The sequence below is a fragment of the Paenibacillus sp. DCT19 genome, assembly GCF_003268635.1.
Lineage (GTDB): Bacteria > Bacillota > Bacilli > Paenibacillales > Paenibacillaceae > Paenibacillus.
The window spans coordinates 6,271,370-6,386,712 of sequence record NZ_CP029639.1; the positions used below are offsets into that span (position 1 = coordinate 6,271,370).

At 46.4% G+C, this 115,343-nt stretch carries 99 protein-coding genes and 5 pseudogenes (2 of these 104 running past the window's edge); 32 read left to right on the top strand and 72 right to left on the bottom strand.

The window, feature by feature from the left end:
- The 3 genes in view from DMB88_RS28375 to DMB88_RS28385 are tightly spaced (at most 45 nt apart) and all read right to left on the bottom strand, a layout consistent with a single transcriptional unit that may run on beyond the window.
- A protein-coding gene (locus tag DMB88_RS28375; RefSeq protein ID WP_254438379.1) for a DUF6385 domain-containing protein crosses the window boundary here: on the bottom strand, nt 1–1,137 show its 5' portion. The gene continues 33 nt to the left of window position 1, outside the view; 1,137 of the gene's 1,170 nt are visible here — the first part of the coding sequence; it begins with the start codon at nt 1,135–1,137; its stop codon lies off the left edge, out of view.
- Nucleotides 1,044–1,499, bottom strand: coding sequence for a hypothetical protein (locus DMB88_RS28380; protein WP_128103973.1), 456 nt, complete (start codon nt 1,497–1,499; stop codon nt 1,044–1,046). The genes DMB88_RS28375 and DMB88_RS28380 overlap by 94 nt, the downstream gene beginning before the upstream one ends.
- A 45-nt stretch (nt 1,500–1,544) precedes the next feature.
- A complete protein-coding gene (locus tag DMB88_RS28385) occupies nt 1,545–2,042 on the bottom strand; it encodes a DUF6385 domain-containing protein (protein WP_128103974.1) in 498 nt (165 codons plus the stop codon).
- A gap of 220 nt (nt 2,043–2,262) precedes the next feature.
- Between DMB88_RS28385 and DMB88_RS28390 the strand changes: the two genes are divergently transcribed.
- Nucleotides 2,263–2,820 carry a hypothetical protein gene (locus tag DMB88_RS28390; RefSeq protein WP_254438380.1) on the top strand — a complete coding sequence of 186 codons (558 nt, stop codon included), beginning with the start codon at nt 2,263–2,265 and terminating at the stop codon, nt 2,818–2,820.
- Between the two features lie 387 nt (nt 2,821–3,207).
- Nucleotides 3,208–3,609, top strand: a complete 402-nt coding sequence (locus DMB88_RS28395) for a hypothetical protein (RefSeq protein WP_128103975.1) — start codon at nt 3,208–3,210, stop codon at nt 3,607–3,609.
- A 147-nt stretch (nt 3,610–3,756) separates the two neighbouring features.
- On the opposite strand, the gene DMB88_RS28400 is transcribed toward DMB88_RS28395, so the two are convergent.
- The 17 genes from DMB88_RS28400 to lspA all read right to left on the bottom strand — a co-directional run bounded on the left by DMB88_RS28400 (nt 3,757) and on the right by lspA (nt 22,760).
- Nucleotides 3,757–5,109 (bottom strand): MFS transporter, encoded by a 1,353-nt coding sequence (locus tag DMB88_RS28400; protein WP_128103976.1) that lies wholly within the window; start codon nt 5,107–5,109, stop codon nt 3,757–3,759.
- 118 nt (nt 5,110–5,227) lie between these two features.
- Nucleotides 5,228–6,376: a winged helix-turn-helix domain-containing protein gene (locus DMB88_RS28405; RefSeq protein WP_128103977.1), complete on the bottom strand. Its 1,149-nt coding sequence runs from the start codon at nt 6,374–6,376 to the stop codon at nt 5,228–5,230.
- A gap of 106 nt (nt 6,377–6,482) precedes the next feature.
- The gene (locus DMB88_RS28410) at nt 6,483–7,277 is read right to left on the bottom strand and encodes an ABC transporter ATP-binding protein (protein WP_056701790.1); all 795 of its coding nucleotides are present in this window, start codon (nt 7,275–7,277) and stop codon (nt 6,483–6,485) included.
- Entirely contained in the window at nt 7,225–8,205 is a 981-nt protein-coding gene (locus DMB88_RS28415; RefSeq protein ID WP_368028230.1) for an ABC transporter permease, read from the bottom strand. The genes DMB88_RS28410 and DMB88_RS28415 overlap by 53 nt, the downstream gene beginning before the upstream one ends.
- Before the next feature lie 89 nt (nt 8,206–8,294).
- A complete protein-coding gene (locus DMB88_RS28420) occupies nt 8,295–9,344 on the bottom strand; it encodes an ABC transporter substrate-binding protein (RefSeq protein WP_128103978.1) in 1,050 nt (349 codons plus the stop codon).
- A 710-nt stretch (nt 9,345–10,054) separates the two neighbouring features.
- Nucleotides 10,055–10,390: a hypothetical protein gene (locus DMB88_RS28425; protein ID WP_254438381.1), complete on the bottom strand. Its 336-nt coding sequence runs from the start codon at nt 10,388–10,390 to the stop codon at nt 10,055–10,057.
- Between the two features lie 386 nt (nt 10,391–10,776).
- Complete coding sequence (locus DMB88_RS28430; RefSeq protein WP_164848811.1) at nt 10,777–11,415, bottom strand: helix-turn-helix transcriptional regulator; 639 nt, start codon at nt 11,413–11,415, stop codon at nt 10,777–10,779.
- A gap of 22 nt (nt 11,416–11,437) precedes the next feature.
- Nucleotides 11,438–12,325: an oxygen-dependent tRNA uridine(34) hydroxylase TrhO gene (locus DMB88_RS28435; protein ID WP_128103979.1), complete on the bottom strand. Its 888-nt coding sequence runs from the start codon at nt 12,323–12,325 to the stop codon at nt 11,438–11,440.
- 302 nt (nt 12,326–12,627) lie between these two features.
- Nucleotides 12,628–13,737, bottom strand: a complete 1,110-nt coding sequence (locus tag DMB88_RS28440) for a TolB-like translocation protein (RefSeq protein ID WP_128103980.1) — start codon at nt 13,735–13,737, stop codon at nt 12,628–12,630.
- A 55-nt stretch (nt 13,738–13,792) separates the two neighbouring features.
- Nucleotides 13,793–15,301: a sensor histidine kinase gene (locus DMB88_RS28445; RefSeq protein ID WP_128103981.1), complete on the bottom strand. Its 1,509-nt coding sequence runs from the start codon at nt 15,299–15,301 to the stop codon at nt 13,793–13,795.
- Nucleotides 15,298–16,008, bottom strand: a complete 711-nt coding sequence (locus DMB88_RS28450) for a response regulator transcription factor (protein ID WP_128103982.1) — start codon at nt 16,006–16,008, stop codon at nt 15,298–15,300. Before DMB88_RS28450 ends, DMB88_RS28445 begins: the two co-directional genes overlap by 4 nt.
- Before the next feature lie 265 nt (nt 16,009–16,273).
- Nucleotides 16,274–17,152, bottom strand: a complete 879-nt coding sequence (locus DMB88_RS28455; RefSeq protein ID WP_128104650.1) for a helix-turn-helix transcriptional regulator — start codon at nt 17,150–17,152, stop codon at nt 16,274–16,276.
- Between the two features lie 228 nt (nt 17,153–17,380).
- Entirely contained in the window at nt 17,381–18,790 is a 1,410-nt protein-coding gene (locus DMB88_RS28460) for an MATE family efflux transporter (protein WP_128103983.1), read from the bottom strand.
- A gap of 247 nt (nt 18,791–19,037) precedes the next feature.
- Nucleotides 19,038–19,865 carry a carbohydrate ABC transporter permease gene (locus DMB88_RS28465; protein WP_128103984.1) on the bottom strand — a complete coding sequence of 276 codons (828 nt, stop codon included), beginning with the start codon at nt 19,863–19,865 and terminating at the stop codon, nt 19,038–19,040.
- The gene (locus tag DMB88_RS28470; RefSeq protein ID WP_128103985.1) at nt 19,865–20,731 is read right to left on the bottom strand and encodes a carbohydrate ABC transporter permease; all 867 of its coding nucleotides are present in this window, start codon (nt 20,729–20,731) and stop codon (nt 19,865–19,867) included. The genes DMB88_RS28465 and DMB88_RS28470 overlap by 1 nt, the downstream gene beginning before the upstream one ends.
- Nucleotides 20,732–20,755: 24 nt before the next feature.
- Nucleotides 20,756–21,994: an ABC transporter substrate-binding protein gene (locus DMB88_RS28475; protein WP_128103986.1), complete on the bottom strand. Its 1,239-nt coding sequence runs from the start codon at nt 21,992–21,994 to the stop codon at nt 20,756–20,758.
- A gap of 283 nt (nt 21,995–22,277) precedes the next feature.
- Nucleotides 22,278–22,760 (bottom strand): signal peptidase II, encoded by a 483-nt coding sequence (gene lspA, locus DMB88_RS28480; protein ID WP_128103987.1) that lies wholly within the window; start codon nt 22,758–22,760, stop codon nt 22,278–22,280.
- Between the two features lie 460 nt (nt 22,761–23,220).
- Here lspA and DMB88_RS28485 point away from each other — a divergent pair, with 460 nt between their 5' ends.
- Nucleotides 23,221–23,709: a heme-degrading domain-containing protein gene (locus tag DMB88_RS28485; RefSeq protein ID WP_128103988.1), complete on the top strand. Its 489-nt coding sequence runs from the start codon at nt 23,221–23,223 to the stop codon at nt 23,707–23,709.
- A gap of 275 nt (nt 23,710–23,984) precedes the next feature.
- Here DMB88_RS28485 and DMB88_RS28490 read toward each other — a convergent pair whose 3' ends face one another.
- The 12 genes and pseudogenes from DMB88_RS28490 to DMB88_RS28540 all read right to left on the bottom strand — a co-directional run bounded on the left by DMB88_RS28490 (nt 23,985) and on the right by DMB88_RS28540 (nt 34,536).
- Nucleotides 23,985–24,962, bottom strand: coding sequence for a permease prefix domain 1-containing protein (locus DMB88_RS28490; protein ID WP_128103989.1), 978 nt, complete (start codon nt 24,960–24,962; stop codon nt 23,985–23,987).
- Between the two features lie 6 nt (nt 24,963–24,968).
- Nucleotides 24,969–25,295, bottom strand: a complete 327-nt coding sequence (locus DMB88_RS28495) for a PadR family transcriptional regulator (RefSeq protein WP_128103990.1) — start codon at nt 25,293–25,295, stop codon at nt 24,969–24,971.
- A gap of 171 nt (nt 25,296–25,466) precedes the next feature.
- Nucleotides 25,467–26,413, bottom strand: a pseudogene (locus DMB88_RS28500) (nucleoside hydrolase).
- A 63-nt stretch (nt 26,414–26,476) separates the two neighbouring features.
- Nucleotides 26,477–26,881 (bottom strand): DUF350 domain-containing protein, encoded by a 405-nt coding sequence (locus tag DMB88_RS28505; RefSeq protein ID WP_128103991.1) that lies wholly within the window; start codon nt 26,879–26,881, stop codon nt 26,477–26,479.
- Nucleotides 26,869–28,281 carry a glutathionylspermidine synthase family protein gene (locus DMB88_RS28510; RefSeq protein ID WP_128103992.1) on the bottom strand — a complete coding sequence of 471 codons (1,413 nt, stop codon included), beginning with the start codon at nt 28,279–28,281 and terminating at the stop codon, nt 26,869–26,871. The genes DMB88_RS28505 and DMB88_RS28510 overlap by 13 nt, the downstream gene beginning before the upstream one ends.
- 4 nt (nt 28,282–28,285) lie before the next feature.
- Nucleotides 28,286–28,579, bottom strand: coding sequence for a hypothetical protein (locus DMB88_RS28515; protein ID WP_128104651.1), 294 nt, complete (start codon nt 28,577–28,579; stop codon nt 28,286–28,288).
- Nucleotides 28,579–29,058 carry a hypothetical protein gene (locus tag DMB88_RS30510; RefSeq protein WP_254438383.1) on the bottom strand — a complete coding sequence of 160 codons (480 nt, stop codon included), beginning with the start codon at nt 29,056–29,058 and terminating at the stop codon, nt 28,579–28,581. Before DMB88_RS30510 ends, DMB88_RS28515 begins: the two co-directional genes overlap by 1 nt.
- 623 nt (nt 29,059–29,681) lie before the next feature.
- The gene (locus DMB88_RS28525; protein WP_128103993.1) at nt 29,682–31,736 is read right to left on the bottom strand and encodes an ABC-F family ATP-binding cassette domain-containing protein; all 2,055 of its coding nucleotides are present in this window, start codon (nt 31,734–31,736) and stop codon (nt 29,682–29,684) included.
- Between the two features lie 96 nt (nt 31,737–31,832).
- Nucleotides 31,833–31,994 (bottom strand): hypothetical protein, encoded by a 162-nt coding sequence (locus DMB88_RS30390; protein WP_164848812.1) that lies wholly within the window; start codon nt 31,992–31,994, stop codon nt 31,833–31,835.
- Between the two features lie 197 nt (nt 31,995–32,191).
- A complete protein-coding gene (locus DMB88_RS28530; protein ID WP_128103994.1) occupies nt 32,192–32,476 on the bottom strand; it encodes a hypothetical protein in 285 nt (94 codons plus the stop codon).
- Between the two features lie 71 nt (nt 32,477–32,547).
- Nucleotides 32,548–33,546: a glycosyltransferase gene (locus DMB88_RS28535; protein WP_128103995.1), complete on the bottom strand. Its 999-nt coding sequence runs from the start codon at nt 33,544–33,546 to the stop codon at nt 32,548–32,550.
- A gap of 18 nt (nt 33,547–33,564) precedes the next feature.
- Complete coding sequence (locus DMB88_RS28540; protein WP_164848813.1) at nt 33,565–34,536, bottom strand: aminoglycoside phosphotransferase family protein; 972 nt, start codon at nt 34,534–34,536, stop codon at nt 33,565–33,567.
- A 447-nt stretch (nt 34,537–34,983) separates the two neighbouring features.
- On the opposite strand from DMB88_RS28540, the gene DMB88_RS28545 reads away from it, so the two are divergent.
- A complete protein-coding gene (locus DMB88_RS28545) occupies nt 34,984–35,574 on the top strand; it encodes a TetR/AcrR family transcriptional regulator (protein WP_128103997.1) in 591 nt (196 codons plus the stop codon).
- A 220-nt stretch (nt 35,575–35,794) separates the two neighbouring features.
- On the top strand, nt 35,795–36,373 hold the full coding sequence (locus tag DMB88_RS28550; RefSeq protein ID WP_128103998.1) for an NAD(P)H-dependent oxidoreductase: 579 nt from the start codon (nt 35,795–35,797) through the stop codon (nt 36,371–36,373).
- Between the two features lie 249 nt (nt 36,374–36,622).
- On the opposite strand, the pseudogene nikE reads toward DMB88_RS28550, so the two are convergent.
- The 12 genes and pseudogenes from nikE to DMB88_RS28610 form a co-directional block, all read right to left on the bottom strand.
- A pseudogene (nikE, locus tag DMB88_RS28555) lies at nt 36,623–37,422 on the bottom strand (nickel import ATP-binding protein NikE).
- Nucleotides 37,423–37,549: 127 nt separating this feature from the next.
- Nucleotides 37,550–38,356: a nickel import ATP-binding protein NikD gene (gene nikD / locus DMB88_RS28560; RefSeq protein WP_128104000.1), complete on the bottom strand. Its 807-nt coding sequence runs from the start codon at nt 38,354–38,356 to the stop codon at nt 37,550–37,552.
- Nucleotides 38,357–38,425: 69 nt separating this feature from the next.
- Complete coding sequence (gene nikC, locus DMB88_RS28565) at nt 38,426–39,256, bottom strand: nickel ABC transporter permease subunit NikC (RefSeq protein ID WP_128104001.1); 831 nt, start codon at nt 39,254–39,256, stop codon at nt 38,426–38,428.
- Nucleotides 39,253–40,197, bottom strand: a complete 945-nt coding sequence (gene nikB, locus DMB88_RS28570; protein ID WP_056703510.1) for a nickel ABC transporter permease subunit NikB — start codon at nt 40,195–40,197, stop codon at nt 39,253–39,255. Before nikB ends, nikC begins: the two co-directional genes overlap by 4 nt.
- A gap of 42 nt (nt 40,198–40,239) precedes the next feature.
- Nucleotides 40,240–41,877 carry a nickel ABC transporter substrate-binding protein gene (gene nikA, locus DMB88_RS28575; protein ID WP_128104002.1) on the bottom strand — a complete coding sequence of 546 codons (1,638 nt, stop codon included), beginning with the start codon at nt 41,875–41,877 and terminating at the stop codon, nt 40,240–40,242.
- A gap of 205 nt (nt 41,878–42,082) precedes the next feature.
- Nucleotides 42,083–46,024 (bottom strand): glycosyl hydrolase, encoded by a 3,942-nt coding sequence (locus DMB88_RS28580; protein ID WP_128104003.1) that lies wholly within the window; start codon nt 46,022–46,024, stop codon nt 42,083–42,085.
- A gap of 159 nt (nt 46,025–46,183) precedes the next feature.
- Nucleotides 46,184–47,146 carry an acetylxylan esterase gene (locus DMB88_RS28585; RefSeq protein ID WP_128104004.1) on the bottom strand — a complete coding sequence of 321 codons (963 nt, stop codon included), beginning with the start codon at nt 47,144–47,146 and terminating at the stop codon, nt 46,184–46,186.
- A 211-nt stretch (nt 47,147–47,357) separates the two neighbouring features.
- Nucleotides 47,358–48,299, bottom strand: a complete 942-nt coding sequence (locus DMB88_RS28590; RefSeq protein ID WP_128104653.1) for a glycoside hydrolase family 113 — start codon at nt 48,297–48,299, stop codon at nt 47,358–47,360.
- A 34-nt stretch (nt 48,300–48,333) separates the two neighbouring features.
- On the bottom strand, nt 48,334–49,371 hold the full coding sequence (locus DMB88_RS28595) for a glycoside hydrolase family 130 protein (RefSeq protein ID WP_128104005.1): 1,038 nt from the start codon (nt 49,369–49,371) through the stop codon (nt 48,334–48,336).
- 47 nt (nt 49,372–49,418) lie between these two features.
- The gene (locus tag DMB88_RS28600; protein ID WP_128104006.1) at nt 49,419–50,252 is read right to left on the bottom strand and encodes a carbohydrate ABC transporter permease; all 834 of its coding nucleotides are present in this window, start codon (nt 50,250–50,252) and stop codon (nt 49,419–49,421) included.
- A gap of 2 nt (nt 50,253–50,254) precedes the next feature.
- Complete coding sequence (locus DMB88_RS28605) at nt 50,255–51,142, bottom strand: carbohydrate ABC transporter permease (protein ID WP_056703492.1); 888 nt, start codon at nt 51,140–51,142, stop codon at nt 50,255–50,257.
- A 338-nt stretch (nt 51,143–51,480) separates the two neighbouring features.
- Nucleotides 51,481–52,794 carry an ABC transporter substrate-binding protein gene (locus tag DMB88_RS28610; RefSeq protein WP_128104007.1) on the bottom strand — a complete coding sequence of 438 codons (1,314 nt, stop codon included), beginning with the start codon at nt 52,792–52,794 and terminating at the stop codon, nt 51,481–51,483.
- Between the two features lie 242 nt (nt 52,795–53,036).
- Between DMB88_RS28610 and DMB88_RS28615 the strand changes: the two genes are divergently transcribed.
- The 5 genes from DMB88_RS28615 to DMB88_RS28635 all read left to right on the top strand — a co-directional run bounded on the left by DMB88_RS28615 (nt 53,037) and on the right by DMB88_RS28635 (nt 60,508).
- A complete protein-coding gene (locus DMB88_RS28615; RefSeq protein ID WP_128104654.1) occupies nt 53,037–54,209 on the top strand; it encodes an AGE family epimerase/isomerase in 1,173 nt (390 codons plus the stop codon).
- Nucleotides 54,210–54,211: 2 nt separating this feature from the next.
- Complete coding sequence (locus DMB88_RS28620) at nt 54,212–55,396, top strand: glycoside hydrolase family 130 protein (RefSeq protein ID WP_128104008.1); 1,185 nt, start codon at nt 54,212–54,214, stop codon at nt 55,394–55,396.
- Nucleotides 55,397–55,856: 460 nt separating this feature from the next.
- Nucleotides 55,857–56,843 carry a substrate-binding domain-containing protein gene (locus DMB88_RS28625; protein ID WP_254438384.1) on the top strand — a complete coding sequence of 329 codons (987 nt, stop codon included), beginning with the start codon at nt 55,857–55,859 and terminating at the stop codon, nt 56,841–56,843.
- A 301-nt stretch (nt 56,844–57,144) separates the two neighbouring features.
- Nucleotides 57,145–58,887, top strand: coding sequence for an ABC transporter ATP-binding protein (locus tag DMB88_RS28630; RefSeq protein ID WP_128104010.1), 1,743 nt, complete (start codon nt 57,145–57,147; stop codon nt 58,885–58,887).
- Between the two features lie 70 nt (nt 58,888–58,957).
- Nucleotides 58,958–60,508 (top strand): ATP-binding cassette domain-containing protein, encoded by a 1,551-nt coding sequence (locus DMB88_RS28635; protein ID WP_368028382.1) that lies wholly within the window; start codon nt 58,958–58,960, stop codon nt 60,506–60,508.
- Nucleotides 60,509–60,660: 152 nt separating this feature from the next.
- Here the strand turns inward: DMB88_RS28635 and DMB88_RS28640 are convergent, their stop codons facing one another.
- On the bottom strand, nt 60,661–61,554 hold the full coding sequence (locus DMB88_RS28640) for a LysR family transcriptional regulator (protein WP_128104012.1): 894 nt from the start codon (nt 61,552–61,554) through the stop codon (nt 60,661–60,663).
- A gap of 131 nt (nt 61,555–61,685) precedes the next feature.
- On the opposite strand from DMB88_RS28640, the gene DMB88_RS28645 reads away from it, so the two are divergent.
- The 5 genes and pseudogenes from DMB88_RS28645 (at nt 61,686) to DMB88_RS28665 (ending at nt 67,080) form a co-directional block, all read left to right on the top strand.
- Nucleotides 61,686–62,471 carry an ABC transporter ATP-binding protein gene (locus DMB88_RS28645; protein ID WP_128104013.1) on the top strand — a complete coding sequence of 262 codons (786 nt, stop codon included), beginning with the start codon at nt 61,686–61,688 and terminating at the stop codon, nt 62,469–62,471.
- A pseudogene (locus tag DMB88_RS28650) lies at nt 62,468–63,249 on the top strand (ABC transporter permease). Before DMB88_RS28645 ends, DMB88_RS28650 begins: the two are co-directional and overlap by 4 nt.
- 110 nt (nt 63,250–63,359) lie before the next feature.
- On the top strand, nt 63,360–64,574 hold the full coding sequence (locus DMB88_RS28655; protein ID WP_128104014.1) for an aminotransferase-like domain-containing protein: 1,215 nt from the start codon (nt 63,360–63,362) through the stop codon (nt 64,572–64,574).
- A 20-nt stretch (nt 64,575–64,594) separates the two neighbouring features.
- On the top strand, nt 64,595–65,914 hold the full coding sequence (locus DMB88_RS28660; RefSeq protein ID WP_128104015.1) for an LLM class flavin-dependent oxidoreductase: 1,320 nt from the start codon (nt 64,595–64,597) through the stop codon (nt 65,912–65,914).
- Nucleotides 65,915–66,015: 101 nt separating this feature from the next.
- Nucleotides 66,016–67,080 (top strand): aliphatic sulfonate ABC transporter substrate-binding protein, encoded by a 1,065-nt coding sequence (locus DMB88_RS28665; RefSeq protein ID WP_128104016.1) that lies wholly within the window; start codon nt 66,016–66,018, stop codon nt 67,078–67,080.
- Nucleotides 67,081–67,285: 205 nt separating this feature from the next.
- On the opposite strand, the gene DMB88_RS28670 is transcribed toward DMB88_RS28665, so the two are convergent.
- On the bottom strand, nt 67,286–68,713 hold the full coding sequence (locus tag DMB88_RS28670; RefSeq protein ID WP_128104017.1) for a pectate lyase family protein: 1,428 nt from the start codon (nt 68,711–68,713) through the stop codon (nt 67,286–67,288).
- Nucleotides 68,714–69,246: 533 nt separating this feature from the next.
- Here DMB88_RS28670 and DMB88_RS28675 point away from each other — a divergent pair.
- The gene (locus tag DMB88_RS28675; protein ID WP_128104018.1) at nt 69,247–70,437 is read left to right on the top strand and encodes a hypothetical protein; all 1,191 of its coding nucleotides are present in this window, start codon (nt 69,247–69,249) and stop codon (nt 70,435–70,437) included.
- Nucleotides 70,359–71,297, top strand: a complete 939-nt coding sequence (locus DMB88_RS28680) for a stalk domain-containing protein (protein WP_164848814.1) — start codon at nt 70,359–70,361, stop codon at nt 71,295–71,297. The genes DMB88_RS28675 and DMB88_RS28680 overlap by 79 nt, the downstream gene beginning before the upstream one ends.
- 157 nt (nt 71,298–71,454) lie before the next feature.
- Here DMB88_RS28680 and DMB88_RS28685 read toward each other — a convergent pair whose 3' ends face one another.
- Nucleotides 71,455–71,970, bottom strand: a complete 516-nt coding sequence (locus DMB88_RS28685) for a DUF2179 domain-containing protein (protein ID WP_090903135.1) — start codon at nt 71,968–71,970, stop codon at nt 71,455–71,457.
- 490 nt (nt 71,971–72,460) lie between these two features.
- On the opposite strand from DMB88_RS28685, the gene DMB88_RS32250 reads away from it, so the two are divergent.
- The gene (locus DMB88_RS32250; protein WP_128104020.1) at nt 72,461–73,297 is read left to right on the top strand and encodes a Glu/Leu/Phe/Val dehydrogenase dimerization domain-containing protein; all 837 of its coding nucleotides are present in this window, start codon (nt 72,461–72,463) and stop codon (nt 73,295–73,297) included.
- 100 nt (nt 73,298–73,397) lie between these two features.
- Entirely contained in the window at nt 73,398–73,634 is a 237-nt protein-coding gene (locus DMB88_RS28695; RefSeq protein WP_128104021.1) for a Rossmann-fold NAD(P)-binding domain-containing protein, read from the top strand.
- Between the two features lie 282 nt (nt 73,635–73,916).
- Here the strand turns inward: DMB88_RS28695 and DMB88_RS28700 are convergent, their stop codons facing one another.
- Nucleotides 73,917–75,578 carry a hypothetical protein gene (locus tag DMB88_RS28700; RefSeq protein WP_128104022.1) on the bottom strand — a complete coding sequence of 554 codons (1,662 nt, stop codon included), beginning with the start codon at nt 75,576–75,578 and terminating at the stop codon, nt 73,917–73,919.
- Nucleotide 75,579: 1 nt separating this feature from the next.
- Complete coding sequence (locus DMB88_RS28705; RefSeq protein WP_128104023.1) at nt 75,580–76,365, bottom strand: ABC transporter ATP-binding protein; 786 nt, start codon at nt 76,363–76,365, stop codon at nt 75,580–75,582.
- Between the two features lie 209 nt (nt 76,366–76,574).
- Between DMB88_RS28705 and DMB88_RS28710 the strand changes: the two genes are divergently transcribed.
- The 5 genes from DMB88_RS28710 to DMB88_RS28730 are packed head-to-tail and all read left to right on the top strand — an operon-like array spanning nt 76,575 to nt 81,241.
- Nucleotides 76,575–77,414 (top strand): carbohydrate ABC transporter permease, encoded by an 840-nt coding sequence (locus DMB88_RS28710; RefSeq protein WP_128104024.1) that lies wholly within the window; start codon nt 76,575–76,577, stop codon nt 77,412–77,414.
- 13 nt (nt 77,415–77,427) lie between these two features.
- Nucleotides 77,428–78,675, top strand: coding sequence for an extracellular solute-binding protein (locus DMB88_RS28715; RefSeq protein WP_128104025.1), 1,248 nt, complete (start codon nt 77,428–77,430; stop codon nt 78,673–78,675).
- Between the two features lie 32 nt (nt 78,676–78,707).
- Entirely contained in the window at nt 78,708–79,586 is an 879-nt protein-coding gene (locus DMB88_RS28720; RefSeq protein WP_128104026.1) for a carbohydrate ABC transporter permease, read from the top strand.
- On the top strand, nt 79,570–80,487 hold the full coding sequence (locus DMB88_RS28725) for a ComEC/Rec2 family competence protein (RefSeq protein ID WP_128104027.1): 918 nt from the start codon (nt 79,570–79,572) through the stop codon (nt 80,485–80,487). Before DMB88_RS28720 ends, DMB88_RS28725 begins: the two co-directional genes overlap by 17 nt.
- 37 nt (nt 80,488–80,524) lie before the next feature.
- Entirely contained in the window at nt 80,525–81,241 is a 717-nt protein-coding gene (locus DMB88_RS28730; protein ID WP_128104028.1) for a GntR family transcriptional regulator, read from the top strand.
- Between the two features lie 266 nt (nt 81,242–81,507).
- Here DMB88_RS28730 and DMB88_RS32255 read toward each other — a convergent pair.
- The 7 genes and pseudogenes from DMB88_RS32255 to DMB88_RS28765 all read right to left on the bottom strand — a co-directional run bounded on the left by DMB88_RS32255 (nt 81,508) and on the right by DMB88_RS28765 (nt 88,220).
- Nucleotides 81,508–82,988 (bottom strand): annotated as a pseudogene (locus tag DMB88_RS32255) (RICIN domain-containing protein).
- A gap of 537 nt (nt 82,989–83,525) precedes the next feature.
- Nucleotides 83,526–84,158 carry a PepSY domain-containing protein gene (locus DMB88_RS28740; RefSeq protein WP_128104029.1) on the bottom strand — a complete coding sequence of 211 codons (633 nt, stop codon included), beginning with the start codon at nt 84,156–84,158 and terminating at the stop codon, nt 83,526–83,528.
- A gap of 114 nt (nt 84,159–84,272) precedes the next feature.
- On the bottom strand, nt 84,273–84,854 hold the full coding sequence (locus tag DMB88_RS28745) for a PepSY domain-containing protein (protein WP_128104030.1): 582 nt from the start codon (nt 84,852–84,854) through the stop codon (nt 84,273–84,275).
- Complete coding sequence (locus DMB88_RS28750) at nt 84,851–85,072, bottom strand: p24 family protein (protein ID WP_128104031.1); 222 nt, start codon at nt 85,070–85,072, stop codon at nt 84,851–84,853. Before DMB88_RS28750 ends, DMB88_RS28745 begins: the two co-directional genes overlap by 4 nt.
- A gap of 78 nt (nt 85,073–85,150) precedes the next feature.
- On the bottom strand, nt 85,151–86,527 hold the full coding sequence (locus tag DMB88_RS28755) for a sensor histidine kinase (protein WP_128104032.1): 1,377 nt from the start codon (nt 86,525–86,527) through the stop codon (nt 85,151–85,153).
- Nucleotides 86,524–87,279 (bottom strand): response regulator transcription factor, encoded by a 756-nt coding sequence (locus DMB88_RS28760; protein WP_128104033.1) that lies wholly within the window; start codon nt 87,277–87,279, stop codon nt 86,524–86,526. The genes DMB88_RS28755 and DMB88_RS28760 overlap by 4 nt, the downstream gene beginning before the upstream one ends.
- Before the next feature lie 296 nt (nt 87,280–87,575).
- On the bottom strand, nt 87,576–88,220 hold the full coding sequence (locus DMB88_RS28765) for an SDR family oxidoreductase (protein WP_128104034.1): 645 nt from the start codon (nt 88,218–88,220) through the stop codon (nt 87,576–87,578).
- Nucleotides 88,221–88,760: 540 nt separating this feature from the next.
- On the opposite strand from DMB88_RS28765, the gene DMB88_RS28770 reads away from it, so the two are divergent.
- Nucleotides 88,761–89,057, top strand: coding sequence for a hypothetical protein (locus DMB88_RS28770; protein ID WP_128104035.1), 297 nt, complete (start codon nt 88,761–88,763; stop codon nt 89,055–89,057).
- A 71-nt stretch (nt 89,058–89,128) separates the two neighbouring features.
- Here the strand turns inward: DMB88_RS28770 and DMB88_RS28775 are convergent, their stop codons facing one another.
- Nucleotides 89,129–90,310, bottom strand: coding sequence for an NAD(P)/FAD-dependent oxidoreductase (locus tag DMB88_RS28775; protein WP_056703437.1), 1,182 nt, complete (start codon nt 90,308–90,310; stop codon nt 89,129–89,131).
- A 23-nt stretch (nt 90,311–90,333) separates the two neighbouring features.
- Complete coding sequence (locus DMB88_RS28780; RefSeq protein ID WP_056703434.1) at nt 90,334–90,780, bottom strand: DUF1641 domain-containing protein; 447 nt, start codon at nt 90,778–90,780, stop codon at nt 90,334–90,336.
- 672 nt (nt 90,781–91,452) lie between these two features.
- On the opposite strand from DMB88_RS28780, the gene DMB88_RS28785 reads away from it, so the two are divergent.
- On the top strand, nt 91,453–91,626 hold the full coding sequence (locus tag DMB88_RS28785) for a CsbD family protein (RefSeq protein ID WP_064506464.1): 174 nt from the start codon (nt 91,453–91,455) through the stop codon (nt 91,624–91,626).
- Nucleotides 91,627–91,911: 285 nt separating this feature from the next.
- A complete protein-coding gene (locus DMB88_RS28790) occupies nt 91,912–92,442 on the top strand; it encodes a cupin domain-containing protein (protein ID WP_128104655.1) in 531 nt (176 codons plus the stop codon).
- Between the two features lie 82 nt (nt 92,443–92,524).
- On the opposite strand, the gene DMB88_RS28795 is transcribed toward DMB88_RS28790, so the two are convergent.
- The 10 genes from DMB88_RS28795 to DMB88_RS28840 all read right to left on the bottom strand — a co-directional run bounded on the left by DMB88_RS28795 (nt 92,525) and on the right by DMB88_RS28840 (nt 105,810).
- Complete coding sequence (locus tag DMB88_RS28795) at nt 92,525–93,601, bottom strand: DUF1835 domain-containing protein (RefSeq protein ID WP_128104036.1); 1,077 nt, start codon at nt 93,599–93,601, stop codon at nt 92,525–92,527.
- Nucleotides 93,598–94,233 carry a TVP38/TMEM64 family protein gene (locus DMB88_RS28800; protein ID WP_128104037.1) on the bottom strand — a complete coding sequence of 212 codons (636 nt, stop codon included), beginning with the start codon at nt 94,231–94,233 and terminating at the stop codon, nt 93,598–93,600. The genes DMB88_RS28795 and DMB88_RS28800 overlap by 4 nt, the downstream gene beginning before the upstream one ends.
- A 256-nt stretch (nt 94,234–94,489) precedes the next feature.
- The gene (locus DMB88_RS28805) at nt 94,490–95,578 is read right to left on the bottom strand and encodes an HNH endonuclease (RefSeq protein ID WP_254438387.1); all 1,089 of its coding nucleotides are present in this window, start codon (nt 95,576–95,578) and stop codon (nt 94,490–94,492) included.
- A 598-nt stretch (nt 95,579–96,176) separates the two neighbouring features.
- Complete coding sequence (locus DMB88_RS28810; protein WP_128104038.1) at nt 96,177–97,349, bottom strand: acyltransferase; 1,173 nt, start codon at nt 97,347–97,349, stop codon at nt 96,177–96,179.
- 211 nt (nt 97,350–97,560) lie between these two features.
- A complete protein-coding gene (locus DMB88_RS28815; RefSeq protein WP_128104039.1) occupies nt 97,561–98,052 on the bottom strand; it encodes a GyrI-like domain-containing protein in 492 nt (163 codons plus the stop codon).
- Nucleotides 98,053–98,346: 294 nt separating this feature from the next.
- Nucleotides 98,347–99,693, bottom strand: coding sequence for a cryptochrome/photolyase family protein (locus DMB88_RS28820; RefSeq protein ID WP_128104040.1), 1,347 nt, complete (start codon nt 99,691–99,693; stop codon nt 98,347–98,349).
- 24 nt (nt 99,694–99,717) lie between these two features.
- The gene (locus DMB88_RS28825; protein WP_128104041.1) at nt 99,718–100,881 is read right to left on the bottom strand and encodes a response regulator; all 1,164 of its coding nucleotides are present in this window, start codon (nt 100,879–100,881) and stop codon (nt 99,718–99,720) included.
- A 103-nt stretch (nt 100,882–100,984) separates the two neighbouring features.
- On the bottom strand, nt 100,985–104,065 hold the full coding sequence (locus DMB88_RS28830; RefSeq protein ID WP_128104042.1) for a hybrid sensor histidine kinase/response regulator: 3,081 nt from the start codon (nt 104,063–104,065) through the stop codon (nt 100,985–100,987).
- Nucleotides 104,066–104,340: 275 nt separating this feature from the next.
- Entirely contained in the window at nt 104,341–104,757 is a 417-nt protein-coding gene (locus DMB88_RS28835) for an SRPBCC family protein (protein WP_128104043.1), read from the bottom strand.
- Nucleotides 104,758–104,775: 18 nt separating this feature from the next.
- Entirely contained in the window at nt 104,776–105,810 is a 1,035-nt protein-coding gene (locus DMB88_RS28840) for an NADH:flavin oxidoreductase/NADH oxidase (RefSeq protein WP_128104044.1), read from the bottom strand.
- 221 nt (nt 105,811–106,031) lie between these two features.
- Here DMB88_RS28840 and pepT point away from each other — a divergent pair, with 221 nt between their 5' ends.
- The gene (gene pepT / locus DMB88_RS28845; RefSeq protein WP_128104657.1) at nt 106,032–107,270 is read left to right on the top strand and encodes a peptidase T; all 1,239 of its coding nucleotides are present in this window, start codon (nt 106,032–106,034) and stop codon (nt 107,268–107,270) included.
- Between the two features lie 84 nt (nt 107,271–107,354).
- Here the strand turns inward: pepT and DMB88_RS28850 are convergent, their stop codons facing one another.
- Nucleotides 107,355–108,047: a Crp/Fnr family transcriptional regulator gene (locus tag DMB88_RS28850; protein WP_128104045.1), complete on the bottom strand. Its 693-nt coding sequence runs from the start codon at nt 108,045–108,047 to the stop codon at nt 107,355–107,357.
- Nucleotides 108,048–108,334: 287 nt separating this feature from the next.
- Between DMB88_RS28850 and DMB88_RS28855 the strand changes: the two genes are divergently transcribed.
- The gene (locus tag DMB88_RS28855; protein WP_128104046.1) at nt 108,335–109,177 is read left to right on the top strand and encodes a methyl-accepting chemotaxis protein; all 843 of its coding nucleotides are present in this window, start codon (nt 108,335–108,337) and stop codon (nt 109,175–109,177) included.
- Nucleotides 109,178–109,345: 168 nt separating this feature from the next.
- On the opposite strand, the gene DMB88_RS28860 is transcribed toward DMB88_RS28855, so the two are convergent.
- Nucleotides 109,346–110,773: an alanine/glycine:cation symporter family protein gene (locus tag DMB88_RS28860; protein WP_128104047.1), complete on the bottom strand. Its 1,428-nt coding sequence runs from the start codon at nt 110,771–110,773 to the stop codon at nt 109,346–109,348.
- A gap of 603 nt (nt 110,774–111,376) precedes the next feature.
- Here DMB88_RS28860 and DMB88_RS28865 point away from each other — a divergent pair.
- Nucleotides 111,377–112,305: pseudogene (locus DMB88_RS28865) on the top strand (response regulator).
- Between the two features lie 271 nt (nt 112,306–112,576).
- Here DMB88_RS28865 and DMB88_RS28870 read toward each other — a convergent pair.
- Complete coding sequence (locus DMB88_RS28870; protein ID WP_128104048.1) at nt 112,577–112,762, bottom strand: aspartyl-phosphate phosphatase Spo0E family protein; 186 nt, start codon at nt 112,760–112,762, stop codon at nt 112,577–112,579.
- Between the two features lie 426 nt (nt 112,763–113,188).
- On the opposite strand from DMB88_RS28870, the gene DMB88_RS28875 reads away from it, so the two are divergent.
- Nucleotides 113,189–113,812 carry an acetate uptake transporter gene (locus tag DMB88_RS28875; protein WP_128104049.1) on the top strand — a complete coding sequence of 208 codons (624 nt, stop codon included), beginning with the start codon at nt 113,189–113,191 and terminating at the stop codon, nt 113,810–113,812.
- 523 nt (nt 113,813–114,335) lie between these two features.
- Entirely contained in the window at nt 114,336–114,848 is a 513-nt protein-coding gene (locus DMB88_RS28880; protein WP_128104658.1) for an acyl-CoA thioesterase, read from the top strand.
- 13 nt (nt 114,849–114,861) lie between these two features.
- On the opposite strand, the gene DMB88_RS28885 is transcribed toward DMB88_RS28880, so the two are convergent.
- Nucleotides 114,862–115,343, bottom strand: the 3' portion of a protein-coding gene (locus DMB88_RS28885) for an anthranilate phosphoribosyltransferase (RefSeq protein WP_254438388.1). Its footprint extends 595 nt past the window's final position; 482 of the gene's 1,077 nt are visible here — the last part of the coding sequence; its start codon lies beyond the right edge, outside the window; it ends in the stop codon at nt 114,862–114,864.

The window sequence follows — 115,343 nt, forward strand, 5'->3', positions numbered from 1 at the left end:
TGTAGTAGGTGATCCGATGAGACTGGAACGATAGGAAAGGCGTGTATATTTGAGGAATCGTTGTGGCACCAATACATCGACCGATCCAGACAATATGCCTGTGACGGTTGTTACATCGGTGTACCAGTTCGTTCCGTTAGCACTGATCTCAACGCGAGCATCCACCCGATTGACTCCTGGACCTCGGTTATATACAAAGAAGGAATACGTTCCGAATACACTAGTAGTCACTGCCGGAAGAGCTGTAAAAGCATTCGCTGTGGGTGTACCAATAAGCTGCGATTCCTGAAAGCTCTTCTGTGATATAGAAGTTACGCTGCTCAGTGTCCCCGCCGTAATCGTTGCGCCGAGCACACTGGTAATGGTGCCGTTCAGCAGATTGGTCAACGTTCCAGCTGTGATTGTTGCTCCCAGAACACTTGTGATCGTACCATTCAGTAAGTTCGTTAATGTTCCGGCTGTCACGGTTGCTCCTAGTACGCTGGTGATGGTGCCGTTCAGTAAGTTGGTTAACGTACCTGCGGTAATGGTCGCTCCTAAGACACTCGTAATCGTACCATTCAGCAAGTTGTTTAACGTGCCTGCGGTGATCGTGGCTCCAAGGACACTCGTGATGGTACCGTTGAGCAAATTACTCAGCGTTCCCGCTGTAATTGTTGCTCCGAGCACACTGCTAATGGTACCCGCTGTGATGGTTGCACCAAGCACACTCGTGATCGTACCGTTCAGCAGGTTTGTCAGCGTTCCCGCTGTGACCGTCGCGCCGAGTACACTGGTGATCGTTCCGGCCGTAATTGTTGCGCCAAGCACATTCGTGATCGTACCGTTCAACAGGTTCGTCAGCGTTCCCGCCGTGACCGTCGCGCCGAGTACACTGGTGATCGTTCCTGCTGTGATGGTTGCACCAAGCACATTCGTGATTGTACCGTTTAACAGGTTGGTCAGCGTTCCCGCTGTGACTGTCGCACCGAGTACACTGGTGATCGTTCCTGCTGTAATCGTTGCTCCAAGGACACTCGTGATTGTACCGTTCAACAGGTTGGTCAGCGTTCCCGCTGTGACTGTCGCACCGAGTACACTGGTGATCGTTCCTGCTGTAATCGTTGCTCCAAGGACACTCGTAATCGTACCATCCAACAGGTTCGATAGCGTTCCTGCCGTGATTGTTGCCCGAGCACGCTAGTGATTGTACCATTCAATAAATTGGTCAGTGTTCCCGCCGTCACTGTAGCTCCCAGCACACTATTGATGGTACCAGCTGTAATCGTTGCTCCAAGGACACTTGTAATGGTTCCGTTGAGAATGTTTGTAATCGTTCCTGCATTAATCGTAACAGTAGTCAATCCTGAGATGTTACTGATTGTCCCGTCCAAAATAATACCGACCACATTGCCGCTTGTATCGGTTCTGACAGGTTGAGCTGTCCCCGTGCTATCCTGACCGAAGATCAAGGTTCGCAAGTTATCGGGATTGGTATTAAATGTTGTAAAGTTAGGCATGCGCCTCGTCCTCCTCCCTGGTCATATCTGTTTTGAAATACCCCTTTACCGCACACGTTGTGCCTGAAAATAAACATCGAGCCTTGTGGGTTGATCTGGCTGAACCGATTGAATAACCAGCCGGGTATAGTGTAAAAATCGCTGTGGCACCAAGGCCTTCGTCTGACCTCCCGCGATCACCTCCTGGCTGTCCACGGCATAATCCACGGCATTGGGGCTGACTTGAATCTGTACAAGAGCCGGATGTTCACCCCGGTTCACGATGCCATATGTGTACATGCTGAGCGATGAGGTATCCTGTGCCGGCAGAGGTTGGTTCGTATTTTGGGTCACGGCTCCGACATACGTATGCTCGGTAAAACAGTGAGTAGCACCAGGGAGTTTGGTATGTGAGGAATTACCCTGCTTGCACCGAGGACGCGTAATCCGGGAACAAGGGGGTTTCAGCAACTTAGCGCGGCAGGAACGACGAGGTTGGCGGCGGTTTGCATATTTAGTTGATGAATGCGTTTTTTTCTTGCATCGCTTCGCTGTTCGACTCATCTCAATTTCCCCTTAAAAAATGTGCTTCCGCATCGTATGCCTTTATTCAAAATACGGGCACGGCATCTGCCGCTATTTCCAGATTTCCTCGTTTTGTCCCAAACCCTTCATCCTTTTCCCTCATACAATGCAAGTACAATGAAGCATACGAGAGAAGGCTCGTTCTAGGGCTTTTTGATTCTGATTTTTGGAGCAGTCTCTACAGTTATAGGGTTATCTATTGGTCGTAAGGGAGGTGGAAGAGATCACGAACTATAATGTGTTCAATCAGTCGAACGGCCCTTTATTCACCCAGTTGACGAATACGTTCTCGGCTCCTGGTATCGAGGCCTCGGCAGAGAGCGGAGCAGCGGCGGCTGGTAGTTTTTTTGCACTGACATCGAATAATACCCTCCTTCCTTCCAACCAGAACCTTCTGTTACAGATCATTAATGCGGTTGGCAGTGGAAGAACGATACGTATATCAAGCATCTTGGGAGGTGCAACAGCGGCGGCCACCTTAGTTATATATTCTGGGGGTACAGTGACCTTAGGCAGTGCACCTGTTCCAGTCAACACCCTGCTTGGTAATGCCAACGCCAGTGTAGTTACCACAAGGCAAAATACAGGCACACTCGGCGGTGCATTTACAAGTCTCATCAGCGTTCCATTAACGGCTGGTATGTACATGCTGGATTTTAGCGGTGCGCTCGTTGTTCCTCCCGGACAGACATTATCCATTAGTCTTGGCACAGGGAATCAGACCGCAGCAATCAATCTAACGTGGTGGGAATTCTAATCTACTTATAGTGCGTGTTCAAAAAGGACGGTTTTCAGTACCGAGAAGATGGGATGAAGATAGAAATGGAGTAGCGGAGCGTAGGCAAACCTACGTGAGCAACGGACATTTCGGCTGAATCCCGACTTCGATGCTGAGATGCCTTAGGGCATTCTTCGTAATCAAAAGCGGACTTTTTGAATAACCTCTTATAAAGGTGGTGTATACTGTGCCGAATAATAATGTATTCAATCCTTTAAGTCAGCCCGTCTATACCTCTAATACAAACACCTATACTTCCCCGGCATTGTTGCTCCACCTGAGACCGATGCTGGGAACACAGGCAATCTATATAACGCGGGTTCAACCAACTCAACAACGCTCGGATTGTTAGGAGGTAGCGTCATTGTGACGGTACAACTAACGAATCCTGTGGGTAGCGGTAGAACTCTATATGTATCCCGACTCTCTGGCGGAATTACGGTAGGACTTAACCTTCTATCTTCCTTTAGTGGTTCGATGACACTAAGCGCTAATGGCACACTAACCTCACCGACCACCATAGCCGCAGTAAACAGCAATTTATCTAGCACGAATACCAGTGTCGCAACCGTACGAGTCTCTGCTTCCGCTCCATCTGGAGCGACTACAATTATGGCGATGCCTCTACAAGCTGGGCCATTTGCATCGAGTGTATGGGGGCAATATGTTGTTCCCCCAGGTCAGTCGATCAACCTGAATGTAAGTGGCTCCCTTTCCGTTGCGGGCTTACTGGCCTCAACTGCTTATTTTGCTTGGTGGGAAGTGTAAAATGGAAGATGCGATTTCTTGGCATGCTACTCTAATCATGCCGAAGAACAGCCGCTTTCTGGCGAAAACCAGTAACGGCTGTTCTTGTTTTAATATAAAGCATTTCATCATAGATCAAGTTGGTCGTAAAACGGGTGCGCGGCAAATTTATTTTTGTAAAACAGCTACGGGAGATTTCCTTTCTGCCCACAAGACACGTTGTAGTACGATGCCTACGATACCAATCGTAAATGTGGCAATACCAATGTATTGGAAAGCCGGACTCGCCCCGGCTGACCGAATCAAAACCCCTCCCACAAGTGGAGCAACAACCAACACTATACTGGATAAAGAATTTTGGATACCGAACACTCGGCCTGTGAAGGCAGGAGGGGTTTCCTTTTGCAACAGATAATTCAGTGTAACCATAAAGAGTCCATTGCCTACCCCAATGCATAGTCCCCATACGATAACCCAGAATAGAGCAGTCTCTGAACCGATCCAGCCCAAGGCAGCAATGCCGGCACCGATGAGCAGATAACCTCCTCCAAGTCCCCATCCATAACCGATACGTGGCAACCGATTTAAGAGCAGAATGATAGCTACCGCACCCGCACCTGCGGATGAACCAAGCCAACCAACCATAGCTTCATGACCTGGTTTGATCTCCCGAAACAGGGTGGTGAACTGATAATCGATCATCAAGATCGCCATCAGACCCATACAGCCAAACACCAATGTACTCATAACTTTGCGGCTGTCTCGAATAAATCTCCAACCCTCCTGCCATTGTGCACGAAACGACTCGGGCTGAGTTTCATTTCGAAGTACATGCTGAGCTTTAGTTTCCGTTGTCTCCGCGTTACCATGAAGAGCATCTGATGTCTTAGTCTTCTCGGACAATTGTCGTAACGGCCATAAAATTGCACCGGATATCAGACGGGTGACGGCATTAATGACAATACAAACTTGGGGTGAAAATAACGTAAGTATCATGGCGCCAAGCAGCGGTCCTGCAACTTTGGAGCACTGTGCGACGAATCCGTTCATGGAAGATGCCTGAAAAAGATGCTCCTCCGCCACTACCTGGCGCGTCAATGCCTGTTGGGCTGGGACATGCAGTACACCCATGGCAGCTCGAAGCGCCAGAAGCGGGAGTAGCCATAACGCACTTGGGGCAAATAAAATGGCAATGGTCAGCACCACAGTGATCGCATCGCATAGTAACATGATCCTCACCTTCTGTAGACGATCGGCTAATGTACCTGCGAGCGATCCAAGTAATATCCCCGGAACCGCCATGCAGACCGGAATAAGGGCGATGATGAGCGGATCGACTCCCCAGCGATAGGCAACCATCACCTGAATGGCCAGTGTATCGAACCAGTCTCCAAATGTCGCCAGTGCGTAAGCGATAAACATCCGCATAAAGGTAGCATTTGATTTTAATGTCGTGGGTGGTGTCTTAGGTACAGTGGAACCATCTAAAGATTCATTTGATGGATTAGAAATAGTTGTCATGGTAGTAGCTCCCCTCTGATTACAACCGTGCACTCGTAATGAATAGAACACGTGGTATTTGGTTGTAATCATAGTGGAGTTATGTCAGAGGAAGATCAGAGGAATTGTGATTAGGAGACTAATGGGACAGAAACTGTTGAACTTGATCTACAATAAGCGAGCCATAGCGCGGTACCCCGTACATTTTGGCGATGTCCTCATAGAGCTGACTATATTTCTTAAATAAACGTCCTTCGATCCGATGATGCGCCATAAACAGCAGTACCTGTTTGGATGAATTCAGGCATAGTGGTGCATTCAAGGTCATTTTGAGTACGTCCAAGCCATCATCCAATCTGGATTCTGCCTCCCGATCTCGTCCTTGTCTCAGCAGCCACAGTCCTTCCATAACCTGAAATCGTCCAATCTCACGTAGGTAAGGAGCATCCTTTAATCCGGAACGAAGAATAGCAATCTGAGCCTCAACCGATTCAGCGCCCCCACCCCACAACTCTACATATAACTCAGCAAGCCCTACAGGGAGTTTGAAGTTGACCATCTCATCCGTCTCAATGATGCTATACGTTTCTTGCAATTGCTTCTTGGCTCGGGCATACTGCCCCACCTCTGCATAGACTTCAATGATATTAAGAATACGAAGTTCCTTATGCTGTTCCGGCGATAAAGCAGATGATTGTAGGGCCTTTTCATATAATTGTAGCGCTTCGGCAGGCTCAACAAGTCCATGTATATAGATCAACAGCCAGTATAGACGTTCCTCAAATGTGATCTCTTCCGTTGTTATTAGCCATTCCAGATCACCCTGGATAAAATGAATATAGATGCGGTAATACGCATCCATCTGGATACCTAATGCCTCCTGCTGGTTCATCAAGGTAAGCAATGACTTCCCTTGCCCAAATAAGTGATATTTGCGAAACAATCCTTGTATGGCTTCCCGCATATCCTGATCGTACATAGAAGGATTATCAGGTAAGGCAGATCGATTCTCTTGAAGGGTTAGTCGATAACCATATCCACGTACGGTATCCAGCCTAACCTCATCCCAAGGCTTTAGTTTCTTCCGAAGACGATAGACATGATCATCCACAGTCCGCTCGACGGGATATTCTAACGGCCACACGCGATCCAGGAGCTGACTGCGAGTAAATGCTTTTCCCCTGTTTTCATAGAGAAAATGCAGCAACGCAAACTCCTTCGCGAGCAAAAACACCGAGTCGGTGCGCCGGGAAACCGTATATGTACTTTCCTCAAACTGCAATGACATGCATCTTCCTCCTGCCCTGTAATTCCTATGAGATCAAGGATCTTATAAACTCCATCATCTTAACACACAAAAACCTTTTGCGTTCTCGCAAAAGGTTCTTGTTTGACTATCCTAATACTACGCGGTCATCTGCCATTTTCTTACCGCTAATGCGCTCGAACTCGCCAAGCAGCTCAGAGACAGTCAATGTGCGCTTGCGTTCTTCGCTAACATCCAGAATAATGCGGCCTTTGTCCATCATGATCAGACGGTTTCCCAGACGAATTGCCTGCTCCATGTTATGCGTCACCATTAGCGTAGTCAATCTCATCTCACGAACCAGCGTCTCGGTTAGTTCCGTAATCAGTTCTGCACGGGAAGGATCAAGCGCTGCCGTATGCTCATCCAGTAGCAGAATCTGCGGCTGCGTAAATGTTGCCATGAGCAGGCTAAGTGCTTGACGCTCCCCGCCAGACAACAGCCCTACCTTGGCGTTCGGCCGTTTCTCCAGTCCAATACCCAGCTTCTCTAGCTGAGCATTGAAAATCTCCCGTCTTGCACGGGTAACACCAAAGCCAAGACCACGTCCCTTGCCACGTTTATAAGCCATCGCCATATTTTCTTCAATGGACATATGTGGTGCGGTACCTGCCATCGGATCCTGGAACACCCTGCCGATCCAACTGCTGCGCTTATGCTCTGGCAGGTTTTTGATCGAACGGTCATGGATCAGCACATCGCCCATATCCGGTTTCATTACACCTGATATGATGTTCATCAGCGTGGACTTCCCTGCTCCGTTACTGCCAATGACGGTGACAAAGTCTCCCGGATTCATCGTTAGATTCACACCAACCAGCGCCGTCTTCTCATCCGTTGTACCTGGGTTGAACAGCTTGGTAACTTGTGTAATATCCAGCATGATCACATGCCCCCTTCGTCGCCCTTTGAACTGTCGATTGCATTAGCTCTTGCATTCTTCTGCGAGCCAGCTTCTTTTGTTTCATGGAGCGGCGCATGGAAGGGAATACGAGAGCGATAATAACAATAACAGCAGTAATCAATTTCATGTCAGACGTATCGAACCAAGGCACTTCAAGTGCGATTGCCACAACAATCCGATATATGATCGAACCGACCACAGCCGCTAGTGTCGCCCAAAATACAGTTCGCGCGCCCAGGATCGCTTCTCCGATAATAACAGAAGCAAGTCCAATCACGATCATACCGATCCCCATCGTAATATCTGCAAAACCAGCTTGCTGCGCAATAAATGCTCCAGACAAGGCAACCAATCCATTGGACAGGCTGACACCGACAATCGTTGTTACATCGGTATTGGCTCCAAAGCTTCGGATCATACGTTTGTTATCCCCTGTTGCACGAAGGGCAAGTCCGATATCTGTTTTCATGAACAGATCCAGCATGATTTTGAATAGCAGTACAACGATGATAATGATGACCATGACATGCTCACCCGAGAACGGACTGTCCATCCCCATAATGGACTTATTCGGTGCGCCGCCTAGAATACGCAGGTTAATAGAATATAGGGCAATCATCATCAGGATACCAGATAACAAACCATTAATTTTACCCTTTGTATGAAGCAATCCCGTACATATACCAGCCAACATCCCGCCACCCATTGCCGCAAGACAGGCGAGCCAAGGAGAAAAATCGTTCGAGATCATCACCGCCGCAATGGCTCCTCCTGTTGTGAAACTTCCATCAACGGTGAGATCGGGGAAGTCGAGGATTCGGAACGTAATATATACGCCGAGTGCCATTAATGCATATAACAGACCAAGCTCTATCGCTCCTTCAATTGAACTCCAGCTTATACTCACGTTGCTTCCTCCCTATTTATTGAAAAGAATGAGGCGAACCGACCTGCATGTTCGCCTCGTTCCACTCACCCGGTTGTACCCCGGTTCAATTATTGAATAATGTTATTGTCCTGATCCTTCACTTCTGCCTTCATCTCATCGGTAACTGTGACACCTTGAGCTTCAGCTGCTTTCAGGTTCAGAATCAGATCCAGCTTATCTGGAACGGTTACTTTCATATCTCCTGGGTTGGTGCCGTTTTTGAGAATATCCGCAGCCATTTCTCCCACTTGATATCCGTGATCATAATATTTGAAACCAACGGTTGCAAAAGCACCCTTTTCAACCGTATCCCGGTCACTAGAGAAGAACGGAATTTTGTTTTTGTTAGCCGTCTGAATAATCGTATCTACCGCACTAACAACAGAGTTATCGAGTGTGATATAGAAAGCATCGACTTTACCCACCAGGGAATCGGTCGCTTGTTTAACTTCAGATGTATTGGTCACAGGGGCTTTAACCAGCGTAATGCCATGCTTCGCAAGAGCCTCTTCCGCATTTTTCGCCATGACCACTGCATTCGGCTCACCTTCATTAATAACAAGACCTACCGTTTTGATATCCGTTAGATGTTTAGCAATAAAATCAGCCAGCTGCACAATGGCTGCTGGGTTGGTGTCGGATGCACCCGTTATATTGCCACCCGGCTTGTCCATGTCACTCACTAGTTTAGCACCCAGCGGATCGGTTACCGCTGCGAAGAGTAACGGCTTCTCCTTCACTTGCTGAGCCAAGGCTAATGCAGATGGTGTAGCGATCCCAAGTACGAGATCATTTTTGGAATCTCCTGAGATTTTCTGAGCGATGGATAGATTGTTCGTTGAGTCGCCTTGTGCATTATTGTAGTCAATGCTGAGGTTCTTGTTCTCTTCAATTCCTGCATCCTTTAGAGCTGCAATGAATCCTTCACGTGTAGCATCAAGTGATGGATGTTCTACGATTTGTGAGATGGCGATGCGATATGATTTCTCTGCGCTTCCTTCGCCTGCACTGCCGCCAGTGCCCTCAGATTCAGTAGCTGTACCGCCATTATTGCCGCAACCAGCGGCTACGATCATCGATGCAACCATCATTAGAGACAACCAAAATTTCTTTTTCATGTGAGAACCCCTCTCCATCGAATAAAATGTTGTTGCCCTCATCACTCTGTTGACACGATAGGGCGGGACATAGCGAACGCATCAACGCATTGTTGCTTTTATCGACAAAAGCAGACAAATGCAGACGATCCTCCATGTGACTGATAACCATGACCGATGTTTGTTTTATTGTGTGTTCAAAAAGCATCCACTTATTTCGGCTGAATTCCATCTTCGATGCTGATCATGCCACTCGCGCATACTTTGTAATCAAAAGCGGATTTTTGAACAACCTCTTATATTGTTTCCCTAATATTAAGGGGCGTCCTCCTTCCCGTCAATGGTTGAACCGCTTCCAATTTGGATTAATTGAATATTGGTGATAGAAAACATTACACAAACCAAAAAGACAACCCATATAAGTTACATGGGCTGTCTAGGAAGTGACTGGAAACTTTCTGAAGAAAGCAGACTTTGATGAATGTCTGCTTCAAGCAAGGACTTTCTTGCGAGCGCCTGGGTACATCAAGGGAAAGTGACCCAGTAGGGGTGAGAAGGCGACAGATGGACAGATGATAGAGGTGGGCCATGCACTATGAGCGTGAATGTGAAGTCCCGACTTTCAATCATGCTCCATCTCTAACGAACTCAATCGGCCTTATTCGCGGTAAAATTACATTCAGGAAATTCTAACGAATCGTTGACACGCTAATCTGCCTTTTGGGCGTGAATTAGTTCTGTTCTTCCTGTATTGCTTTCAGTTCAGCAGAGGTTAGTCCTGTGGCTTTCATAATGGTATCTTGGTCAAGACCCATGGATAGCATATTTTGTGCGATCCTGCGTTTACTCTCTGCTTCTCCTTCTTTCAAGCCTTCTTTAATCCCTTCCTTAATGCCCTCTTCCATGCCTTTCTTCAACCCTTCTTCACGTGCACCCTCAATCATCGATGCCTCATCGCGCAAAAACTTTTGCCGTGCCTCGTATTGTTGACGCGCCTGTTCATCCTGACTTAGGAACTCCAACACACTCATAGCCTTCTTCAATGCAGGTTCCAATTCATGCATCATTAACGCCTCCCAGCTATACATATTCAACTAATGAATTGTTTACACTTGCCACTCCGATGACAGAATAACCTTCCGATCGCTGTTATCCCCAGATTTTTTTTGGATTCCCTTCTACAAAGGGAAAATCCGGGGATAAAGGCGAACGCTTCGCTTCTTCACGTTATTTCTGTCCTCTCCGTTCTCGTTTAAAAATTTTAGTTGAATTAATATAGATTGGGTTATGGTATTTTTCAACAAATAATAAGTATAGATGTAGTGTTCATTTCATTATAACACGTAACCAAGTCTTTAAATAGCGTAATTACGTATACTTAAAACAAAAAAAGACTGTTTCGACAGATCGAAACAATCGGATATGTTAAGCTATTTATTTTAACGCAATATCATTAATTCCCGGATGCTTCACGAATCTGATATGTGCATTTCTTGCCACCATCGGCATAACATTCTGTTCGCTCCACATCAGCCTTCAGCAATGAACGGAACAGCTCTAATTCGCAGCGACAAGCCTGCTTATAGACACTTGCCACCTGTACAATTGGACAGTTCAGCTCTGTAATGACATAGGTACCGTCATCCTCTTGCGATGCGTCTGCCATATATCCATTGTTATTCTGAATACGCGCCAGTTCCTCCACACGTCCAGCCAGATCCTGGCCCTCCATCTGAGGCAAACCATTACGCAACAGTTTATCCCGGCGGCTCTCAAACAACGTATCTATGACATCTTTTCCCGCAGATTCCGATAGTTCCTCTAATAATTCAAGTGTAAGCGAAGGATAAGACTTCGGGAAAAAATTATCTCCCCGCACCGTCAGATGATACACCGATGACGGGCGTCCTGCTGTAGCACGGGCTTCATGAACCTCAATCAGCCCTTCTTGCTCCAGTGACGTAAGGTGACGGCGAATAGCCATACCTGTCAGCCCCAGTTCAGCCGTCATCTCCCTCGCGGTCAACGTGCCTTGTCGCTTCAGCATGAACAATATCCGTTCACGCGTCGTCATTTCATCTTCACGTTTCACGTGCAGCACCTGCTCTCCCTGCTTATGCGTGTACTGGTGCTGCCTCCCGGCAAGCATCCGAGCAAAAGCGGTTATGCGTCTCTTCGCAATCCTCACAGCTCACATGCTGTAGGTTGCAGGTTGGACAATTAATATATCGGTCATGCGTTGTTCCGCAGTGATAGCAGCTAGCAATCACAATATCTTCGTCTGTACGATTGATTGGTACGGAAATACGCTCATCAAATACATAACATTTACCGTCGAACAAACGACCTTGTACTTCTGGATCTTTACCATACGTTACAATGCCGCCTTCAAGTTGAGCTACATCCTGGAATCCTTCATTAATCATGAATCCAGTCAGCTTCTCGCAACGAATACCGCCTGTGCAGTAGGTAATGATCTTTTTGTCCTTCATGTCGCCCAGATTCTCTCGAATCCACTCTGGAAACTCACGGAACGACTCAACGTCTGGACGGATGGCTCCGCGGAAATGACCAATTTCGTATTCATAGTCATTACGACCATCGATCACGATGACATCATCACGTTGCAAGTGCTCGTGGAACTCCTTCGGAGAGAGGCGTTTGCCGCTAACCACATTGGGGTCAAGCTCTTCATCCACACGGAAGGTCACCAGCTCTGCTTTGTGACGAACAAATATTTTTTTGAACGCATGCTCTTCGACATCATCAATCTTAAACACCATATCGCTGAACAACGGATTCGCATGCATGTCCTTCATGTATTGCTCCGTCTGTTCCGGTGTTCCCGACACAGTGCCGTTGATGCCTTCAGCAGCAATGAGAATACGACCTTTTACACCTAGATCCTTACAATATTGCAAATGCTCTTGCGTAAATGCTTCAGGGTCTTCAATCTTCACGAACTTATAATATAAAAGCACGCGGTACGCGCTGTTACACATGTATATCACCTGTTCCTATTCCATGTTGATATTGGCCGGATTCCCGGCATGCCGACAACGGTGTGCCCTTGCTTCGTAACCTAATCATTCAATCGACGATCGACTGTCCATATGCATACTTGCCAAAAAGAAAAAGAAACAGCCGCTCGAAACAAATGTCTCGAACTGCTGCACAACATTCGACTTTAATTCCTGCATTCTAGTTTATCGGAAGCGCAAGGACTTAGTCAATATAAATGTATAGAAAGGCAAGCAAGTTATGGAATTACGCTGGATCTTTTCCTTCCATTGATCGATGTAACTCACTCCGAGATCGTAATGATAGAGGTCTCAAAGTGATACCCTGCACTGTCCAACACAGACTGTGACAGCAATATTTTACTGCCTTCCGGGCTCCAAGCAAGCGGATCTGACACGTTATCCATGTCCGCAGAGATCTGGAATTGTTCGGCCGACTCGGTGTTAGAGACAAACAGCCCTTTTTCGTTATCGCTCTCGGAATTGATTGTATAGGCAATTTTGGAATCATCCTGCGACCAGCTTGTGCCAAAAATTTGTGTGCCGCGCGCAAGCGTAGCTTTCTCATTGCCTTCCAGATCAGTAAGCACTAGCGCACGCTTCGTATCGGCTGTTTTTTTCACAATGGCTAGTCTCGCACCGTCGCTCGAAGGAATGACCCACTCCACACTTTTCAGTACCTGCTTCACTTCGCCGGTCTTTGTGTCGTAAGCGTTCAGTTGGCCGTCCTCACCGGTAATGTAATACACTGTGCTGCCAGAAACCTCTACACTACGAATGTTGAAACTACCTACCTCGACTAAAACTTTGGTGTTCCCTTCGACATCCGCCGAGACCAGATTGCCATCCATATTCGGATACACAACATGTGTATTATCCAGCCACGCACCCTCACCTACAAATCCCATATCTTTACCCGTCTGTACAGACTCGCCGTTATTCATATTCAGAATGAAGCCTTTGCCTACACTCTCCTCAGGCTCACGATAGAAAACATATTGTCCATCCGGTGAGGCCATTGGCGCCGCAAGACTTACATCACTCTCTTTTAGCAACGTATCCGTTCCTTTCGCAATGTCATGCACATATATATTGTTTGGGTAACGTTCTTCTCCCTCAACCGTAACTGGCTTAAGTTCTTTATTCGGCTTATCTAGCAAAATCGAGTCAGATGTTAACCAGCCCACACCGCGAATATTTGCGATTTTATCGATTTTTTCAAGTTTAAAGCTCTGGTATACGGATGGGTTCGTATTATCTTTAACAACGATATCTGTCCCTCCTGTGCCACTCCCCATGCTACCGTTCGTTCCTGTATTTCCTCCGCATGCCACTATGGACAAGAGTGTTATCGCCCCAACCGCACCTAAAGCCATCTGTTTCCAATTCATCATGTTCCCCCCTGAATGCTGTCTATAGATCAATCATACCGATGGGTTACATCCAAAGTTATTCAGAATTGTTTCCAACTTGTAAACTTGGATTCGCAAGTGGAAAAGTCAATTCAAACGTTGTTCCTTCTTCTTCGTCCTTACGCAGCGGTACTAGCTGAATGGTTCCGCCCTGTTTTTCTACAAATTGCTTCACAAGTGACAGCCCTAGACCTGTCCCGCCGGTCTTTCTAGCTCGATCTTTGTTAACGGTGTAAAAAGGTTCAAATATCTTCTCCCGTGACTCTTCCGGAATCGGCACACCCGAGTTGAAGATACGAATAACTGCCTTCTGTTCTTGTAAAATAGGCTTACTGTAGACACGAATCACACCGGCTGGTTCGTTATACTTAATAGCGTTGTCCAACAGATTGATGAAGATGTGCATCAGATTCTCCCGGTCACTGTGAATGGTTGCCGGCTCTAGATGCAGTTCCATCGCGAGCCCGAATTTCTCCGCTTTGCCGCGCATCCGTCCACAAGCATCCTCCAGTAATGCCCGAACTTCGACATCCTCTGCCTGATTCTCGAAATCATACTTCTCCAGTGCCGAGATGTGCAGCACCTTCTCGACCATCTCGTACAACCGCTCTGTTTCTTTGCCAATGTTATTCGTCGCATCCTCCAATAACTGAGGATCGTCCTTGTACATGTTCAGTAATTCAACATAGGCCTTGATCGAGGTGAGCGGTGTCTTGAACTCATGACTAATGTTCCCGATATATTGTTTCTGCTGTTGTTCGAGCGCTTGAAGCTTCTCGATGGCCAGCTTCAGCTTCTGCTGCTCATCATGCATCGCTGTAATATTTTGACGAATGGAGGTGCTCATATAATAGATACCCTGACCTAGCTCCCCCAGCTCATCCTTCCGCTTCACAGGGGATGCTTCAATATAGTTCCCTTCACGAATGGAATCCGCAGACTTCTTCAAGCGTGAGATCGCCACAGCAAATCGATTATAGAAAAGATAACCCAGGATAAAGCTTAACCCTACGACGGCAATTCCTGCCCACATAAATAAATTCAGAATTCGCGCGTAAAATTCATGATAACTCTGAATGGAATACTGCATCTGTACAGCGCCCATCTGCCCATCTGGCCCATCGAGTGGAGCAACATAGAGAAGCGTCTCCCCCTGCTCACGGTATACAATCTTATTTTGAAGCACATAGCGCAACGTCTCTGTCATATCTTCTGTACGTTCTCCGGTTGTGATGGATGAACCTACCTGTTGTCCCTCCATATCATATAGAGCGATAGGAAGCCCTGTGGAGTTAGCGAGTTCCTGGGCAAGCCTGCGACCGCTTTGCTGTAGAAATGCACCGGGCTCCAGATGAATCGACTCCGTGTAGTAGGACTGTCTTACGTTCAGATTGACCAGACGGGTCTGCTGTGACAGAATGTCCTCGATCTGCGTTTGCTGATTGCGTTCGATACCGCGTAATACGAGGTAGCTGAGCACAACGACCGTGAGAATCAGCAAGGCTGCAAGGAAAACACTGAATTTCAGTTTGATGCTCACTCTCATATCCGTCCACTCGCTTCGGGAGCGGATGCCTTATATCCGATCCCGTAGACGGTCTGTAGCTTCTCCTGATCCGTATCACCAATTTTTTTGCGAAGACGCTGAATATGGATATCCACCGTACGGGTACCTCCTGCATACTCCATGCCCCATACTCGATCCAGCAGATCATCGCGCGTGTATACACGTTCCGGATTGGACATCAGAATGGTTAGCAGGTCGAATTCCTTCGGTGTAAGCTCCAGTTTCTCATCATTTACGGTGACGGTGCGATGAGCAACATGAATACGCAGAGCTCCATTAATAATCGCTTGGCTCTTCTGATCTTCTGGCGGTGGACTGCTCTTCTCCACACGGCGCATCAGTGCTTTCACTCTAGCGAGCAGTTCACGAATCTCGAATGGCTTCGTCATATAATCATCGGCGCCCATTTCCAGACCCACGATTTTGTCTACGATATCATTTTTTACCGTTAATAAAATAATGCCAATATCCTCCCGATCCTCAAGTCTACGGCAGACACCATAACCATCGAGCTTTGGCATCATCACGTCCAGAATCATAACCTGCGGATGGAACAATGCCACCTTCTCCAGCGCTTCCTCCCCATCATTCGCCGTCTCCACTTCATAGCCTTCACGGCGCAAAGCATAGGCGATGGCACTGACAATACTTGTTTCGTCATCGACAACCAGCACTTTTTTATTCATCGGATTCATCCTCTTCCGTTATGTCATCAGTTACTTCTGTGTTCATTGATATCACATCAAAACTATTTATAGATATATGGTACCAAGGGTTTGGTAAATTGGCTACGAGCCTGATTCACACCTGCACACCTAAGTACCCACCTTCGATAAGTATCCATATTCCCAGCTTAAGCTTTGTTTCCCTTATTTTATACCCAAGGACGACAAAAAGAGCCACCCCTATATCCGGGCTGGCTATAATATATACAAATATAGTACACATCTTCTATTCTTCGAATGACAGATTCATCGGTTCATCCATCATCTCATATTCGGTCTCCATGTGGGTAACTGGCGTATTACGATCCACTTCTTCGAAACGGAAGCTATCCACCCACACTTTGCCTTTCCCATATAAAATAGCCCCAAATGATATAACTGCGCTACCCTTTGGCACATCGAGTACAATATGGTATTGATTCCATGGCTGTGTGCCAGTGATTGGCCGATCATGCATATTATCAAACTGAAGAACATCCTGAACGTTATTGTCCACCCGCATCCATAAACTGCAGAAATGCTCTACCTTTTCGTTCATGACGAATCCTGAAAACTTCATCCGTTTACCTACATACTTATCTGCCTTGAATTGTTGCATCATTGTAGCGAACTCATTCATTTCCATCGGTGTGATGGATTTCAGATACCCTGAGCATTTACCCTGATGTACCACTGTAGGATCTATGCCCATTTCATAATTTTGCGGGTGACTCCCAGTTAATATCCATCCATGAACCGTTGATGTATCATTCATCATTAATTCTCCTCCTCTAGATTTAGCTTTAAATAGCTTCAAGTTAAACAATTTGCGAAATCGACCTGGTGGCAGTCCGTACACCTTTTTAAATGCTCGCGTGAACGCTTCCTGGCTTTCAAACCCACAACCAAGGGAAATGTCCAAGATCCCTATATTGGTAGATCTAAGTATGGTGGAAGTGTCACTCAAACGGCGGTTGCGAATATATTCTACAACGGTCATACCTACCTCTTTACGAAACACCCGGTGATAGTGATAGGGCGATAATCCAGCTCCTGAAGCTACTTCTTCAAGCCCTATATCTTCGTACAGACGAGTTTCAATAAAATACAGACTTTGCTGAACCATTTCACTGTATGGATTCAAATTGAAGTGCAGCCCCTTTCCTTATCTGTACTATACGGAAAAGAGACGTACCGGTTTTGATCATTTTTGCTACATTTATTTTTTTGTAACAGCAAATCAAAACAAAAAAGCCGACCATAGGAACATGACTCCCTATAATCGGCTCTACTATTGAACTGGACGACATCAGTCATCCAATCTTGGCGAATATATATAATATTAGCTTCTACCTTAGACTGCTGGAACAGGCTGTGCTCCAACTGAATCATCCTCATCGTGATCCACCAGTCCATGCTTCTCCCAAGCCCGACTCTTCCAGCGGAAGTACATAATGAAGGCTCGTGTCCACTCATCGGCTGCAATCGCTAGCCAGATTCCTGCCAGACCCATGTTCAGTTGGAAGACAAACAGGTATCCTAGTGGCAAGCTTAGGCAGACCATCGAGATCAGTCCCATGTACACTGGGAACTTCGCATCTCCTGCGGCACGAAGCGAGTTAATGATCACGATATTGGTCGTGCGCCCCGTTTCCAGCACGATACTGAGCAGGATAACCTGCGCAGCAATACGAATCACTTCCGGGTTATCCGTGAACAAGCCCACAAGTGGCACACGGAACGCAATCACCACGAGATCGACGGCGATGGTCACGATCATGGCCCATTTTACACTTTTCCAAACACGCTGGTAGGCTGTCTCTTGCTGCTTGGCACCCACCAGTCGTCCCACCATAATCGCTGTACCCATACCAATCGCCATACTGAATAGATAGATATAAGACGAGATATTATGCGCATATTGGCGAGAAGCCAGTGCTTCTGCTCCCAGGAACGTGGCATAGAAGAAAAAGACAAGCTGACAGGAATGGTACATAATCTGCTCTACTGCAGATGGAATACCAATCTTCAGAATTTTTGACACATAGTTTTTCGTAAATTGCAGATAGAACTTAATCTCCACCCGCACTTCGGTCACACGATAGAGCAACCAGAAGAAGATCAACAGACAGACAAAACGGCTCACAATGGTTGAGATCGCTGCACCCTCTACCCCAAGTGCTGGCATGCCGAAGTGACCAAAGATCAGAATGTAGTTCAAACCAACGTGAAGCACATTCATAAATACAGAGACATACATCGTCTCTTTCGTAAATCCATACGTACGAATAATTGCAGCCAAGGAGTTAATCAACGCCTGAAGGAAGATGGCTCCTCCGACAATGTGCATGTATGCTTTGGCATAGACTAGAATCTCACCCTGCACGTTCATTTTCTCTAGCAGCATTCCGCCGAACACAAGGAACGCCCCACTAAGCACTAGACCTACGATGAGGTTCAGCGTAATTGCCATACCTGTAATTTTGGCTGCTTCATACAGCTTCTTCGATCCAATATATTGAGCAACAACAATCGCAGCTCCGTTACCGACAACCTCCAAGAGTAAAATCGCTATCGTAATAATCTGGTTCGAAGCTCCGATTCCAGCTACTGCATTGTCTGACACGGAACTAATCATCAACGTATCGACCGTACCCATTAACATAAACAAAAATAATTCCAGAAAAATCGGCCAGGTTAATGCGAACAGATTAAGCGATTTGCCCTGTTGCTGTGTCCCTGTTTCCGTAACGGCTGCACTCATGATGTCACCTCTTTAATCTCCATAAAATAATTAATTGCACGAAAACTTCCGACATTGAATCTTGATGTTTCAACATGTAAACAAGGGGTATAGTAGCATAGACTTTCTGAAAAAGCATCCGCTTTTACGAAAATAATTTTATTTTTTTCAAAAATTTTGAAAATGAATGGAAAAAGATGCTCTTTCATGATATTTACATACAACAAAAAGCCTGAACCGGCTGGTTCAGGCTTAAAGATAGAGCTGTTTATTTAATGGAACCTTGTGTCACCCCGTTAATAATCCATTTTTGTGCGAATAGATAGATTATAATCATCGGCAACAATGCGAGCAGATAGGAGGCAAACGCCAGGTTGAAATCTGTATTGAACTGACCCTGGAACACATATTGCACCAGTGGCAGCGTATATTGCGACGGATCACTGATAATAACGAGTGGCAACAAGAAGTCGTTGTAGGTCGACAGACATGTCAGAATACCGACGGTGGCACTGATCGGTGCCATTAGCGGGAAAATGATCCGCCAGAACGTGCCCCAAGTCGTCGCACCATCCACATATGCGGCCTCCTCCAGCGTTACGGGAATCGATCGGATGTACCCAACGTACACAAATACGTTAAAGGCAAGCCCATAGACCGTATGCAACAAGGTAAGACCAAGTAGGTTAGTCATCTCAAGCGATGACGTCAGTTTAACAATCGGCAACATGATGATGGGAAACGGAATGAACATTGCACTGACGAAGTAATAATATAATCCTTTGAAAAATTTCCGTTTCTCCATATTACGTGATATCGCATAAGCGACCATCGAGTTGCTCAGAAGTGTGAGCACAACCGTTGATGCGGTCACCATGGCGCTGTTGCGGAACGATTGGAAGAAGTTCGTCATTTCAATCGCACTCGCAAAGTTCTCCCAATGGAGCGTCGTCGGAATGGCGAATACCGACTGTGCCATCTGCTCTGGATTTTTCAGAGCAATCGTAACGGTCATATACAATGGGAACAAAATAAACAGTGTGCCTAGCACAACAAGTAACATCACGAGCCAGTTCGTACCTAGACGGCTTCTCATTACAGATCCATCTCCCTTCTTTGCAGGAACCGGATTTGTAGAATGGAAATCACCGCAATAACGATGAAGTAAATAACCGAGTTCGCAGACTGATATGCATATTCGCCGCCTTCGAATCCTCCTGTGTAGATCAGATGGGAGATCGACTGCGTTGCCCGCCCAGGGCCGCCGTTGGTTAAAGCTACGATTTGGTCAAAGACCATGAGCGAGTTCTTCATCGCGAGCACCATATTAATTGTAAAGAATGGCGCAATAAGCGGGAAGGTGATGCTCCAGAACTCACGCCATTTGCCCGCACCGTCAATGTTCGAAGCCTCGTAGAGTGTCGGTGATATCGTTTGCAAACCTGCCAAATACAGTATGGTGTTGAGCGCCACCGACTGCCACACCGCCACAATGACAATCCCGATCCACGCTAAGCTTTCGCTACCCAGAATATTCGTTGATAATGCGTTGATGCCGAGGTTCTGTCCCCAGATCGGAAATACGTTGGAGAAGAGATAGTTAAATATGTAACCCACAATCAATACACTTAGAATATTGGGCAAGAAATAGATGCCGCGGAAAAAGTTACGGAACTTGATCTTGGCATTGAGCCCAAGTGCAATGAGCAGGCTAAGGATATTCGTTAAGATCGTGACTACGATCGCGAATTTGAAGGTAAACCAGTAGGCATTGCCCACATTATCATCTCGAAATAGATTGAAGTAGTTCTTGAATCCGACAAAATCATATTGTTTACCGAATCCATTGTAGTTCGTGAATGAATAATAGATCCCTTGGATCGCCGGCAGCGTCATAAATACGAAGAACAATACGACTGCCGGCACGGTCATCCAGTAATAAGGTGCCATGCGCTTGTTCATATGCCATCCTCCTTCGGACAAGGGTTAACGCCGGTTCGCTACCTTATCCCATTCTTTGTCGAGTGTATCTAAATAGTTGTCGATATTTTGATTTTGCAAAAAGGACTGCACGATAGAATTCAGCTGCACAGCCGCTGGAATATAGTGATCGGCGAAGTCGATGACCTTGCCCTGCTCAATATACGGCATTAACTCCTGCACCGCAGGATCATCCTGCTTGACGCCCTCTACCGCAGAGAACAACGTCTGTTCATCAATGTATCTCCCAATATTGTCAGGCTCCAGCAAAAAGGCAATGAACTCCTCAGCCTGTTCTCGATTCGGAGTATCCGCTGCAATGGTAAACAATGAATCGATACCGTTTACAAGCTTGATCTGGCTTGCGTCATTACCGGTTGGAAACGGGAAGAAGCCAATCTTCACATCCGGATTCGCCTTACGAATCTCTGGAATAGCCCACGTGCCTTGGATATACATGAAGGCTTCGCCATTAGCAAACGCCCGGTTACCATCCGAATACGCTTTACCGAAGTTATCACTATGACCATACTTCATCAGTTCAAGCTGTTTCTCAGCGACCTCACGATACTTCTCCTTGAAAGTGACTTGGTTATCCCGGCGTTGCTGGTAAAAGTCAATGCCTGCGAGATTCGAGCCTAGCGCATTAAAGGGCAAGCTTGTCTGCCAGTCATCCTTATAAGTGAAGTAAAAGGGAATTTTGCCTGCATCCTTAATTTGTTGGGCGGTAGCGATGAGCTCATCCCATGTCTTAGGCACGTCCAGGCCCATTTCGTTAAACAACGTTTTGTTGTACATGATGCCGTTTGCATTTGTTGCGTATGGAATACCTGTCACTTCATCCATTCCCGTAACATCCTTTAGCATCTGTATGTAATTGGGGTCAATCGTCTTGAGTAGAGAGCTATCTGTCAGATCGGTAAAAATATCACTTTGAGCCAGTGTGGAATAGGTATCCGTCGCACCCATTGCCATAATATCGGGTATGTCATTCTTGACGACCCTGGTCTTCAGAACCGTCTCGGCATCTGGAGGGTTGACCTGAGTGACCTGAATATCAGCATGCGCTGCGTTGAAGGTTTGGATCAATTCGTCAAAAGTTGCTTTTGCCTCAGGCTTGTTCTGGAAAAACTCAATCTGCACTTTGCCATTCGCGCTATCTCTGCCTGTACAGGAAGATAGAAGTACAGCCATCATTCCACACAGCAATAACGCCCCGAGAGCCTTAGTAATCGATGTTCTCATGTTGTACCTCCTTTGCTTAATATGTAAATACATACCCATAGAGTACATAGAGGAACCATTTGTAATTCTTCCATATTCTCTATGTATATCTGCACTTACATCAATCGACAATAAACGCCCTTTCTTATTTCTAAAACGATTTCGGCTAAAATGAATCAAACGATCTATTCTGCTCAAGGGATGGAAAAGAACCAAAAAAGAGACATCGGAATTCATCCAATGTCTCTCATTTAGTAGCTTTACGGCCTATAACAGCCTGCTGTCATTCTATATATACGGATGTTCAATTTTTGGGCAAAGCATTGCGTAAACGTTTAGCGCGGTAGCTCTGAAATGCACGGATTAACATGCCAATAATAATCATCACTACACCAATGTTGATCGCAACATCTGCGAGATTCAAAATGCCGCGTCCAGAAGGGAACACTAGGAAATCCGTTACCCGGGCGTAAATGAATCGATCCAGCGCATTACCGAGGGCTCCACCTACCATGAAACCAGCGCCAGCCTGCATCCAGAAACCACGTATCTCCCCTTTTCGGCGGTAATATAGAATGCCTGCGATGAAGAGGACAGCAATCACGCCAAATAGTCGCGCATTTCCCTGAAACAGACTGCCGGCCATACCCGTGTTCTCGTAATGTTGGAGCTGCATGCCTGAGTCGCCGAGTCTCATTACATCTCCAACTTCCATATACATCCTCACTGCAATCTTGGTTCCCTGATCCACCAAGGTCACCAGCAGTGCCACAAAATAAAACAGCATCGTGCCTTCTCCTCCTGTCTAACCGTGCAATTCTGAGCGATAACTACTTTAGAATTAATAATAGGATTATTAAAATGATTTCTAATAGTGCGTGTTCAAAAAGGTCGGTTTTCAGTACCAAGAAGATGGGATAAAGATAGAAATGGAGTAGCGGAGCGTAGGCAAAACTACGTGAGCAACGGACATTTCGGCTGAATCCCATATTCGACGCTGAGATGCCTCATGGCATCCTTCGTAATCAAAAGCGGACTTTTTGAACAACCTCTAATATTAAAAATTTTGTCTATTATGTTCCCCTTACTTTACCACAGCGGGTACTTGGTCTCCAAATGACTCCCCTGATGCGCAACACAGTTCACCACCTCTGATATGCCCGTCTCGTCCATCTGCATCCAGCAGGTACCCGCCCAAGCCATGTCGAATGTAGACAACAATCATATTGAAGAGGAGCTGCCCGAATTTGAATCTATCACTGACAGAGAAGTTAAAGGGAATGCAACAGGAAGAAAAGCAGCTGATCTTCCACACATTTCATTCAGAAACAGCACTTCAGCTAGGCCTACATCTCGTCGCAGAAGCCAAACGCCGTTCACAAGCCGTAACCATCGACATCACATTGAAGGGACATCGTCTGTTCTTGCATGCGATGGAGGGTACACATCCCGACAATGAAAACTGGATTAGACGTAAAAATAATGTGGTGAACCACTTCTCCTCCAGCTCTTGGCACACCGCCCTGCGACTGAGAAACGAGAATCAATCCCTTGAGCAAAATTATGACCTGCCTGACGCAGACTATGTACTGGCTGGAGGTGCTTTCCCCCTAATCCTTGAAAATGAGGGGCAAGTGGGCACCATCACCGTTTCAGGCTTGCCCGACGAGGAAGACCATGATCTGGTCACCGCTGGCATTCGTTCATTTTTGTTACAGCAAGGCTATATCAATTGAACTAAAGAATAGTTACACTTGACACTTCGATGACAGAATAACTTTCCGACCGCTTCGCTTCTCCATGTTATTTCTGTCCTCTCTGTTCTCGTGTAAATGTTTCGTTCAATTGATATAGATAAAATACAAAACAAAAACTCCCATCATCGTAAGAAGTAGAATTCGAAACATCTACCTCTATTTATGATGGGAGCATTTTATTTTTTTAAACACGCTTCGATGCTTATAAATACTTTGAGATCGTCAGGATGAAAGCTGAGACTCAGGCTAACGCATTAAGACGGGTTACGATCCTTCATGATGTGGTATAGATTGCCGAAACTACCGGACAATATACCTGCAATCGGAAATACCACCCAATTGATGTCCCAACGATGCATTACAAATCCTGTGAATAGAAAGATAGCTATCGCCAGCGGCCATATTACAGCCTCCACGGCCTTCACAGCACGCACTTCTTCCTTCTTCTCTGCTGTTAAATAGTGATCCTCCATCAATGTGGTGTAAGCCCCTTGAATATTACCATAATACACAAACAAAAATACGCCCACTCCCGCCATCACCATAAATGCAGTTACACCATAAGGAGCATAGTTATCGTTCAGATACGCCGCTGCGAATATAAGAGCCGGAGCCAGAATACACAAACTGACGCCCGTTATAAGTGCTACTCGGTAGGTCAGCGCGAAGTTTGCCTGGTTACGCTGAAGGTTCTGCTTAAGTGAATATGGCAGTTGAAAACCTTCCTCCAAGTAACTGAACCGTTCAAGCTTCATACCACTATGAATGAACATGCCGACAGCAATGGCAACGAGCAGAAACATGCCAATCAGACCTATTACAGTGCCTGTATCGATGGAACTCTGCGCTGCTGACATACCATAATTCTCAGCTAATGTGCTCATGAAGATCAGAAAACCTACGCCGAATGCACAGAGCAAAACCCCAAGCCCTGTCCATAAGCCTGCACTTCTCTTCGCGTCAGTGTATGCATAGGCCTGTTCCTCAGTCAATACAGGTACTGATTCCTCCATCCGGGCTGGCTCTATTCCAAGTTCAGCGGTAAGCTCCTCAATATTCCCGAACTCGGAGATCACAATCCCGATCGCCTCATTCTCCGACTTGCCTTCTCGTTTCAATTCCAGATACTTATCTTCCATTCCGGTTAAGAGCTCCTGCTTCAGACGCTCTACCTCGGGGGTTCTCGGAAGATTTGCAAACATGTTCTCCAGATAGACCATAATTGTCTCCATGCTCAGTCACAGCTCCCTGATAAATAGATTAACAACCTCCTGCGTAACCTTCCATTCCTCACACTTTTCCCGGTAGTAGTCCAGACCCAATGGGGTAATCCGGTAATAGGTACGACGCTTGCCCAGACTCTCATCCTGGTAGAACGATTCAATGTATCCATTCTTCTCTAATCGGGTGAAGGCCGAATATAGCGTCGTTTCCTTCATCACATACTTTTCCTCTGTTAGCTGTCTAATGTTCTTGGAAATCTCGTATCCATACGACTCCCCTTCGAGCAGCATATAGAGAATCAGCGTATCATTGTAGCCGCGTATCACGTCACTGCTGATCACAAAAGATACTCCTCCTCGTTACTCCATCTGTCGTAGTAATTGGAGTATATCACGTTTACTACGACAGGTGAAGTAGTTGATCTGAAAATAGGCAAAATAAAAATCCGTACCTGTTACAGATACGGATTCGTGAGTGTGGTTATGCTGTTCATTTGATAGCGAATAACCTGATTATTGAATAGCCGAGAGCACATCCAGCAGCATGGATTTGAACTGAGGACGATTAATCGCCTCACATACACGTACATTTGGCGCTTTACCGAAACGTCCGTTGATATCCACCACACTGTATCCACGCGTCAGTTCTCCTGCAGCTTCCACATCGACATAATACTGACCAGACTTCGTCATAAGTGACTCATCTGCGGCTACAGCCATCAGCAATGTATCCGGATGCGTAGTACCGTTCAGTTTATGTACTGACTTGTTGAACTGCATGACCACTTTGTTGATCGCCGTGAAGAAATTAGCACCGGATGTGCCAAGAGCCGCAATCTCTGCATGATCGTCATCATCCATGACAGAATACTGGGTACACATCTCCCAGCCTACCATAGTGATTGGAATGCCTGCATGCAGTACGATTTTGGCCGCTTCCGGATCCACGTAGAAATTATATTCTGCCGCCGGTGTGATATTGCCGAGTGCATTATTCGTTCCGCCCATGATATACAAGTGTGCAATCTCTGGAATAATGGTGGGATCCTTCTGGATTGCCATCGCGATATTCGTCAACGGAGCAATCGCCAGAAGCTCAATCCCCCTGGGTTCGCATGAACCTTCTCAATGATAAAATCAACCGCATGCCCCTGCTCGGGACGCTGATCTGCCTTCGGAAAATGTGCGCCACCCATACCGTCGTCACCATGCACGTCTTCCACCGTGCGGTGCTGCGCTTGCCCATAAGCCATTAGTGGGCGCTCGCACCCTTTGTATACAGGCACCTTGCCGCCATGTCCAGCGACCTGTACCGTGTACAGGGCATTTTCTACCTCTTGGTCGAACTGCACGTTTCCACCTGTAATCGTAATGCCTTCCACCTGAAAATGATGCAATGCGGTCAGGATGGCTATCGTATCGTCTCCTGCTGTATCTGTATCGATGATGACTCTTCTCATGATGCAATGCTCCTTCTTCCGTATAAGATTCGTTCTACATTAACGTTTACGTCAGGATTTATTTTACATCAAAAAAGTACCGATGACGATGGAAACACCAATGATCACCGAACGCAGCAGCTGTGCCACCGCCATATTGCCTCGCGCGATTTCGTCACATACCCGCATTTTGGGAATCAGGAAATCAAATATAATATAGACCAGGCACAGAATAATGATACCCAGTACCGACCATAGGAGCATATCCAGCCACGAATGTGTAGAGAAGGACACCATACCCACAATGATACACAATCCTAACAATTTGCTGCCCATGTACATGCCTGCCGCTTCATTACCTTTAGCGATTTCTTCGCTATCGTTGTATCGAGTCAATTTGCTAAAAGCAAAATATCCACATACCAGTACGACGAGCAGAATACCTATACCCACCGCAACATTCACCAGGTTCAAGCCTAAGTTCTCCATTCCTTCTCCTCCTCATCGTTCATCCGTTCACGTACCGTAGCGGCGCAATAATAGGCCATATCTCCGGTGACCTTCTCTCCAACCCTAGGCAGCATACCCGCAAAACGCCCACCAATAACAAAAACGCCTGTAAGCAAATATCCACTGTACGCTCCATCCTCTGTCTGAATCACAGCCTGCTCCATCGGAACCATCTGCTGATAGATTTTGGGCTGGTTGTCATAATAGGCTGCAATTTCTTCCTCTTCACTCGCTTCGTTCTCATCGGTTGCAATAGCGGTTAAGTCTGCGGCCTCCAATACAGTGTTCAGCGGTTGAATCGCGTCCAGGGGTTGGTTGAATTGATTCGTATCTCCATCCAGCAAAAGCGTTCCCCGGCCTTCGCGGCCCCAATAGCTCTTGGCTACATAAGGCATTGTGCTCTGCTCGAAAGGTTCAGCTGAGAAATAGGTCGGCAGCAGGTAACGGGAGATGACCTCCATCTCTGCATCGTTAAAGAGCGTGAACCCACAATATTCCGGGGTCTGTTCGTTCCGTTCATAGAGTGACCAGATGGCCGCCATGAAGCCTTTGCTCTGCATCAGCACATGCTGTACGGGATTCATCAAGCCCAGCCGCCCCTCGCGTACAAGCTCAAGCAGTGCCTCTCCAACTTCCACACCTGTGTTCTCATCTCGATCATCGATCAAATATTCCAGGGGATAGAGCCGGTACAAAAGTTGAATCTCCCTGCCCTGATGGTATAATGCCTCACCTGGAATAATCTCCAATTCCTCTAGCGGTGCATAATACGTCTCATATCCTGCTTCCCTACAGCGTTCCATCAGATAGGCTGTATTGGTTCGATCCTCCACATGATCTCCGTAGGAGGTGAATGTCACCGGCCCTTGCAGTCCTTGCTCTGCATAGAAGGAAAGCCAGGACTGGAAGCATTCCCGAATCCGAGCAGCCATCTCGGCAGATGGCGAAGTCCACGCAGCATCCTCAGCCAGCCCAATCAAAATGCCTTCAAGCGAAGCGGACTCAGGTATGCCCGTAGGGGTGTCGGTATTATTTTCAATACACTTCAGCCCAGCTTCGCCAATGATCCAGTCCTGACGGGTGATCCCGCCAGTAACCATCTCCATCCGTGCTGCCGGAATAAGTCCAGGGTGGATGCCTAACGGATTTTCTAAAAATGAATCTGGCATATAACGCTGGATAAATCGCATCACCTTGCAGTAGATCGCATCCACCGCTTCAGCTGCAGTACGAAGCTCCTGCACTTCGGATGGAGTGTAGACCGTCAGTGCAGGGACACAATATTGTTTCCCATACATGCGATGATAAGGAATATGCTGTCCTGCTTCACCACCGAAGACTTCATCGTGACTGAACGGCAATGAATACACTTGCCTCATAGGGTTATCCTCCCGAACTGCGGAAGAAGCTGCCAAACCCGCTTGATTTGGATTTGGATGTGGATGAGCTATATGAGCTATTGCCGTCCTTGTTACTCCGATAAGAGGAGCCGCCACCATAATAATAATGTCCACTGCTCGAATCATACTCACATCCGGTATCGTACTCCGGATCACATTCATCATTGTTGCTGCCACATCCCGCCAATACAGCAGGAACAGCCAGCATCAGGGAGAATGCCACCAGCTTCGCTTTGGAACCAGGCTTTGCCGAATGCTTACGCTCTTCTTCGTTCATCACAGATCCACCTCCTTCATGAAAAACAACACTTTCCTGCGATCTGCATCCAGCACCGAATACAGGAATTCATACGTCTTGCCATTGCGAACCATATAATGATCCAGGAGCTGTTCGGCAATCTCCATCGTGTAAACAGAAGCTTCTGTGAGCGTTAGCTCCTCAAAGGAATGTCCATTCCACAGCATATACTCCGGGCTGTACATAGAGGACATTTTGCACATGGCCAAGGCCGCATCCGCAATTTCTCTGCCATATCCCTCTGGCATCTGCGCATCATACGCGGTTACATAAACGGCATGCTCCCGTTGATCCTGACACTCGTTGGACAGATGCGCCCACAGCTTGTTTTTGACCAGTGTGGCATCCACCAGCTTACGCATGAACAGTTCATCCCGCGTCACCGAAGCTTGCTCCAGCACTCCGATCTCTGCTTGTTTTTCATCCGACCAGCTTCGATACGTCAATGAATAATACATCCTGATAACCTCCCTCTCTGCAAGCTCTTATGTGAGCCGTTTCAATACACACAAACGTATTTAACGCATTGGAAGAGAAAAAGTTACACAATTCACCATGACATGTAAAAAAGAACATGTTAGCTGGTTAGCTGTCACCATCCACTTGCAAGCGAAGCAACCAGAGAATTCATGCTGAAACGTATGGATTTGATATCACACGCTCGGCTCAAAGCTGAAAAAGGGTTGCGATTGTCTCAAAAGGAATTTCCCCTCTTCACTCACTCTTAGCGCTAACGAACCTACCGTATCTTAATAGGCAGTTCATCTACGTATGCAGATTTAACGAACCTTAGTAAGGATATTCCTTCATAAAACCGTGTCAAAACCCAAACAATTGACTCTATCAACGAAGTAACGCTTCTGTGATTCGTTAGATCTCAGATTCGAGAATATGGGAGCGAATAGCGTGTGTCAGATTCATTAAATGATAATAACGCCAAAGGGGATGTCCCCCGTCATTTTCATGATTTATGGGATATCCCCTTTGACCTGCAGCTTAGCTCCTGCAACTATAAATTATCATTAACTTAGCTGTCTCACGTAAACTGTCGAAGCTAGCTAAGCTAAACGCACAGTCCAGGCTACATCTCAGCCCATTGAGCCAACAGCTCATCATATTCAGCCGATAATCGCTCACGCTCATTCCATAGGCTCTCCAGTTCAGGCGGGTTGTCCTGTGCAGCCTCTAACTGCTGATCCAACTCCTGAATCTGCGCCTCGAGCCGAGCCATTGCCTGCTCCAGCTTCTCCGCAGAGCGTGTACTGTCATTGCTCTTGCTACGGTTGGCAGCAGCGACAGATGGGGCTGCGGCTGTATTAGAGATGTTACCCATGTTATCCGCTTCTGTCGTTGCGTTATCACTACCGCCCCCAACCTTAGCCATATCAGCAGCTCTGCTCACGGTAGATGCTGCACCCGACTTCTTCCCAGAGCCAGGCGAAGCGACCGTACTGCGGAAGGACGCTCCCATTGCTGGGTGAGCTGTAGCATCTTCCCGTGCTTTCCGTTCAAGCTTCTTCTCGCGGTAAGCCTCGTAGTCTCCCAGGTAAGTGGTCATCTGTCCATTTTCCAATTCCCAGACACGGGAAGCCAGGCGATTCACGAAATACCGATCATGCGAGATTGCAAGCACTGTTCCTTCATAATCCACGAGTGACTCCTCCAACGCTTCTCTTGAAGCGATATCCAGATGATTCGTTGGTTCGTCTAAGAGCAGCACATTCGGTTTGCTCTGAACCAACAGGGCTAACCGGAGACGTGTCCACTCCCCACCGGACAACTGTCCGACAGAACGGAATACGTCTGCCCCATAGAAGAGATAACGAGCTAAGATTCCTCGTGCTTCTCCTTCCTCCACCCCAGCTTCTAACCGGAAGTATTCAAGCACGTTTAACTTCGGATTCGTCGGTTCCTCCTGTTGAGCCAGGTACCCTACGTCAACGCGTGCGCCCCATTCCAGCTTCCCGGCATTAGGTTGTTCTTCACCAAGCAACAGCTTGAATAGCGTTGTCTTACCCGAACCATTGCGTCCGATCAGAGCAATCTTGTCGCCATACTCCAATAGACCGGAAACGCCGCGCAGAATTGCACGTTCGCCGTACCCCTTCTCAACGTGCTCCAGAACGGCTACTCGTTTACCCGTGCGGTCTGTAGGACGGACGTCGAAGTCAGCGTTGCGCCGCTCCAGCACAGGACGCTTCACCTGCTCCATACGTTCCAGCGCTTTGCGCATAGAAGCTGCTCGCCGGAAAAATTTCTCGTTACCACCAACCCTGCCCCATTCCTCCAGTTGGCGGATCGTTTCTTTCATTTTTTTGATGACTTTCTGCTGCTCCTTAAACTCCTCAAATTGCTGCAACAGCCGTTGCTCCTTCACCTTCATATACGCCGTATAACCTCCAGCAGACGTCTGGGCTTCGCCATCTTCCAGCTCCAGCGTTCGAGTGACCACCCGATCGAGGAAATAACGATCATGTGAGATGAGAACTACCGTACCCGGATATTCTCGTAAGAATCCTTCCAGCCATTCCACCCGCTCCAGATCCAGATGGTTCGTCGGCTCATCCAATAACAACAGATCCGGTCTTACAATTAACTGTGAAGCCAGCACCACTCGGGTCTGCTCTCCACCAGATAACGAACCGAAGCGCCAATCATAGTGCGCCTTAGCCAGATCCAAACCATCCGCCACCTGATCAATTCGGGCGTCCATCTCATACCCGCCCTCACGTTCAAACCGCTCTTGCAGCGCAGCATATCGTTTCAACAGACGATCTAGTTGATCAGGATCTGCTGCACATGCAGGATCGGACATCTGCTGCTCCAGTTCCTTCATGCGTGTGCGACATTCCATGAGCTCCCTGAACCCAAGACTCAGTACATCTAGCACTGTATAGTCATCCATGCCTTCCGGGACTTGAGCTACGTATCCGATCCGAGTATCTTTCTTAATCATGAGTTGCCCTTCATCCGGCTGGTTTGACCTAGCCATCAAGCGCATGAGTGTTGTTTTGCCGCTGCCGTTGCGGCCGATCAGAGCGACCTTGTCGCCTTCCATTATTTCAAAAGTAATGCCGTCCAGCACCAGGTTTGCTCCGTGGTATTGTGTCAGTTGTTGCGCGCTAATCATCATCATAATAAGGTTCCTCCTATGGATTGGAAGATCCTGACCGCAACACAAAAAGAGCCGCAGAGGTTAGCTCCGCGGCTCTTCCGAATCAAGCAATTACGCTTATCGTCCGAATGAGGTCAAGGCAGGCATCTTCTCGCAAATGTTAACTTCCGTATATTCAAAATTGGACAGACTTCTCCCGTTGTTGGAAAAAGTATGAACAATGCCAGCCATAGCAATCGGTAGCTGGCTAATACGGTTGTTAAGCATCTGGTGATTCACCTGTCTTCACCTCCCTTTTCATAATTAATGTCAATATATCACAGACAGCATTATCTCTGCAACCAGGCTTTTGCCCTTATGTTGTCTCCTGATCCATACGATAACGTTCACGAAAGCCCCAGATTTTCACTGCGTGTATAAGGCAGAACCATAACTCTCATTCCTGCAGCTGTGTCACAGTAACCCATGAATCCAGATCAATGTCCTCCCCGGCGTCGAAGCACCAGAGCTGTAATTGCCACCGTAATCAGCGTCAACAGTCCGGATGTCCCCAGTGCTGCCCCAAGCAGCGCATAACCAATCCCGTTCCATCCACCGATGTCGATGCTAATCATGATGATAATGGCGCCACCGAGCAGAGTCACACAAGGCAAGATTGTCTGAATCCACGTCATTTGGCGCTTCTGCGCCAGGTAAACAAACCATTCAATCAGCAGCTGCACCACCCACATACCGAGTGTCCACAAGATGACTATGTCCATAAAGCCCTCCTTCTAATGACACTGCTTCACTTTGCGCATCTTCTTATTTCCACTTCAACCAATCTACTTTATTACTTCAACCAATCTGCAAAAAAGTTTCGGTACCCTTCCTTCATAATGGTTCGCGAAAAGGCTCCGAACGCATACTCCCGGTTATCTTCTGACACACTCCGCGGAGCGGCGGCAGCCATGTTCACCAATTCGAACCAGTTATCCTCATTGCCCGCAAAGGCATGTGTGGATCGAATGTGACCATAACAAGCATGCTCTGGCTTCACAACCATTTTGCCCATCGCCATCGCTTCTGTCAGCGGCATCGCAAACGTATCGAATGTCGAGCAGCTCCAATACACCTTAGCGGAATTCATCAGCGCAAAAACCTCATCCTGTGTTAGTGCAAATTGCAGCTTCACATTGGAAGGAATGTCGTATTTCTTCATACTCTCCTCGTAGCGCCGACCACCAAACACCATGTATACTTCTTTGTCCGGGTTCTGCCTAGCATATTCAAGCACCAGATCAGGTCGACGATTCTCCTCATCTCGGCCGATCCAGAGCACGCGGTTATGCACGACCTGGTTCGGGTCGTAATGGCGGTGCGCGAGCTCTTCATTGAAGCCAATTGGAATGACGTTCACGTCATGCACACCGAAATTGCGCCCGAGCTCTCTTTTCAAAAACTCCGTCTGAACGACCGCTTTATCTACCATTGTATAGAATGGCTTCATCATCTCGTATCCCGTCAATGCAGGGTCAGGGAAGCTGTGCGGGAACAGCACGCTTTTGGGCAAAAACATCTTCAAAAATGTAAATCCCGATACCGTGTATATGACATGCTCAATATTCTGGCTATGAATCTGGTCAAGCACGACATCATAGTTCACCAGATCACCTTTCTCATGCTCATAACCTGGCAACCAATCATATCCGCTAACATGACGCTCCGGGGAGATGAAGACAATATCTACGCCCAGCTCCAATCCAATCTGCTTCAGACGATCCGCGAACACGCGTGGTCCCTGAGCTTCTGTGAATTGTATTTTACGCATAACAAGTCCTACTTTACGCATGTGCTATACCCCTCATTTCTATTCCGTGAACAATACGTTCATGCACTGACGGAGCGTTGATGCTGTCTCCTGCCACTGCGCACGAAGCTGTTCCTCAGGCCATATACAATCTGCATTATTCAGATCACGATCGATTAAACGCAGCATCCATAACGAGAATACAAACGCGTACGCGTGATACCATGTTGCAAAAGAATCCGGATCAATCTCTACACCACACTCCTGTAAATGATCCAGATAAACGGTAATGACCCGCTCCCGCAGCTGCGGAGTAACTATTCTAGGGAACAACGGATGGGATAAATCCACCAGATGATACATATCCCACAGTGGTGTATTCAGATGAGCATGCTCCCAATCAATAATGAACAAACTGCCTTGTGCCTCGGCAATGTTACCTGGATGCAGATCACCATGGCACAGAACGAGTGGAAGATGCTTCTCTGCATGAAAAATCTGCAACGTGATATCATCCCAGTTCGCCGAAGAGAGTGTAATCCCCAGTCTAGAAAGCAATGTCTCTGTCTCTTGCTGATGATCAAGCAGATCACGCAGCATATCCCGAATCGATGGCTTCTGCCCTACCCGGGGCAGATCAGTCCATGCCGTTGTTGATAACGTATGCCAATAGGCCATCTTCACAGCCACAAGTAACATCGTATTCTCACTCAAATCATGGTTCAGCTGTCCTAGATCCTCATAGATCAGCCAGCTCTGTTCAGGGGCTGTCCCTGCGGCGGATGATGCAATCAGTTGCGGAACAAGTAAAGCTAACTCGGGAAATATATGCTGGGCCACCCATTGTTCACGTCCATACTGTGCATCATGGGTTAGAGGTTTGAAGATGTAACTCTCTCCTGTGTGCACGGTGAACCGCTCCACATATCGCCCATTCATTCCTTGGTACAGCTTCTCCCGATCCACGATATTAGCTTCATTCAGCACACCTTCTGGGGTTACCCATTCGTGCGCTTGTATGTCTTTATTCATTATGTCCACCATCCATTTTGCATCCACCCGCACAGCCATTTATATAAGGTTGAACTAAGAATATTTACACTTGCCACTCCGATGACAGAATAACCTTCCAATCGCTGTTATCCCCAGATTTTTTTGATTCCCTTTTTCAGGGGGAAATCCGGGGATAAAGGCGAACGCTCCGCTTCTCCATGTTATTTCTGTCCTCTACGCTCTCGTGTAAATGCTTCGTTCAATTTATATATTTGCTCTCTAGCGCCTATTCCGTCCAACGAATTCACCTCAAACTGATACGCCAAACTGTTCTACAGGTTCGATGTTTTGTCCATCATACGCTTTCGTCTTGCTGCTCTGCAAGCGTAGGATATAGTGAGTGTTTGAGAGGGAAAAGAAAGACAATGATCATGATCTAATTTCATTACTCTTGCTTTTTGGTTAGTAATCACTTACTATTCAATCATGAAGAACAAACCTCATTCAGATAGCAAAAAGAAAGACATTCTACAAGCTGCCATGCGCTTGTTTGCAACCAAAGGCGTTGACGGCATTTCCGTCAAAGAGATCGGTGACGCCGCTGGAGTAACGGATGCGGCGATCTACAAACATTTTAAGAACAAGGATGCGGTTGCGCTCGAAGCCTTTACCCAATACTGCGCTGACTATACAGCCTTAATCGATGGATATGTTCGTCAAGAAGGCACCGTTAAACAGCGCTTGCGGCAATTATTTGCCGAGGTATTAGAGATGCATGATGCTGATCCTTACGGACTACTGCTGATCTCACAAAATCATGAAATATTCATTGAAATCGGAAGCAACGAGGATTACCGTCAGCCGCTGGATGCGTTAATGGATCTGATTGATCAAGGTATCATACGTGGTGAACTGCCTGCTCAAGATTCAAAGTTAACTGGCGTGATGATCATCGGTGCCATAACACACTTGGCTGTGTCCAGTATGCAAGGGCAGCTTCCAGAGCAGCTTGTTCCCTACACAGGAGAAACGATTCATCGTCTTATGTCGATGCTGGGGGATGCATCTCAAGCATAACGGACGGGTGGAGCCTACTCATTACGTCTGCCTAGGTAGTACACCTTGTCCATGTTTCATGGATAATAGCAATGCTGCATAGGATAAAGAGAAATGTCTCAGTCCGACTTCCCACTAAATAAATAGTATCGGGTGAATTACCGGGTCATACGTGGCCTTTCTTTTTTTGCACATGAGGTTAGTGTTCATTAACTAAAATAATGAGGATGTGTTATTTCATATGAAAAAAATATTAATTATTCAGGGTAACCCTGTCTCACCCAGTTACAATGGCGCTCTCGCTGAAGCCTATCGCAAAGGCGCTGTTGCCGCAGGCGCCGAGGTACGTATGATCACCTTAAACGAATTGAAGTTCAACATGAATTTGGAAGGAGGCTACCGTGATAAATTGCCTCTTGAGCCTGACCTACTGCAAGCACAAGAAGGCATTAAATGGGCTGATCATCTCGTCTGGGTATTCCCAATCTGGTGGGGAGGACCACCGGCTCTACTGAAAGGTTTCATAGACCGGATCTTCATGCCCGGTTATGCGTTTAAATATCAAAAGGGCAAACCCTTACCGGATCAATTGCTGAAAGGTCGCACTGCTCGCATGATCACTACGATGGACGGTCCGAGTTGGTACTTCAAATGGTTCCAGGGCGAACCCGCACACAAAATGATGAAAATTTCCACCTTTGGTCTCACGGGTATCAAGCCTGTGCGAATCACAACAGTAGATCAAGTGGGTAAACAGACCGAAGCACAGCGAAAGAAATGGTTGGCAAAAATAGAACAGTTAGGACGCACGCTAGCATAAATGAAAGCTCCGTATAATGGAGACTGTACCACGACATGCAGCCATTCTAAGGGAGATATCCAGATGAAGAAGCTCTAGCATTTCCATTGGAAACGTCCACTCTTTCAATCGTAACTCTCCCTTACATTGCCCAGATGGTATCTCCTAGCTCGGATGTCAATGCTGCTCCGTTCAGTCCTACATAAAGGAACCATACAAAAAAGGCCAGCCAGTACTTACTGGCTAACCTGGTCATACGGGAGTCATCCATCAGCTGAATGGAATACGATCCGATGGATGTTCGGGCAAAATCGATGATACTAACTGCCGCACAGCTGGATGTTCCGATTGTACGATCCCTTCGTTGCCACTGCCGTAATACACCAGCCTTCCCTGATCCATCACAGCAATACGATCACAGATCGTCATAGCCGCTCGAATATCATGTGTGATGAACAAGTACGATAACCCATATGACGCGCGTAACTCTGCAAGCAGGGATAATATCTGTGTCTGGTGCACCATATCTAGGCTGCTTATCGATTCGTCCAGCACAATTAACTTAGGCTTGAGTGCGATTGCTCTCGCTATGTTGACGCGTTGTAGTTGTCCTCCGCTGAACTGATGTGGATACTTGCTAGCATCCTCGGGTTTAAGCCCCACCTGTTCAAGCAATTCTCCAACCACACGTCGCTGATCCGTTGCAGATAGGCGCTCGTAATTGTCCAGCGGTTCTCCAATGATCTGGGCGGCGGTCATCAGCGGATTCACAGCAGAGTAACAGTCCTGAAATACGACCTGTAGATCTCGCCGCAACCCCTTCATTACCGTTTTGCTCGCACGGTACATATCCTGACCTTGAAATAAAACCTGTCCCTCGGTTGGCTTCTCCAGCCCCAATATGATTTTACCGAGCGTGCTCTTCCCCGCCCCACTCGTACCTAACAGCCCAAGGCACTCACCTTTTTGGATCACAAGTGAAACGTCTGCCAGCACAGGAGGACGTGCCCCGAACGATCCAGCCAGTTGCGTTTGCCATACCTATGGCTTACTTCACGTACCTGAAGCATCAGGTCACCATCCTCTCGTATACTCGGCATAGGTTCTCTTTATGAAACGAAATCGATAAAACCGGAAATCCGCCACCGTTCACGTATCATGTCATTCCAGTTCACCCACGGAACAGATCAGTCACGCTCATCGTCCCAAAGACATTCTCGGGCGAGCATGAAGCAGCATCCGTGTATATTCATGCTGGGGTTGATCAAATAACTGGTGTACTCCTGCCTGCTCGACAATTCGCCCCTTCTGCATCACTGCAACTTCATCAGCCATCTGTGAAACCACACCCAGATCATGTGATATGAGCAAAATGGCCGTTCCGTATTCGGTGCGAAGTCGATCCAGCTGTTGCAACACCTTCAGCTGGTTAACGACATCTAGCGCAGTTGTTGGCTCATCGGCAATAACCACGGCGGGTCGCAGACACATCGAGATTGCAATCATGACCCGTTGCAGCATGCCTCCGCTCAGTTGGAATGGATATCGTTTCATCAGCTTGGCAGGTTCGGGTAGATTCATTTCTGCTAAGGCAGTTATAGCCTGCTCTTTGGCTTGTGCTTTGGTCATTTGCGTATGTGTGCGCAAGGTCTCAATGAACTGTGAACCAATCGTAAATACAGGTGTAAAAGCATTCATCGGATTCTGCATAATAAATCCGATCTCCTTGCCTCGGATGCGCCGCATCTCCTCACCAGATAATGAGTTCAGCTCTCTACCATTAAGCCGAATGCTGCCGATCACTTCCATCCTGCGCTGATCCAGCATATGGAGTAGTGCGTTGCATGTAACCGTCTTGCCACTGCCGCTCTCGCCGACAAGACCGAAGACACGCCCCTTCTCCAGTTCAAAATGTATGGGCTCTAGTAATGGAACTGATCCATCCGCTGTTCGTAGATTTACTTGCAGGTTACGAACCTCAAGCACCTTCGCTGTATCACCCATCGTTATGTTCACCCCTTGTCCCGCTTGCCTTCGCCTTCATTTTCTTCGACCTTCATGAAGCATTCAAAACTACCGTTTTGAAACACCATACTTCTCAGATAATGATTCTCCCAGAATGTTGAAGGTGATGACCACCAACAAGATCAGTGCGCCAGGGTAGATCATTAGCTCTGGATGGCTACGAATGTAACCTGTTCCCTCATGGATCATGGCGCCCCATTCTGCATTGGGTGGTTGAATACCCAGCCCTAGAAAGGATAACGCAGATATATCCATAATCGCCCAGCCCATCTCCAATGTGCCCATGACAACAATGGGACGCTGCACGTTAGGAATAATATGTTTACGGATAATCGTCCACGAAGATGACCCGCTAATACGCGCCGCCGCAATGAAATTCCGTTCCTTGAGACTGACAACCATATTCCGACAGATGCGTGCATAATACACCCACTGCACCATCATGAGCGCGAGTAGAACCTGCATTAGACCAGGGCCGAAGATACCTACAATACCAAGCACCAGCACCAGGTTTGGAAAAGCCATAATACCTTCGCAGAAGCGCATTAACACACTATCCACCCAGCCGCCGAGGTACCCGGAGATTGAACCAACAATCACACCAATGATTAAAGAAGACAGGAAGATCAGTGTTGCAAAACCTAAGGACACCCGCGCGCCATAGATTAGCCTGGATAGATTGTCCCTTCCAAGGTGATCTGTTCCTAGCCAGTGCTCAAGCGAAGGGCTCGCCAGCTTTTGCAGCAGATTCACCTTCACTGGATCATGAGGAGCAATCCAAGGCGCCATTAGCGCCACGCAGAAGAAAAACAACACAACCACTGAGCATATCATGATGGCTCTTTGCCCTCTGAACGCTGCACGCCATTTGTTTATCAATGTTCTGCCCGTCCTTTCGCCGAGATCCGTGGATCCATATAGAGCTGCACCAGATCAACGAGCAAATTGCATACGATGAACAGGCATGCCGCAAAGAAGACATAACATTGGATAACGGGAATGTCCCGGTTAAATATAGCTTCCACGAAATACCGTCCGAATCCAGGCCAAGAAAACACCTGCTCCACAATAATCGTTCCTGTGAGCAGCTTGCCCATATTCATTCCCATCCCCGTAATAAGTGGTGATATGGCGATCTTCAGCACATGCTTCAACATAATGACCCGTTCCCGAATACCGCGTGTTCGTGCATACTGCACATACGTTTCCCCCAATTGCTCCAGTACGCTAGAGCGCAACAACCGTGTATACACGGCAATCAGTACCAAGGAGAGCGTAACCGTAGGCAATACGAGATTCTCCCACGATCCACGTCCCTCCACAGGCAGCCAGTCCAGCTTCACAGAGAAAAAGAAGATCAACAGATAGCCAAGCCAGAATTGCGGGATCGACGCGCCGAAATAGGAAATCGCACGGCTGACCATGTCAATCCAGCTATTCTTGTACACCGCAGCCAGAATCCCTAGCGGTATACTCACTACTGCTGAGAACAGCATACTCCACAAAGCTAATTCAGCCGTCGCAGGAAGTCTCAGTTTCACCTCATCCCAGACAGGTTTGTTCGTTAGATATGAGGTGCCGAAGTCCAATTGCACGATTCGCTGGAGCGTGTTGATATATTGCGTGAGCAAAGGCTGATCCAAGCCGAATTCATGCCGCTTCTCCGCGAGTAATTCAGGCGTTGGATAGATATGTGCTGCCGTTAGATACGCCTCGGCTGGATCAACCGGCGAGATATGAATCAGCGCAAATGTAACAAGTGTAGCGATAATAACGATAGGAATGATCGCGATCATTCGTTTCCCGATATAGCCGATCACCAAACCTTCCTCCCTTTTATCAAGCTACATGTTGATCTCATATTACTTCCCGTTCAATTCAATCCCTACAAACGGATTCTCATCACGGTTAGCCGGGAAGATAAAGTTGGAGATTTTCTTCTGATACACCGCTGTTTTCTTAATATAAGAGATCGGAACAATCGCCGACTGCTCCTGAAGTGTTTTCAGGATGGAGCCATATAGCTCCTGGCGTTTCGTCTCGTCTGTAGATGACAGTGCTGCATGCACTTGGTCGTCCAATTCTTTTTTCATTGGCAATGCACTCAGCGTCTCGGAAATGCCGAATCCAGGGCTCGCCACAACGTTAATGAAGGAATGTGGATCATACGGTGCACCGTAGTTGTACCAGAAATACAGGTCGAAATCGTTGGCTTTCAGACGTTTGATCTGTACGGTCAGCTCCAGCCCGGTCAGGTTAACTTTCACCCCAAGCTCGCTCCATTCAGCCTGAATGGTTTCTCCCATCGCTTTCTGAATCGGGTCTGTTTTGTCAAAAATCATCTCGAATTCAAGCGGCTGACCGTCCTTCTCCCGTACTGTACCTCCTGCTGGCAGCTTCCAGCCGGCTTCATCCAGCAATGCTTTGGATTTCTCCACATCATACGTGATTGGTTCCAAGTCTACATTGGTGTATGGATAGTTTTTGGACAGTACTGTATCCGCTGGTTCTTCCAAACCGGAAGTGACTCCTTCAACCATCGCTTTCTTGTTAAAACCTTGCTGTAGCGCCATCCGTACTCTGACATCGGATAGCTTCGGATTGGAAGAGTTCAGCAGCATACTGCGCGTCCCTACCGGATCAGACAATTGCGTTACATATTCATCGTTATCACGTAACTGTTGGAACGCATCCAGACTGATTACACCTTCACCGTAGATCAGGTCGAGATCGCCCTTTTCGAAGGCAAGCACACGCGTTTCACCGTCAGGAATGATCTTGACTGTAATCTGCTCCACCTTCGGTGCTGTTCCCCAGTAATTCGGATTGCGCTTGAAGACGGCATATTCATCCTGCTTGTAATCAGCCAGCATCCACGGGCCAGTACCTACAGGCTCTTTGATGCCTACGGACGTATCACCATCATCCGGGAATCCAGCTTCGCCTAGGAAGCGGAACGGACGAACCACAGACAAGTCCTGCAACACAGGGTAGTACGGCTCAGTGAGAGTCATGCGGAAGGTGTTGTCATCCACAACCTCTGTTTTGTCCAAGACGCCTACAATGCCTAACCAGCTATGGGTATCTTTATGTTTCATAATCGCATCAAAATTCTTCTTCACGATCTCGGCATTAAATGGCGTACCATCAGAGAATTTCACACCTTGGCGAAGCTTGAATGTGTACTCTTTGCCGTCATCGGAGATCGTCCATGACTCCGCGAGAGCAGGTGCCAGTTTACCGTCCTTCTGATAACTGACCAGCGGCTCATACAGCATGGATTGGGCGAACAATTGTGATGGGTTATACGTATGCGGATTCATCGTACCGATATCACGTGGCCATGACATCGTAATCTCGTTCGCAGAAGCGGCTTGATCTGAACCGGCAGAAGAGGAGTCCGAGCCACTTCCAGTATTACTGCAGCCCACGATAACCAGCAGCAACAATAATGTTGTTGCCAGCATGAGGGTAGAAAATTTGCGATGTTGTACAAACATAGTTGGAGAACCCCTTTTCTCTATTTTATGATAATGATTATCATATTCATCCATTAAGAATAGGCAGGCACCTTTCTTTTGTCAACAAAATTCGACATCCATCAGCATATCCCCAAACATGCCAAAGAAACCCTTCCTGTAAGAGGAAGAGTTTCTTAATCTGAACTCGGTCATATTTACCCGTGCGAACCTGTTCATTTTACTGTTATTTCTTACTTATAGCCAGGATATCATCGAAGTACAACGTACCCGAGACAGGCTGGTTTGGATCACTCGCATTAACATAAATAGAGAACTCCTGAATACTCTTGGCCTTAACCGCGTCAAATGCAGCACCCGCATTGGCCGTATCCCACGGCGCAGGCTTGAATTCACTGAACGGAATCTCGACCCACCCAGCCTCTGTCCCGGTAAGTGAAGGATACGCCTCGAACGATACACCGCTTGCTTTCACCTGCAATACCAGCTTCTGCCCTTTGCCATCTGGTGCAAGCCACAGTCTCAGCGTATCCCGATCCGACCAGTCCACGCCATCCATTGTACGAGTTATACCGCCATATCCGGAACTACTCAGTGCATAGTCATACTGTAAACCATACTCTCCTGCACCCTTCTGATCCTGAGTTAGCCTAATTGTAATCTTATCCCCTTGTGCATTAGGGGTATAGGTATTACCAAGAGTGATATCATTTCCTGCATAACTCTCAAAATCATCCACCAGATCTTTATCGAAGACAGGCTCTGGCTTCACATGAATCAATTGAATATTATCCACATAGATTGGGCCTGTGTACTGCAAACCACTGCCTACAATCGATAGCATCATGGATGTTGCTGCGGCTGACTTCTCGGGATTATCCAGCACAATTTCGCCGGTATATTTCCCGTAATCCACACCATCCACCGTCACCTTCTCTAGATCGCTTAATGCCACGGGATTACTGATGTTATACTTCGTATCCCAATCATCCGGCAACGTGGCTGTTGCATAGATCGATGGCGTACTGCTCACACCAGCACTCAGCGGAACATACATATCTAGCGTCACTTTGCTGACATCAGCTAGCTTCACCTTCTGTGCGATGGCATCCAGCGTCAGCTTCAGTTCCTGCCAGGTATGTGTTCCATCCTCAAACTTGGCGTTGATCTTCAACATACCGCTACCATTGAATTCAGCCTGCTCCACAGAGTTAATTTCCGCCTGGAAAGCCCCGCCACTGGATACCCCATTTGTATCACTATCGAAGGTATACGTATATAACCTGCTCGCATCGAAATTAAAGTTAACTGCAACCTCATCCTGCATCACAATCTTCCCGTCTACATACGCCTTCACGTGCAGTGTCACACTCTGTTGATCCAGCTCTGAATCGGGATGCCATGCAGCCGTATAATAGTTGTCTTGCGTCGACAATGTCATCTCATGCTCTTCCGTCTCCTGCCCTACGCTGTAGACCACACGATCTGCTTGTTGTCCAAGTACCCGTGCACGTATCGTCACCTCGTTCTCCTTGATCTGCTGCTGGTTCAGCGGGGAGACAATATTCAGCTTCGGCGCGTTCGGCAGAGTAGACACATTCAGACTATAGACGGCTTGCAAACGATCATTGAACGCTGTATACGGCGCATTGTACAAACGCACAAAGTCATCTAATAGCTCGTGATTTCCAAGCTCGCCTGGCGCATTGCGATACGGAACGAAAACCTGCTCGGTTCCAAAGTTCGCCCATGTCAGCATATACGCCATCCGTTTGGCATCAGGATCGGATTCTAGGGCCTTGAGCAGGTTCGTAAACCAGGCTTTGTCTTTGTTGCCGGAGATTTTCATGCCTTTGGTACTGTAACCAAACTCACTGAGCGTTGCCACTTTATTTTTGCTGTCGGCAAGCCGCGAGATCATCGCTGCATCTTGAACTAATTTGGCAAACCATCCTTCCGAGCCCTCTGTTGAATCGTAGATGTCGAATCCGAGAATATCCACATAATCGTCACCCGGGTACGTCTTCAGGTATTCGCTCTCACTCCCGCTAAAGAATCCGTTTGGCGAGAAGACGTACAGGAAGTTATTCACGCCTTTGGTATCTCTCAGATATTCCACTGTGTAGCGATATAACTGCACATACTGCTCCTTCGACGTAAAGGCAGCTCCCCACCAGAACCAGTTCCCGTTATTTTCATGGAATGGACGGAAGACAACCGGAATGTCATTACCTTGACCATCCGATAACTGGTGAGCTAGATCCGCAATCTGATCGAGATAAGCGTTAAATTCAGCATTTTTGTCCCCACCAGGCAAGATATGCGACACAACCGAACCACTCGTATCGTAGAAGACCTCATCTGTCACAAAATTTTTCATATGGGCACTAAGGGTTACAATGCCACCTCGCTCGTATGCCTTCTTCATCACTGCCGCAAGGTTGGCTGTATTTTCTTCAGGACTAGCGTCCAGTGAACCGGGCTTCTCATTCCCTTCCAGACTCAATGTATCCCAACCGTATACCGCAGGAAATGCACCAACATTGTTAAACACATCCGATTGTGTACCATCGTTCGCCGTAATCGTTACCCCTTCCGTTGTAGCATGTTGCTGTCCGAATAAAATGGCTTCACCACGCACATTGTTCAAGTAAGCAAACAGTGATTTAGTAGCTGGAGAAGCCTGATCATCCACCAGCTTCACTGGACTCAAGTCAAAGGCAGATGTATCAATTGGAGTTTGATTATGATCAGGCGTGACACCCGAACCTGGATTAGACGGATTCGTTGGATTGGTCGGCGTCGTTGTGCCACCGCCTGAATTGCCACCGGTATTACCATCCGAGCCGCCACTTCCACCTCCATTGCCAGGGTTACTTACGCTACCACTACCATTTCCACTATTAGCCGCGCCACTACTGCTGCCATTGCTACTGTTACTCCCGCTTCCTGAAGCTGCACCTGTATCTGAACCGGCCTGTGTCAGCCAGGTATCCTGCGTGACAGCCTTACCATTAAGAAGCACGTCATCAGCCTGGATATCCACTTTACTCACCTTGCCTGCTCCAGTTACAGATGTCCCCTTCGCTTCCTTGGACATATGCAGCTCTCCCACACTGGAACCACTCTCCAGTTGTAATGTAGTACGTGCCGATAGTTTAGCGGAGTGTACTACTGTTCCCGAACCTAATGCAACGATTGCTGGACGCTCCACATGGAGCTGTTCTGCTATCGTGGTGCCTGTAAGTCCAAGCCGCACCTCACCCTCACGACGATCAACGAAAATATTGTCCAAATCGGAATCCGCAACGGTTACAGAGTGCGTACCTCCACCCTGAATGTAAGTGGTCCCCTTGACCGTCACCTTGGATAAATCAACATCTCCTTCGCGAATGCCTGCAGCAATGTATAAATTGCCGTTAATGACGATATCACTCAGTTTAATCCCATTTTGGTTGATAATCACATGACCTTGGATCACTCGACCTGCCGATGTGTCAAGCGTATTAATTACGGGTGCCAACTCATCTACCCAGGACAACATTTCAGCCCGGGTCAATGCACCTTCCGGTTTAAATGATCCATCCGGGTACCCTTCGATAACACCGGATAAGACACGAACCGATTCACGGGCATAGCTGCGGATATCAGACTCATCCAGGAAAGGCGTGGATGAATCCGCTCCTTCTGCTGCTTTTTGCAATCCAAAGGCACGAACAAGAAGCACTGCTGCATCCTCACGGGTGATCTCCTTGTCTGGCTTGGCTGTATTATTAGGATATCCCTGATAGTATCCTGCTTCACGGGCAATAGACAGAGCCGGAGCATACCAGTCACCTGCTTGCACATCTGCAAAGGACTCGTCCTGATCCAAGACGTAATATCCGAAGATTGTATTGATAGCGTTTACAAATTCACTTCTGCTAACATGCTGATCCGGTCGAAATGAACCATCTGGGTATCCACTGACCCAACCTGCGGTTAACCATTTGTTGATTAGTGGCTCAGCCCAGTGTCCCGACCAATCCGCAGCAGATTGCACTGTATTCACACGGTTACCATCAACCGCCTCACCCTCTGGGTTCGCATCTGCAAATGCAGGTAATGCTGTTGATCCAAGTAATACCACACTGAGTGCTGTACGCATAACGACCTGTGACTTCTTCATCGCTCTATCTCCTCCTTGGTTGTGATGGTGCACGTAATATTGCTGATCTTATTATGAAAAGCTCCTCTGTTATGCTGGTCTGGAGAGACACATCGGAAATCGAGCAAAGCCTTCAGAGCCAAGATTCCATCCATTCTCCAGACAGCAGAACACAGTCACCTACAGGTTCAGGAACGCCTGTAACGTTCGATCAGACAGACGGGGAATATACTCATGTCCATACTCATGGTACACAAGTAACTCTTTGTCCGACTGAATCCGGTTGTACACGGCAAACTGAGTAGATGGCGGACAGATCGTGTCCGCAAGCCCAGTTACAAACAGTACCTTGGCCTGAATTCGATCTGCCAGATTCGAGATGTCGATATACCCGAGTCTGGAGAAGATAGCATCCTCCCGCTCATGGTTCGGGTCAAATAATCGGAAATAGTACACCAGCTCTTCATACGCTGAACTTGCAGCGCCTAGCTCCCAGGCATGTCGATAATCCGATAAAAAAGGATACACTGGCACCGCCAGCTTCACTCGCGGTTCAAGAGATGCACAAGCGGTGGCTAATGCCCCACCTTGGGAACAGCCATACACGCCTACACGTTCTTCATCAACGTGTTCCATGGACATCAGAATGCGTACCGTCTGCACGGTATCAAGGAACACGTTTCGGAAATACAGCTTATCCGGATTAGGATCATCGATTCCCCGGATAATGTGTCCACGGATCGTTGTGCCTTTCACTTGCAGGTTGTCCTCGGAAAGCCCGCCCTGTCCACGGCAGTCCAAAGCGAGTACCGTGATGCCATGGGCAGCGTATGCAATCTTGTCGAACCAGTCGCCGCTATCACTGGAATATCCGTGATACATAGCCATAGCTTGCCCTTTGGCATTAGCAGATCCGGCGATTGGCCGAACCAGCTTACCATGGATGCGTGCTCCGCCTACACCTGTGAAATACAGGTGGAAGCACTCTACAAGCGGTGATGTAATGTCCGCGGGCACCAGTTCATATTCGAGCGATTGCGCGTCTAGCTCCGCGAGCGCACGGCTCCAATACGCATCGAAATCATCCGGTTTCGGACTGCTCCCGCTGTATTTTTTCAATTGTTCTAGCGTTGTCTCACCCATGTGTCCCTCTCCATTCATATAAGTACATGTTCATAAGTAACTTCTTGAAATACCTCTATTAGCGTAAAGAAAAGACGCATATGAGGATATCGCTGAGATTCATCTTCACATACGCCTTCGACTTGCGCTCTAACACTATACTTTCATTCAGTGGTTCTTAATGATCATTCAGCACATTGAACGAGCATTGAACATGTTCCAATTCACATACTCACACCTGCGTAGGAATCCCCTGATAAAATTGCTGGATGGCCCGCTCTGCCGGCTTGCCATACACACCATAACCATCATCAGTTAAGGCATCCTTCTCTGCATATAAATGTGCGCTCCAATCCCACAGTCCGAATCCGCGTACCCACTGACGCTGACTCACATGCCGGAACATGGCTTCATAGAAACGTGACTGTTCTTCGCTACTCACTTCACCTTCAAGTCCCCAATCGTTCGGCACCTGTGCCGAGCCACTGCGGCTGGGACATCCAGCTTCCGCGAAGAAGAAGGGTTTGCCATAAGGAGCAATCTCCCGTTCGATCCGATCGAGCTGTGCCTCCCAATCCCCGATGGGATAGTAACCACTGGAGGAGATCACATCCACGGCATCCCACCATTTCACATGACCTTCCTGATATTTGTCCGTATTGTACGACACTAGGCCTGAATACACCTCGCGCACAGCGGCAATGACATCACGCCACTCCTGATCTCGGCGCTCAGACTGCACCATCTCACAGCCAACGATGAACATCTCACATTTCTCCTGCTCTGCAATGGCTGCATAGTGCTGCTGAAATGCAGTGTAACTACGGAACCAATCCTTCCATTTCGGCTCACACGGCACATCGATATCAAAAAAATTAATATGTGCACGCCATGTACCATCTGTACAGTTAACCGTTGGCTTCAGAATCACCCGTAGCCCAAGGGTCCGGGCATATCGAATCATATCGACTAATTCGTCATCCTCGACCAGATGGTCTCCTCGATACTTCACTTCCACAGCTTGTGGATGATCCTGATGTGCCGCCAGTGCAAAAATAACATGTGAACTGCCTGTTCGCTCAGCCAGTAAACGCAAGGATTCTTTCGCTTCTGGCTTACGGAAGGCTCCCTTGCCACTCATCCAACCAAATGTAAATCCCTTGATGTAATCCATATGCATTGCTAAGGTAAAGCCCCTTTCATATCAATTACAGCTTGCCTTCCTCACGATCTCCAGCGATAACTTCATCCGTCTCAATCACATAATTCACAATCTCATCGACAGTTGTGTAAGCTACGCCAACATAGGTATCGGCTGCGCCATAATAGATCGCGATGCGTCCAGTCTCGGCATCATGCAATGTTGCGCACGGGAAGACCACGTTATCAACAAAACCTTGCTCCTCATACCATTGCTCTGGCGTTAATACGAAGTTAGATGAACGATATTTAACTTTGGACGGCTCATCCAGATCGAGAATAACCGCACCCATGCTATATACAAAACCATTGCAAGTTCCCGTTACACCATGGTAGAACATCAGCCAGCCTTCAGACGTCTCGATCGGTGCAGGTCCGCCACCAATTTTGACAGATTGCCACCAACCTTGGCCGCCTTTGCTCATGACGTGACGATGTTTGCCCCAATATACGAGATCAGGGCTTTCGCTTAGGAAAATATCGCCGAACGGCGTATGTCCACTGTCACTTGGTCTGGACAGCATCACATAGTTATCGTTGATTTTACGCGGGAACAATACACCATTGCGGTTGAACGGCAGCATCGGATTTTCCAGACGTACAAAGGTTTTGAAATCGTCTGTCTTTGCCAGTCCCAGTGCAGCGCCGTAGAAATCTGTACACCAGATGATGTAATACGTATCTTCTACCTTCACCAGACGTGGATCATACGCATAGTTCGGCATGAATGGTTCGCCTTGTTCATCTACAAAAGCAATGCGCTGCTCTTCAATCGTCCAGGATAACCCGTCCTCACTTGAGCCCATATGCAGGTGCGGACGACCATTAATCGTTTCTGCGCGGAATACACCGATGAACTTACCTTCGTAAGGAACAACGGCGCTGTTAAAAATACGGGCAACACCCTTCACCGGATTACGTGGCACAACGGGATTCGCGGAGTGTCTCCACACCGGTGCATCCAGTCCCTCCGGTTTATCTTCCCACGGCATATTGGGCAAAGCATCCCCAACAATGTGTACCTTTTTCGTTTCAGCAACTGTCATTTTTCATTTCTCCCTTCGGATTTTATTTCAGCATTCATTCACGATTTTTATTTCACGGAACCTTGCGCGAAGCCGTTGTAGATGTATTTCTGGAGCATCAGGAAGATGATCATGGTTGGAACAATGGCGATCATAATACCGGCGCTAATAACCTCCCACTGTGATCCGAAGGGTCCCTTGAACTTGAACAAGGCGGTGGATATAACTTGCAAACTGTCCTTCGGCATGTACAAGAACGGTGTATAGAAGTCATTGTAGATGTTCACGCCTTTGACGATAATAACCGTGACAATAGCCGGTTTCAGAAGCGGTAGAATAATTCTCCAATAAATGGTGAGATACGAAGCGCCGTCCAGCATGGCGGACTCATCCAGCGCACTGGAGATGGAGCCCAGGAATTGCAGGAAGATGTATACGGCAATGATATCTGTACCCAGATACATCACAATGGCTGCCCAGCGTGTATTGAACAGGTCGAGGGCGTTAATGATCTGGAACGTGGCGACTTGTGTCGTTACGCTTGGGATCAGGGTAGCCAGCAAGAATGCAGCAACCATAATTTTTTTGCCCTTAAATTTGAATCGATCCAGTACATACGCAATCATGGAACCGGTTAAGGTTGCACCCACAATCGAGATGAGAAGGATAATAATTGTATTTTTGAAACCAACGAGCATATTGCCGTCCACAAACGCTCTGGAATAGTTGGCAAAGTTCAGCCAGTCGGCTGGCGGTGTAAGCGGGCTGGTAGTCGCATATTCAGCATTGGTCTTGAGGGATGCAAACAGGATCACCACGATGGGCAGAAGCGCAATAAACGCTGCGAGAATTAGCGAAGCATACTTAACGATGCTTGCAAGTGTGTATTTGACTTGGTGCACGTTTATTCATCTCCTTTCATGGTGACACGCTGAACGAGCGTAACGAGAATAACGATCAGAAGCAGCACAACGGCCATGGCTGATGCGAGTCCCAGTTTGCCGTACTTAAAGGCCAGATGAACTGTCTGAATGACAAAGGTCATACTGCCGTTGGAACCGTCCGTCATAATATATGGAATATCGAACGCACTGATTGCGCCGCTAATCGCCAAAATCAGATTGAGCTGCAGGATGCGAGTAATACTCGGCAGGATAATATGGCGGAACTGTTGCCAACGGTTGGCACCGTCAATATCCGATGCTTCGTATACATCTTTCGGGATGGAAGAGATGGCACCTAGGAAAATAATAAAGTTAAATCCCATGTACCTCCATACGGATGCACCTGCGAGAGATACGTTAATGATGTTCGGATTACCGAGCCATAGCTGGGTGTATTGTCCAAGTCCAACGGCTTGCATGATGGTATCGAGTGTACCGTCCGGTTTGAAGAAGAACAGGAAGATGAATCCGATCGCAACACCATTTAATAAGTAAGGGAAAAATAAAATGCCTTTGAAAAAGTTTTTACCACGGACCTTGAAACTTAGTATCGTTGCAAAATAAAGCGCCAGACCCATCTGTACAAACGTGGCTACGAAATAGTACAGGCTGACAATAAATACTTTAAAGTACTCGGGGTCTTTGAAAATTCGGGTATAGTTCTCGAATCCAACGTAGTCGAACCGTTTGCTGTATCCATTCCAGTCGGTAAAGCTGTATTTGAACATGTTGATAACAGGCAAGTAGGCAAACGTGAACAACAGTGCCAGCGGAATGATCGAGAAGGCACATATAATAAATATGCGTTGCGCTGAGTAGCCCCAGTTGGATAACTTCAAGTATTTCATGCTCTCCACACCTCCAAGCGGTTCTACCGCTTTGTATCAAAAACTCTCTATAATATGCGGAATAACTGCGGGGAGCGGTTTATAGAAAAACAACCTTCAAGTTTCTCGGTGCCAATCCTTAACCGTATACTCCCCGCAGTACATCTGCTGTTCAATACACTTGCCTCCGTCTAAGTGCGCGTTCAAAAAGGGCGGTTTTCAGTACCGACAAGATGGGATGAAGATAGAAATGGAGTAGCGGAGCGTAGATTAAGCTACGTGAGCAACGGACATTTCGGCTGAATCCCATATTCGACGCTGAGATGCCGCAAGGCATCCTTCGTAATCAAAAGCGGACTTTATTGCGCGACTTCTGCACGTGCTTTTACCCACTTGTCATTGAGGTCTTTCATGATGTCGTCATACGATTCACTACGGTTGCCGATGGCTGCTTCGATAATGCGTTTCTTGAAGTCAGGCTGCCAGAGACCGATTTCACCCTCGTTGTCGATTTTGTCCATCAGGCCTTCTTGACCCTCTTTGGCAGGAGTCAGCGTAGAGAACTGTACATCTTTGTATTGATCCAAGATTGGTGGCAGTTCAGCGCTCTTGTCTGCACTCATACCTCCACCTTGTTCAACTGCATAATTGGACTTCTCAAGGAACCAGTCAATCCATGCTTTGGCAGCAGGTTTGTTCTCGCTGTTCACGTTCATGCCGATGTTGTAATCGGCTGACAACGGAACAATGACATCACTAGCATTCGTAGGGAAAGGCAAGAAGCCGATATCGTCTGGCTTATCTGTCAACCCTTGAATCTGTGTAATTGCCCATGAACCCAGCGCCATCGTTGCGATTTTGCCATTAGCCAAGTCTGCTTTGGAGCTTTCCCAGTCTGTCGTGGTTGGATCTTTCTCGATCAGACCGTTCTTGGCTGCATCATACAGCACTTTGTACAATTCATAGTGCGGCTGTCCTGGAACAAAGTTATCATCTGTATTCGGTTGATCCACGTTAACGTAATCAATGCTGCCTGCAACGGTTGGCAGATCAGCTTCCCATTGTGTCAGCGCCCAGCCAGAAGCATAGTTCGTATATAGTGGAATCGCATCTGTGTTGTCTTTCACCAATTGAAGCGCTGCCTGGAATTGCTCAGGCGTCTTAGGTACTTCAGCGATACCTGCATCCTTGAACACTTGTTTGTTATAAATGATGCCGGAGAATGTGATGACTGTAGGAATACCATACACTTGACCATCCACCATGCGCTCTTCGATCGCTGTGTATTTATCTTTCAATTCATCGTAAGTACCGAGCGGTTCAAAAAAGTCCGGGATATCGGCGATAGGAACACTCGTCGGAATCATCAGCACGTCACCGTAATCCTTGGTGCTCATACGAATTTTCACTTGTCCCTCATAATCCGCCAGAGCCTGAAAATTCACTTTCACATCCGGATACTCCTTATTGAACTCGGCTGCGTAATCTTTGAATACGGTATCAACAATATCTGTACGTTGCGTCAGAACGGTGATTTCGCCCTTGATGTCTGCAGGATCAGTACTAATTTCCTCTCCCGCTTGCGAAGATCCACCTCCCGATGAACATGCAGCAAGCAGCGAAGTAATGAGCAGCATCGTTAGCAGCATCATCCAGCCTTTGTTTTTTCTCAATTGTTTCGACCCCTTTCATGAATCTGTTAAGTTATCGTTAAGGTTACAAGTTCGATTCTATTATGGTAACGCTTACCTGTCAATTGATTTATTTCATATCTTTTATAAAAATTTAAGTCTGAATCCGTTGACAAGGAAATTTCAGCGCACTAATATTAACCTATAAAGTTAACGATAACTTAATTTATTCATTTTTTTATATTTTGCATGCTACTGAAGGAGCGCTCTGAATGACTGTAAATATGATTCAGCTTCAATCCGAAATAACGGAGCATTGGGAGAAGAAGATTTTACCTTTCTGGTCTAATCTGAAGGATACAACGAACGGTGGGTTCTACGGTTGGGTCGGTAATGATCTTCAAGTGGATCGCCAGGCACCAAAGGGCGGGATTGCTACAGCACGGCAGCTCTGGTCGTTTGCAGCAGCCTACCGCGTAACCGGGCAAGACATCTGGCGTGAGCACGCCGAACATGCTTATCGTTTTCTCGCAGACCATGTGATCGATCCGGAGTATGGCGGGATGTACTGGATGGTTGATGCTGTAGGAAATCCACTGGATACGAGTAAACATGTCTATACGCAATCGTTTGGTGTATACGCATTAAGTGAGTACTACCGGGCCACCGGAGATGATTCAGCACTGGAACTTGCGAAAACGCTTTTTGCTCTGATTGAGACGAAGGGATTGCACTCGGATATACCTGCCTACAAGGAACAATTCGATCGATTCTGGAACGAACAACCGAATGAAATGTTAAGCGAAAACGGGGTCATTGCGGATTATACGATGAATACACATATCCATGTGTTAGAAGCCTATACCACCCTCTACAGGGTGTGGCCGGATGCACAGGTGAAGGCGGCATTGGAGCGCCTGCTCGCTATTCTGTATGAACGTGTATATGACCAGAACACGAAGTTTCTCGGGGTATTTTTCAACAAAAAGTGGGAATCCATCATTGACCTACGCTCGTTCGGACACGACATCGAAGCAAGCTGGCTGATTGACGATGCCCTGAATGTGCTGGGACTTGAACAACATCCCGCGTATGCCGCGATGGTTACAGATATCGCTTACAATATCTCCAACATCGCTGTGCAAGCGGATGGATCACTGATGAATGAACAAGAGGGCGAGCATGTCGATGAAACGCGAATCTGGTGGGTTCAAGCCGAAGCCATGGTTGGATTCTATAACGCATATCAACGCACGGGTGATCCACAGTTTCTAGAAAGAGTCGAACGGCTGTGGGCCTACACCAAAGAACACATTGTTGACCATCGCACAGGTGGGGAATGGCACTGGTCGGTTGATGGAAACGGTACACCCGATCAGCACGAGGTTGCCGGGCCTTGGAAATGCCCGTATCACAACAGCCGATTTTGCATTGAACTAATTGAGAGGATGGGATAAGCATGATACACCCGAAATACAATGAGCTATTGGAGAAACAGGAGCAGCTTCTGTCACGTTCTAATGAGATCGATTCTTCCTTCTACAACGGCGTATATGATCGGTACCTGTACCCCGTAATCACCCGCCATCATGTGCCTTTGCACTGGAGATTTGATCTGAATGAAACGACCAATCCACATTTCATGGAGCGACTGGGCATCAATGCAACACTGAATCCGGGAGCCATCTACTTCAATGGCAAATACGTTATGGTGATTCGGACAGAAGGGCTTGATCGCAAATCAATTTTCGCTCTCGCTGAAAGTGATAACGGGATTGATGGGTTTCGGTTTACAGGTAAGCCGTTAGTCTGGGAAGATATCGATAAGGATGAGACCAATCAGTACGATATGCGACTCGTTCAGCATGAGGATGGATGGATTTACGGTATCTATTGTTCAGAACGCAAAGACCCAGATGCCCCTGAATTTGACACTTCCAGTGCAGTCGCTCAAGCTGGGCTTGTACGTACCCATGATCTGGTCAGCTGGGAACGCCTGCCTAACATTACAACGAACTCCCCTCAGCAGCGAAATGTTGTGCTCCATCCCGAATTCGTTGGGGGCAAATACGCCTTTTACACGCGTCCACAGGACGGATTTATCTCAACAGGAAGTGGTGGCGGCATCGCCTTTGGTCTGTGTGATGACATCCTGAATCCCGTTATCGATGAAGAGACCATCATTGATGAGCGTAAGTACCATACCGTATATGAAGTCAAAAACGGACAGGGCCCTGCCCCAATCAAAACAGATCGTGGCTGGATTCATATTGCACATGGTGTGCGTAATACAGCAGCTGGCTTACGTTATGTGCTGTACACTTTTGCCACAGATTTAGCTGATCCAGCTAAGATTATCGCTAAGCCAGGCGGACATTTCATCGCACCTTATGATGACGAGCGTGTGGGTGATGTATCCAATGTTATTTTCTGCAATGGTGCTGTCGTTAATGAGAAGAACGAAGTCTTTATCTATTACGCGTCCAGCGATACCCGCTGTCATGTGGCAACAACAACGCTGGAACAACTGGTTGATTACACATTCAACACACCTGCCGATCCATATCGTTCACTGGACTGTGCTATCCAGCGTGCTAATCTGATCGAACAGAATGAGAAGCTGCTACAGGTTGTTCAAAAGTAAGCTTCAGATTCCAGCACTTCAACAGAAGTAATAAACTTCATGTGGGTGCAACCGTCTTCATCGCACTCAATTTATGCTAAAAATCGTAAAAGAACAGCCGGAATTGCTTTATTCGAAGGAAGTAACAGGGTATACTATTAGTGCGTGTTCAACAAGGTCGGTTTTTAGTACCGAGAAGATGGGATAAAGCTAGAAATGGAGTAGCGGAGCGTAGATGGAGCTACGTGAGCAACGGACATTTCGGCTGAATTCCATCTTCGACGCTGAGATGCCGCCAGGCATCCTTCGTAATCAAAAGCGGACTTTTTGAACTACCTCTAGTATGGATTGTTATTATGTTTAAAAGAGTGAAACCTCATAATGACAGCACATTGTACTTAGACCAGCTTGAAGGAGGCGACCAAAGCTGAAGAACAATATCACCATGCGGGATATCGCCGACAGGCTCGGGGTCAGCAGTGTGACCGTCTCGAAAGCGTTGAATGATAAAGATGGTGTCAGTGACGAATTAAAAGAAAAGATTAAAGTGCTTGCCGTAGAGATGGGCTATCGGTATAATGCCACTGCCCGCTCCATGAAGGAAGGCCTAACTCATAATATCGGGGTTATCATCCCTGAACGTTTTACCGGACCTACGCAATCGTTCTATGTACGCGTGTTCCAACGCATTACAAGACACTTAGAGGATCAGGGCTACTACGGTATTCTGCACATTCTTAATGAAGAGGATGAAGAAGGATTAACGTTGCCCAAGCTGTACAGTGACAATAAGGTCGATGGCTTCATCGTGCTCGGTCAGATCAGCAAAGAGTACATTGAACTGGTGCGCTCGATGGATGTCCCCAAAATGTTCCTCGACTTCTACGATGAGCATTCCGATATCGATTCTGTTGTAACCGATAACTTCTATGCTGCTTACGAACTTACGAATGTTCTCGTACAACAAGGACACCGCAGTATTGCTTATGTGGGCAACCTATACTCAACCAGCAGTATCCAAGATCGCTTCCTCGGGTATTACAAATCACTCTTGGAGCATCGCATGCCAATGAACCCTGAGCTCATCCTGAATGATCGGGACGAACGCGGAACGTTCATTGAAATAGATCTGCCTGATTCGCTGCCTACGGCGTTTGTCTGTAACTGTGATCAGGTCGCTCATCTGCTTGTTCAGAAGCTAACATCGATGGGTATTCAGGTGCCTCAGCAATGCTCTGTTGTTGGATTCGATAACGATATCTATGCCCTGCTCTCCGAACCTAAACTCACAACAGTTGAGGTCGATGTAGAACAGATGGCACGTACCGCTGTTCAATCGATGCTGAAGAAGGTCGACAACCCGAACCGCAATTTCGGCCGCGTGCATGTGAAGGGCAACATCATCTATCGGGATTCCGTTAGTGCTGCGCCTGAAACTCTGGAGATTCAATCGCCAACTTCGATATAAAAGATAATAAGTGCTTCCGGCCATAGTGGCTGGGAGCACTTTTTTTTGCTTGGTTCGTTCACATATTATCTTAATTAACGCGCATAGATACCTTTGATTTGTACTTGGGAATGGAAATATTCTAAATTTCACATTGACTAATCATTGTATCAAGTCTAGATTAGGTACATACATCTCATATTAACAATAATAGTATATATTGGTTTTTATTTTAAATTTAATATTTTATTACATACTTCAATCTTATTAGAGAGAACATAGCAGATCCTGAATTTACATAAAGAGAAGGAGCACAAGGATAGTGGTGAAAAAAATAGTTTTTCTACCCCATTGGTTCAGAAGCTTGTTAAAACAGAACAAATTACATTTATGTGTATTGCTTCTCTTACTCATCATTATTGGTGCTTGTGAAACACTCACTCCAATTATTATTCAAAGATTTATAGACAATGCTACAACCAGCGCAGAGGTTTTGCAGCTTTTCCAGTTAGCCATTAGTTTTTTGGTCATTACTTTTTTTAACTATGTATTAAAATTACTAAATGCTTATTACTCTAATAGAGTAACCTGGAACATTTGCGAAGAAATTCGTATTACATGCCTTAATAGAATGAAACATTACGACAAAGCTTTTGAACAAAAATACGGTGTTGGCAAAATAATGGATTACCTCTCAACAGACATTTCAGAAATTAATTATTTTATTACCAGAACATTATTGCCCACAATTATAGATGCGGTAACTATGCTTGCGATTGTGATCGTAGTTGTTAATGAAAGCTTAGTTCTAGGCCTGTTCTTTATCACTTACTTTAGTTTTGCAGCCTTTGTTATTTATAAAACACAAAATAAAAAAAGCAATGTGTTAGGCAAAGAGAGAGCTGTTGAATCTGAGATTTCAAGCCTAATCAATGAAATTGTATTAGCAAGAAAAGAAATCAAGGTCATGAAAGGAGTTAACGCTTTTACATCGAAGCTCGCGTCTTCTATGGACGAATTATTTCCTTACAAATTAGCTTCGCAAAAGTATATTTATACGATTTGGATTATTTCTCTATTTTTCATTTCATTAACCAATGTATTAGCTTTGGGATTAGGTGGGACACTCTACTTCTTTGGGGTTATTTCTCTAGGTACCGTATATTTGGTGTACAACTACAGTCAACAACTGAAGCAACCTCTTGAGACCATCCAGTATCATATCAATAATTATCTACTAGTAAAGCAAGCTATGAGTAGGTTGACTGATATTTTGGAGTATCAAAGCAGTGTAGCTCAAGGGAATCAACATTTGCCTGATGGATTAGTAAGTGTAACTGTGAAGCAGTTAAGGTTTTCCTACGAAGACGACAAGTCCGTACTAGAAGATATTAACTTCACTCTTGAGGCTGGTGAATCTCTGGGTATTATCGGTGTCTCTGGCAGCGGGAAAAGTACGCTAAGTTTGTTGCTAACTAAGCAACTACCTTGTCCTAATCATAGTGTGTATATCTCTGGCGTTGATATCAATGAATTAAGTTTGACAGAGATCCAAAGACATATTTGTCTGATGAGTATTAACGATAAGTTATTTGAAGGTTCATTAAAAGATAATCTCACTTTATTTGATGATGGGATCTCAGATCACCAGGTACTGCACTTCATAGAAAAGTATCAATTCAAGCAAATAAGCCCTTATTTTAAGCCGTTTGAGCAAAATGAATTGCTACACAAAAAAATAGATTTACAGGAATTATCAGTAGGCGAAAAACAGTTAATTTATCTTTTTAGGTTGGTTTTCAAACCAAAAAAACTAATCATCTTCGATGAGGCGTTATCTAATATTGATAAGAAAATCGAATATTATTTCTTTGATATTCTGAAGGAAATCAGTGAGAATACAACTTTAATTATGATTTCACATAACGTTGAGCGGCTGAGAAATTGCAACAATATCATTGTTATGGAAAAAGGGAAGGTCATTGGGAACGATAAAGCACACACTGTATTAGATAGACTTGATAGACAACGGTATGGTTTGCATTTGTCAGGGGGAGAAGCATGAGTAGTACAAAGGATTCTATTAATAAGTCGCTTCTTTTAATCACGCCTAAGCAATACACAATTACTTTTATATTGGGTTAGTTAGCAGTCTGATTCCTCTATTACTCGGTTGGGTTATCAAAATTGTATTTGACCAATTAAATAATAATCATTTCAAGTCTTTGTCATTACTATTATTAGGCATTTTACTTCTCATTGTGCTTCAAAATTTCTTATTCTACCGACTGGGCTTACTTGAAACCAAGATTCGTTTTCGAGCAAGCAAAACTATGGTGGTCTCTTTCATCAATAGAATTTTACTTAACGAAAATAAAGCAGATGTGACTGCCTCAACCGCATTAACAATAACTAATAGCGATTTCAAATTAGTTGAATACAAGTTATGCAGCATACTTGAATTGGTAAATAAAATCATATTTTTTATCGTAGCTTTAATGATCATGTGGACGATTAATTGGAGATTAACATTGTATTCGATCCTTCCGCTTGTCTTGTTTAATATCGGCATTTATTTTGTCAGAAACAAATGGAAAGATAAGTTTGCAGATAATCGTACGGCCGCTCTTAACTATCAACAATTTGTACATGACGTTATGTCCAATAGGGATACGTATAAGTATCTGGATCAAGAGAATTTACTGAGTAATCGATTGAAATGGTTGGGTAAGAAAAGTTTATCCACCCAGTTGAAACAAACTCTGTTCTCCTTCTCTATTACTACAGGGGTTACATTTGTTAATTACCTAAGTATCTTTGTCGTCTTAATGCTGTCTATTCGTTATCTAAAAAGTGGCGAGCTCTCCATTGGTGACCTTACACTCTTTATTAGTTATATTGGCTTTGGGTTTGCTTATCTAGACTTATTTGCAGCCGTACTGAATTCACATAAACAAACCGAGCATATTGTGAATAAAGTTGATCATTTGGTTGAAAACAGTAACCTAGGTACCTTTGTCAAACTAAACGTCGGTTATCAAGACAACACAATAGAGCACCATTCACATTTAATTCTTAGAAACTTTGCAATGAATCGTAATCATGAACCCCTCCCCAATTTAGTTATCCCAAAAGGTTCTTTAGTCGTCATCTCTGGAGAAACTGGGATGGGGAAATCCACATTCATCAATGCTCTCTTAGGCTTCTCATCATATAGCGGTCAAATCATTGTGGATGGGACAATTGTGGACAATTTATCAGAGTATCAAATAGGGGTCGTACCTCAACGTTATAATTTATTCAATCTACCTCTAATCGATAACATTACTCTTCTTAAAAATGCGGATCAGGCTCAACCAGCACTTCATATGGCCAACATAAAAACAGATCGTATTTTCAACATTTCTGATGAACAATATTTGGGAGTCTCAGGTAATATGCTTTCAGAAGGCCAAAGACAGCGAGTGGCCATCGCCAGAGCTGTTCATCATGGTAAGGATTTTCTCATGCTGGACGATGCATTCAGTTATCTTGATAAAAACAATAGATATGAAATTTTCGAAAAGATAAGAAATACGAAAGCGACCAAATTTATTATCTCGAATGATATGAATTTCAAAAGTAAGGCAGATATTCTTCTTGAAGTACATGAGAGGAATATTGTATTGGTAGAAGACCTAAATTAGGCTGTAATGACGTCATGAATCAGGTTTGTACGTGCACCGATAATAATCAATACCCATAAGTTGGACACCTCTTTGTTAAACGGGTTCAACCTATGGGTATCTTTGTGCACGGAAATCATCCCATCATATAGAAAAGAATTTGGAGTTCTATTTCAAAAAAACTTCAAACGATTAAACTGATTCACCTGATTCAGAAATTCTTGAATAAAGGCTTCGCTGGCTACCGTTTGCTTCTTACGAGAATGTAGCCAGAACAACTGCACTTCTGGATCCTCCTTCACAGGAATCGGGATGATCTGACCGGTCTTGACGTATGGATCGGTTTTCAGAGATACATCCAGATAGAAACAGGTTGCAATCCCTTCAGCAATGACCAATTTGGCTGCTTCAGTACGATTGGAGAGGAACAACTCCTTGGGCGTTCCGTATCTCTTCAACTCTTTTCGCATATGCTCGGACGAAGCAACTACTGGATATTGCACGATATCATGAAAGGACACCTTATCCTTGGAGGCCAGCGGTGAGCTCGCACCAACACATGCCAGTATTTTGCATACCATGAATGGGTGCGCATGAAGGTTTTTGAACTCATAATCGCCAGGAATACCAACTAATCCAATATCCAGCTTTCCCTGAATGACCCCCTCTTCAATCTCTCCCGAATGCCCTTCATGAATAACCAAATCTACATTGGGATACTTGGTTTTAACCGCAGACAAAGTCTTAGGCAGAAAACTCGTGCAGATTCCAGAGATCGCCCCAATGGTGAGCGTGCCCTCAACCAATGAGCCATGATTACGCGAGGTGTTCTTCAAAATTTCCACCTGATTCATAATCTCCTGAGCTTGTTCAATAATGCTGCGGCCGATCTCGGTTGTTTCCGTACCAGCTCTGGTGCGGTGAAAAATAACGGCATCCAGTTCCTTCTCAAGCGAAGAAATAGCATAGCTGATGTTCGGCTGAGAGACGTGTAGCTTATCGGCAGCTACCGTGATGGAACCGCAATTAGCAACCTCAATGATGTATTTTAATTGTTCCAGACGCACGGGCACCCCTCCAAGTGTGATAAATGTCACTTATGCAAGCATAGATATTTCGTATTTTACATCATACTGCTTTATATGTGTTAATAAGATTAACTTTTTAACCAACTAAACTCATCGGAGAAATGAAGGTGATGCTCGTGTCATTAACGGGAGCCCTGGACATCCAGAATGTCAGCAAATCGTATATTCACGAAGGACAACCCAAGCTTGTCCTATCTCATATCAACGTCCATGTTGAACCTGGTGAATTCATCACGGTCATTGGACCAAGTGGCTGTGGCAAAAGCACACTGCTCAAAATTGTAGCTGGCCTGGAATCTAGTGATACCGGAACATTGCTGCTAAGCGGAGAACCAATCACAGGACCGAGCCAGAATAAAGGCGTTATCTTTCAGGAACATCGGCTGTTTCCCTGGCAAACTGTAGAACAGAATATTGCTGCTGATCTATCTCTCAACAAAGCGGATGTACGGCAAAAGGTGAATGCCATGATTGAACTGGTTCGCCTCCAAGGCTTCGAAAGAGCCTACCCTAAGCAGATTTCAGGTGGAATGGCTCAACGTGTAGCGATAGCCCGAACACTGTTACGTAATCCGCAGGTTCTATTGCTAGATGAGCCGTTCGGTGCACTGGATGCCTTTACTCGAACACACATGCAGGAGGCATTGCTTGATATCTGGCAACTCAATCAGACCACAATGCTGCTCGTCACACATGATATCGATGAAGCCGTATTCCTATCCAACCGCATTGTGGTTATGGATGCACAGCCTGGAAGAATCAAGCATATTTTGCCCGTCGATCTGCCCTATCCTAGAAATCGACTTAGCTCCTCATTTCAAGAGCTACGCACCTTGGTGCTGAGAGCACTTGAGCATAATCCGGGCAACAGTAAGGAGGCTAGCTGGGAGATATGAATACCAACAAGTCATCGCGCAAACAGGTTATTCTGTTCCGCAGCATCGTTCTACCTGTACTCATTCTGGCCTTCTGGCAACTGTCTTCCCAACTGGGCTGGGTATCGGAACACCTCTTTCCCTCACCCTGGTCCATTGCTAAGGACTTTGTGGACTTACTCTTATCCGGAGAACTGCTGCACCATCTAAGAGTTAGTATTGTTCGCGCCGCACTAGGCTTTCTGATTGGAGGATCACTTGGTCTGGGACTTGGGCTATTCGTTGGATTATTCCGACGCGCTGAGGAGTATCTTGACCCGACGATCCAAATGCTACGGACGGTTCCACTGCTTGCCATCACACCACTGTTTATTCTGTGGTTTGGCTTCGGTGAACTATCCAAAGTGCTGCTGATTGCAATGGGGCCTTCTTCCCGCTCTATGTAAATACGTTTCTCGGTGTTCGTAATGTAGATTCCAAATTATTCGATGTTGCGAAAGTGCTGGAGTTCAACCGGTACAGTCAGATTACCAAGCTGGTTCTGCCTTCTGCTCTTCCGCAGGTGTTGTTAGGACTTCGCCTTTCCCTTAGTACCGCATGGTTATGTCTTGTTGTAGCCGAGTTAATGGGGGCGGATGAAGGTGTCGGTTACCTCATTCAAGATGCAAGATCCTTCATGAGGACAGGCGTGGTCTTTGTAGGCATATTCATATTCGCAGCGGTCGGCAAGCTAACCGACTCTCTCGTTCGTCTGCTGGAAAGCAGACTACTAGGCTGGAGAGACAGCTACAAAGGCTGATCAAGCTCAGTAATTCTCATATCGTCATTCGTTAATACAACTTGAATCCAAAGTTATAACTGCACTATCAAACGAACAAACTTAATCTTCTGATCAAAGGTGGTTACTTTATGACATCCCATGTACAGCCATTTCAATTTCCTAAACGTGTCCCAGATGCCCCTCCCGTTGGGGCGGCACAAGCTTCAACTCGTTCAGACGTCATTCCGCTTTCCTATGGTACCCCTTCCTCAGAAGCTTTTCCTTATGCTGAGCTGCAAGCTGCAGCCACGGCAGCTATCCTTCAGGAAGGGCAAGATGCGCTTCAATACGCTGGCTCTCTTGGCCCTACCCGCGTTCAACAATGGATTACTGAACGTGCTGCTCTACGCTCGATCCATGCCGGGCAGGGACAGGTTCTCGTTACCTATGGCTCCCAGCAGGCCATTGATTTCGCAGCCAGAGCATTGCTTGAGCCGGGCGATCATGTTTGGGTAGAAGCCCCGACCTATTTCGGTGCAGTCAGCACCTTCAAGACAGCCGAGGCTGTCATCACCTCCTTCCCACTGGATGAAGACGGAATTCAAGTGGATCAGGTAGAAGCTGCTCTGCAAGAAGCAGTACAACAGGGGAAGCCATTGCCTAAATTACTCTACTGCATGCCCAACTTCCATAACCCGGGAGGTGTGAGCTTGTCCATTGAGCGTCGGGAGCACTTGGCTCGACTAGCATATGAATACAATTTCTTCATTCTTGAGGATGACGCATATGCTGAACTCGTGTACGAAGGGCAACACCTGCCAACGATCTACAGCTTTGGCCCGGAACGGGTTATCTATCTAAGCTCCTTCTCCAAAATCATCGCACCAGGTATACGGTTGGGCTGGGCCATCGGCTCCCCCACGGTTATTCGTCACATGAATTCATTTTTCCAAGGAAGCAAGGCCAGCGTCTTCTCCCAAGAGATCGTTGCCCAATTGTTCAACCACCTGCCCTTCAATGAACATCTCGATCAACTGATTACACGTTACCGTGCCAGTCGCGATGTCATGGTCACGACACTACGCGAGCAATTCGGTGATGAAGTGCAATTCCAGGTCCCAGACGGAGGCTTCTTCATTTGGTTGACCTTTCCGACGAATGTACGCACATCGGAATTCGTAAAGAATGCCGCAGACCTGGGTGTCAGCTTCCTGCCAGGCAGTCAGTTCTTCGTCACACCTGAAGGCGAGCAGCACGCAAGACTTTCCTTCAGTTACTGCAACGCAGAAGATATCCAACAAGGCGTAATCCGGTTTGCTGAAGCTTATCGGAATTACAAGAATCGTACACAACAACATTATTAATGAAAACGGAAGTGAAACTGATGGCAAAACGGACAAGACAGATGAGACTAGGCGCTTTTCTATTTGATTACGGGCATCACTATGCGGCATGGCGGCACCCTGAATCGACAACTTCAAAGGCGATTGATCTGGAATTCTATCGCCAATCGGCCCAGGTAGCTGAACAAGGTAAATTCGACATGGTATTTCTCGCGGATAGCGGTTCTCTGCCCAGCATTGCCGATCTAGAGTCTAATGTTAGCTTCATCTATCCGGAAGCTGTTACTTTACTGGGGGCATTAGCCAGTGTAACTGGTAAAATCGGACTGGCTGGAACGGCTTCTACCACCTTCAATGAGCCTTATAGTCTGGCAAGGAGATTCGCAACACTGGATCATCTGAGCAATGGACGAGCTGGCTGGAATGTCGTGACCTCCACCAAGGAAAGCGAGGCACGAAACTTTAATGCTGACCATCTGCCAGAACACAGGCAACGTTATGAACGAGCTTCTGAATTCCTTGAAGTGGTCAAGGGTCTGTGGGACTGTTGGCAGGACGATGCCGTTGTAATGGAGCGAGAACAAGGGCGCTACGCAGACCCGGATCGTGTTCATCGACTAAACCACACCGGTTCCCATTTCCGAGTGGATGGGCCACTGAACATGCCGCGTTCCCCTCAAGGCAGACCTGTCATCATTGAAGCAGGCACCTCCCCTGCTGGACAACAGCTCGCTGCCAAAACAGCAGATGTTGTATTTACGGCTTGTGATAACAAGGAAGAGGCGATCACCTTCTACCAGCAACTGAAGAGCCAGCTTCCAGTGCACGGACGACATGCCGATGAAATTAAGGTGATGCCTGGTCTTATGGCGTTTATTGGCGCTACGGAGGAAGAGGCACTTGAGAAGGAACGGCAGTTTAATGAATTGGTTCAGCCTACTGTAGGTGCAAGTTATTTATCTAAACTGCTCAATTATGACCTCTCCAACCATCCTATAGATGGGCCATTACCTGATATCCCCAAGCAGGGCAGTACCAGCAGAGCTGTGATGATTATTGAGCGAGCGCAGCAATCCAAGATGACCATTCGGGAGCTCGGCATGCATTATTCCGTAGCAAGAGGGCATCTGACCATTACGGGCACACCGGAGCAGGTTGCAAGCGTGATGGAGGAATGGTTTACCAGCGGAGCATGTGATGGTTTCAACATTATGCAACCACTATTGCCCCAAGGGCTGGAGGATTTCGTGAACCAGGTTGTGCCTTTATTGCAAGAGAAGGGTCTATTCCGCTCGGAGTATACAGGCAGCACGCTAAGGGAACATTTAGGACTTACGCGCCCCACCGGTCGCCAAACGTAACGACCTGACAAGCAGGACAAGCTTTTGACATACACCCTATAAAAAGTTGTTCAAAAAAAGTCCCTTTTTGAACACGTACTATAACAACAGGAGGAACAACAATGAGAATATGGAACAAAAGAGGCCTCATCAGTCTTACTCTAATTATGATGCTCGTTATTTTATCCGCTTGCGGGAATGCTGCCAGTAATTCAAACCAGAACCAGACCGAGAGTACCACTTCCGAGAGCACATCTGGGACTTCCCAATCAAACGCTTCATCCAATGCAGATAAGTACAAAGATGTAACGGTGAATATTGATGCCAGCCAAATCGGGCCACTGTTAATCGCTAAGGAAAAGGGATTCTTTGAAGAAGAATTCGGAAAATATGGCGCATCGGTTGCATATCAAACACTGCAAAGCTCTTCTCAATTTCTTGAAGCCATCGCTTCAGACCGTCTGGATTTCGTTCGCATCGGTTATATCGGTACAATCACCGGACAAGCCGCCAAAGTGGGCTTCACTTCCATTAGTGAAGGAAGTAACGGCGGCGGCGATGGGATCATCGTTCCAAAAGATAGTGCCATCCAATCTATTGCAGATCTAAAAGGCAAAAAAGTAGGCGTAACGAAAGGAAGCAGTTCTTGGGGTCTGTTGCTTCGTGCACTCCAAAGCGCTGGACTGAGTGCTTCCGACGTGGAGCAGATTAATCTACAGCCAGATGAAGCACAGCCTGCATTCCAGAGCGGAAAAATTGATGCATGGGTCATCTGGGAGCCCTTCCGCAGTTCACAGATTAATACTCAGGGTGCAAAACTCATCGCTGAAGGCAAAAGCATCAATGCGTTCAATCCAGCCTACAACATTGTCCGCACCAAGTTCGCTGAGCAATATCCGGAGCTGGTTGTAGCTTATCTGAAGGCATACGAACGCGCACTTGAATGGCAAAATAGCCATTTGGATGAAGCCATCACCTTGCTGGCTGGTCTGAAGAATCTGGACGAAGAGACGGTGCGTGTCTCATTGGAAAACAATGTAGCCACCAACAATCCCATCTCGGACGAAGCTACCAAAAATCAGCAAGAAGTAGCCGATATTCTGTATGATCTGGGAGAACTGAAAGAAAAACTAGATGTGTCCCAGGTCGTCGACAATACGTTCATCGAGCAAGCTCTGGCAAAATAATACGCTGTATATTTCTGTAGGTTACATGAGTCCATTTTTAACTTATATAGCCGAATATAACAGGGACTCCCAACCTACTCACGTATCCTACGAAGGATCGCTGTCCGCAGCATATCTTACAAAGATCATGCTCATAAGAACTAAACAAGCTACCTCGCCATGAACTGCGGGGTAGCTTGTTTGCTGATCAGCATATGATTGAAGCTTAATAACTTGTCTTCAGCCAATTATCCTTGGACCAGGTGAGCTTGCCTGCACCTGCGCCGTTCGAGGCCGTGAGACGTGCATTCAGTGTGGAAGGATCATCTACCTGATAACTGTATGGAAGAGCTGAGAAGCCGTTCCAGGAGAATGGTTTCACTACAGCTGGAATTGGCGCGAGTGGACTGTCAGAAGTATCACTGCCGCCACGGAACGAGCTTCCATCCAGCGAATAGATCGTATCCGTTACACGGATTTTGCCCGTATACGTTGCATCTGCTGGATTAGTTTGATTATTACGAACCGGGAACTGTACATCCTTGATTACCGATTTCTCAACGAGAACGGCTCCGCTCTCTGTCGAGATGGCACCATTGCTGATGATATCAAATTTATATCCTTTAGATGCAATGGCAGTTGCCATGGCAGACGTAATTTTGGCTTTGGCAGCCCGCGCTGCTGTGGCATCCATGACAATGTTATAGGCATGTGCATTGCCTCCGCGCAGACGCGGCATCCGATCCTGAATATCCTTGTACAAATTATGATGCAGCGTCATGGACAGATTGGCGTTCGCGGATTCAAGGCTCGTTGAACCAACCAGATGTCCCTTTTTCTGTGGTCCGGAGACGGCGATAATGTCCGCTTTACTGAGACCCACCGCACTGCTGCGCAGGTAGTTGTACATCGGATAGGAAGCTTTATTGGCTTCCAGCTCATTGATCTGCTGCGTAACCCAACTGTTTGCGCTGCCGCCATCGCCCTTGAAGGTAGACCAGGAGATGGTCACGCCGCTGGTTCCTTTTTTCGAATCAACGAGTCCGTCATAGGCTTTATTGAATGTACAGTGATCAATCCACACACCGCTGCTCTCCTCCAGGGTGATGTAATCCCAGTCGTTCTTATCGTAGTCACCCTTGGTGGATTCATCCCACTCCCAGAGCTCGTCAAATTCGAGGTTACGGATAATGACGTTGGAGCTTCGTTTCACGCTAATGGCAGCATGTTTGATCTTGGAACCGTTGGCGGAGAAAATAGTGAGTCCGTTAAAACCGTCAATCGTAAGCTTACTTACGCCAGTCTGTTTCAATACAGGGTGCGTTAAGGCATCATTGTGTTTGGCAAAAGGTGACGTCTGTGCTGCACTCGGAATCTCGTTCCACCCTAAATTCAGATCATTCATAATCTCTACCACTTTGACGCCGGAGTTCTTCTTCAGCGCTAGCGCAAGGTCAGTCGCATTGTATACCTTCTTATACGTGGACGTGTTCGACTCACTGATGATACCACCGCCCGTGTTACCTTGGGAGAATCCCGTGAGATTGTAGTCTGCATTCCCCGCTGCCTGCACACTCGCAGGACCCGACATTAGTGTGAGCCCCAACGTTACAGCCAAGGCTGCACTGCACCAGCTTCTTAATTTTGTTTTCATCCCATTCATTCCTCCCATTTCATAATTGATAAGGCTCGTCCCTCGCTGCCATACCGTGTCATGAAGGACATGTCCTCACTGTATATTTTGAAAGCGATTACAACAATAATCCTAATCTCACATCCATGTGGAAAAACCAAATGTGGTAAGAGGTTACACTGTAATCAACTATGAATCGTATGGGTTTAACTTGGTTTCAGGATGACTACATTTCCGATATATATAGTTAAGTCCTATTTCCTGTGATAAAGTGAGAGAGCAGCAGGCAATTCCACATTGTGGATAGAGTGTATTAATAGGACAAACAGCCGCTGACTTATCTATAAGAGGTTGTTCAAAAAGTCCGCTTTTGATTACGAAGGATGCCCTGAGGCATCTCAGCATCGAATATGGGATTCAGCCGAAATGTCCGTTGCTCACGTAGCTCCATCTACGCTCCGCTACTCCATTTCTAGCTTCATCCCATCTTCTCGGTACTGAAAACCACCCTTTTTGAACACGCACTATAAGTTACATAAAATGGAGTGAAGCAGATGAAGTTTAGAAAGATGCTCTTGTTATCGTTTATTTCTATTTTTATTTTTGGCAATTTGGGTCTTCACAGCGCAATTGTGCACGCTGCTGATTCCCTTGAATTCCGGGAGCACGATGATTTAATCAATATTCTAAAAGATGGTGATGGAGAAAACCGCGTCTTCGGATTTACAACGAAGAACAAGTTGACCGCATCTAATACCACATTGCGCTTATATGTCAATGCGATAGAAGTGGACTCCAAGGACTATGTTGTGGATTATGCCAACTATAGTATCACCTTGAATAAAGCTCCCGACAGAGGCGCCGAGATTCATATTAAATACGGCATTATTCCGGGATTTGAGTGGGGAGAGGGTGGCAATATTGGTGTTGCCTTGCCTGAGGGAGATGGCTCCACACGGAATTTTCCAGTGTCGTTAAACTACACGCTAAATTCAACCAAACAGATCAGTCTGTCCATTGACCAAACGAAGGTAGCCACGTCCCGATTTACCTTCAACGCCACAACGAATACCGTAACCTTATCCGAAAAACAGCAGGTCCCGCACTCCGGTGCCAAAGTCTATTTCTATATCCCTAAGGCTTCTATTTCCAGTAAACCCTCTTCTTCTGAAGAAGTGATTGAGAGTCCAGTCTCAAGCGGCGCTGTAGACCCGCCCCCTGATCCAGCATCGGGTAGCCCTTCGGTAACGAGTCCGAGTCCAACTCCAAACAAACCATCGGAGTCTCTTATTCAAATTCCAACAGGAGAGAGCTATCCCGGCAGTATTACGATCAGATCAGGCAATACCATTACCATTAAACTGTCTGAATCAGCTTCCGTTTCCGGTTACACCTCCTATTTGATGGTGAAGAATGCAAGCGGACAGGTTGTTAGGCAAATAAAGATTGAGCCAGGAAAGACCTCCAGTTTCTCACTAAGAAAGCTGGGGCTTCCGACAGGCGGATATTATTTTTACCTGAAATCGGCCAATCAGTCAGTCGAATTGTCAGCTTCTATTCCTCAATTCGTTACAATCAACCATAAGCCTACGAATATTCAGGTGTTTATTGAAGGTGAGAAGCAGGTTTACAAGCAACCCCGACCAATTTCAAGGGGAATATACTCGTGCCTCTTCGAGGAATCTTCGAATCATTGGGAGCCAATGTTACATGGAACAGTTCCACTCAAACGGTTACGGCAATAAGAGAAGGCAGGACTATCGTGCTGACGATTGGCTCTAAAATTGCCTACATTAACGGTGTCGCTGTAACCTTAAGTGCAAAACCACAGATCATTAACGGCGTAACCATGGTGCCACTACGGTTCGTCAGTGAAGCATTCGGCGGAGAAGTAGAGTGGCACGGAGAAGCGGGTTCGGTTACCATTTTTCTAAATAAGCCATCCATTCCTACATCTGCTGAAAGCGAAAAACCCGCTACGGAAGCAACAAAAACAACAGAATCTGGGTATTCAAGTACCTCGCCTATTTTAAATAACATATCGAAGGGAATTAATACTCCCTCTGATATTATATTTGTTATAGACGTGACGGGCAGTATGGGTGAAGTGATCGACTACATCAAAGAAACGGTCAAGAGCTTCGTTGATTCCGTACCTGCCGGTTCGAATTTTGCGGTTATTTCCTATCGGGACGTTAACATTTACAGAAATGGCGATTACAATTTGAAGTCCTTTGATTTTACCCAGGATAAAGATAAGTTAAAGGGGTATTTGAATACATTGGTGGCTTCTGGCGGAGGAGATATAAAAGAATCTGGACTGGAGGCTATTAACTTAGCTACTAATAAGCTCTCGAAGTTCAGCAGCGACAACGCCAAACGGATTATATTCATTACCGATGCCCCTGTCCATGATTCACCCCCATTGTCTTCCTTTAGCATTAAAGGAATAGCTGATAAACTGAAAGCAGACGAGATCGTATTTGATGCCATCGCCCCATCATACGGTGATGCCTACAGACAGATTATCCAACTCGTTAAAAGTACCCCTGGCGGAGCTCTATACGATATCAAAGATGCTTCGGTACTCTCGCTGAACAAGTGATACGTTAGCTGTGCAATCTCTCCTATCCATAAATGAAAAGAAATCCCGGACATGATGTGTCGGGATTTCTTTTTATTCGCGGTTATGGTAGCGCACAAATATGCCAGAAAAGGCATTGGCGAGTTTTTTTGATTCTACCATGTTGCATCACTACAAGTTATCGCTTAATAGAACGTGTCCAGAAGCCACCGTGGAATTGTTTGGGCTCCACTGTAATAACGAAAGCTTTGGGGTCTAACCCGAGAATCGTCTGGTAGAGCAGCTTTTGGTTTTTGCGTTTCGCCAAAATCTCCATAACCAGCCTGTCCCCATCACGACCACTGCCTACCCATGCGGTAACACCATATCCTTTGTCCCGCAGAGAATTGGCAACATTGCCGTCCATCTGATTACAGATCACCTTCACCGTAACATAGCCAAGCGCAATCTTCTCCTCAATCCAAGCACCTAGTAACACACCAAGTCCATATCCCACTGCATAAACAATGAGTGCAACCGTCTGATCCAGGTAGCTCAGCACCAGGTTCAATCCGAGTACATAGATCACAATCTCTCCCGTACTGATTAGTGCGGCGATATATTTCTGTCCCTTAAGTGTCAATATCATACGCAGCGTGTACGCCGATACGTAGACAATTTGAATCAGGAAAATAAAAACGAGTATTTTAAACAATTTGCATCCCTCTTTCCTAGGGCATGTCTGAAAACTCCGAAGGACACAGACTTTGCCGAATTTTCGTGCCAAGTTAGGAAGTTTTCCGCAGGCGTGCCGGGGCACGTCAAGGGAAACTGACGCAGCATGGGGCGAAAAAGCGGTGAAAGATGTACTTCAGCGAGTTTGGAGACAAGTCCTAATAATCAGACCTGTTACTGCCAGCCTAAGTTCCTGATACTCCGTTTGCTCTCAGACTAACCATGTATTATTAATTCTTATCTTCATCATTGGACGTTGTAGTGTGTTTTTAAACGGTCTACTTACAATCTGTATGGTGCCAGAACTGCCATTATAGAATTGTTCGCTGTGATTATCAACCCGGCAACAGACCTAGGGGCGAAAGGCTCTATCACTGAATATGCTGAAGCATCAGTAATCGCCGAACACCATGGGACACACCATGCGAACAATCGATACCCATCAACGATAAATCAAAGGGGGAGCATCCATGCAGCTATGGCAGGAGATGGAGCAGGAAGGGATGGAAGAACTCCTATTTTGTCACGACCCAAGTAGCGGGCTGAAAGCAGTGGTCGCGATTCATAGTACGGCTCTCGGGCCAGCGCTCGGAGGATGCCGCTGCTGGACATATGCCTCAGAAGAGGATGCAATCCGCGATGCCATCCAGCTTGCTAGAGGTATGACCTATAAATCAGCCGTTTCCGGTCTGCCTTATGGCGGCGGGAAAGCCGTTGTATGGAATATCCCTACGGAGTGGAAGGTGAGCACTTCCCCTGTACAGCCTAAATCCCAAGCTAGTTCTTCTTACCCCATGAAGAATGTCGCGGATTCCAATTCCGATTCCGATCAACTTACTACTCCCAACAACAACACAGGGCGAGCCCATATCTTTCGAGCACTTGGACGTTTTCTTGAACGGCTGAACGGTCGCTATATTACCGGTCTTGATCTAGGCACCACGTCCACTGACATGGATCAGATCCGATTAGAGACGGCCTATGTGACCGATATGACCGGCTCACTGGGCGCGCAGGATGACTTCACCGCCGAGATGACCGCTTACGGTGTGTACACCGGCATCGTAACCTCGCTAAGTCATCAAGGCATCGCCACATTGCAGGGCATTCCCATTGCTGTCCAGGGACTGGGCAAGGTTGGGTATGCCCTGTGCCGTCACCTGCATGGAGCCGGGGCACGGCTCATCGTGGCAGACGTTGTACCGGAGCGTGTACAACGTGCCCTTCTGCAGTTCAGCGGCGCCACCTCGGCCGATCCGGCCCATATTCACGCCGCTGACTGCAAGGTGTTCGCCCCTGTGCCCTAGGGGGCGTGTTAACCCGGCAACGGTGGAGGAGCTGCGCTGCTCCATCGTTGCCGGGGCGGCCAATAACCAGCTTAGCCAGCGGCAACTGGTTATTGGCCGGATGCAGGCGCGCGGCATCCTGTACGCGCCTGACTATGTGCTGAATGCCGGAGGCATCATCAGCACTGCCTACGAGCTGGAAGGCGCACAGCCGGATATGATCCGCCAGAAGGTGGCGAGCATTGCGGATACGCTCTCCGCCGTATACCGTGACGCAGCAACAAGTGGGATATCCACTGTTGAGGCAGCAGATCAACTGGCTGAAGCCAGACTAAACAGCACAACACCTCATTCATGATCGAAGTGAGTGAAGCACCAGTCACGGCGCCTTGTTTTATATTAAAGGTGAGCGAAGTTTTCAGACTCCGTTCACGTATGCCATCCCTCTTCTGTTGTAGCTTTCTCTAGCAAGAGCAGTACATCTTAAGAAAGCTCCACAACGTTGAGCTCATAAATGCTGACTCATGTATTCTGTGTGTGGCGGGTGCCGCTGATAAGTATTACTTGTCGTACTAAACAAAAGAAGCCAAGCGGATTCGAACAATCCCTCCTTGGCTTCTCTTTCTTTACGACTTTTATCTTAATGAGCTGTCACTTTACGAGCACCTTTCACCGGATATAACAGCGTCCAGAGCATCGCATTTGCTATAACGAGCAACGCAATGTATATCCAGATTCCCGCCGGTAAGGATTGAACGTAGAAGTGTATCCCCGCAAACAAACCCAGCACTGGCAAAGCCAGCAACACAAGCCATCCATCGCTTTGCTGTGCCATACTGAACGACTCCGAGAACGGAGGTTTACGCAATAACAGTTTGCTAGTTAACGGAATGAGCGCTGTACCTGTCAGCAGGATGATCACAATGTCCGGTACAATTCGCAGGCCAAACGCCCAGAGGAACACAACCGCATTGATCATAAAGACTGGCATAAACATATTGCACAGAAAGGCTTTTAACGTCCCACTGTAGAGCACATGATCATTGGCAAGTGGAGCGGCACGGAACGTCCAGAATGCCTTGTAATGCCCTGAATATTTCAGCATCATCACCACAGTTACTACGACAAACAACATAATGTATAAGGTATAGAAGAGTGCACTTTCCCGCAATTCAGCCCATGAGGAATCCTGCATAAACGTAAACCAAAATATATATGGCAATACGAGAGACAAGCCAATGCTAGGATACACTTTAAGCTTGAACTCACGCTCGTTACGCATCATGTTGGCAGACAATCGGAAGCAGGCCTGCTCCTCCCGTGTACGACAGAACATTCTAGCCATGATTCGATCCAAACCTCCACGTCTGCGGCCTGAGGTCTGACCGGCGTGAGCCATTTTCTCCAGATACAATTCAAAGGATGGCATAAGCTTCACATAGATCATTAGACTGATGATTGGAACAACAACAGCTAGCGCCGAGAAGACATACAGCCATGAGTTTCCACCCCCGCCGAAGACCCACTCGAACACAGCCGCATACCACATCGGAGGAAGGAATAACTGCCACCAAGCCGGAGTAAATACCATGTTGAAATCAATGATGCTAAAGGAACGAATGACCAGTTGATACCCTACGGCAATGCCGACAGATAATAGAATCTGCACCATGTTGATCATATCCTTCAGCTTCTCGCCGTCCAAGAACTTCATCATGAACAGATAGACCAGCGAGGTCGTCACCAGAATTAGCATATTGATCAGAATAAGCGCCACGGCAAATAGTAGAAAGAATCCGATCCCATAACGAACGAGCGTTGCCACCAGTGGAAGAATAGATAATGATCCTGTTAATAACAAAAGATAGATTCCGGCGTGAATGGCACGAGCCATGCCGATGGTGCGGGCATTGACCGGCTTAGTCATGATGATATTCCGATCCCGGATATCCAGCAGTACAGAAGAGAAATCGGAAACCATAGACGTCATAATCATAAACATCAACATCGCCGTAACAATACTCATCTGCAGCATGTAGTGCCCCGTATCCCAGACAATAAAAGGCACCATGATTAGTCCCATCAAGACATATAACCATAATGAGCGAAGGTATAGATTCCCCTCTTTTTGTTTCTTGTTCCCATAATTATTCGACAAAACCGTAGGAACTCGGCGCTGATCCATCTGGAACTTCACTCGCAAAATAAGCCGCAATACATCGTAATCCGCCCCGGTTCGCTCAATCACATGCCGGAAACGATCCAGAACCTTGAGCGAGCGGAAATCGGAGGATTCCGCCATCTCAATGCACCTCCTGTACGATTGAGACAAACCGCTCTGCAATCGCCTTATGCTCATTGAAGCCAGTAAGTTGATTGAATACTTCCTCCAGTGACCCCTCCATCGACTGTTGCTGCAATTGCTGGAACGTGCCATCTGCCATCACGCGGCCTTCCGCAATGAGCACAATGCGACTACTGATTTTCTCAACGACATCCATAATGTGTGATGAATAGAAGATGGTCGTCCCTTTTGCCGATAATTGGGACAAAATCTCCTTCACCACCATCACACTATTCGCATCAAGTCCGCTAAGCGGTTCATCGAGGAATAACAGATCCGGATCATGCAATAATGCCGAAATAAGCAGCACCTTCTGACGCATCCCTTTGGAGAATGAGGCAATACGAGCATTGTACGATTGGGCTAGACCGAAACACTCCATTAACTGCTTTGCTTTGTAATCGGCATCTTCATAGGACAACCCATACAGCTCTCCTGTAAAAGTTAGATATTCTGCTGGCGTAAGCTGTTCATATAACTCGGCAACTTCTGGGACATATCCAATTCTACGTTTATACTCCACACCACTATCTTCGATATCTTTGCCAAAAATACGCACCGTGCCCACATAACCTTCGACCAGACCGAGCAAAATCTTAACGGTTGTACTTTTGCCTGCACCATTTGGACCTATGTATCCAATCATCTCGCCACGCTTCACTTCAAGGTCAATCCCGTTCAATACATATCGTCCATCATATCTCATTCGTAAGCCTTCAATGGATAGCACTTGTTCTTCTCTCATCTTGTTACTCGCTCCCATCTTGATTAGTATCATCTATATCATTCGTTTCTACAATTCTACTAGTTTACCACAGTTTGGATTATGGCACAGATGCGCAAGAAATCCACCGTAAATTAACACTGCTTAATATTTCGATGATATTCAGCAAATAAATCAAATTTATAGTAGTCGTATAGACGTCTAGACATATAAGGGGGAAGGAGAACAGATTGAACAGATTAAGCGCAGGTCTAAAATATGGAACTTTCATCACTCTACTCCTATGGACGCTGTTTCCAATCTATTGGATGCTCGTCATTGCTACGCAAGAATCGTCTGATTTGTTCACAGAAGTATCCATATTTCCGAGATCATTAACCTTGGAACATATCGTTAACATTTTTGTGCAAGACCAATACATGGGGCCGTTAATCAATAGCTTTATCATCACCATCAGCTCGTTGTTCATTGTTCTTGTGTTCGGATTGTCCTCGGCGTATGTGCTTGGGCGTAGAACGTTCAGAAGCCATTACCGAATATTCAAAAGCTCGCTGATGATCTGGATTTTGTTAGTTCGTGTCCTACCACCAATCACATTTGCACTACCGCTATACATCATGATGAACGACGCTGGACTGCTGAACACCAAGATCCCTATTATTGTCGCGCATGTCCTAGTGAATTTGCCGCTCGTCATCTGGTTCATGATGGCATTCTTCTATGGTGTACCGGGTGAAATTGAAGAAAGTGCCCGTATGGATGGTGCATCCGAGTTCATGATTTTTACCAAAGTGATGCTGCCGCTGGTCGTACCGGGCATTGCTGCCGTAACCATCTTATCCTTCATGGCTTCCTGGAACGAATACCTGTACAGCGTCATTTTCATTCAGAGCCCTGACAGCTTCACCATTCCACTGAAACTCGCCACCCTGAACAGTGAGCAAGAGTTAACGGAGTGGGGTAAGGTCGCTTGTGGCGGCCTCGTATCCGTGCTGCCTGTACTACTCACAGCGATCTTTCTACAGAAACATTTAATTAGCGGCTTAACCGCCGGTGCAGTTAAAGAATAGGAGATGAGAGAAAATGAGAAAAAAGATGTCGTATATGCTGAGCCTTTTGTTAACCACAACAGTACTATTTACAGGATGTCAGTCTCAGGGGCAGGCTTCAGGACAAGGTTCTAGTCAGGGTACAGACAAGCTGGTCATCGCCGCCAGAGGTGGTTCTCATGTGGATGCGATGAATGCCGTGAAGGAAAGCTTTGAGAAGGAACACAATGTGAAAGTAGATATTATTGGACTCGAAGCTGCCGATCTGAAGCAAAAAATCTCCCTTGATGCGAAGAACAGTAACGGCGCATATGACTTGATTATGGCGGACGACCCATGGATGCCTCAATTCAGTGAAGCAGGAATTTTCGCTAAGTTATCCGACCTTGGAATCCAGGAAGATTCCGACTTTGAAGAGTCCTCTCTAGCTCTCGGTAAGTCTCCATATGCCACAGGAGATCTATATGCCTTGCCTTTCTCAGGTAATGTGCAGTTGTTCTTCTATAACAAAGAGCTGCTTGAACGTCATAACCATGAAGTTCCAACAAACTGGACAGATGTGCTTGAGACCGCAAAAGCGATCAAAGCGGAAGATGGTACAGCAGGCTATATAATCCGTGGTCAACAAGGTAACCCTATCGTTTCTGACTTCTTGCCTCTGTTCTGGGCATATGGCGGACAGATCTTCGATGATAATTGGAAAGCACAGATTAACTCCGAAGCAGGTCGCAAAGCGTTGGATACGTATGTTGGACTGCTTGCTGTTGGAGAAAACTATGAAAATACCGATATTGTCGGCTCCGTCTCGGAAGGTCGTGCTGCAATGGCACTCGGATGGCCGTCCTGGTTCATCAAAGGCGAAACAGCTAGTGCAGATTACACAGCCATTCCGTCCAAAGCTTCATCTGATGCTGCATCTGTCTCCACAGGTATGATCGGCAACTGGATGATGGGCGTAACTGCCAATTCACACAGCCCGGAGCTTGCTGCTGAGTTCTTAACGTTCATCACCAGCAGTGACACACAGAAGCAAATGGTTGAACACGGCGGCGTGCCTACTCGCAAAAGTGTCTATCAGGACGCAGAGCTTGCTGCAAAATATAAACATTTCCCTGTCATGTTAGAAGCATTACAGAACTCGGTAGCCAGACCAAGAACAGCTAAATGGTCTCAAGTTGAGGAAGCACTTGGTGCTGAATTGTCCGCAGCTATTGCTGGAACGAAGACAGTGGAGCAGGCTCTAACAGATGCCAATAAGGCAATGGATGACATTATGCAATAAAGGTTCATTCATCGGAAAGGAGTGCAATGAACTTGGCAAGTAAACGAGGCTTTCAATGGGCGATGCTGGCACCTGTAACGTTGCTGTTAATCTGCGTGACCGTCTTCCCGTTTATCTATACCGTGACCAACAGCTTCACCGACTATTATTATTTGGCAAGTGATGCGAAGCAGTTCATTGGATTCAGCAACTATGTCAAAATTATTCAGGACGAGCAGTTCCGTCAAGCCGTCTGGAATACGCTCAAATTCATGTTCCTGGCCGTTTCAATTGAAACGGCTCTGGGGCTTGGCATTGCCGTACTTATAGAAAGCATGAGACGCGGGCAGAAAGTGCTGCGGATCACGATGCTTATTCCGTCTTTATTACCGCCGGTTACGGTGGCACTGATCTGGCAAATGATGCTCAGCAATCACAACGGTATCGTCAATCATCTGCTTCACTGGTTCGGTGTGGGGCCATTTAACTTCCTGATGGACATCAACATTGCCTTCAATGCCATCTTGTTCATTGATATTTGGCAATGGACACCGTTTGCCTTCCTCTTGTTATATGCAGGACTACAATCGGTTCCTCGATCACAATTCGAGGCAGCCAAAGTAGACGGAGCAGGTAAGCTGCGTATCTTTTTCCACATTACACTGCCGAACATTATGCCGACGTTGTTCATGGTCATTTTGCTTCGTACCATTGATACGTTCCGGTTATTCGATAAAGTTAACATCCTGACTGGCGGTGGGCCAGCCAATTCAACAACGACCATTACTCAATATATCTACAAGCAGGGCGTGTACAATCTCCAGATCGGATATGGCGCGGCTGCATCGGTGATCATGGTGATGCTGGTTCTGGTATTCTCCGTGTTTTATATCAAACGTTCGATGGAGGAACAGCATGAAGTGGGTTATTGATTTCCTTAACGTTGGCTTCGGTGAAGCAACGATTATTCGGCGGATGGAGGAACACTGCACTTATTGCCTTGTAGTAGACGGTGGCGACGTGAACCCGATGACCAATCCGCGGCGTTGTAGTCTAGAGCAGTATCTTCGAGAATACGAAATCAAGAAGATTGACGTGCTTGTTCTAACACATTTTCACAGGGATCATATTGGCGGTGTACTCCCTATTCTGGGTCATGTCGCTATCGAGGAGGTTATCCTGCATCTACCTCTGCCTGAGCACGTTCAAAATAGCGCATTAAACGATTATTCCACACCCATTCTGGGCTCGTTCACGCTATATGCTGCCATTTTGAATCGCATAGATGAACTGGGCATCAAGAAGACGGAGATCGTTAAACGTCATACAATTGTTGAACAGGATATGGAGTTCCGAATACTCACGCCTAGCCAGCAAAAATGGACGCAGCTCACCGAAGAATTAGATCGACTAGATTTCACCCAACTGGATCAACAGGAAGAGCGATTAACCACCATTGACCGAATGCTCAATCACGCATCATTAGCTATACTCATTAAAAACAAAGGTAATTCTGTAGCACTGCTCACCTCGGATGTAGGACTAGATTATTGGGAGCCTTATGCCGATGAGATCGGAAAGCTTCATACCCTGCAAGCTCCGCATCATGGCGACGCAAGTCACCTGTCCGAAGAAAACCTTCGGGCGTGGGAACCACGCACCGTCATTATCAGCGCGGATGATCAGGGAACCTATCAGCTCCCTCACGCAGAGATGGAGCCGTTGATTCGTGAACATTCCGATGCACAGCTGTATTATACGGAAGCACTGTCCACGATACATCGAATGATTCGAGTAGATGTGACGGAAGGAACGGTAGAGCTTATTCAGTAAAGGTGAATTAAAATTATAGGAGATGAGGTTTGATTCATTGAGTGGTTACCAGCACATCAAGCACGAACTGGAAATGATGATCGAGAACAAAGTATGGCATGTGGGAGAAAAACTGCCTTCTGAGTATGAACTGGCTAAACATTTCAGTGTTAGCAGAGAGACCCTTCGTGCAGCAATTAAGCTATTGGAGCAAGAGGGCAAGCTGCTGGTGAGGCACGGTGTAGGTACCTTTGTTATCAAACCGCTCCCGGGTATCCCTAGCCGGCTGGAGTTTCTACAGAGCATTGGTACGATGATTAAACTAGCAGGTTTAACCGAAACGGATACGAAGGAAATGATCGGAGAGGTAACGTGCACGCAGGAATGGGCTGAGGCGTTAAATATTGAGGAAGGCTCCAAGGTAATTAAAGTGGAGCGTGTCCGATATGCAGACGGTGAAGCTGTAACCTACTCTATTAATATCATGCCTAAGGCATTGGTAGGAGATGCTTTTGAAGGTATCGATTTCTCGGGATCATTATTCAAGTTTCTAGAGGACAACTGCAAGATTCATATCGCCAGAGCAGATACCGAGCTGGTGGTTCCCCCGAAGAAGGACAAGTATGTCGGAAGGTTGCAGAATCATATGGAGGAGACTCCTGTGCTTCTCATGAAGCAATTGCATTATGATCAGCAGAATCGAGAAGTACTGTATTCCTTTGATTACTTGAGAAGTGATGTATTCCAATTCTGGATTCGTAGAGAGCGCAAGTGAATGGTCATCGCAGAGGTGCGGTGCCATCTAATATATTCGTGGTCATCCCACTCCCATCATAGCGGAAATGATTGTGCGATAATAACATAGTTATATTTGTATGCCAGCCTCCGTAACCTGTACATGAACAGGATGCGGAGGCTGGCATTGGTTCATTTTCATTTGGCGATCTGGTGATTGGGCAATTTAATGATGTAATAATTTAATTGTTTGTCTCTTCTTCGTTTATTCACCTTCTTTGTTCGCTGTTTGTTAGTTTAGATGATTTATTGCACCTTTATAATTTGGAAATGCTGATTCGTGCCGCCATTGTCTGTCCACTGGATTGCGGCTGCACCATCAGCAAGGGATTGCCCTGAGATGTCGAGCAATTTGCCAATGCTGCGGTTTTTCAATTTGTAATATCCTCCACCAACGCTGACGAGCTGCCACTGCTGACTCGCCCAGCCTCCATCATTCCATTGTTCAATGACAGCACCATCGGCTGTGGAACCATTCTCAACACCAATGAGCTTACCACTGGCACGATTTATGATTTTGACATACCCACCTCCTGCATCCGTAATCTGCCACTGCTGACTTGTGCTGCCTTGATCTGCACGCTGCTCCAGATCTGCACCATTATCAGACGATCCACCGATGACATTCAGTAATTTATTGCTCTTCCGACTGACGAACTGATAGGAAGCATTCGCATCCCACACGTCAGGAGCATTAGTACCTGTAATCGTTCCTGCCGCTGTATCAATCGTAATGTTGCTTGCCCAATTCATCGCTAGACTTGTTGCACTTGGGAAGGATAATGGCAACCACACATATTTGGAATCCTGCACAGGCCCACTCCAAGCACCAGCCCAACGATCACCCATATAGAGATACGAAGTTCCTTGAGAACCTTCCACTGGAAGTACATAGGTCGATTGAGAACCATAGGTGGTACTATCTCCAAAGTTACTCAGCCCGCTCCATGTGCCGGTAATGCTTGTGGCTGTTGCATACTTGGCCTGATTTGGATTCCAGCCGGTTGCCCCCGACGTAATGAGGAAATACACCCCATCTTTCTTGAAAATGGCTGGCGCCTCCCGATATTGCCCAGGCCATAATGTGGTCACTAATGACTCCACACCGAGGAAATCGGGGTGAGCTTGTATATATTCAGATCTGCATTCACACGAGTAGCTGAGATGAGATACGCCGTTCCATTATCGTTATATACGGTCATGTCTCTGGAATCATAACCAAGTGGACGGTAGCTTCCTACATAAGTGTAGTCCCCATCCACTGTGTTTGAGGTGGCTACCGCTACCTTGGCTTCGCCGTAATCGATCCCATTTTCTTTGTGCATCCAGAGCACGTATTTTCCTGTTGCGCTATTGTAAATCACTTTGGGACGCTCAATGTTGGATATGTTCAGCTCTGTTGCCGATTGACTTGTTAACACATCGTTGCGATATTCCCAGTTTTTCAGATCCGAAGAGCGATAGACGGACACGGCCTTAAATGTTCCATTGGGATTGCGGTTTTCTCCAAACCAATAATAGAAGCCATCTGCTTGGATCATCCCGCCGCCATGAGCATGGATCACGCCACCATTGGTATCCTTGAACTGTACCCCATTCGTTATATTGACTGGAGCTGCTGAAGCAGACGATCCCGGAACAAGGAGCGCCCCTAGCGCCTGAAAGGCTAGAATTAGAGTGAGAAGATAACATAAATGACGTGAAAAACGACGACCTTTCTTATTCATTTGATCACTATGTTGATGATGAGCAATATGCATACAGCTACACCTCCAATGATTTTATTGAAGCGCTTACAAAAGAGATTAAGATGCCTCCTCTTCCTGTGCAATTCCTCAATTCAGTATGTCGCAGCTTACTCCAGATATATTGGTTCAGCACTCACCTCCTGTTTCCAATTGTATCCATATTATTCGTTACTGAATAGTGAACAATTCTGCGGAACATGTACGAATGCACATTAAATTTCAAAAAAAGCATGTTAGGAACTGTAAATTGTGCAGAGGTAGCTATAGCAGTAATCGAGATGACATTGCCACTACACTGGATTCGATATTAGCGAGCTGCTCTGTAGCTACACAACAAACGTGGTGCTAATGATCAGACCGATGCGCGCGATTGCACAACATGCTACACAATTCGAATAGACATACGCTACTGCCGCTACACAGCAAAAAGACGCTTCATGCGAAGCGCCCTCTGCAAGCGTATCTTTTTTAGTACAATCTTTTATTTTAACTAAGAATTAAAATGAATCAAAGTTCTTAATCTTCGTCATCAAAGTCTTGATCGAATGATAGCACTTTACCTGTGTTGGCATCGATATCCACATCAGCTTCACCTTGTGCCGTTCTCAACTCGATCTCATAGACATAACGACCATCATCATGATCCAGCTCGACTTTGGTTACTTTACCACCTGTCACTTGTTTTAATGCGATCTCGGAAGCCTGAGCTACCGTTAATTTAACCTGATTCGATGCAGATGTACTGGATGAATTGTTGGTTACAGCACCGTTATAATCATCGTCATCATCGTCGTCATTGACCACTGCAAGAACTTTGCCTGTGTAAGCATCTAAACGAACAACAACGTCATTACTTCCTCGTCTGTCGATCTCTACTTCATAGATAATCTGTCCATTGCGACGTTCCAGATCCACATCGTCCACTTTGCCATTGCCATCGGCTGCTTTTAGAGCTGCCGCTTTGGCTTGTGTCACCGTAAGTAATTTTCCCGTATTGCTCTGGTTCTGGGTTGTTGATTGTGAAGTAGATGTCGGTGTCGTCTGTACCGATTGTCCATTCACACTTCCACTCGCGGCTACCGCTGAGCCTCCCAATAATACGGCTGCTGATAAGCTTCCAATCCATAGTTTAGTTTTGTTCATCATCATTCATCTCCTCGGTTGTGTTGTTCTCGTTCTCGTCTACAGTTATAGAATAACCTGTGCGAATGAGAGTTCAGCGAGAGACACATTAGAATTTGATGAGAAAATGAGGAGAACCCGTTAATCTTCATCCTCGTCCCATGTTACGGAACGGATTGCACCCGAAATTGCATTCACCTGAACGATCGCTTCCCTGCCATCCTCCAGGTCAATTTCAACCAGATAATATGGATTACCGCTATTCGTGCCACGGAGTTCAATATCATCCACTTCCCCTGGCACTCGGGCAAGTGCCTTCTGCTCAGCCTGCTTCTCGCTCAAGAACTGCGGCTTGTTGTTTTCTTGGGCTGGCTCGTTTACCGCAGGAGCATCCAATACTTTCGAAGACTGCTTCTGCCCGTTATAGGGATCAACCGTCCACTGCTCACGGCTGTTGTTTTTCATAATCAATATGGCGTTGTATACCGGGCTACCTTCTTGTTCAACCAGTTCAAGCGACTCTAATTCGCCATCCGTTTGTTTCTGTAATTCGGTCTTGATTTGCTCGCGGCTCCACAACGTTTTCTCTTCGGCTTCCGGGTTAGATTCCAGTCGTTTAATGGAATTCACCGTAGAAGTTACCGCATCAAGCTGTATATCATATAACCCGGTTTCGGTTCGAAGCTGCATGAGATACGTTCCATCCTTCAACGTAGAGTTCACAATCTCTCCCCGGGATATTGAGCCAGCACCGATTGCTCAGCGGCATCTGCCGTCAACATTGTACGTCCCGACTGCCACGGCTTCCACCAACTAACTGCGAATATCAACAACAGCACGAGTGCTGCCAAGCTCCACCATACCGGACGACTGAGCTTTGAAGAGTTGGAACCACGATGTTCCTCCCGTTTCATTTCAGCCTGCTCCCGATGTTCCTCCATGCTCTTCCCTCCTTCAATACGCTCTATTGATCCGAGACGTTATCCTGTCATCAAGTATATAAGAGAAGAATGAGAATTTCATGAGAGTGAGCCCTGCTGTACAGAAGATGGCAAAATAATCGTAGCTGTCGTCCCAACACCCTCTGTGCTGGTCAACTCAATACGTGCACCAACCGCTCCGGCAATATCCTTAGCCAAAGACAAACCAAGACCCGACCCGCTCTCTCCGCTACCACGCGTTCTCGCTGGATCAACGCGGTAGAATCGGTCAAATACTTTGGCTAGATCCGCCTCACTCATACCAATCCCTGTGTCCGCAATCTGTATCCAGCTCTCCTGATGATGCGTCTTAACGCGAACTTCGATCTGTTCCTCACTGTACTTCCTAGCGTTATCTAGCAAAATAAACAGGAGCTGCTTCAGCTTACTCTCATCGCTGATAGCCCATGTCTGCCCTGCATCTTGACAGATCACCTCACGATGGTAGGCTTCACGGAATGCCCTCGTGGAATCCTGCACGAGTCGGTTAATATCCACTCGCTCCAGTTGCACATTCCACTGCTCTGGCTGCTTCGCTAGCAATAACAGCTGCTCCGTCATCTCCCGCATACGGATCGACTCGGATAGTATGGCTTCAACGGCTTCGTCAAACACCTCAGGGCGTTCCTTCCCTCGCCGCTGGAGCAAACTCGCGTAGCTCTCAATAATGGTCAGCGGTGTTTTTAATTCATGAGAGGCATCGGAAACAAAGCGTTCTTGCCGCTCGAAGTTCGATTCCAGCAGATCCATCATGCGATTAAATGTCTGTCCCATCGTGTTCAATTCGTCCTTGGATTTGGCATCCAGTGGAAGACGCTTAAACTGACCACTAGACTGGATGTCTCCCATCGTACGTGTCATCTGCTGGATTGGCCTAGTCATCCGGTTAGCTAGAATCCGGCTGGAGATGATGGCAGGAATGAGCGCAATGACAGTCACAGCAACCAGAACAGTTCGAAGCACAGATAAACCACGCTCCGTCTCGGCAATGCTCTCGGTAACTTGCACATTCACCACTTCACCGTCTGGCCAGATGACAGGTAGTGATACCCAGACGTAACCGATATCTCCAATTTGGAGGTGCTCGGATCTCTTCTCACTTTCATATGTATAAGAGAGCTTGCTTAGCTGCTCTCCTGATTCTGCCGTTACCGGTGCGGAGCTGGTGCCGTCTTCATTTACGATCCGCAGCATGCCGTCCAGCGGCGCGTAGGCACGTAACAAGTCGTCCGGCGGAATCGATCCGGCAGACTGACGCACTCCTTTTACAATAGACTCCGCTTCTCCTTCAATCCGCTTGATCTCGTTATTAATCGACATTCGCTCAAATACGATATACACGGACAAATTAACAGCGATTAAAAGCACAGCAAACAATACGGAAGAATATCCGTAAATCTTACTTCTCAAGCTCATAACTGTTCCTTCAAGACGTACCCGACGCCCCGAACGGTATGTATTAATGGCGGCGTGAAGCCGTTATCTACTTTTTTGCGCACATATCGGATATATACATCTACCACATTGGTATCTCCATAATAATCATATCCCCAGACCGCCTGTACAATCTGCTCCCGACTGAGTACCTGACGCTGATTCTGAAGCAAATATACAAGCAGATCAAACTCACGTGGCGTAAGTTCAATCTGTGTGCCATCCCGGGATACCTCCCGTGTACCTTCATTTAATTTCAGCCCAGCCGCAGTAAGCCAGTCTGAAGTAAGATCAGGGGAGCTCCCAGAAGAATTATGATTCATGTCCGGTGATGTCGATGCAGAGGTCGATGAGACGGTTGATGCCGCCGCACTTAATCGCAGTGCTGCCCGCACACGAGCAAGCAGTTCTTCAATTCGAAATGGTTTGGTGATGTAGTCATTGGCTCCGAGATCTAGACCCGACACTTTATCCTCTACCGAATCTTTAGCGGTAAGCATGAGGATTGGAATTCTCGCATCCTTCGCACGAATACGACGCAGCACTTCAATCCCACTCAGACCAGGCAACATAATATCTAGGAGAATAAGATCCCACTGCCTGTCCGCAACCATTTCGAGTCCCTCTGTTCCACTGCCCGCCTTACCAACCTGGTACCCCTCGTATTGCAATTCCAGTTCAAGCAGGCGCGATATTTTGGGTTCATCCTCAATCACCAACACAGCCTCATTCATGCAGAGCTCCCCTCACTTCCGACATTCCTTTTCCCGTATAATACAACATATCCACGTTCAACTAAAGAATAGTTACACTTAGCACTCCGATGACAGAATAAGCTTCCGATCGCTGTTATCCCCAGATTTTTTTGATTCCCTTCTTCAAAGGGAAAATCCGGTGATAAAGGCGAGCGCTCCGCTTCTTCATGTTATTTCTGTCCTCTCCGTTCCCGTGTAAAAAATGTAGTTGAACTGATTAAACTATATTTATTTTCACTTAGCAATTCGATAACAGAACAACCTTCCGTATCGCTTTATAACGTACTTAACGCATCCTGAACGGAGTCATTCCCCGCAATCAGATCAAAAGCCCTGCGGTACGTCTTTTCTTCCTGCAAGGAAGCCGCAATGACACGAGCTACATCTTCACGCGCAATGCTTCCTGGTTTGAGATCTGTGCCAACGGCAACTTGGCCTGTACCTGATTCGTTCTTCAGACCGCCGGGACGGATAATGGTGTAATTCAGCTCACTTGCAAACAACGCACGATCTGCATAGTGTTTCGCCACGTAATACGGCTTGATCTCATCTGGCCATTTATCACGCTGATCCGCGCCATATGCACTGACCAGAATATATCTGGAGATTCCTTGTTGCTCTGCAGCCTCCATCGTTTTTACCGCGCCATCAAGGTCAATCAATAGTGTTTTGTCTGATCCTGTAGAGCCGCCTGATCCGGCTGTAAACACAATCGCGTTCTGATCCTTCATCGCCTGAGCCAGATCATCAACAGTCCCCTCTAGGTCGCCCATTACGACACTCGCGCCAATCTCCTTCAGCGCATCTGCCTGCTCCGGTTTGCGAATCATCGCCGTGACTTGATGCTTGCCTTCCTGCACCAGCTGTTCCACCAGCAGCTTACCAATCTGTCCATTTGCTCCAATCACTAATACGTTCATAGTGTCACACCCTCCTTTATTCATTTATCAGTCATACGATATATCTCTAATTTAAACGAAAGTCGAAAAATTTAACCTGCCGCATACTAACCCTTATGGTTTCTACTTCATTCCAAGTTAAATAAATTAAATCCAAATGATTCAAATTCACTTTTGCATAGCATATATTTGATGTAAAATCAGTATATAGATGTCATATTTTTCTAAATAATCATTATCCTATATTTTTAAATAAACGGGGTACATAATTATGGTAAAAAGAATTAATCGAAAGTTAATTATGCTTATCATCTTTTCTCTAGTATTGATACTGCAACAAGGATGTTCTTTCATACCAGATGATACGGCATACATTTCTTCGCAGGATTCAGTCAATCAGATTTTAAGTCATACGACGGATAACCACTCTATTATTGAGTTCAACAGGGTTAATCAAGCCGTTGAGCTTTCATTTGAAGAGTACACCTATGGGGAGCTTACGCATCAGGAGGATTTGGGTAGATATAAGATTACGGACAATTCGGACGGTATTCCCCTTACATGGTTATTACCGTGCTTAGCGATGTAGATCGAGGGAATGGTTACTATACGTTCTTGTATTCAAATGGAGGGGTCATATCGAAAAAGACTATATCCCGTCCGTTACCTCAAAGGAAAACCGTTGCCTATAAAGGGCTCGTTAAAGTATTTGACCAGACCCTGTCTGAGAAAGAATATATTATTTCCGCTTCGGCCTATTCAGATGCATCTATTAACATCGGCATTGTTCCTGAACAGATTGCCGATACAACAGCGTATCCCAAAGTTCACTATATCAAAATGAAGGTTCTTCCTTAAGGACTACATACTACCAATTCAAAAAGGACGCTCCCGTAGGAGCGTCCTTTTGCATTTTAAAGATATGCTGATTAGTAAGCCAGAGCGAACAAACCATGAATGTGAGACAGGTAACGGATGTTACTTGCTTCTTTCATCATTGTTGCAGGCAGACCTTTCAGACGAGTTTGGTTGCCACCGATCATGCCGACAGCATCTTTACGTCCAAGGCTTCCCAGTGTACCTGAGAAGATTGGTGAGAAGGATTCCATTGCGCCACCTTTGAACATTACGCCCAAGTTGTGACCAATAGTCTCGCCCATTTGCCAAGCGAGTTGTGCTGTTGGAGGGTATGGACGAGCGCCTTCGCTAGGGAAGACTACTGCGCTGTCACCAGCAACGAACACATCTTTGTGGGATGTGGATTGCAGAACTTCCGTAACTTTAGCACGGCCACGATCCACTTCAATTCCGCTGTTAGCAACAACAGCGTTACCTTGAACGCCGCCAGTCCATACGAGTGTATTCGTAGGGATGGAGCTGCCGTCTTTCAACAGAACTTCGTTTTCTTTCATCTCTGTAATCGCTACGCCAACGATGAAGTTAACGCCACGTTTTTCGAGACTGGATTTCGCACGATCAACCAGCTCTGGCGGGAAACCAGCCAGGATAGAAGGACCTGCTTCAACTGTGTACAGGGAGATATCGTTAAAGTCGATGCCTTTTTCCTTACATACGCCAGGAAGAAGGTCAACGAATTCGCCGACAAGCTCGATACCAGTCAAGCCGCCGCCACCAATAACAAACGTAGCGTCTGCTTTGTTGCCGGATTGTTTGTATGCATCGAGACGTGCTTCAACGTGTGCACGAATACGGTTTGCATCACTAACAGATTTCAGCGTGAAGCTGTACTCTTGCAATCCAGGGATTCCGAAGTAAGCTGTTTCACTACCCAGAGCTACAACAAGTGCATCGTAAGAGTATGTGGAGCCGCTAGTCATCAGAACTTTTTTCTCGTCCGGCTTGATTGTATCCACCGTATCGATTTTCAAGTTAACATTTTTGCCACGCAGCAATTTTTCCAGTGGAAGTGCAACTGCCTTTTCAGCAATGCTTCCCGCTGCAAGACGGTGCAGTTCCGTAATAATTTGGTGCGTAGGGTAACGGTTCACGACTGTAATAGTCGCTTCTTCCGGGGTCAAGTATTGACGCGCAGTCAGCGCAGTCAAAAGACCGCCGTAACCTCCGCCCAAGATCAAAATTTGCTTCGACATATCCATCCTCCGTTCTACTAATCTTAACGTTGCTGTTGTTGACGCTCGTTCAGGACACTCAAGAATGATTGAGCAAAACGAAGCGTTTGTTGTACGTTTGGATCTTTAAGCATTTTGAGCATAGCGAACAAGCCAACCGAAGTTTGCTCCGTTTGCGCACGATCATTTGCTTCAATTGCAGCGGAAGCTACACCTTTAGCTTTGTCTACTACAGGCTTAGCGAACTCACCCATTGCGCTCATTGTGTCGCTGATCAGAACTTTGTCTGTAGCTACGCTTTGTGCAAAGTCATAAGCTTTCGTCATTGCAGTAACCATTTCAGCCAATTTAGGCAGGTTCTCCACCAGAACGGTCAAAGACTCCTGTACCTCAGGCTTCATCAGTTGATCCAGTACATCCAAGGACTGGCGTTGGGAAACGTCGGCACCTTCTGTAACCGGCACCTCTTGTTGAGTAGGCGATTGTGACATAAGAGAAAGTCCTCCTTTACTTTGGGATAGAAGTCCGCGACTTTCATGATGCCTGTCAAGCAGAGCCGAACCACAAATACATCAATACAACTAAATGTACCAAATTTCACACAATAGAATGAGCGAATCCCGTAAGCCGCTCTTACATGATGTATTGTATCTAGGATCTATTGCGTGCAACATGTGTTGACGCACAAAACGACAAGCAGGCCGAAACCGAACTCTATACCCCTATATTACACCTCTTACACAGCAACATGAAAAAGAAATTTTTTACACATGTGAAGATATTGTGAACATTGTAACAAAATCGATTATTTTGTCAAGGTTTACGGCCTCGTTGAAAAGGCCTTTCCTTCAGTCCAAGATCCGCATTTCTACCACATGTGGTATGAAGACGAGATCACATATGGCCATATGTGCGATATGTACGCAGCGAAGGAAACATTCATTTGTTTTTAAAGGAAAAGTTTCCCAAAACCTCGTTTTTTATGCAACGAAATTGGTCACTCCCGTTATTATGCGGCGAGAAAGCCACCCTTATTCCCCATAAGAGCATCTTTATTTAAGTTTGGATTCGGAGTAGTTTGACCTCTTATGAACAAGCATCGTTTAGAATTCCAGCAACCCGGTTAATAAGGACTACACCAGATAACGAAGGAGATGTTCGATATGAGTAATTCAACTAGCGACAAAATCAAAGCAGGCGTGAACAAAGCTAAAGGCGAAGTGAAGGATCAGATCGGTAATGCAACCAACAACAGATCCCTTCAGGCTGAAGGTAAAAAAGATAAAGCCAAAGGTGCTGTTCAGGACAAAATTGCTGATGTGAAAAAACATCACTAGTACATCTGATTCCTGCGATCTAGTATAACTGACTTAATGAGTCATTCCATGGTCTTCACTAGATGGGTAACAGATATAGCATTACTCCCCTGTCCAACAAATAACTAACATCAGGTCAGTCCTGGGACAGAGGTGCAAAAAAGCCGAGGAAGGTGTGTTCGTACTACCCCTTCCCTGGCTTTTTTTGTACCGATTTGCTGAGGAGATACTCAGGTGTTATGGAGATGACTATAACGATTGAATCGTTCCGTAAAAGTAGGATCAATAGCAGAGGGCGTGATATACATGGAGCAGACCGATCCACAAGTACAGACTTTATTTCTACATGATGATGGTGTGATCCCTAACAATCCTACACTTCCTGTGCTTATATACCACGGGGTGTGGGCAGACAGTCCATCTTCAGCAGAACAGAAGATGAACGATCACCACTGGGGAAATAGCTGGGTTAATGGCGTGTTTGATTATCACCATTACCACAGCAATGCGCATGAAGCCTTGGCCGTCATCAGCGGCTCCGTTCAGATCATTCTGGGCGGTGAACATGGTCAAGTCGTTACTTTACAAACGGGTGATGTTGTCGTACTTCCTGCTGGAACAGGGCACAAACGGCTGCATGCCAGCCTCGATTTCCGTATCGCAGGCGCTTATCCCGCTGGGATGAATTATAATACGCGCACCGGTGATCCAAGCGAACGCCCCCAAGCTGTGCGTGAGATTCAGCAAGTTCCTGTACCAGATTCGGATCCGGTCTATGGATCTGATGGACCATTGCTGAAACTATGGGGTAAACGTACAGATGCTAAACAAGACTGAAGAACTCCCGAACTTCCAAACTCCAAATGAACAAATTGGATGAAGCGGCTTCCTTGGGTATCAAACGTTAATTCTCTTTCGACTAGCTGCTGGCAAGTCGTACACTATAAAATCGCATCGCATGAGGCATGCCCTCCATATCGAGTCGCCCCTGTAGAATAAGCTGACGTATGCGGTATTCAATAAAAGTATCCCCGACAGCTTGTTCCAGATGACCCAGCACTTCACCTACAATGCGAGATGATTTAATGAACTCACCAGGCTGCCTGGTTGATGCAACCTCTCTGACCTTCTGCATAATGAACTCATCGATGGCGTCTTCAGAGACGCTTTGGATGTAACCATCCTGCATCAAACGAAGATGCCCAGGCTGTGCAGACAGATGTAGCCACTCTTGCTCCATGAGTCTGCGCTCCTCGGAAGATAACGCTTCATCATGCTCGCAGTGATGCCACATCTTCAGTAAATTCTCGGAATGAATCTCACCTGTACCGCAAACTTCATACTGTACCTCAGGCGTATTAAATAATTTTGGATATAGATCTCTCGTTTCAATAAGATAAATTGGACCTTTCCTGTCACGCAGCAAATGCATGGTATATAAGAGTCCGGTTCGCTCATGACCATTATTGGCATACCAGATCGTAATCCGCGTCTCTTCCTCAATGGAGCTGACCACTTGGTTAATGTGAAGTAACTCATCTAACCCTTGAGCTGCGTACCTTCCATGTTCACTCATGTGAAATCGCTCAAAAAGCCACAGATGTCTGCGCTGCACATTTACTTTGTTCGTTAGATCCCCCAATGGGCCAATCGCATAGTAGTCATTCATCGTGAAAAACCGTCGTTCCGTACGCCCAGGAACGTTGCCCATCGCCACCTTAATACTACCTAACGGTGAGTCTCCAAATGCAATGTGTATTTCACGCGTTTTCTGTGTTTCCAGTGCCTGCTTCTCAGCCTGATCCCGGCTTCGCTGTTTATCCAACTCTTTAAATATCGACTGAACTTTAGCGGCAAAAGCATCTGTACGACCTGTATCTACTTCTTGACTGACTGCCCGATCTGCTCGAAGGTACAACACGCGTAATAACATACGCAGCTCATCCTCATTCATACGATGCAACTCCTGATCAAATTCAAAAGCATTCTCAATCATACGACTTCTCCTTTTGCTCCATCAGAATTGGATGAAGAACGAGTAAAGTGACGTTCCAACTTACGACTCGCCCATAGCGATGCGGCGACAAACAACAATACGCCACCCCAGCGAATAGGATGCTCCAGGAACTGCTCTACGTTAGAACCGATGTAGGTTACACAGAAGATCATAATGGCCTTACCACAGCCAACGGCGAGCAAGAAGGATAGCAATCGCATACGGGCAATACCTGCGGCAACATTGATAATAACAAACGGCCCAACCGGAAATATGCTAAGCAAAAATACATAACTGAACGCATTCCGCCGAATCCATACCATACTGCGTTGGACTCGTGGTTTATTCGCCCATCGTTCTACAAAGGCAGATTTACCGATCTCTCTTACAAGTAGGAACGTAACCGTACAGCCTAATACCATTCCAATCCATGAATATATAAATCCCGCCCATAGTCCATACACTGCGCCATTCACCCCAACAATAAGAAGTGTAGGCAGTGGTGGTACAAATGATTTCATAAAGGTGAGCAGAATTCCTGGTAACGGACCAAGCGAGCGAAACTGCTCTAACCAATAACGTATATTTTCTTCCGTAATATAGGACATAATGTCCAAGGGTACCAAGCTCATCTGCATCCTTCCAATCTATAATAAGTAACAACTGCTGTTCTATTTCATTTCGTACAAAAAGCTCTCACCACACTACTCTCAGTATAACGTACAGATGTACTTCCCACCGTTGTTAATTTGAAGAAATATTCACAGTTCATCGTGGGGTTCACATCACTTATTGGCATCACAAAGAGCACACCCCAACACAAGTTCAGGTGTGCTCTGCATTATCCGTATCTTCAAAGCCCTAATTAGATTGTAATTGAATAACCAACTAATCCAACTGCGCCTCTTGTAGCTGTATCTGAATCAATTCCTCCTGATGTGCTGCATTCCACTCCGGAATTCCAGACTGCATGAATTCATCCGCATCCATAGCCGCCTTTGATTGATTGCATAGATTGCAGGCACATACACAATTGAGCGGTGTCGTATGTCCACCTTTGGCTCGGGGAAGCAGATGGTCAATGGTGTCTCCATACGATCCACAGAAGTGACACGTGTACTGATCACGATTCAGAATATATCGTTTAAAATCCTTGTTGCTAAATAATCTGCGAATGGTATAACGGTTGACCACCACTGCAGCCTTTTCCTTCACCAGCGTGACAGCAAGCTCCATATCAATCTCCTGATGCCAACGGCGTCCCTTGTCTGTTTTGCCACGCATTCGGATGAGTCCCTGTCTGTTGGTTCGGAGGGAAGAAGGATCTTCCGGATCAATAGCGACAGGCTCTGCTGAATTCTGACGGCGCTGACGACGATCTGTACTTAACCCACGATTACGAGTCCCATGCGAGTTTGTCCGATGTGTCGGTATCGTCACACGAGCTGAGTCTTCATTCGAACTCTGCAGCTCCGGATTCGTTACAGTCAGCTGCTGATCAGACTGCTGGTCAGGCTCTGATTTTGTTTGTCCTTTTTCCTGGAGAGCATCAGGTCGTTTCGCTTTTCTCTTCCGTCTTCTCTTCTTACGGTGTCCAGAGGTAGGCTCAGTCAATGATGAGGACTGCTTGTCCGAAATGGATTCACTCACAGGTGAAGCAGAGCTATCATCTCTCGCTTGCACGGATACTGAACGCACAGCAGAATTAGCTGGTACAGTCACAGAGGTAATAACGTCCTTCTCACTATTCGCTCGTTCGGAATGCCTTACATGTGGCATGGAGATGTTACTGACGGCTGCCTGTACACCAGACTTCCGACAGCTTCGGCAGGCTCCTCTTCTGGCGCCAGGGCCGGCGCGTTTCCCGGTTCTGCGCCGAAATTCGGACAACGGACGTTTTTGCCCGCAATACATACATGTCTTCGTCTGCTGCGCTTCATGTTCAGTCATATGTTGCCGGAAAGGGGCCGTGCCCATCTCCATGTCGTCACCTCGGTTCCTTATGAATCCGGTTTCTTTCTATTGTATCACATCTGCTCACGAACACCCTCATGAGCTCCTGATTGATATTCCTCAGCGCCGAATTCCCGCGGCTGCTCGCATTCATGAAGGATATGTTCTACGTATTCTAATATATCTTGCATCGGTCTCCCGCATTGTTGACATGTTGTCATTTATCTCACCTTGTTCCTGTTCATCGCTAAGAATTTGTAATCGTGTTCCGATGTCTCATTACCCTTCGTACGCGAAAAAGAAACATTCGTTCCCCATGCTTCAGGGCAATCTATATAACCACAACGAAAGAGTATTTACACTGGCCACTGCGATGCCAGAACAACCTTCCGATCGCTGTTACCCCCAGATTCCTTTCATTCACTTCTCCAAAGGGGGAATCCGGGGATAAAGGCGAACGCTCCGCTTCTTCAGGTTATTTCTGTCCTCTCCGTTCTCGTGTAAACGTTTAGTTAATTTATATCTTATGGCATACGAAAAAGCCGTTTCCCGCTCAACCCTAAGGTCGACCAAGAAACGGCTCCATATTCCTATGATGGAAAATAAATATAAATAAATATAATTACGCGTCCAGTTGACCTGGCTTCTGCTGTTGCACGAGGCGTGGTTTAGGCTTCGGCAAGTTACCGAAGAAGACCCATGCGAATGGAATGAATCTCGCTGTCAAACCTACAACAATCCACGATGCGATCAAGGCAACCCCGAACCCTCCGGCATACCAGAGGTGAAGCAGCCACGACGTACCCGTTTGTGGAGGGAAATTCCGGTAAACGAGCAAGAAGAACGGATGAATCAGATAAATGCCGAAGGACAGCGCACCAAGTCGATTAAGCGGCTTAACGAGAAGTGCCGGCCCTTTACGATAGAGCAGATAAGAGATCTGGATCAGAACCAGCGCACAAGCGAAGGTATGCAGATTCCAGAAGAATTCGTACCACAGTGTGTTATAGGTTGCGATCTTAAGGCGCAGTAGATAATAGATGTACACATGCCCAAGACCGGCAAAGATCCATACAGCCCAGAGCAGCACCCATGAAGCTACCCGCCCTTTCGTTGCATTAGCACGGCTAATGACAAACCACTGTTTAATCTTAGGGAAATACACACCGATAAAGGCACCTAACATAAAGTACGAGAAGTAAGAGAACGCCCAGCTCCCTTTGTTAGGAACCTGGAATCCATACTTATTACTTACGATGAACGCCCACTGAATGAGTAATCCAATCGGCACGGACCATTTCACAACCGAAGGATACTTCTTGAGCAACCATAGCACAAACGGGAATAACAGATAGAATTGCATGTTGATAAACACAAAGTACAGATGCGTATACGCCTTACCCGTGAAGAGCTTGGTGATGAAGCTAAGGGCTGACTCGCCGAATGGGCGGCCTTGATAATGGATGTAATGCAGTAATACAAAATACATCAACGAAAACAAGAAATAAGGCAGTAAGATATACACGAATCTTTTCTTGTAAAAATTACTTACTAACTTCTTGTCCAACGGACGGGAATAATAGTTATAGAACAGCACAAAGCTACTCATAAAGATAAAGGTCGGCGTACCATATTTCATGAAAATATTAATAAAATTATACAGCCAGTAGTACCCTGACCCGGTCATGTCTACGGTGGCGTATGAAGTGGAATGCACACTTAGCACGCCGATTATAGCCATGGCCCGTACCAGATTTAGCTCTGGAATCCGCTCTCTTTTGATTGTTTCACTCATGTTTAGCGTTTCTCCTTCATTTGTTCGTCGATATGTCAGATATGACTTAATATAAGTAACACTCTCTCTATTAAAAAGCATAAAGCTTAATATGGGTAGTCCATTTTCTTAACATTTTCTAAATTTTCAAGCAGATTTCACATGTTTTTCATGTTCATCCATAGCAAAAAGACCGCTACAATGCGGTCTTAAGGGTCAGATAGCATATGTATTATGATTTATGGATGACCGGGATGAAAATGGTAAACTCAGGATCAGACTCATCCGTCTTCTGAGTCATAGGGTACACTTCGTAATGCGTAAGCGCACCTCCGGCTAACTGATATTCACTAGCGCCAATTCCCGTATATAGCTCGTTATATGACGCTTCAATGTTCTGACCCTTCGTGTGGTAACGCTTGGCATAATGGCTTGAAGCAACCCCAATACGCTCCATTCCCTTGGGAATCTCCTGTGTAGCACCAGCATCCACTTCAACGCCAACGTAATGAGTAAACCCGGTCTCTGTCATGTGATATGACAACCCAAGTAGCTCGTCCGGATGCAGCACATGCTGAATCTCGTTCAACCGACGTTTAAATTCCGACTGAATCACACGAATGCCACCGGCTCCTGCCTCGGCAAAGGTTCCTTCCCATTTCAAACCGACAACAACGCTTGCCTCTTTATGCACCAATTCAAACACACTATTTACCTGCTCCATGAACGCTCATCCTCTCACGATAATATAATTCACTTTCAGCCAGTTATTAGTAATTCACTCCACAATTATACATCAAATATAGTTGAAATAACTGTAATTTTTGTTAAATTTAAAAATAATCTGACGCCTGTTAGAAGACTATAAAACCACATCACGATTCATCTTAAAAACAAAAAAAACCGTAAGATCTCAAGAGATCATTACGGAGTAGAGTTTATATATCGCCTGTCTCACCAAGCTTTTTTGTGTAACTGTAATTCTCTAAAGCGCTCTAAAAATCCTTAGTATAACAACTCAGTTCTCTTTCGGACGACTAGCTAGAATCGTTTTATAAACCTCAATGGCAGCCTGACGCGAAGCTTTCAGATCGACAATGGCATGTTCCCGCGGCTGATGGATGTCTTTGCTGTGCAAATCCTTCAGATCAGGCAGCCATTTGCGAATATAATCCCCCTGAGGGTCATACTTTTCAGACTGTGTTACCGGATTATTCACTCGGAAATAGGGAGCGGCGTTCTCACCCAGCGAAGCACACCACAACCAATTGCCACGATTCTGGATATTGTCATAGTCTCGCAGCTTACGTCTGAAATAGGCTTCGCCTAACGTAAAGGGACACTGCAAATTTTTGGTCAGAAACATTGCAGTCAGAATACGGAGCCGGTTCGGCATACGTCCGGTCTCATTCAATTCGGTCATCGCTGCATCAATAATCGGAATGCCTGTCTCCGCCTTGCACCACTTCTCAAAATGTTCATCGTGTAACGCCGAGAGATCGTATACCTTCTCATACGTAAAATAGTGACTCTCATACACGGCACGGTACAGATAGAAATCCCGGAAGCATAACTGTCTAATCCATTCATACGAGTCCTCGGCTCGGCCGGCAGTATCATACATCTTACGAATCGATATCGCACCAACAGCCACATAGGAGCTCAGATGACTGGGTTCATACGCCTCATACTCATCCCGATGATCTCCGTAGTCTACCACTCGCTCTGCCAAGAAATCGTTCAATAATGGGAATGGATCTTCCACCGTAGTGTGTGTTAACAAATGCTCAGGCACATGCATGGATTCAGGAAATTCGATCTTGTGCTCACTTACCTTCAGATCTGCAACAGTGGTTGCTGAGGGCGGATTCGGATGCTCATTCATGAATTCGACCCAGCGTCGATGGAAGGCAGCGAATACTTTATAAGGCTCTGACTTACCTGTAAAAGCCGCAAAACCTGCAAGATTCATTAATAGATGGTCTGTCAAAAGGGTAAAGGTGACCTTCCGATCTTCCGCAACTTTACGTATGCTACGATCCCGCTCTATTGCGTAAGGGGTCATGTCCCGATGGACAACAACCTCATCGATACTGCCTTCCATCTGCTCTAAGATGTATTCCACGACTTCAGCAGGCTTACCATACGCAACATGCAGAGGTTGCCCTGCCTCACGGTATTGATTGCCAAGCTCCGCTGCATGTTGTAGAAAATTCACACCACTGTGCTCCTCGTCACGACCTTGACGCAGCAAGAATGGGTCATAGATAAACACATGCAGACTCTCTACTTCCTGATCTCGCAAATAATCGAATCCCACCAGGTCATCTGTTCGCAGATCTTTGCGATGTATGAACAATTTCATTGATATCCTCCTGCTGTGCCTGCACTACTTCGCCATCAGCTTTTGATAAAGTTGACTCGTCTCCGTCTCAGGTTGGTGACCAAGCTCCTCAAATAGCGTAAGTGTAAACGATGTATACAATTTGAGTATGGCTTGCTGATCATCCATGGATGCATACACCTCCATCATAAGACGGCAGACTTCTTCGGCATATGGCTCACGTTCTTGTAGTTGAATTAGCTGCTCGATTGATTCCTTACCTCGCCCATGATGCATATTCCACTTGGCGATATCCATTACAAGCTGCATATATTTCCGTTTAAGCTCACGCGCTTTGGCTTGAGACCAATGGTAATCATGCTCTTCCAGATAATCTCCTCGGTACAGTGCAGCGAATTCACGCAATTGCTCCACATTCTCTTCGGTGACTTCGCTGTAGCTTATACCTTGTTCGAACTGTTCTACGTCACTTACGAGATTACCCGCAAGAAGACGATAGCGGTTCATATTGTATTCTAGTTTGCCCGTCATATGCCATTCCTTCAGAAGCTTGCGAATCTGATACACCGATGTATGTAGATGAGTCAGACCTTTCTCCTGAGAGACGTCTGCCCATAACTTGTCCAGTATGACCTCTTTACTTACCCACTCATCCCGATGATGAAACAGAAAAGCAAACAGTTCCTGCGACTTCGTCGTGCGCCACTTATGCTTCTTCGCTTCAGGAGCTAGGCTTCTGTAAATATCCAGATGCTTAAAGGTGAGTAACCCAGGAACATCCGTGTGAACCTGTGGATCCTTCGCATCGGGCTCTACAATCTCGGCGGTGACCGCAACCTGGGAATGAGCCAAACCAACATTCATAATCCGGTCTACTGTCTTTGCTAATCTGGCAGAGCTTAACGGCTTCAAGACGTAATCCAAAGCATGCAATTCAAATGCCTCAACCGCATGATCAGCATATGCCGTTACAAATATAATCTGAACCTGGTAATCCAATTGCTGTATATATTCAGCCGCTTCCAGTCCATTCATCTCAGGCATTCCGATGTCCAAAAATACGACATCTACACGATTCTTGGCCAGAAAATCAATCCCTTCACGAGCTGTCGAAAAACATTGCACAGGTGTAATCCTTCCGTCCGACAATAACAGGCGCTCCAAATGCAGCTGCGCTGGTTTCTCGTCATCGATTACAATCGCTCTCACCGTTCCTCTAACCTCCTAACTATATACAATGGATTAAAGACGACTTACACGGAACACTTTGATGCTGAACAACCTCATATAATTATTATTGTATATTAATTAACTATTCTAAGGGTACATAAAACCGAATAATCGATCCCTTTCCCAAATGACTCTCAATCTCTAGACCTGTACCATACAGCGAGGTTAATCGCCGATTAATATTTTTCAAGCCGACGCCCCCCGGTCCTTCGGTACGCCCAGATTGAACCTGCGCTAGCCGCTCTGGCGATATGCCTACACCATTATCTTCGACCTGTACTAGGATATGGTCTCCTGTATTGGCGATCTTGAGAGATACCGTCCCTCCAGACGCACGCTCCATTACACCATGGCGAATGGCATTCTCCACCAGAGGTTGGATACTCAGTGGAGGGATATAGAGACGAATTCCAGGCTCGACGTCGTATAGAACAACCAGCCTTTCCTCGAATCGTGCTTTTTCCAAATGAACATAGGATTCAACAAGCTCCAGCTCCTTGTGAAGTGGCACAAGCTGATCTCTGTTCTGGAAGTCAAAACTCCCTCGTAGATACTGACTTAGTTCAACCAGCAAGTCTGTAGCCTTGTCCGGATTAACCGCACATGTGGCAATAATGACATTGAGCGCATTATAGAGAAAATGTGGTTTGATCTGTGCTTGTAAGAAGGCCATTTCGGTGCGAATCGCCCCCTGTACGGAGGCTTTCATCTCAATTAGCGTTCTGACCCTGGCGCGAAGCTCACCTGCATCTACAGGTTTACTCAAGAAATCATTCGCTCCAGCCTGAAAACCAAGCTTGATATCCTCAGGCAAGCCCCGCGCCGTCAACATCAGAATAGGTAGCTCAGATAATGAACTACGCTCCCTCAGCCTACGGCACAGCTCAATCCCAGACATACCAGGCATCATCCAGTCCGTCACCACCAGATCAATGCCAGCGTGTTTCTCACGCAGCTTCAGCGCAGCGGCTCCGCTATCGGCTGCAATGACGTGATATCGCTGTGTTGATAACAAGTTGATCAGGACTTGACGATTGACCGGATCATCGTCTACAACCAGGATCGTGTGATCCGCCTCAAAGACATAATCGTTTTCATCCAACTCATCAATGAATCCGTTATTCTTCTCAGCGCTCTGCGTGGCAGCTACGTACTGTGCTGCTGAGGGTTTATAGCTCGCTTGAAGTAAATTCGTCTGTGCGACCGGCAACGTAAAATGGAACACTGATCCTTCACCTGGAACGGATTCAACCCATATCGTTCCGCCGCCTAACTCAACAAGTTTACGTGTAATACTTAGGCCGAGCCCCGTACCTCCCATGACGTTCTCACTTGTCCCATTGCCCTGCTCATAGGATTGAAAAATATCTTCCAGCTTCTCCGCAGCGATGCCTACACCAGTATCAGCAACGGAGACGGTCACCTGGTCACCCTCAACAGTCGCATATAGGTGAATTTCGCCTTGGTGGGTATACTTGTACGCATTCCCCAGCAGATTGTACAAAATCTGCCGTAGCCGATCCTCATCCGCTTCCACAAGCGGCATACCCTGCGGCCACTGCTGGAGCAGTACAATTGGCTTATCTCCGAAGGTAAAGTCGGAAACCTCCACGACTGTACGTGCGATGGATTCCAGATCCACCGCTTCTCGTTTCAGTTCAATTTCACTATTTTTAAGCTTGGAAAAATCAAGAATGTCGTTAATTAGCAAAGAGAGCCGTCTGCCTGTAGAAGTGATCATAGACAGGTTTTTGGCCTGCTTTTTCGTAACTTCACCTGCAGCACCCTCCAGCATGGACTGGGCAATATTAATGATTCCGTGTAGCGGCGTGCGGAGCTCATGAGAAGTATTAGCCATAAACTCATCTTTGAGGCTATCAATGACAAGCAACCGCTCAGATAAAGCCTCAACCTCACGAAAGGATTCCGCAAATCGAATGGCTGTTAGGATCATCTGTATGAAAATAAATAATAATAGCTCATACAACGCTAGAAACGATGTATCCCAAGTGGTAAAGGCACCCACGGTATGCAGCACCACAACCATCATCAGGCTCATCATGCTAAGTAATGCAAAATGTCCATCATTCGGTCTCATTTTCAACCAAAACACCATAGCTCTAAGCGAGTAAAGGATGACAACGAGAGAAATAAGTAACATATATGGCGTTAGACGTGAAAACACGGCTGGTGGTAACGCAAGCCCGATTACACATTGTAGAATGACCAGCGTGACACCAAGTCGAACAAACCATTGATGCACAGCACCCGGAACAATAACATCGATATACCGGAGCAGATAGTAATACGCAAGGGCCGCACTAAGAAACTGAATCCGCAGGATTTCGTTATTCGGGAGAAAGGGTAGAAATGTACCTAACAACTTCTCTCCATGGGTCAATGCATACGTCGCACCAGCGAGACTGAACAAGCCCAGATAACGAAGTTCACTTTCGTTCTGCCTTAATCTGAATAACAGTAAGAAGAATGCCGCAGGAAACAGGAATCCGAAGAGAGCCATCAGATCGGTAAGCCAGCTCCATTGCTGGCTATTCTGGATGCTACGTTCATCTCCGAATAAGACTGAGGCAACGATCCCGCCGGAGGAGTAGCTATAGTTAGATACCTGAATAAGAATATCCGCACTCTCTCCATCAATGGATGTAAAGCCGGTGAACGGCAGATTGAGCTGGATATCAATATCTGGATTGACCCCAGGCAGACCTTTACCGCCGATTTCTTTGCCATCCAAAAAAATACGATGAGCCATGCGGATATTCTGAGAGCGTATGCCATAATCGTTCTTAATAACATTGGGATCAATCTTAATGCGTACATGATATGTACCGAATCCATGTGCTTGACCAAGTGTTTTATTCCACTGTGAGGGAACTTTCACCTGTGAATGAGGCGATAATGCCTTACGTCCAGATCGATCAGCCTCCAGATCAACGGGTGTCAACAGTTGATTCGGATAGAAATCCCAATCACCATCAAGCGTTGCAGAACCCTTTTGGTCAAAGTCCCATTGAGTCAGATCTATGAATCCATCCTGGACGGTTGGATTGGTACGATCGGATATTAAGGTATGCGCTACCCAACCCAGCGGAAATATCACAATGCATATGAAGCTGATCGTGAGCATAATCCAGTGTTTTTTCATCCTAAATCCTTCCGTCTCTAGAGAAGAACGTCTAAATTTGTCGTTTAATCGTCATAAATCTAAATTCAAAAAGGGCGATCTTTTTGAACAACCTACCTCTATAAATCCATGTTACACGTTTCTCGTGTAGACGGAAATAGTTGGAGCAGCTATTTTTGCAAAACAAAAAGCCACAAACTCGTCTACCGGCATGCTCGCCCGCATCGAATTTGCAGCTTTCTGGCTCTATCACGCTGTTATTTCACTATAATTCCATTGGAATTACAGTAAATACATTATTGAACCTCTTGCGCAAGTTTCTGTACAATTCCCACCCAGCCTTGTTCCATACGCTCACGTACGATGGCATGCGCTTGTCCGAATTCAGTCAATTGATCGGCATCCCAACCACTGTGAGTTAACGTAAACCGGGTTCCTTCAGGCTGTTCGTTCAGCTCAAATGTAAGCGTCCAGTCCTTGCCCCAACGAAAAGAAAGCTTGTGCTCCGGCTTGACTTCAATCACCTTGCATGGGGATTGCCCAAAGGGTCCTGCTTCCAATATGAATTCATGACCTTCTGTTGCTTCCATGTTACTAGGCATGAACCAACGACCCATACCTTGTGCTGTGGATACGATCTCCCACACCTTGCTTACCGGCGCATGAATGAGTACCTGCTGTCGAATATCCGGCAATGCACTTGCTGAATCCATTCTACTTCCTCCTAGAAATCAGTACCCGCGAGAATATTGCGTCGCAATTCCAGCCTGATCCTTCGTAATGCCAAGTGCCAGCGCTGCATGGTTCGCCCAATACGGGTCACGCAGCATACCTCTACCTATAGCGACCAAGTCAGCATCACCGTTTCCAATAACCGCTTCGGCTAAGGCATACTCATCAAGCAACCCTACCGCAATGACAGGAACGTTCAATTCCTCACGGAAACGGCGTGCAAAAGGAACCTGATATCCAGGATAGTTACCTGGTTTTCTCTGTCCTGTAGGCCCTTCACCACCTGAGCTGATATGGAACATATCTACACCGGCCTCCTGATAGGCACGAGACATCTCAAGGGTATGATCTATATCATATCCACCATCAGCATATTCTACTGCGGAAATCCGCAGAATAAGTGGCATATCCTCAGGCATTTCCTTTTTCACTGCACGAATCACTTCAACGCCAAACTGGGATAGATTCTGGCCGTATTTATCTTCCCGGTGGTTCATCAGCTTGGAGTGGAATTGATGCATCAGATATCCGTGTGCCCCATGTAGTTCGATTGCATCTACACCTGCTTGAACCGCACGACGAACACCGTCTGCGTATTTCTGCACCATTTCTTCGACTTCTTCTGTCGTTAACGCTCTTGGAGTCTTGAAGTTCTCCCCAGGGAATGTCACAACAGAAGGTGCAACAGGCTGCTCGGCATCCTGTGCTTTTCGTCCTGCGTGAGCAATCTGAATCGCCACTTTGGAACCGTGGGCATGTATGCTATCAATCAGCTTGCGAAAAGCTGGAATGTGATCATCTGACCATATCCCGAGGTCATTATCGGTGATGCGTCCATCTGGGTCAACATCTGTCATCTCAATGACGATCAGACCTGTGCCTCCAACAGCACGACTCACATAGTGAACCTGGTGCCACTCATTAGGAATACCATCCTTGGCATCTACGGAATACTGGCACATCGGCGCCATAACAATACGATTATTTAACTGTAATCCCTTGAACTGATAGGGAGAAAATAAAGTCTCTGACATATGGGCTACATCTCCTATTCAAATCTTCTGATATATATATTGAGCTTGTTAGCTTGCGTCATTTCTATTATGAACTTTACCTACCGGAATACAAGTACGTACATTTCTGTGCCCTAGTACCCTTTTTTATACCTGACCTCATCTATAAACGCTACTCAGCGAACACCCAGTTAAACGTGATATTATACCAGTAGAGACTAAAACTAAAGGAGCGATTAATGGTGAAAGACATCCTAATCCAAAGATTAACCACTTATGTGCAGATGGATACACAATCTGACGAAAACAATGAAACGTGCCCTTCCACACCAGGTCAGTTGGCACTAGGCGAATTACTCGTTAAGGAGTGCCAATCCATTGGGCTACAGGACGTTACCGTGGATGAGAACGGTTATGTGATGGCAACGCTCCCCTCCAATACTGACAAAGACGTTCCTGTAATTGGTTTCCTTGCTCATCTGGACACGGCTACCGATTTTACAGGCAAAAATGTTAAACCACAGGTCATCTCCAATTATGATGGACAAGATATCACATTGAATAAAGAGCTGGATGTTGTTTTGTCCACGACGGACTTTCCGGAACTGCGTGAATACAAAGGACATACCTTGATTACAACGGATGGCACGACGCTTCTCGGTGCAGACAACAAGGCGGGTATCGCTGAGATTATGACGGCGATGGCATACCTGATTGAGCATCCAGAGTTGAAGCACGGGAAAATACGGGTCGCATTTACCCCTGATGAAGAAATCGGTCGTGGGCCGCACAAGTTTGACGTAGCTGCATTCGGTGCGAAATACGCTTATACCGTCGATGGCGGCCCACTCGGAGAACTGGAATATGAGAGCTTCAATGCCGCAGCAGCTAAGATTACAGTGCGGGGCACCAATGTGCATCCTGGAACAGCCAAAGGCAAAATGGTCAATTCCGCTAAAATTGCGATGGAACTGAACCGCCGGCTGCCTGTAGAAGAAGCGCCCGAATTCACTGAAGGTTATGAAGGTTTCTACCACCTCATATCCATCGAGGGCGACGTTGAACTGACCAAACTGAGTTACATTATTCGTGACTTTGATCGTGAGAAGTTCGAGGAACGCAAAGCCTACCTTCTGAATGTAACGAATGAACTCAAAGCCAAATATGGCGAGAAGAGCATTACCATTGAGATCAACGATCAGTACTACAACATGCGTGAGAAAATTGAACCTGTGCGTCAGATCGTAGATATTGCACATGAAGCCATGACGCGCCTTGATATCGAACCAATCATTCGTCCTATTCGTGGCGGAACAGATGGCTCCCAGCTCTCCTACATGGGTATGCCTACCCCTAATATTTTCACAGGTGGCGAGAACTATCATGGTAAATTCGAGTATGTATCGGTTGATAACATGGTGAAAGCCACTCAGGTTATTGTGGAAATTGCTCAATTGTTCGAGGATCGAGGAGAGATTTAACGTTTCAGAGAACGAACGAATAGGAATAGCTCACAATGAATTAGCACCCTCTTTTGCATTAGCAAAAAGGGTGCTTTTTACCTGTCATTCATACATATTTCCACCTGCGATTTCACGGAGCTCTTCTACATTGTTAATGACGATTTTGCGCTGCTCTTTACGTATAATATTTCGCTCGCTCAGGTCAAGAATCACACGGTTCAGATGCCTGTAACTCGTGCCTAACATATCCGCAAGATCAGTCAGCTTGGAGGTCTGAATCTCCTCGGTCACCTGACTCTCCTGCTCCATTGTAGACAGCAAGTAACTAGCGAACCGACTTTCGACCGGATACAACAGATTTAAACTGGATAGGTTGGAGAACGTGTACAGCTTATGTGTCACCTGTTCAAGCATGAAATGTAGGAACTTGGCATTTTCAGCATAGGTGTTTTGCAGGTAACGATAGCTAACAGCGAGCAGCAGACTTTTGTTAACCGACTCGACTGTATTTTTCGCTTCTTTGCCGTTCACCAGTTCCAGATCGCATACAAGTGCAAGTGGGGTGCTAAAGCGAAGCAACAGAGACTTGCCATTGGGTAGTGTGGTATAGATCTTGAGTTTACCCTGAACTAAGAAATACAGGCGCTCGGGTCGTTCTCCTTTGGCACAGATGATTTCCCCTTCAGAAGCCTCAAGCAGTCTGAGCTCAGCGAATGCAGATTGATCCAACACCTGGTCTAAACCATTGTTACGTGCAAGCTGGCGCATTCGCTCAAAATCCATAATTTCTCTCATCCAGCCAAGCCTCCTTCTCACCCAAATTACATATACAAACGGACATATGTCCCAAAAATGATATGCACAACTACAAATATCTTGATATAAAAACAGTTACAACTAGCACTTATATCCAGTAAATCAGTTTTAATGGAAGACAATTTAAAAATAAGACTGAAAACTGTCATTATTTTATCAAAAAAAGCGTTCAGGATTACGCCCATACGTCCGATGAAAGATAAAGTGTTACGTGCGTCCGATGATACCAAATTAAATTATAAATATGGAAAGGGTGGCTTTAACCCATGAATGTGATCGATGCTCTTACGAAAGCTATGCCTTATATCAGTCTGATTCTTAGAGAACCTGCTAGCCTGACTCTCTACGATCATGAAAAAGTCGTAGAGGTCTTTACGACAGAAAACTTTGTTGACCTTGGTTTCCGCAAAGGCATGGATCTCTTAGATGATTACAGAAACTTTGCCGTACTGAAAAATGGGCGTGAAGCTACCATCTCTAACCTGCCCGTAGAAATTTTCGGTCGCGAACTGGATGTACTTAATATCCCAATCTTTGATGATCACAACAATGTTGTGGCGGTTTTCTGCGTGTCCTATGATCAGACGAATCAGAATCAGCTTGAGGATATTATACAGGAAAATCAAAATATCAATACAAACCTGGTGGATATGGTTCAGCATGTCGCGGCTCATGCCGAGGAATTGCAAGCAACCAGTGAACAAATCCTTGAGAATGCACGCCTTGCCGTGCAGAATTCCTCCCAGATTAACAAAGTCGCTGGATTCATTCGTGAGATTTCCGAACAAACGAATCTACTCGGACTCAATGCTGCAATTGAAGCAGCACGCGTGGGTGAAGCAGGCGCAGGGTTCGGCGTTGTTGCTTCTGAAGTGCGCAAGCTGTCTGTGGATGCCAAACAAGCAACGACAGATATTGATGCCAGCCTGAAAGATGTACAGCAGGTCATTAAACAGATGGAGGTTGAGGTTTCCCAGATTGCGGCTTCTTCCCAAGAACAAGCTACACTGGTTCAATCCTTCACCGATGTTATTGAGAAGCTGAACCAGACCGGCGAACAGATGAAAACTTTGTCGGAGCAACTGATCAGCTACTCGATCTCCAAATAAACGAAAATGCACTCCTGGGGTGGAATCATCTCCACCCCGTAATAGGGAATGTGACAAACAGGGCTTCTTCATCCCTTTACGGGATGGCAGAAGCCCTGTTTTTATTTTAAATACTATGAATGGTGTTGCATGGTCTAATGCCCACATCAATCAATTTAAAGCTACATTTTACGCTTTAATCTGGTTAGTCACTGCTTCCGCCTCTGATTCCCAGCACTCTACTTCGCCCGGGATCTCAATTCGATCACGCGTAAAGACTGGATTATGCCCCTCAGCTTTTTGTTTCTTATAATCCTTCAGAGCGGCAAACGTTACTTTGGACAACATTAGAATTGCAATCAGGTTCACGACAACCATAAGTCCCATGAACAAGTCTGCCAGATCCCAAACCAGCTGTACTTTAGCTACTGCTCCGAATATAACCATAGCAATAACGCTTACACGATATAGCCATAGCCACCCTTTATTGGATTTGATAAATTCAATGTTCGTTTCCCCATAATAATAGTTTCCGATAAGGGTACTGAAGGCAAATAGGAATATCATAATAGCGAGAAAACCAGAAGCCCATGATCCGATATGCACGCTCAGTGCAGCCTGGGTCAATTCAATACCACCTAAGTCTGAGCCTTGATACACGCCTGATAATAAAATAATCATCGCAGTACTTGTACAGATAATCAATGTGTCTGTCAGCACACCAAAGGCTTGAATAAGCCCTTGCTTCACGGGATGTGACGTGTCTGCAGTGGCTGCAGCATTTGGTGCACTACCCATACCTGCCTCATTGGAGAACAAACCACGTTTAACCCCGTTCATCAGTGCCGCTCCTAGCGTACCGCCAGCTACCTGTTCAATGCCGAAGGCATTTTTGACAATGAGAAAAATCATGGCTGGAAGCTGGGTGATGTTCGACAGCACAACAAATGCCGCCACGCCAATATACAGGACAGCCAGCACAACAACGATGTACTCCGATGCCTTCGCGATCCGCTTCACACCACCCATGATGATGGCTGCAAATACCACGGCCATAATGATCCCAACGGTCAACCGATCCATGCCAAATGAATTTTGGAATGCTACTGTAATCGTGTTCGACTGCACAGCGTTAAAGACAAGCCCGAAGGATAACGTAATGAGAATTGCAAAAAGAACACCCATCCAGCGCTTACCGAGCCCGCGCTCCATATAATAGGCGGGACCTCCGCGAAATCCACCATTGTCTTTGATTTTATAGATCTGAGCAAGCGTACTTTCCACAAAGCTAGAAGCGGAACCAATAATAGCGATGATCCACATCCAGAATACCGCTCCAGGACCACCCAGCGCGATTGCTATGGCTATACCCGTGATGTTTCCTGTACCTACACGTGCGGCCATACTAATACAAAAAGCCTGAAACGGCGAGATTTTACCCGGTTCTTTGCTTCGAGGCTCAGCGAGCACCTTCACCATATCACCGATCATACGGAACTGCATGAACTTGGTTTTGGTTGTGAAATACACCCCACATACGACCAACAATAGTATTAATAACTTAGACCATAGAAAATCGTTGAAATTGACAACGATATCTTGTATTGTTTGCTCCATCGGCAACGCCCCTTTTACATGTTTGTCTCGTTATATAGCCCTTCTAACTGCACGACTGAAATGTTGTTCCAATCCTAGATTCATGCACAATATGACTCGCCCGGAATGGGCTGCTTGAATCTGGATACACTTGTCGTTAAGTGCATATGATTTGTACCATTACACATAAGCAGGGTTGTACTCTTTTAGATGTTACCTATACTACAATCTCAACTACGGAAATCGACAAATACCTACATCGAATCATTTAATTTTTTTATAAAAAATCGAATTTCGGTTCAACCGCTGTTACGTTACCTAACATCAGCACTCAAAAAATGTATCTCAGCTGAAACACTAAGCCGTCTTCTATAAGGTTAGATAAGGGCGAAAAGACAGTGAAAGATGCACCTTAGCGAGTTTCCAGACATGTCCTAACTTGATGTGATGGGATTCCATGGTCTTCACATGGGGATAGAGAACGAAGTATGATAAGAATGATGATGTTCAACCAACGGACTTTTCGGCTGAATCCCATATTCGATGCTGAGATGCCTTCAGGCATCCTTCGTAATCAAAAGCGGACTTTTTGAACAACCTCTAGAAGAGGGGAGGAGACTGAGAATGCGTTATTTTATTGTTGATGACGATGCAGGAGTTCGCTCTATGCTGATTGATATTATTGAAGATGAGGGGCTTGGGGAAATTGCGGGAGAAGCCGAGGACGGGATTCATATTCATGCGGATCTGTTAGAGATGCATAAGGTGGATGTCCTGCTCATTGATCTACTCATGCCGCAACGAGACGGAATACAGACTGTGCGTGCACTGGAAGGACGATTCGATGGCAAGGTCGTCATGATCTCACAGATTGAGTCCAAAAATATGATTGGGGAAGCCTATTCTCTTGGGGTAGAATACTATGTTACGAAGCCGATTAACCGATTGGAGATTATGTCCGTTCTGCGTTTAGTCGAGGAGCGTCTGCGCATGCAACAATCCATTCAGGATATTCAGCGCACACTTCAAGGCTTGTCCCGACTACAATCATCAGAACGCACAGCAGCACCCGCCCTGATAAAACCATCACAACGGCAGGACATTTCCTTCTATCCGAGATGGGGATGATTGGTGAGGCAGGCAGCAGAGACCTTCTAGATATGCTTGAATATCTGGAAGAGCTTGAGGCTGAAGACCAGAAATTATCTACGTATACGCTGCCGTCGCTCAAAGATATTTTTCAGAATGTGGCCATCCGTAAGCTAGGGGCTGATGCTTCAGCCGTGGAGATAACCAAGGAAGTAAAAGCGTCGGAGCAACGCGTTCGTCGAGCGATCTTCCAAACGTTAAGCCATGTCGTTTCATTAGGACTGACGGATTACACTCATCCTAAGTTTGAGAATTACGCATCCAAATTTTTCGATTTCACGGAGATCCGCAAAAAAATGCTGGAGCTACAAAACAATGTGGAACCGTCCTTGTCCCAAACGCGCATTAACACGAAGAAATTTGTCCAAGTTCTCTACCTGGAAGCCAAGCGCTTACTGCATTAGGGAGAACCCCGTGCTCCATAAAATACGGACATGACCGAACTGGAATGATACAGCCCCTTGTTCTTACGCTGTATGTTCCAGTTATTTTCATGCCCGCATAGGGATAATCGATTTATAGAGGTTATTCAAAAAGTCCGCTTTGGATTACGAAGGGTGCCTGCCAGCATCTCAGCATTGGAATATGGGATGCAGCCGAACGAAGTGGATGAAACAATGTTGTTCTGATCTATATGTAAAAAGGTTTAAATACACTTATTCATTTCGCTTGGAATTATATTATTCTTGCTCTCGTCTGACTCCGATTTAATCGATTATATTCATTGATTAATTCATCCAAAGCCATGGACTGCCGAATAACATCGGGATGCCCCAACCCGCCCCCATGATGTTCAACCAACATGTGAAGGCTGCGTCTGGCTTTCTCGATCCGATTGATTAAATCCAAACTCATAACCATCTACCTAAGACCTCCTTATTTCTGTGTTATATTCTAGATTTTTCTGTCAATCTATAGTTGGTTTAACATATGGCATAAGAGCCATGGATGTTTTGTATCTTACTCCAATTTTTGATAGTCGGGATTATCGTTAGGTCAATATTCACGCCAAACCCTTAATGTAACGCCTTTATTCATTTTACATTTTTTACCCATTCATCTTTCACTAACAAATGTGTCATTATTGTGTATCCCTTGAAGAAAAACACCTTACCCGTCTACAACCGCCCTCATAAGGTAATAAAATCCCTTTCCATAACCGATTCATTCGGGTACAATAGGGCGATGTGTGTGTCCGGACCCGGCGGATACGAACGATATAGTTTAGAGGATGGCTTATACAAGCCCATGATCCTGATATGATATTATTGGAGGCTTATCAACACCATGCAAACTGATTCACGGACACAAGTTAAAATCATCAACGCCGATCCCAGCGCAATGGGGTTATTTGGGTTGGCTATCGTTACACTTGTCGCTTCTTCCCAGAAGCTCGGCATCACCGAAGGACTTAGCTACGCTATTCCTTGGGCGATCTTCCTTGGTGCATTCGCCCAGTTGTTCGCCTGCATTCAAGACTCCAAACGCAACAATACTTTTGGTACCACTGCTTTTGGCGCATATGCCTTCTTCTGGTTTGCTATGGGAGCAAACTGGATGATCAAAATGGGCGTATTCGGCTCAACGCTGGCGGAACAGACAGACGGTAAACAGCTCGGATTTGCCTTTGCCGGATATCTCGTGTTCACCCTGTTCATGACCCTGGGTGCCGTAGAAGCCAATAAAGTACTGCTTATTATCTTTATCCTGATTGACTTCTTATTCCTTGGTCTGACCTTTGATGCTTTCGGCGTAGCTCCTCACATCTTCCACACGATCGCAGCTTATGCAGAACTTGCAATTGGAATCGTGTCATTGTATGGAACAGGTGCTTCTGTACTGAACGCTCACTTCGGACGGGAGTTCTTGCCAGTCGGAGGCCCATCGGGCATTTTCAAACCTAAGGCTTAACATACAAGCAAGCCATACGTGCAAACTATCCGTGTCCACGAAGAAGAAACCTTCAAGCAATGTGCTTGAAGGCCTCTGACTTGAGCATATCAGGTTCGTAGTGGTGCACAATAGATACACTAACCGCCCGCGCGCCGGTCCGCGCCTGGCGGTTTTTTTTTGACCCAAACTCTACATTTGTATATCAAAATAACCGAAACCTATACTAAGTCGTGTCTGAAAACTCGCTGAAGTGCATCTTTCACCCCCTTTTCGCCCCCTGCTGCGTCACTTTCCCTTGACGTGCCCCGGCACGCCTGCGGAAAACTTCCTAGCTTGGAACGAAAATTCGGTAAAATCTGCGTCCTTCGGAGTTTTCAGACACTCCTAGAAGTGCGACCACTACAAAAGTCCGCCCTCTTCAAGAGAAGGACAAATAGAGATAAGTGGAGGATGTACCAGGCAAGCTTACAGACAAGCACCGCCCATACTGTCAGGAGGAAATGACATGAGAGAGATCCCTAAACCTACAGAGCTAGATCAAGTGGAGAGAAAATACGTGCGCGAGACTCGCTGTTACAAGACAGCAAGGGTATTTCCGACCGACGTTAACAATCATAATACGTTATTTGGTGGCAAGCTGATGTCCTACATTGATGATATTGCATCCATCGCAGCCTCCAAGCTGTGCCGGGTCAACACCGTGACCGCTTCAACCGACTCTGTCGACTTCTTGTATCCCATCAACCCAACGGATTCCGTGACACTGGAGTCATTCGCTTCTTGGACAGGACGCAGTTCCATGGAGATTTTTGTGAAGGTAATTCGTGAGGATCTGAAGACGGGTGAGAAAAAAATCGCGGCAACTGCTTTCTTAACCTTTGTTGCCTTGGACGAAAATAACCGCAAACTCATTGTTCCACGCCTTATTCCTGAGACGGAAGAAGAGCTGAAACTGTATGAGACCGCTCCGGCGCGGGCGGCCATGCGGAAGCAGCGGCGGGAAGAGAGCAAGAAATTCGCTGACTTCCTGACCGTTAGTTATCCTTGGGATTAATATAAATTAGAGATTATCCAGACGATGCCGGGTAAGCAGACACGGCTCTGCTATCCGGCAGTTCCCCACCCATTGAGACGCACCATTCTTGATATAGACGATATGCCGCTCCACTTTCCAGCACACTCTGGCATGTGTAGATGCCTTCTTCGACGGAGCCAACTCGCTCAGCAGCATATAGACGGAATCCTGCATTTAACAGAACCTGGTTCACAAAGGCTGTATGCCCTGAACCACTTAATACTTCTTCCGCCACTTCCAACTGCTTCGCAGCCGTCCATACCAAATCAGGCACAGGAATATCCAGCTCATAGGCGGCAGGGTCGATCAGTTCAAGCTTCATTTCCCCAGCTTCCACCGCATATACCCGCGTAGGTCGATCAATGTACAGATCCTCAGAGCCTTCCATGCCCTGCACAACATAAGCTCGGCGATAATTGTATTTGGTAAGCAGCTTCGCGATTCGATCTAGAAATGTGTTATGGAACACACCAA

What these genes read in the sequence shown, in the direction of transcription:
- DMB88_RS28380 (WP_128103973.1), bottom strand. Translation starts at nt 1,499, where the DNA reads ATGCCTAACTTTACAACATTTAATACCAATCCCGATAACTTGCGAACC.
- DMB88_RS28385 (WP_128103974.1), bottom strand. Translation starts at nt 2,042, where the DNA reads ATGAGTCGAACAGCGAAGCGATGCAAGAAAAAAACGCATTCATCAACT.
- DMB88_RS28400 (WP_128103976.1), bottom strand. Translation starts at nt 5,109, where the DNA reads ATGACAACTATTTCTAATCCATCAAATGAATCTTTAGATGGTTCCACT.
- DMB88_RS28405 (WP_128103977.1), bottom strand. Translation starts at nt 6,376, where the DNA reads ATGTCATTGCAGTTTGAGGAAAGTACATATACGGTTTCCCGGCGCACC.
- DMB88_RS28410 (WP_056701790.1), bottom strand. Translation starts at nt 7,277, where the DNA reads ATGCTGGATATTACACAAGTTACCAAGCTGTTCAACCCAGGTACAACG.
- DMB88_RS28420 (WP_128103978.1), bottom strand. Translation starts at nt 9,344, where the DNA reads ATGAAAAAGAAATTTTGGTTGTCTCTAATGATGGTTGCATCGATGATC.
- DMB88_RS28425 (WP_254438381.1), bottom strand. Translation starts at nt 10,390, where the DNA reads ATGATGCATGAATTGGAACCTGCATTGAAGAAGGCTATGAGTGTGTTG.
- DMB88_RS28435 (WP_128103979.1), bottom strand. Translation starts at nt 12,325, where the DNA reads ATGTGTAACAGCGCGTACCGCGTGCTTTTATATTATAAGTTCGTGAAG.
- DMB88_RS28440 (WP_128103980.1), bottom strand. Translation starts at nt 13,737, where the DNA reads ATGATGAATTGGAAACAGATGGCTTTAGGTGCGGTTGGGGCGATAACA.
- DMB88_RS28445 (WP_128103981.1), bottom strand. Translation starts at nt 15,301, where the DNA reads ATGAGAGTGAGCATCAAACTGAAATTCAGTGTTTTCCTTGCAGCCTTG.
- DMB88_RS28450 (WP_128103982.1), bottom strand. Translation starts at nt 16,008, where the DNA reads ATGAATAAAAAAGTGCTGGTTGTCGATGACGAAACAAGTATTGTCAGT.
- DMB88_RS28455 (WP_128104650.1), bottom strand. Translation starts at nt 17,152, where the DNA reads ATGGTTCAGCAAAGTCTGTATTTTATTGAAACTCGTCTGTACGAAGAT.
- DMB88_RS28460 (WP_128103983.1), bottom strand. Translation starts at nt 18,790, where the DNA reads ATGAGTGCAGCCGTTACGGAAACAGGGACACAGCAACAGGGCAAATCG.
- DMB88_RS28465 (WP_128103984.1), bottom strand. Translation starts at nt 19,865, where the DNA reads ATGAGAAGCCGTCTAGGTACGAACTGGCTCGTGATGTTACTTGTTGTG.
- DMB88_RS28470 (WP_128103985.1), bottom strand. Translation starts at nt 20,731, where the DNA reads ATGAACAAGCGCATGGCACCTTATTACTGGATGACCGTGCCGGCAGTC.
- DMB88_RS28475 (WP_128103986.1), bottom strand. Translation starts at nt 21,994, where the DNA reads ATGAGAACATCGATTACTAAGGCTCTCGGGGCGTTATTGCTGTGTGGA.
- lspA (WP_128103987.1), bottom strand. Translation starts at nt 22,760, where the DNA reads ATGCTGTTTTATTTTGTGGCACTGCTGGTGACCTTGGTGGATCAGGGA.
- DMB88_RS28490 (WP_128103989.1), bottom strand. Translation starts at nt 24,962, where the DNA reads ATGGAGACAATTATGGTCTATCTGGAGAACATGTTTGCAAATCTTCCG.
- DMB88_RS28505 (WP_128103991.1), bottom strand. Translation starts at nt 26,881, where the DNA reads ATGGAGAACTTAGGCTTGAACCTGGTGAATGTTGCGGTGGGTATAGGT.
- DMB88_RS28510 (WP_128103992.1), bottom strand. Translation starts at nt 28,281, where the DNA reads ATGAGGCAAGTGTATTCATTGCCGTTCAGTCACGATGAAGTCTTCGGT.
- DMB88_RS28515 (WP_128104651.1), bottom strand. Translation starts at nt 28,579, where the DNA reads ATGAACGAAGAAGAGCGTAAGCATTCGGCAAAGCCTGGTTCCAAAGCG.
- DMB88_RS30510 (WP_254438383.1), bottom strand. Translation starts at nt 29,058, where the DNA reads ATGTATTATTCATTGACGTATCGAAGCTGGTCGGATGAAAAACAAGCA.
- DMB88_RS28525 (WP_128103993.1), bottom strand. Translation starts at nt 31,736, where the DNA reads ATGATGATGATTAGCGCGCAACAACTGACACAATACCACGGAGCAAAC.
- DMB88_RS28530 (WP_128103994.1), bottom strand. Translation starts at nt 32,476, where the DNA reads ATGGACATAGTCATCTTGTGGACACTCGGTATGTGGGTGGTGCAGCTG.
- DMB88_RS28535 (WP_128103995.1), bottom strand. Translation starts at nt 33,546, where the DNA reads ATGCGTAAAGTAGGACTTGTTATGCGTAAAATACAATTCACAGAAGCT.
- DMB88_RS28540 (WP_164848813.1), bottom strand. Translation starts at nt 34,536, where the DNA reads ATGAATAAAGACATACAAGCGCACGAATGGGTAACCCCAGAAGGTGTG.
- DMB88_RS28545 (WP_128103997.1), top strand. Translation starts at nt 34,984, where the DNA reads ATGAAGAACAAACCTCATTCAGATAGCAAAAAGAAAGACATTCTACAA.
- DMB88_RS28550 (WP_128103998.1), top strand. Translation starts at nt 35,795, where the DNA reads ATGAAAAAAATATTAATTATTCAGGGTAACCCTGTCTCACCCAGTTAC.
- nikD (WP_128104000.1), bottom strand. Translation starts at nt 38,356, where the DNA reads ATGGGTGATACAGCGAAGGTGCTTGAGGTTCGTAACCTGCAAGTAAAT.
- nikA (WP_128104002.1), bottom strand. Translation starts at nt 41,877, where the DNA reads ATGTTTGTACAACATCGCAAATTTTCTACCCTCATGCTGGCAACAACA.
- DMB88_RS28580 (WP_128104003.1), bottom strand. Translation starts at nt 46,024, where the DNA reads ATGAAGAAGTCACAGGTCGTTATGCGTACAGCACTCAGTGTGGTATTA.
- DMB88_RS28585 (WP_128104004.1), bottom strand. Translation starts at nt 47,146, where the DNA reads ATGGGTGAGACAACGCTAGAACAATTGAAAAAATACAGCGGGAGCAGT.
- DMB88_RS28590 (WP_128104653.1), bottom strand. Translation starts at nt 48,299, where the DNA reads ATGGATTACATCAAGGGATTTACATTTGGTTGGATGAGTGGCAAGGGA.
- DMB88_RS28595 (WP_128104005.1), bottom strand. Translation starts at nt 49,371, where the DNA reads ATGACAGTTGCTGAAACGAAAAAGGTACACATTGTTGGGGATGCTTTG.
- DMB88_RS28605 (WP_056703492.1), bottom strand. Translation starts at nt 51,142, where the DNA reads ATGAAATACTTGAAGTTATCCAACTGGGGCTACTCAGCGCAACGCATA.
- DMB88_RS28615 (WP_128104654.1), top strand. Translation starts at nt 53,037, where the DNA reads ATGATTCAGCTTCAATCCGAAATAACGGAGCATTGGGAGAAGAAGATT.
- DMB88_RS28620 (WP_128104008.1), top strand. Translation starts at nt 54,212, where the DNA reads ATGATACACCCGAAATACAATGAGCTATTGGAGAAACAGGAGCAGCTT.
- DMB88_RS28645 (WP_128104013.1), top strand. Translation starts at nt 61,686, where the DNA reads ATGCTCGTGTCATTAACGGGAGCCCTGGACATCCAGAATGTCAGCAAA.
- DMB88_RS28655 (WP_128104014.1), top strand. Translation starts at nt 63,360, where the DNA reads ATGACATCCCATGTACAGCCATTTCAATTTCCTAAACGTGTCCCAGAT.
- DMB88_RS28660 (WP_128104015.1), top strand. Translation starts at nt 64,595, where the DNA reads ATGGCAAAACGGACAAGACAGATGAGACTAGGCGCTTTTCTATTTGAT.
- DMB88_RS28665 (WP_128104016.1), top strand. Translation starts at nt 66,016, where the DNA reads ATGAGAATATGGAACAAAAGAGGCCTCATCAGTCTTACTCTAATTATG.
- DMB88_RS28670 (WP_128104017.1), bottom strand. Translation starts at nt 68,713, where the DNA reads ATGAAAACAAAATTAAGAAGCTGGTGCAGTGCAGCCTTGGCTGTAACG.
- DMB88_RS28675 (WP_128104018.1), top strand. Translation starts at nt 69,247, where the DNA reads ATGAAGTTTAGAAAGATGCTCTTGTTATCGTTTATTTCTATTTTTATT.
- DMB88_RS32250 (WP_128104020.1), top strand. Translation starts at nt 72,461, where the DNA reads ATGCAGCTATGGCAGGAGATGGAGCAGGAAGGGATGGAAGAACTCCTA.
- DMB88_RS28695 (WP_128104021.1), top strand. Translation starts at nt 73,398, where the DNA reads ATGCAGGCGCGCGGCATCCTGTACGCGCCTGACTATGTGCTGAATGCC.
- DMB88_RS28700 (WP_128104022.1), bottom strand. Translation starts at nt 75,578, where the DNA reads ATGGCGGAATCCTCCGATTTCCGCTCGCTCAAGGTTCTGGATCGTTTC.
- DMB88_RS28705 (WP_128104023.1), bottom strand. Translation starts at nt 76,365, where the DNA reads ATGAGAGAAGAACAAGTGCTATCCATTGAAGGCTTACGAATGAGATAT.
- DMB88_RS28715 (WP_128104025.1), top strand. Translation starts at nt 77,428, where the DNA reads ATGAGAAAAAAGATGTCGTATATGCTGAGCCTTTTGTTAACCACAACA.
- DMB88_RS28725 (WP_128104027.1), top strand. Translation starts at nt 79,570, where the DNA reads ATGAAGTGGGTTATTGATTTCCTTAACGTTGGCTTCGGTGAAGCAACG.
- DMB88_RS28740 (WP_128104029.1), bottom strand. Translation starts at nt 84,158, where the DNA reads ATGATGATGAACAAAACTAAACTATGGATTGGAAGCTTATCAGCAGCC.
- DMB88_RS28750 (WP_128104031.1), bottom strand. Translation starts at nt 85,072, where the DNA reads ATGGAGGAACATCGGGAGCAGGCTGAAATGAAACGGGAGGAACATCGT.
- DMB88_RS28755 (WP_128104032.1), bottom strand. Translation starts at nt 86,527, where the DNA reads ATGAGCTTGAGAAGTAAGATTTACGGATATTCTTCCGTATTGTTTGCT.
- DMB88_RS28760 (WP_128104033.1), bottom strand. Translation starts at nt 87,279, where the DNA reads ATGAATGAGGCTGTGTTGGTGATTGAGGATGAACCCAAAATATCGCGC.
- DMB88_RS28765 (WP_128104034.1), bottom strand. Translation starts at nt 88,220, where the DNA reads ATGAACGTATTAGTGATTGGAGCAAATGGACAGATTGGTAAGCTGCTG.
- DMB88_RS28770 (WP_128104035.1), top strand. Translation starts at nt 88,761, where the DNA reads ATGGTTATTACCGTGCTTAGCGATGTAGATCGAGGGAATGGTTACTAT.
- DMB88_RS28775 (WP_056703437.1), bottom strand. Translation starts at nt 90,310, where the DNA reads ATGTCGAAGCAAATTTTGATCTTGGGCGGAGGTTACGGCGGTCTTTTG.
- DMB88_RS28780 (WP_056703434.1), bottom strand. Translation starts at nt 90,780, where the DNA reads ATGTCACAATCGCCTACTCAACAAGAGGTGCCGGTTACAGAAGGTGCC.
- DMB88_RS28785 (WP_064506464.1), top strand. Translation starts at nt 91,453, where the DNA reads ATGAGTAATTCAACTAGCGACAAAATCAAAGCAGGCGTGAACAAAGCT.
- DMB88_RS28790 (WP_128104655.1), top strand. Translation starts at nt 91,912, where the DNA reads ATGGAGCAGACCGATCCACAAGTACAGACTTTATTTCTACATGATGAT.
- DMB88_RS28795 (WP_128104036.1), bottom strand. Translation starts at nt 93,601, where the DNA reads ATGATTGAGAATGCTTTTGAATTTGATCAGGAGTTGCATCGTATGAAT.
- DMB88_RS28800 (WP_128104037.1), bottom strand. Translation starts at nt 94,233, where the DNA reads ATGAGCTTGGTACCCTTGGACATTATGTCCTATATTACGGAAGAAAAT.
- DMB88_RS28805 (WP_254438387.1), bottom strand. Translation starts at nt 95,578, where the DNA reads ATGGGCACGGCCCCTTTCCGGCAACATATGACTGAACATGAAGCGCAG.
- DMB88_RS28810 (WP_128104038.1), bottom strand. Translation starts at nt 97,349, where the DNA reads ATGAGTGAAACAATCAAAAGAGAGCGGATTCCAGAGCTAAATCTGGTA.
- DMB88_RS28815 (WP_128104039.1), bottom strand. Translation starts at nt 98,052, where the DNA reads ATGGAGCAGGTAAATAGTGTGTTTGAATTGGTGCATAAAGAGGCAAGC.
- DMB88_RS28820 (WP_128104040.1), bottom strand. Translation starts at nt 99,693, where the DNA reads ATGAAATTGTTCATACATCGCAAAGATCTGCGAACAGATGACCTGGTG.
- DMB88_RS28830 (WP_128104042.1), bottom strand. Translation starts at nt 104,065, where the DNA reads ATGAAAAAACACTGGATTATGCTCACGATCAGCTTCATATGCATTGTG.
- DMB88_RS28835 (WP_128104043.1), bottom strand. Translation starts at nt 104,757, where the DNA reads ATGGATTCAGCAAGTGCATTGCCGGATATTCGACAGCAGGTACTCATT.
- DMB88_RS28840 (WP_128104044.1), bottom strand. Translation starts at nt 105,810, where the DNA reads ATGTCAGAGACTTTATTTTCTCCCTATCAGTTCAAGGGATTACAGTTA.
- DMB88_RS28850 (WP_128104045.1), bottom strand. Translation starts at nt 108,047, where the DNA reads ATGAGAGAAATTATGGATTTTGAGCGAATGCGCCAGCTTGCACGTAAC.
- DMB88_RS28855 (WP_128104046.1), top strand. Translation starts at nt 108,335, where the DNA reads ATGAATGTGATCGATGCTCTTACGAAAGCTATGCCTTATATCAGTCTG.
- DMB88_RS28860 (WP_128104047.1), bottom strand. Translation starts at nt 110,773, where the DNA reads ATGGAGCAAACAATACAAGATATCGTTGTCAATTTCAACGATTTTCTA.
- DMB88_RS28870 (WP_128104048.1), bottom strand. Translation starts at nt 112,762, where the DNA reads ATGGTTATGAGTTTGGATTTAATCAATCGGATCGAGAAAGCCAGACGC.
- DMB88_RS28875 (WP_128104049.1), top strand. Translation starts at nt 113,189, where the DNA reads ATGCAAACTGATTCACGGACACAAGTTAAAATCATCAACGCCGATCCC.